We start from the raw sequence: 113259 nt of genomic DNA, 5'->3' as shown, positions 1-113259 counted from the left end.
GCCCGGTGGCACTGCGGCTCAACGTCATGAGCTTTGGCTTCAAGTACGGCCTGCCGGTGGATTCCAACTACGTTGCTGACGTCCGGTTCATCCCGAATCCGCACTGGGTCCCGCAGCTGCGCCCGCATACCGGCCTGGACAAGGACGTCAGCGATTACGTCCTCGAGGCGGAAGGTGTAAAGAACTTCGTGGACCGTTATGTCCTGGCGCTTGAGCCCGTCCTGGACGGCTACCGGCGCGAAAACAAGCATTACGCCACCATCGCCGTCGGCTGTACCGGCGGCAAGCACCGGTCCGTGGCCGTCGCCGTCGAGCTTTCCAAGAAACTGGCACAGTATCCGCGCGTGACCGTGACCACCACCCATCGGGATCTGGGCCGCGAGTAATGGGGATGTTCACCGGGCCTCTCCCGCTCGTACCGGTTTCCAGCGGAACGGCAGCCGGCCAGCAGGACAAGGGCCCCAACGTCGTGGCGCTCGGCGGCGGGCACGGCCTGTCCGCTTCGCTCTCGGCGCTGCGGCTGCTGACCTCCGAGCTGACCGCCATTGTCACTGTGGCGGACGACGGCGGGTCTTCAGGGCGTCTGCGTGACGAGTACGGCGTCCTGCCGCCCGGAGACCTGCGCATGGCACTCTCCGCCTTGTGCGACGACACGGACTGGGGACGCACCTGGCGCGACGTGATGCAGCACCGTTTCCGGCCCGGCCAGGGTACCGGTGGATCGCTGGACGAGCATGCGATGGGCAACCTGCTCATCGTCACCCTTTGGGAACTGCTGGGCGACACCGTGGCCGGCCTGAAGTGGGCCGGCGCCCTGCTCGGTGCCCGTGGACAGGTCCTGCCCATGTCCACCGTTCCGCTGACCATTGAAGGTGACATCCGCGTCACTGCACCTGACGGCACGTTCGCGCGCCAGAGAATCCGCGGGCAGGCGCGGTGCGCCGTGGCCGGCTCGCTGGAACACGTCCGGCTCCTGCCCGAACAGGCGCCGGCCTGCGTTGAAGCCCTGACAGCCATCGAACTGGCTGACTGGGTCATCCTGGGGCCGGGGTCCTGGTACACGTCCGTGCTGCCGCACCTGCTGCTCCCGGAAATGCGTGACGCCCTGAGTGCCACAGCCGCAAAACGCTGCCTCACCATGAACCTGGCCACGGACACCAAGGAGACCACGGGCATGTCGGCGGCGGACCACCTGCACGCACTGCGCCGGTATGCGCCGGACTTCAGCGTCGACGTTGTCCTGGCGGATCCCGCGTCGGTGCCGGACCGGCAGGAGTTCGAGAAAGCCGCCGGGATGATCGGCGCCGAGGTTGTCTTGGGTAAAGTGGGGGCGTCGGGCCGCCGACCCGTCCATGACCCCCTGCGTCTGGCAGCGGCGTACCACGACATTTTTGGGAACAGTTAGGAAGGTGCCATGGCACTGACATCATCGGTCAAGGAAGAACTGTCCCGTCTGGACATCAAGAAATCCTCAGTCCGCAAGGCAGAGGTCTCGGCAATGCTGCGCTTCGCCGGCGGCCTGCACATCATCTCGGGCAGGATCGTGATCGAAGCCGAGGTTGACCTCGCAGCGACGGCGCGCAGGCTCCGGGCCGCCATCGCCGAGGTTTACGGCCACCAGAGCGAGATCATCGTTGTCTCCGGCGGGGGACTGCGCCGCGGCAGCCGGTACGTCGTGCGGGTGGTCCGCGACGGCGAGTCCCTGGCCCGGCAGACAGGCCTCCTGGACGGCCGCGGCCGGCCGGTGCGGGGGCTTCCCTCGGCAGTGGTCAACGGCTCGGCTGCTGACGCCGAGGCCGTGTGGCGTGGAGCGTTCCTGGCCCACGGGTCCCTCACCGAACCGGGACGTTCGTCATCGCTGGAGGTCACCTGCCCGGGCCCCGAGTCCGCGCTTGCCCTCGTTGGTGCCGCCCGCCGTCTTGGCATCCAGGCCAAAGCCCGCGAAGTCAGGGGAGTGGACCGGGTAGTGATCCGCGACGGCGACACCATCGCCGCCCTGCTCATCCGCATGGGCGCCCACGATGCCCTGATGGTCTGGGAAGAGCGCCGGATGCGCAAGGAAGTCAGGGCCACGGCCAACCGGCTGGCCAACTTTGACGACGCCAACCTGCGGCGCTCCGCCCAGGCGGCCGTGGCCGCCGGAGCCAGGGTGGACCGGGCACTGGAGATCCTGGGCGACGACGTCCCGGACCACCTCAAATACGCCGGCGAACTCCGGGTGGCCCACAAGCAGGCGAGCCTTGACGAGCTGGGGCGCCTGGCAGATCCGGTAATGACCAAGGACGCCATCGCCGGCCGCATCCGCCGGCTCCTGGCCATGGCGGATAAGCGGGCCATCGATTTGGGGATTCCTGGCACTGATGCCAATGTGACGCCTGAGATGCTGGACGAGTAGCGGCGCCCCTAGAATCAGAGCGTTCACCCTGATCTTCCGGATGCCAGTCATCCGGATGCACAATCCGAGAGTTACAACCCGGACAGACCGTCCACGACATTGGAGGATTTTGTGACCGAGTACGTACTGCCAGAACTCAGCTACGACTACGCGGCGCTTGAGCCGCACATTTCGGCGCGCATCATGGAGCTGCACCACAGCAAGCACCACGCTGCCTACGTTGCAGGTGCCAACAACGCCCTTGCCCAGCTGGCAGAGGCGCGCGACAAAGGCGATTTCGCCAACATCAACCGCCTTTCCAAGGACCTCGCGTTCCACACCGGCGGCCACATCAACCACTCGGTGTTCTGGAACAACCTCTCACCGGACGGCGGCGACAAGCCTGAGGGCGAGCTGGCAGCTGCCATCGACGACGCCTTCGGTTCCTTCGACGCCTTCCGCGCACAGTTCTCCGCGGCCGCCCTTGGCCTGCAGGGATCGGGCTGGGGCTTCCTGGCCTACGAGCCGATCGGTGGCAACCTGGTCATCGAGCAGCTCTACGACCAGCAGGGCAACGTGGCTCTCGGCACCACCCCGCTGCTGATGCTGGACATGTGGGAGCACGCCTTCTACCTGGACTACGTCAACGTCAAGGCTGACTACGTCAAGGCCTTCTGGAACATCGTCAACTGGGCCGACGTCGCCAAGCGCTTCAATGCTGCACGCACCAACGCCACGGGCCTCATCACCCTGCGGTAGTGACCCGCGGTACATAAGCGTGTAACAAACTTCACATTTCGGCGTGATTTCGGCCGGAATGGGGAAGGTCCGCCCCCGCACTTGCGGGGGCGGACCTACTTAAACGTAAGATGGATCACGGAAGGCGGTCTGCCTTCAGCAATGTGGCTGGTCGCCCTCCGATCTGTTAATCATCTCTGCCCAATGGCGTGCGGGATCTGTTAGTTGGCTTCAATGCCCGCTCAACTAGTTTGTGCTTAATCAAGCACCAAGGAGACTGAACAAGTGACGACCCGTATTGGTATCAACGGCTTCGGCCGCATCGGCCGCAACTACTTCCGCGCGGCCCTCGCACAGGGCGCGGACCTGGAGATCGTTGCAGTCAACGACCTCACCAGCCCTGAGGCACTGGCCCACCTGCTTAAGTACGACTCCGTCGGCGGCCGCCTGAAGGAAACCGTTGAGGTCAAGGACGGCAACATTGTTGTCGACGGCAACGTCATCAAGGTTCTCGCCGAACGCGATCCCGCCAACCTGCCCTGGGGCGAGCTGGGCGTTGACATCGTCATCGAGTCCACCGGCTTCTTCACCAAGGCCGCTGCCGCGCAGAAGCACATCGACGCAGGCGCCAAGAAGGTCCTGATATCCGCACCTGCCTCCGACGAGGACATCACCATCGTGATGGGCGTCAACGAGGGCCTGTACGACAACGCGGCGCACAACATCATTTCCAACGCGTCCTGCACCACCAACTGCCTGGGCCCGCTGGCCAAGGTCCTCAACGACACCTTCGGCATCGAGCGTGGCCTGATGACCACCATCCACGCGTACACGGCCGACCAGAACCTGCAGGACGGCCCGCACAACGACCTCCGCCGTGCCCGTGCCGCCGCCATCAACATGGTCCCCACCTCCACGGGTGCGGCCAAGGCGATCGGCCTGGTCCTGCCCGAGCTCAAGGGCAAGCTGGACGGCTTCGCCATCCGCGTGCCCGTCCCCACCGGCTCGGCCACCGACCTCACCGTCACGGTCTCCCGCGAGACCACCGTTGAAGAAGTCAACGCAGCACTGAAGAAGGCTTCGGAGTCCGACGAGTTCCAGGGCATCCTGACCTACACGGACGCACCGATCGTGTCCTCGGACATCGTCGGGGACCCGGCGTCGTCGATCTTCGACTCCGGCCTGACCAAGGTCATCGGCAACCAGGTCAAGGTTGTTTCCTGGTATGACAACGAATGGGGCTACTCCAACCGCCTCGTGGACCTCACGGAGCTCGTCGCAGCCAAGCTGGGCTAGGGTTAGACACATGACATTCCACACCCTCAACGAACTGATCGCTGAAGGTGTCCGCGGGCGGTACATTCTTGTCAGAAGTGACCTGAATGTGCCGCTCGACGGCTCTACAGTGACTGACGACGGCCGCATCAAGGCCTCTCTGCCAGTACTGGGAAAGCTCACGGACGCCGGTGCCCGCGTGCTGGTAACAGCCCACCTCGGACGCCCCAAGGGCGCTCCGGAGGAAAAATACTCCCTCCGGCCTGCCGTAGCGCGGCTCGCCGAACTTGCCGCCTTCAAGGTCTCGCTCGCGCAGGACACCGTGGGCAGCTCCGCTAAGGAACTCGCCGCCTCGCTTCAGGACGGCGAAGTCCTCGTCCTGGAGAACGTGCGCTTCGACGCCCGGGAGACCAGCAAGGACGACGCCGAACGCGGCACCTTCGCGGACGAACTGGTGGCCCTGACCGGGGCCAACGGCGCCTACGTCGACGACGCCTTTGGTGCCGTGCACCGCAAGCACGCCAGTGTCTACGACGTCGCCACCCGGCTCCCGTCCTACCAGGGCGACCTTGTGCACACCGAGGTGGAGGTCCTGCGGAAGCTGACGGCTGACACGCAGCGGCCCTACGTGGTGGTGCTCGGCGGCTCCAAGGTCTCCGACAAGCTGGCGGTTATCGACAACCTCATCGGCAAGGCCGACACCATCCTGGTGGGCGGCGGCATGCTCTTCACGTTCCTGGCAGCAGAGGGCCACAGCGTGGCCGGCAGCCTCCTGGAAGAAGACCAGATCCCGGTTGTCCAGGACTACCTGAAACGGGCTGCCGGTGCAGGCACCGAATTCATTGTGCCCACCGACGTTGTGGTGGCCGATAAGTTCGCGGCCGACGCTGACTACGAGACTGTCCCCGCGGACGGCATCGAGGGCAGCAGCTTCGGCGCCCAGGGCATCGGCCTGGACATTGGACCGGACTCTGCAGCCGCTTTCGCGGACCGCATCAAGGGCGCCAAAACGGTGTTCTGGAACGGGCCCATGGGCGTCTTTGAGTTCGAAGCATTCTCCGGCGGAACCCGCGCCGTGGCCCAGGCCCTGACTGAGGTCGACGCGTTCACCGTGGTCGGCGGCGGCGACTCCGCTGCCGCCGTGCGGACGCTCGGTTTCGCTGACGACCAGTTCGGGCACATTTCCACCGGCGGCGGCGCCAGCCTGGAATATCTCGAAGGCAAGGAACTCCCGGGACTCAGCGTCCTGGACCGTTAGGAACCTGGACTGCCAAGTCCTCCGGCCGGCAGGGTGCCCGCGGGCACCCTGCCGGCCGCATACATATCAAGTACTTTTGGAGAACACGTGACTACGTCAACGAACGGCGCTTTTGACCGCACGCCTCTCATTGCGGGCAACTGGAAGATGAACATGGACCATGTCCAGGGCATCACCCTCCTGCAGAAACTGGCCTGGACCCTGTCCGACGCCAAGCACGACTACAGCCGGGTTGAGGTGGCCGTCTTCCCGCCATTCACCGACCTCCGCGGCGTGCAGACCCTCGTCCAGGGCGATGAACTGGACATAGCCTACGGCGGCCAGGACCTCTCCCAGTTCGACTCGGGCGCCTACACGGGCGACACCTCCGGCCAGTTCCTGAACAAGCTGGGCTGCCGCTACGTCCTGGTGGGGCACAGTGAACGCCGCACCATCCACCAGGAATCCGACGAAGTGCTCAACGCCAAGGTCAAGGCAGCGTTCAAGCACAGTGTCACTCCGGTCCTTTGCGTGGGGGAAGGCCTGGAAATCCGCCAGGCCGGCACGCATGTCGAGCACACGCTGACACAGCTCCGGGCGAACGTCGCGGGTTTGACGGCCGAGCAGGCGGCAGAGCTTGTGGTGGCCTACGAGCCCGTTTGGGCCATCGGCACCGGTGAAGTGGCCGGACCGGAGGACGCCCAGGAAATGTGCGCCGCCATCCGCGCGGAACTGGCCACGCTCTTCGGCGATGACGTTGCTGCGAAGATCCGGCTGCTCTACGGCGGCTCGGTCAAGGCCAATAATGTCGCCGCGATCCTGAAGGAACGCGACGTCGACGGCGTGTTGGTCGGCGGGGCAAGCCTCGATCCCGCGGAGTTTGCTAATATTGTCAGGTTCGAGAGTCACCTTGTGACGAACTAGTCCGTCACTAGGCCCAGGCTCCCGCAATTCCAATCTTCTGAAAGGCCGTCGTGGACGTTCTTCATGTCATTCTGCAGATTCTCCTGGGTATCACCAGCCTTCTGCTGACCCTGCTTATCCTCCTCCACAAGGGACGGGGTGGCGGGCTGTCGGACATGTTCGGCGGCGGTATGAGTTCCGGCCTCAGCTCCTCCGGCGTGGCCGAGCGGAACCTGAACAGGTTCACGGTGATTCTGGGTGTTACCTGGGGCGTTGTGATCATCGCCCTTGGCCTGGTCATGCGCTTCAGTGGCGCAGGGGATTCATAGCTCCTGCAACTGATCGTCGCCCGGCACTGCCGCGATGGGGATCTCCGAACTAAACTGTGGCTGTTGGCTTCCAACAGCCACAGTTTCGTTTAAACAGCGTCGTTTAAGCAGCCAGGAGACCCGATGGTACATAGTGCGTCTGCGTTCCGCGGCACCCGGGTGGGTGTCACGGAAGGAGCCGGTCCCAAGAACCAGTCAGAAGCGGCCTCGGGCGAGAGGGTGCCCCGGATCCGGGTTTCCTTTTGGTGCGCCAAGGGGCATGAGACCCAGCTTGTTTTCCTGCGGTTGCCGGATGAGCAGCTTCCCACGGTCTGGGACTGCCGGCGCTGCGGGGCTCCGGCATCACGGGACGGCAAGGAAGCCGACCTGCCGGACCCGCTGGACGAAGGCTTCAAGAGCCACCTTGAATACGTTAAAGAACGGCGCTCCGACCAGGACGCCGAAGCTGTCCTGGCCGGAGCGCTGGAAAAGCTACGCGCCGGCGGCGTCCTTCCGGACGAGCTGCTGCGGGACGCGTGACGCTGCGTTTTCGTCGATAAGCCACAGCGTGCGGGATGTTCCCCGCGGGCCGGCCGCCGGTACCTGTACCGGGTTGGCGCCCGCCAGGGCCAGGCCCACTGCGCCGGCCTTGTCCTCGCCGGCCACCACCATCCAGACCTCGGCAGCAGTGTTGATGGCGGGAAGCGTGAGCGAGATGCGCTGTGGCGGCGGCTTGGGGGAATTGCGGACGCCAACTACCGTCAGCTCCTTCTCCCGGATTCCGCCCTGCTCCGGGAAGAGCGAGGCCACGTGGGCGTCCGGGCCAACGCCCAGCAGGACAACGTCCAGCCGCGGCAGTACTCCCGGTTCGTCCGGACGGTCGTCGGACATGTCGGCAGCGTGTTCGGCCTGGGCTGCTTCCCGGAGCCTGCGCGCGTAGTCCTCGGCGGCTTCTTCGGGCGTGTCGAAGTCATCCGAGGAGGCAGGCTGGTTGATCCTTGCGGGATCAACCGGAATGCTCGACAGGAGTGCAGCAAACGCCTGCCTGGTGTTCCGGTCGGGATGGTCCGCGGCAACAAAGCGCTCGTCACCCCACCAAAAGTTCACCCTGGACCAGTCGACGGCCGGCGCTGCCGGAGAATCGGCAACAGCCTTCAGCGTTCCGATGCCTACTGTGCCGCCGGTCAGCACCACCGTGGCCTCACCGTGCTTGTCCTGCACATCCACCAGCTTGGTGATCAGGCGGGCCGCAATGGCGGCCATCAGGACGGACGAATCAGGATGGATGCTAACTCTTGGCTCAACGCTCACTGGGTCGGACGCTCCTTAGATTGGTACGTGGCAGTCCAATAGTAATCACTTCGCCGAACACTTCGTCGGGGTCGAGGCGGCGGAGCTCTTCGGCGAGGCAGTCCTTGAGGCTGCGGCGCGGCAGGGAGATGCGCTGGGCGGGCTGTCCGGGCTGGGTGAGTTCAGCGACGGAGAGCCCGGGGCGGAAGAGCTGCACGTCACCGGTGTGGCGGGTCAGCCGGACCCGGCGGATACCGGTCCCGGCGGGGTCCGCGACGATCGTCACGGGCGCGTCCAGGGCCAGCGTCAGCCACGCCGCGAGCAGGATGGTGGACGGGGAGTCGGAGGCGCCTTCCACGGCCACTGCGGTCACGGGCGAGGAGTCAACCTGGTCCAGGACCGCCGCGAGCTGGATCCGCCAGTTGGTCAGCCGGGTCCAGGCGAGGTCGGTGTCCCCGGCCTTGTAGGTGGCCCGGATGTTCTCCAGCGCCGCCTGGGGATCGGTTTCGTTCGCGGAGTCCGTGATCCGGCGGTGCGCGATCCGGCCCACCGAGGTTTCGCAGGCGTTCTCCGGCGCTCCGTGCGGCCACCAGGCCACGATCGGGGCGTCGGGCAGGAGCAGGGCCGCTACCAGGGATTCGCTTTCGTGGGCGAGCTCGCCGTAGCCGCGGAGCACGATGACCTCGGACGCGCCGGCGTCACCGCCCACCCGGATCTGCGCGTCGAGCCGGTTCGGGGCCTGGGCCCCGGCGTCGGCGAGGACGATGATCCGGCAGGGGTGTTCCCGGCTGGCCTCGTTCGCGGCCTCGATCGCTTCTTCCTCAAGCCCTGAGCGGGTGACGACCACGAGGGTCAGGACCCGGCCGAGTGCGATCACGCCGCCCTGCTCACGCAGGGAGGTGATCTTCTTGGAGATCTTCGAGGTGGTGGTGTCCGGCAAATCTACAATCATGGCCTTCTCCAGGTTCGTCCGTCGCGGGCCAGTAATTCATCGGCCGAGGCAGGGCCCCAGCTGCCCGGGGCATAGGGCTCCGGCTGCTCAGCCAACCCGGCCCAGTAGTCTTCAAAGGGATCCAGGATCTTCCAGGACAGCTCCACCTCGGCGTGCCGCGGGAACAGCGGCGGCTCGCCCAGGAGCACATCAAGGATGAGCCGTTCGTACGCTTCGGGGCTTGACTCGGTGAAGGAGTGCCCGTAGCCGAAGTCCATGGTCACGTCGCGGACTTCCATCTGCGTGCCCGGGACCTTGGACCCGAACCGGATCGTGGCGCCCTCATCGGGCTGGACCCGGATCACCACGGCGTTCTGGCCGAAGTCATCCTCACCGTGGTCACGGAACAGCAGGTTCGGGGCGCGTTTGAACACCACCGCAATCTCGGTCACGCGCCGGCCCAGGCGCTTGCCCGCACGCAGGTAGAACGGCACACCGGACCAGCGGCGGGTGTGGATATCCACCCGGATCGCAGCGAACGTCTCGGTCTTCGAATCAGCCGGGATACCCTCTTCCTCCAGGTAGCCCTGGACCTGTTCCCCGCCCTGCCAGCCGCCGGCGAACTGCCCCCGCGCTGAATGGGTAGAGAGGTCGTCCGGGAGCTTTACCGCGGCCAGGACCTTTTCCTTCTCTGCGCGCAGGTCATCGGCGTTGAAAGAAATAGGCTCCTCCATCGCTGTCAGGGCCAGCAACTGCAGGAGGTGGTTCTGGATGACATCGCGGGCCGCGCCCACACCGTCGTAATACCCGGCGCGCCCGCCCGTGCCGATGTCCTCGGCCATGGTGATCTGGACGTGGTCCACGTAGTTCGCGTTCCACAACGGTTCGAACAGCTGGTTCGCGAAACGCAGCGCCAGGATGTTCTGCACCGTTTCCTTACCCAGATAGTGGTCGATCCGGAACACCGCATCCGGCGGGAACACCGACTCCACAATGTCGTTCAGCTGCCGGGCCGACTCAAGGTCATGCCCGAACGGCTTCTCAATCACTACCCGCCGCCACTTATCCCCGTCGGCTTGCGCGAGGCCGTGCTTGGACAGCTGACGGCAAACCTGCTCGAAGGCCTTCGGCGGGATAGAGAGGTAGAACGCGTGATTCCCGCGCGTTCCGCGCTGCTCATCGAGCTCATCGATGACCTCACCGAGCCGCTCGAAGGCGTCATCGTCGTCGAACTCGCCCTGGACAAAGCGGATACCCTCAGCGAGTTGGTTCCACACCGCCTCATCAAACGGCGTCCGTGAGTACGCCTTCACCGAAGCCTTCACCTCGGCGGCGAACTCCGCATCAGTCCAGGGACGGCGGCCGAAACCCACCAGCGCGAAACTCGGCGGCAGCAGCCCCCGGTTCGCGAGGTCATACACGGCCGGCATGAGCTTCTTGCGGGCAAGGTCGCCGGTCACTCCGAAGAGCACCAACGAGGACGGACCGGCAATCCGGTTCAGGCGGCGGTCACGGGGATCCCGGAGCGGATTACGCCCTGATCGTCCGGAACGCGTCGCGGAATTCCTGCCGTTTTCAGTTTCTGGCATGTTTGCTGTTGAGCCTTAGTTTTCGGTGACGGAAGCTGACCGGGCTGCGAGTGCTGCAATGATCTCCTGCAGCTGTGCAACTCCGGCGGCGCGGTCGGTCAGGTGCAGTCGCAGGACGGGGCGGCCATGGCCGGCCAGGACCTGGGCGTCGCCCGCGGCCTGGGCGGAAATCAGTTCCCCGAACGTGAACGGACGGTCCGGGATGGCCAGGTCTTCCGCAGGAGCGGCCGTGACCTGGAGAAAGACTCCAATGGCGGGTCCGCCCTTGTGGAAACTGTCCGGTGGAGTGCAGGAACCGCGGGCCCCAGCCGAACGTGACGGGACGGCCGCTGACGCCGGCAAGCGGGTCGCGGATGCCTTCCAGCTCTGCGAAGGCCAGCCGGTCAAAGTAGGCATGGACGCTGAGGTAGCTGTCGTCGTCGAGCGTTCCAAGGAGGGCGCCGACGGCTTCCTCCGCGGTGGCTGCCCCACGGAGCCAGTCACCGCCGCGGACCTCAATGGCGCCGTCCACGAAGGCGGCAGGGGTCGGTTTGGGCTGGGCATCCAGCAGGCCGCGGGCGGCAACCTTGGCTGCCTCCACGTCCGGCTGGTCATACGGGTTGATGCCCAGGAGGCGTCCGGCCACGGCAGTGGCGAACTCCCACACCATCATCTGGGTGGCCAGACCGCCCGCGATGGCTACCTCGTTGTCACCGAGTTCGACGTCGGCATCCGCGGCTACCAGCCGCACCACCAGGACGTCTGCGGCGCCGGAGGTGACCTCCGGCGACGTGGGTCCGGCAACCACCGGCAGGACGCCGGTACCGAGCTTGCCGGTGGATTCGGCGATGAGCTGTTCGGCCCAGTCCGCGAAGCCCACAATGCCTGAGCCGTCCTCGGCGATGACAATCTTGTTGCGCAGCGGGTTGGTTCCGCCCAGGGCTGTTCCGAGGGCCAGACCGATGTTCTCGGCGGCGTCCTCGTTCAGGATCTCGGCGGCTTCCTCGGCCTCATCCAGGAAGGCCTGGATATCCACACCGGCCAGGCCCGACGGGACCAGCCCGAATGCGGTGAGGGCCGAGTAGCGGCCGCCCACGTTCGGATCGGCGTTGAAGACGGCGCGGTAGCCGGCCTCACGCGATGCCTTATCCAGCGGGGAACCGGGATCGGTGACAATGATGATCCGGCTCTTCGCATCGATGCCGGCCTCGGTGAAGGCGTGCTCGAAGATCCGGCGCTGGGAGTCGGTCTCCAGGGTTGAACCGGACTTGGACGAAACCACAATCGCGGTTTCGGCCAGCCGGTCTGCGAGGGCAGCACGGACCTGGTCGGGGTCGGTGCTGTCCAGCACTGTCAGCTCGACGCCAGCGGTGCCGGCGATGACCTCGGGAGCCAGCGAAGATCCGCCCATGCCGCAAAGCACGATGCGGGTCACGCCGTCAGCCTTGAGGGCATCACGGAGCTCGAGGATGCCGGCCACGAGGGCCTGTGAGACGGTGGCCGCCTCCACCCAACCGAGGCGGACAGCGGACTCGGCCTCGGCGTCGGGACCCCACAGGGTGTGGTCCTTGGCGAAGATCCGGGTGGCGATGCGGTCCGCCACGAGGGCGGGCAGGTGCTGCTCGAGTGCCTGCTGCGCGGCACCGGTGGCGTCGTAGCTGAGAGTGCTCATAGTGGGTTAGGAGGCCTTCCGTGCAACGGCAAGGGCACCTTCGACGTCGCCCAGGAGTTCCTTCCAGCTGGCCACGAACTTGTCCAGGCCTTCGGATTCGAGGAGGGCGACAACCTCGTTGTAGGAGATACCCAGTGCGTCCAGTGCGTCCAGCGTGGCGTTGGCCTCGGTGTACGTGCCGGAGACGGTGTCGCCGGTGACGACGCCGTGGTCGAACGTGGCATCCAGGGTCTTCTCCGGCATGGTGTTCACGACGCCGGGGGCGGCCAGTTCGGTCACGTACAGGGTGTCCGGGTAAGCCGGGTCCTTGACGCCGGTGGAGGCCCACAGCGGACGCTGGGGGAGCGCGCCGGCTTCAGCCAGCAGTGCCCAGCGTTCGGTGGCGAAGAGCTCCTCGTAGACCTGGTACGCCAGGCGTGCGTTGGCCACGCCTGCCTTGCCCTTGAGTGCCTTGGCCTCGTCGGTGCCGATGGCGTCAAGGCGCTTGTCGATCTCGGAGTCCACGCGGGACACGAAGAACGACGCAACCGAGTGGATCTTGGACAGGTCGTGGCCGTTGTCCTTGGCCTGCTCCAGGCCGGACTGGAAGGCATTGATGACGGCGCGGTAGCGCTCGAGCGAGAAGATCAGGGTCACGTTGACGCTGATGCCCTCGGCCAGCGTCGCGGTGATCGCTTCGAGGCCTTCAAGGGTTGCCGGGATCTTGATGTGGACGTTGTCCTTGTTGACCTTCTTGTAAAGGTGCTTGGCTTCGGCAATGGTGCCGGCCGTGTCCCAGGCAAGGCGCGGGTCAACTTCGATGGACACGCGGCCGTCAACACCGTTGGTGGCTGCTGCCACCGGTGCGAAGAGGTCGCAGGCGTCGGCGACGTCGGTGGTGGTGATTTCGAAGATGGTCTCCTCGACGCTGGCGCCGGCTGCTGCCTGCGCCGCGATGATGGCGTCGTAGTCCGTGCCGGCCGTGATGGCGGCGTGGAAGATGGACGGGTTGGTGGTCACACCAACAACGTTCTTCTCTTCGATCAGCTTCTGCAGCGTGCCGGTCTCAAGGCGGCTGCGGGAAAGGTCATCGAGCCAGATGGATACTCCGGCGTCGGAGAGCTGCTGTGTAGGGGTAGTCATGGTGATATCTCCTAAAATCTGGTTCAGGCCTGCAGGCCAGCGAGGGAGTCCTTGGCAGCGGCGGCGACAGCCGCCGCGGTGATGCCGAACTCCTGGAAAAGGCGCTTGTAGTCGGCGGAAGCGCCATAGTGCTCGAGCGAGATGGAACGTCCGGCGTCGCCGACGAATTCCCTCCAGCCCAGGGCCAGCCCGGCCTCGACGGAGACCCGGGCCTTGACGGCAGCGGGGAGCACGGACTCGCGGTAAGCGGCGTCCTGCTTGTTGAACCACTCCACGCACGGCATGGAGACAACGCGGGCAGCGATGCCTTCGGCCTGGAGGGCTTCGCGGGCCTGGACGGCCAGCTGGACCTCGGAGCCGGTACCGATGAGGATCACGTCGGCGGGCACGGTGGCGCCGTCCTTGGATGCTTCAGCCAGGACGTAGCCGCCCTTGGCCACACCCGAAACGGAACCGAACGTGTCGCCGTCGGCTGCGTTTTCACCACGGGCGTAGGTGGGGATGTTCTGGCGGGTCAGGACAATGCCGGCCGGGTTCTCGTGGTTCTCAAGCATGGTCTTCCATGCCACCGCGACCTCGTTGGCGTCGCCGGGGCGGACCACGTCCAGGCCCACGATGGCGCGCAGGGAAGCGAGCTGTTCCACCGGCTGGTGGGTGGGGCCGTCTTCACCCAGGCCGATGGAGTCGTGCGTCCAGACATACAGGGACGGAACACCCATCAGGGCGCCGAGCCGGATGGCGGGCCGCTGGTAGTCGCTGAAGATCAGGAACGTGCCGGAGAACGCGCGGGTCCGGCCGTGCAGGGCGATGCCGTTCACGATCGATGCGGCGGCGTGCTCGCGGATGCCGAAGTGCAGGACCCGGCCGTAGGGGTTGCCGGACCAGGTGTCGGTCTGCTTGGAGGCGGGCACGAACGACGGCGAGCCTTCGATGGTGGTGTTGTTGGACTCGGCGAGGTCGGCGGAGCCGCCCCAGAGTTCCGGCATGACCGGTCCGAGTGCGTTCAGGACCTTGCCGGAAGCGGCGCGGGTGGAGACGTCCTTGCCGGCCGGGAAGACCGGAAGCGCGGCATCCAGGCCGTCGGGCAGTTCGCGGGCCTCGATGCGCTGCAGGAGTGCGGAGCCTTCGGGGTTGGCGGCCTGCCAGGCGTTGAAGGACTCTTCCCATTCCTTCTTGGCAGCGGCGCCGCGGTCCACGACGGAGCGGGCGTGGGCCAGGACTTCCTGGTCAACGTCGAAGGACTTGGCGGGGTCGAAGCCCAGCACGGACTTCAGGCCTGCGACTTCCTCTGCACCCAGTGCGGAACCGTGGATCTTGCCTGTGTTCTGCTTCTTGGGCGCCGGGTAGCCGATGATCGTGCGCAGCGAAATGATGGAGGGCTTGGACGTCTCGGCCTTGGCGGCGAGCAGTGCGGAGTAAAGCTCCTGCACGTCCTCTTTGTATTCGCCGGTCTTGGTCCAGTCGACGCGCTGGGTGTGCCAGCCGTAGGCTTCGTAGCGCTTGACGACATCCTCGGTGAAGGAGATGTCGGTGTCGTCCTCGATGGAGATGTGGTTCTCATCGTAGACAACTACAAGGTTGCCCAGTTCCTGGTGGCCGGCCAGCGAGGACGCCTCGGACGTCACGCCTTCCTGCAGGTCCCCGTCGGAGGCAATAACCCAGATGGTGTGGTCGAAGGGGCTTTCGCCGGCCGCAGCATCGGCGTCGAACAGGCCGCGCATCCGGCGCTGGGAGTAGGCGAACCCGACCGACGAGGCCAGGCCCTGGCCCAGCGGCCCGGTGGTGATCTCCACACCGGCGGTGTGCTTGTACTCCGGGTGGCCCGGCGTCAGGGAATCCCAGGTCCGGAGTGCCTCAAGGTCCTTCAGTTCCAGGCCGTAGCCCGACAGGAACAGCTGGATGTAAAGGGTCAGCGACGTGTGGCCGGGAGACAGAATGAACCGGTCGCGTCCCAGCCAGTCCGGGTTGCGCGGGTCGTGGCGCATCAGCTTCTGGAAGAGAAGGTAGGCGGCGGGCGCCAGGCTCATGGCGGTGCCCGGGTGGCCATTACCGACCTTCTCGACGGCATCCGCAGCCAGAACGCGGATGGTGTCCACCGCGCGCTGGTCCAAGCTGGTCCATGACAGTTCTTGCTCTTCCAAATGTGGCACGAAAACCGGGCCCCTCTCTGTGCTGATGGTGGGCGGTACACGGGATCCGTTCCGGGGCACGCTATGGTGCCCGCTGCGGTGTGTACCAGCCGTTCACCATCGAAACGTTGATCTATCATTCAGCAGGGCTACGGGAACGCGTTATCCAACGCTTTTCTGCCGCTTGCTGATCTGGTGACAGCTTAGCTCGATTCCACTCTGCGGTCAGTGCAAATCTCACCTTTTGGACGCAATTTCCCCTTATGTGAATCGCCATTTCGTGAGGTTGAGTTAATCTGCTCGAATCACCCTGCGCGCAATCATCAGGGCCTAATCAGGGGGCATCTGTTACAAATGCGCACGGTATGATATTTGGAGGCCGACGCCGGTAGCCGGGCCCTTTAGGGGCGGCGGCAGACCCGGGGCGTTGCCGGGACCTCTTCTGATGACCATTGGCGGGCTGCCCGGCGAACGGCCGCAAGACACAGCTGCACCGCCAGACAGAACTGCCAACCAGAACGGGTGACTGCCACCGTGAGCACAACAGATACGCCGCTTAATGCTTCCCGCACCAGAGGGGGAGCCGGGTTCGCCCGTAAGGCCAAGGCGTATTTCGCCCTCACTAAGCCGCGTGTCATTGAGTTGCTTCTGGTCAGCACCCTGCCCACCATGATCTACGCCGAGCGCGGCTTCCCGCCGATCGGTCTGATCCTGGCCACGCTGGTCGGCGGCGCGTTTGCTGCCGGCAGTGCCGGTGCCTTCAACTGCTACCTTGACCGCGACATCGACAAACTGATGCACCGGACCGAGAACCGTCCGCTCGTCACCGGCGAGGTGACCCCGCGCGAGGCGCTGGTGTTCTCCTGGCTGCTCGGGGCAGCAGCCATTGTTATTCTCTGGTTCGGCGCCAACCCGCTGGCCGCGTGGCTCGGATTAGCCGCAATTTTCTTCTATGTAGTCATCTACACCATCATCCTCAAGCGCCGCACCGCACAGAACATTGTCTGGGGTGGAGCCGCGGGCTGCTTCCCGGTGCTGATCGCCTGGGCCGCCGTGACCAACACCGTCGAATGGCCGGCCGTCATCCTGTTCATGGTCATCTTCCTCTGGACGCCGCCGCACTACTGGCCGCTTTCGATGCGTTACGGCGAGGACTACCGCAACGCCAACGTGCCCATGCTGGGCGCCATTGCCGGCGCCAAGGTGGTATCCGTCCAGGTGGTCCTCTACGCCTGGGCCATGGTGGCCTGCACGCTGCTGCTGGTCCCCGCCGGTGGCGCGGGCTGGGTCTACACGGCCACCGCAGTGTTGGCGGGTGCATGGTTCCTTTACGAGTCGCACTCCCTCTACAACCGGGCGCAGCGCGAAGACATCTCGGACAAGCGCGCCATGAAGGTCTTCCACGGCTCCATCAGTTACCTGACGCTGCTGTTCATCGCATTGGCCGTGGATCCGTTCGTCGGATCAGCAATCATCGGTTAACAGCACCCACCAACGCTCTCTCACTAAATGTGGGTTTTCTACCGACCCTCTATCAGTACCTGCAGCTTTCTTAGCGACCCTCTCTCACCAACGGTGAAGGAGGGTCGCTTCTTTGTCTCCAGGAGGTAAGGGAAGATCCTGCGAAACACCGCAGGCAGTGAGAGAGGGTCTGCCGATTCCCTGCATTAAGTGAGAGAGCGTCCTTAAGTGCGGGGTGCCACGGTCCGATGGGAACCGTGGCACTCCGTCGGGGAAAAAAGTGGTGGAGGCTAAGAGACCGGGCTCGAGCGGGCGAGGTCGGCGGAGTTTGTTGCCGCGCTCATCAGCAGCGCCGCCCCCAGCATGTGGGCGCCCACCAGCAACGCGGGGATGCCGTTGTAGTACTGGGTGAAGCCGATGACGGCCTGCAGCAGGGTCACGGCAAGCAGCAACAGGACGGACGTGCGGAACGGGCCCTGGATCCGGCGGATAATGACCAGCACCAGTGCGAACAGTGTGCCGGCCGTGATTACGTACGCAGGAACCGCATGGATGTGGGAGAACAGGTCCCAGTCCAGGCCGTTGCGGGGCGCGTCGGCGTCACCGGCGTGGGGACCGGAGCCGGTCACCACTACGCCGAGCATTACGGCGAGGGCGGAGAAAAGCCCGACGGCGGCAGCCACCGGACGCATAACGCCCGGCAAGGCGGGGAGCTGGACGCCGGCATGGCGGCCCGTCCTGCCGTAGGCCCGGTTGACGAGCAGCGTGGCAATCACCACGAGGGCCATGGAAACGAGGAAGTGCAGGCCCACCACCCACGGATTGAGGTTGGTCAGAACGGTGATGCCACCGATCACCGCCTGTGCCGGGATGCTGGCCAGCAGGCCCAGCGCCAGCAGGAAGAGGTCCCGGCGTTCCTTGCGAAGGTTCCACAAGTACACCAGCATGGCCAGCGCAACCGCTGCAAGCGCGAACGTCAGCAGCCGGTTGCCGAACTCGATGAAGCCGTGGATTCCCATTTCGGCAGTGTTGACCAAAGAGGTCTCGGTGCAGCGCGGCCAGGTGGGGCAGCCGAGGCCGGATGCGGTCAGCCGCACCGCGCCGCCAGTCACCACCAGCAGCGTCTGGCCAACCAGGGAGGCCACCGCGAGGCGGCGGACGCTGGCGTCCACGGTTCGGGGCAGCCTCGCGATAAGGCGGCCGGCGATCTGGGGGAGGCGTGAAGCCGTGCTCACGGATATCTCAATTCCACTTGAACCAACGGATGGCTGCTGCTCCGGCAAGAACCGTCCAGAGCAGCAGGATAAGCGCGGCGCCGCCGTTCAACGAGCCGTGCAGGAAAGCTTCGCGCATAGCCTCGCCGAGTGCGCCGGAGGGCAGGTAGTGGACCGCTCCCTGCGCCAGCGCGGGCAGCCGTTCCGCGGGGATGACTATCCCTCCGAGGGCGCCCAGCAGGATCCACAGCAGATTGGTGATGGCGAGGGTTGCCTCGGGCCGGACTGTGCCTGCCACCAGGAGACCCAGCGCGGTGAACGCCACGGCGCCCAGGGCCAGCAGTGACAGTCCGGGGAGCCAGCCGGAGGCAGGCGGCTGCCAGCCCAACGGAATCGCCACCAGCGTCACCACTGCCACCTGGAGGCAAAGCACCGCCAGGACCGCCAGTACCTTACCCGCGATGAGGCCTTCGCGGCCCAGGGGTGTGGTGGACAGGAACCGGAGAACACCGTAGCGCCGGTCGAAGCCGGTGGCGATGCCCTGCCCGGTGAAGGCCGTGGACATGGCGCACAATGCCAGGATGCCGGGGACGGCCACATTGATGCGGCTGGCTCCGAAACCGTCCAGGAAAGGAGTGACGGTGAGCCCCACCAGCGCCAGAAGCGGCAGGACGACGGCAAGGATCAGCTGCTCGCCGTTCCGGAGCATCGTCAGTGATTCGTACTTACCCTGCAGCAGGATGCGGCGCAGCAGCGTGGCCGGTGCCCCTTGGGCGGGGGTGCCTGCGGGAGCCGTCATCGGATGTCCTTTCCCGAGATGTCCAGGAAGACATCTTCCAGGCTTCGTGCCGCCAGGCTCATGGAACCGGGCATCACGCTGTGGGCTGCCCACCAGGCGGTCAACGACGCGAGATCGTGGGGTGTCAGGGCACCCGAGGCCACGTAGCTTCCGGCCCGTGTTTCAGAGACGGCGATGGCATCGGGCAGCACGCCGGTGAAATCCAGCCCCGGGGGAGCCTCGAACACCAGGGTGCGGACATGGTCCGTGCCGGCCTCCACAGCCGGGTCCCGCTGCAGCAGCTGGGAAACTGTTCCCTCGGCGACGTTCCTGCCGGCGTCGATGATGTACACGTAGTCCGCCAGCCGCTGGGCGTCGTCCATCAGGTGTGTTGTCAGGATGATGCCCATCCCGGCCGCCCGCAGTTCCGAGATCAGCTCGAAGACCAGTTGCCGGGACTGGGGATCCAGGCCGGCGCTGGGCTCGTCCAGGAAAAGGACTTCCGGATTGCCGATCAGTGCTGCGGCGAGGGCCAGACGCTGCTTCTGCCCACCGGAGAGCCTGCGCACGCTGGTCCTGGCGAAAGTATCAATGCCGAGCCGTTCCACCAGTTCGTCAACTGAGCGGGGCCGCGCGTACATTCCGGCGATGTGCCGCAGCAGCGGGATGGGACGGGCCGACGGCGGGAGGCCGCCGTCCTGAAGCATCACGCCTACGCGGGACCGCAGGTCAGCGCCCGAACGGCCCGGATCCCGGCCGAGCAGCGAGATGCTGCCGCCGCTGCGCTTTTGCAGGCCCTGGGCGCATTCGATGGTGGTGGTCTTTCCGGCTCCGTTGGCGCCCAGGAGGGCCGTGACCTGGCCGCGTTCGGCCATAAGGGATACGCCGTTGACCACCCGGAGCATTTTTCCGTCCAGGCTAGCCAGCGGACCAACATCCTTAATTAACCCGCTGATGGACAGAACCGGGGATTCGGGGGATCGCACCCCAGCATTCTACGCGATGTAGTACTGGCGGCCCGGCAGGGGACCCCGGCTGCAAGGTCAGCCTGACCTTACTAGTACGGGGGAGTAAATTACGACATGATTGTGTTGTGTATTCCATGACCAATGCTGCTGCTGTGCCGTTTGCCGGGCACCGGGCGCCGCGTACCGCCGCTGACAGCGGCCACGTGGCCGCTGTGCCGGTGGCGGACTCGGACGAGCGTACACGGGACCGGGTCCTTGGGGCCGTGCTTGAGCACGGCCCCATCAGCGCGGCGGAACTCGGCGACATGCTCGGTTTCACACCCGCCGCGGTCCGGAGGCATCTTGATCACCTGGCCCGCAGTGGGGTTATTGAGGTCAAGCGCGTGGCCAAGGCCGGCGCCGGCGCGGGGCGTCCCGCCCGCCGCTACGTCCTGAGCTCGCAGGGCCAGTCCACGCTTGGCAACGACTACCTCGACATCGCTACCCTAGCGCTCAAGCAGCTCCAGGCGGTGGCGGGCGACGACGCCGTCCGCGCGTTCGCCGTCGAACGTTTTGCCGACATGGAACGCCGGTACGCACCCGAGGTCGAACAGGCCGGACCGGACATCACCGCCAGGGCGCAGGCACTGTCCACAGCGCTGAGCCGGGATGGCTTCGTAGCGTCGGCCGCCTCGATCGAGGCCAAGGCCCCGCTGCCGGCAGCACTGTCCAGCGTCCAGCTGTGCCAGGGGCATTGCCCCATCCAGCAGCTCGCCGCCCAGTTCCCTGTCTTCTGCGACGTGGAGACCGAAGTGTTCTCCCGTCTCGTCGGCGTTGATGTGCGCCGCCTGTCCACGCTGGCGCGCGGCGGACACGTCTGCACCACCCACATACCCACAGGCCGGCTGGCTGCAGGGGGACACCAGGTCCCGCAGGCAGCCCCCGCCAGCCTGGATGAAGTAACCAACCATCAGCAAGAAAGGCCGTGATGACGGACCAACTATCAGAGAAAGCGGTAGCCGAAGACACTGTGATCTCGGAGATTCTGGAAAAGAATCCCGAGCTCCACGGCATCGGCACGTACGAGTACGGCTGGTCCGACAAGAACGACGCCGGCGCCAACGCCCGCCGCGGTATCAATGAAGAAGTCGTCCGCGACATCTCGGCCAAGAAGAGCGAGCCCCAATGGATGCTCGATCTCCGGCTCAAGGGCCTGAAGTACTTCGACCGCAAGCCCATGCCCACCTGGGGTGCAGACCTCTCCGGCATCGACTTCGACAACATCAAGTATTTCGTGCGGTCCACCGAGAAGCAGGCCACCAGCTGGGAGGACCTGCCCGATGACATTAAGAACACGTACGACAAGCTCGGCATCCCCGAGGCCGAAAAGCAGCGCCTGGTTTCCGGCGTCGCCGCCCAGTACGAGTCCGAGGTTGTCTACCACCAGCTGCGTGAGGACCTTGAAAAGCAGGGCGTCATCTTCCTGGACACCGACACCGCGCTGCGCGAACACCCGGAGATCTTCCAGGAGTACTTCGGCACCATCATTCCCGTGGGCGACAACAAGTTCGCGTCGCTGAACACGGCCGTCTGGTCCGGCGGTTCCTTTGTGTACGTCCCCAAGGGCGTCCACGTGGACATTCCGCTGCAGGCATACTTCCGCATCAACACGGAAAACATGGGCCAGTTCGAGCGCACCCTGATCATCGCCGACGAGGACTCCTACGTCCACTACATCGAAGGCTGCACCGCGCCGATCTACACCTCGGACTCGCTGCACTCCGCCGTGGTGGAAATCATCGTCAAGAAGGGCGCCCGCGTCCGTTACACCACCATCCAGAACTGGTCCACCAACGTGTACAACCTGGTGACCAAGCGTGCCATCTGCGAAGAAGGCGCCACCATGGAATGGGTTGACGGCAACATCGGCTCCAAGGTGACCATGAAGTACCCGGCCGTCTACCTGGTAGGCGAGCACGCCAAGGGCGAGACCCTGTCCATCGCCTTCGCCGGCGCCGGCCAGCACCAGGACACCGGCTCGAAGATGGTGCACATCGCGCCGAACACCAAGAGCTCCATTATTTCCAAGTCCGTGGCCCGCGGCGGCGGGCGTGCTGCCTACCGCGGCCTGGTCCAGGTCCGTGAAGGTGCCAAGCACTCGGCGAACACCGTCCGTTGCGACGCGCTGCTGGTGGATACCATCAGCCGTTCGGACACCTACCCGTACATCGACATCCGTGAGGATGACGTGGTGATGGGCCATGAAGCAACTGTTTCCCGGGTCAGCGAAGAGCAGCTCTTCTACCTGATGTCCCGCGGTATGCGCGAAGACGAGGCCATGGCGATGATCGTCCGTGGCTTCATCGAGCCCATCGCCCGCGAACTCCCGATGGAGTACGCACTTGAGCTGAACCGCCTGATTGAACTGCAGATGGAAGGGTCCGTCGGATAACGATGACTGAAATCACTACTGAAAAGGCCCGCATCGGCGCGCCCTCGGCCCAGCCGTTTATTAACGGTTTCACGGAAGAGGGCGAAAGCCTGTCTCCGATCAACTCGAACGCTTCCAAGGCCCCGCTGGCCGGCGAAGCCGTCAAGCGCCACTCGCACGGCGGCGGCGTTGGCATTCCGGACAGCTCACGCGCCGGCCGGCTGACCTCGTACAACCTGGCGGACTTCAAGCCGCTCACCGGGCTTGAGGAAGACTGGCGCTTCACCCCGCTCAAGCGCCTGCGCGGCCTGCACAGCGAGGTCCTGGTGGGAGCGGCTCCCACCGTCACCGTCAGCGGCCCGGAGCAGGTCACGGTTGAGACCGTGGCACGCGGCGATAAGCGCATCGGTTCCGCCGGCATCCCGGAGGACCGCGTGTCCGCCAACGCCTGGGAGAACTTCAGCGAAGCCACCGTCCTCACCATCCCGGCCGAGTTTGAAGCCGACACCGAGGTCACCGTCGTGATCGAAGGCACGTCCACGGAGGCAGCCGCCCAGCACCTGGTGATCGTGGCGGAGAGGTTCTCCAAGGCCATTGTGGTCCTGAACCACCAAGGCTCGGCAGTGGTGTCCGAAAACATCGAAATCGTTGTTGAAGATGGCGCCAACCTCACGGTTGTCTCGCTCCAGGAATGGAACGACGACGCCGTCCATGCCTCCTCCCAGCAGGCAAAGATCGGCCGCGACGCCAAGTTCAAGCACGTCGTGGTCAGCCTCGGCGGGGACCTGGTCCGCGTCACGCCGTCGACCCGTTTCACCGCCCCCGGCGGCGAAGCGGAAATGTTCGGCCTGTACTTCGCCGACGCCGGCCAGCACCTGGAGCAGCGGCTCTTTGTTGACCACGCGGTGGCGAACTGCACCTCCAACGTGCTCTATAAGGGCGCGTTGCAGGGCCGCAACGCCCACGCTGTGTGGGTGGGCGACGTCCTGATCCGCAAGGAAGCCGAAGGCACCGACAGCTACGAGGCAAACCGTAACCTGCTGCTCACGGACGGCGCCCGCGCCGACTCCGTGCCGAACCTCGAGATCGAAACCGGCCTGATCAAGGGAGCCGGCCACGCCAGCGCCACCGGCCGGCTGGACGACGAGCACCTGTTCTACCTCATGGCCCGCGGCATCCCCGAGGATGTTGCCCGCCGCCTGGTGGTCCGTGGCTTCCTGCACGAGATCATCCAGCAGATCAAGGTACCGGCCCTCGAAGAGCGGCTCACTGAGGCTGTTGAGCGCGAACTCGCCGTGACGAACAACTAGACGGCGCGGAAAACAGATGACTGACCAGCCAAAGGGCGAATTTGTCTGCAAGACGGATGAAATCCAGCTCAAGCAGGCGCTCCGGATCCTGATCGATGATTACCCTGTAGCCATCGTGAAGGACTCCATGGGAGACATCCACGCCATCGGGGACACCTGCTCGCACGCGGACATCTCACTGTCCGAGGGCGAAGTGGAGGGCTGCATGATCGAATGCTGGGGCCACGGCTCCCAGTTCGACCTGCGCAGCGGTGAGCCGCTCCAGCTCCCCGCCTACGATCCCGTCCCGGTGTTCGCCGTCGAGATCGTCGGCGACGAGGTCTATGTGGACTTCACGAACGTGCTCAACGGTGCGGAAGCCCCGAACTTCAGCTAGCAGCATCCCCGGCGTCAGCCGGACACAAGCAACAGAACCAAACTTCCAGATACAGACCGCACCACCGCCGGAGGGCGCGGTGCAGAGGAGAACAAGACCTATGTCTACTCTTGAGATCAAGGACCTGCACGTCAGCATTGACACGGAGCAGGGCACCAAGGAGATCCTGAAGGGCGTCAGCCTGACCATCAAGACCGGTCAGACCCACGCCATCATGGGCCCCAACGGTTCGGGCAAGTCCACCCTGGCCTCCACCATTGCCGGGCACCCGCGCTACAAGGTCACCAGCGGAACCATCACGCTCGACGGCGAAGACGTCCTCGCGATGACCGTTGACCAGCGGGCCCGCGCCGGCGTTTTCCTGGCCATGCAGTACCCCGTGGAGGTCCCCGGTGTCAGCATGACCAACTTCCTGCGCACCGCCAAAACCGCCATCGACGGCGAAGCACCCAAGCTGCGGACCTGGACCAAGGACGTCAAGGCGGCCATGGCCCAGCTGCGCATCGACGCAGACTTCGCCGAGCGCAACGTCAACGAAGGCTTCTCCGGCGGCGAGAAGAAGCGCGTCGAGATCCTCCAGCTGGAACTCTTCAAGCCGAAGTTCGCCATCCTTGACGAGACCGACTCGGGCCTGGACGTTGACGCCCTGAAGGTTGTCTCCGAAGGCGTCAACCGTGCACACGAAGCGGGCAACATGGGCACGCTGCTCATCACGCACTACACCCGCATCCTGCGCTACATCAAGCCTGACTTCGTCCACGTCTTCGTCGACGGCCAGGTTGTCGAAGAGGGCGGCCCGGAGCTGGCTGACCGCCTCGAAGACGAAGGCTACGACCGTTACGCCACGGGCGCCGGCGCAGCCACCATCGCTGCTGCCGCACAGGCCTAGATAGGACTTGCCATGACCGAAATCAATGCGGCCCGCACGGGCCTCGAAGATGTCGAAGAGGCACTCAAGGACGTCATCGACCCGGAACTCGGTGTGAACATCGTGGACCTCGGGCTGCTGTACGGCCTGAAGTACTCCGACGACGACGGCGCGCTGCTGATCGACATGACGCTCACCACGGCCGCCTGCCCGCTCACCGATGTCATCGAGGAACAGGTAGGCAAGTCCCTTGACGGCGTCGTTGACGACTGGCGCCTGAACTGGGTGTGGATGCCGCCTTGGGGTCCGGAGCGGATCACCGATGACGGCAAGGACCAGATGCGGGCCCTCGGCTTCAACATCTGAGTTAGCACCGCTTAAAGTACGACGACGGCCGGTTACCTCCCCAGCGGAGGTAGCCGGCCGTCGTCGTCCCCACCGGCCCAATTTAAAGGGATGGCGCCGAGAATGTGTCGCACTGGTTGATGTCGCCGGTCTGGTAGCCGGTGTAGAACCATTTCTGCCGCTGTTCGCTGGATCCGTGCGTCCAGGCCTCGGGCGAGACCTGTCCGGTGGCGGCTTCCTGGATCCGGTCATCGCCCACCGCTGACGCTGCCGACAGGGCATCGTTCAGGTCCTGCTGGGTGATCGGTTCCAGGAACGGCTGGCCGTCGGGTCCGGGCTGGGTTGAGGCGTGCTTTACCCAGAGGCCGGCATAGCAGTCGGCCTGGAGTTCCACGCGGACGGCGCCCGACTCGGGCCCCTGCGGGTCCTGCTGCGCCCGGTCGATGTACCCCAGCACGTTCTGGATGTGGTGGCCGAATTCGTGCGCCACCACGTACTCCTGCGCCAGGGGACCTCCCGAGGATCCGAAGCGGTCCACGAGATCCTGGAAGAACCCGGGATCGAAGTAGGCGGTGCTGTCAGCCGGGCAGTAGAAGGGGCCCACCGCGCTGGAAGCCGTCCCGCACGCGCTGTTGACGGCCTGCTCGAAGATCACCGTCTCCGGCTGCGGGTACTGCACGTTGTATTGCTGGAGATACGCCGGCCAGAACGCGTTCAGGCTGTTCACCGTGCCGGTGATCCGGCAGTCCAGCCGCGCGTCGGCGTCGGCCCCTGTGGTGCAGGCCGGCGCCGTGCCCTGGTTCTGATCAGCCGTGCCCGCCCCACCGGTCAGGCCTTCGAGCAAGGCGGGGTTGACGCCGAGGAGAACGGCTATCAGCAGGACGATTCCGCCACCGATGCCGCCGCCGACTTTGGCCCCACGGCCCATGCCACGCCGGTCCTGGACCTGGGAAGGGTCCAGCTGCACGTTGTCATTGAAGCTCATGAAGTCACAATAGCCCTTAGCGGAACCACCGAAGCGGAGTCCGGCCGGTAAAGTTGGGACGATGCCTTTTCTCGATAGAATCCAGCGCTGGGCCGAAGAACGCCCCCATGACACCGCCGTCGTGGTGGCGGGCCGGCGCCTGCGCTGGGCTGAGCTCCGGGACGCCGCCGCAGCCGCCCTTCCGGAGACAGCTGCCGTCACCGTGCTTGCGGAGGCCAACTCCGTCAACTTCGCCGCAAGGTTCGCCGCAGCCGTTGCCGGCCGGCGGCAATGCGCTGTCCTGGACCCGACCTGGCCTGAGTCCCTGCACCAGGAGATCGTTCAACGGCTGGCAGAGTCGGCCAAGCCCGGCACGGTTTCCGCAGCGGATGCCTTGGCGGACGGGCCGCCGGACTCGACGTTCCTGATCGGACTCACCTCCGGCACCACGTCAGTGCCCAAGGCGTTTACCCGGTCCAGGCAGTCTTGGCGGCAGTCCTTTGACGCGTCCGTTTCGTTCTTCGGCCTCGCCCAGGACGACGTCACGCTCGCGCCCGGGCCCCTGTCCGCCAGCCTAAACCTCTACGCCCTGGCTGAGTGCCTCTACGCCGGCTCTGAATTCCAGACGCTGGAGAGTTTCGACGTCGGTGATGTCCACGCCGCCATCACGCACGACGGCGTGACCCGGCTCATCCTCGTGCCCACCATGCTGCGGCTGCTCAGTGAGCGCGGCCTGACCGGCGGCGTGGATGCCTCCGGCATCCGTACCATCATCTGCGCCGGCTCGAAGCTGGACGCACGCACCCTCGAAGCGGCACGGCGCTGGGCGCCGAACGCCACCATCTTCGAGTACTACGGCGCGTCCGAACTGAGCTTTGTCTCCGGTGTGGGGCTGGCGGCGGGGGAGCTCCTGGACGCCGGGGGAACAGGCATCGGACACCCGTTCCCGGGCGTGGACGTCAGAATCCTGGACGATGAAGGTTCCGAACTGCAGGACGGCGAAGCCGGCAATATCTGTGTCCGCAGCGGCATGATCAGCAACGGCTACCTGTGGGGTGACGACGGCCAGGCGCTGCGCTCCTTCAACGGCTGGTTCACGGTGGGGGACCAGGGCTACCTCGCCGACGGCGAACTGCACATCCTGGGCCGGCGGGCCGACATGATCCTGACCTCGGGAAAGAACGTCTATCCACACGAAGTGGAACTCGCCCTGGCGGCCGTGCCGGGCGTGGCTGCTGCGGTGGCCGCCGGAATACCCGATGATCTCCGCGGCCAGCGGGTGGTCGCCGGCGTCGTTCCGTCCCACGGCGGAGTCACGGCCACGCAGCTGAAGGCCGGACTCGAAAACATCCTGCCGCGGGACAAGCGGCCCCACCAGTACTTCGCGCTCTCCGAACTTCCCATCACGGACCGTGGCAAGGTCAGCCGGAACATCCTGCTCGACTGGATCGGCTCCCATGACCCCAGGGCGCGACACCTTGACCGCTGACCTGCAGCCCCATGGCATGCCGCCCGGCGACGTGCTGCCGCCGGACCGGCAGCCCGTGATCATCGCGGCGCGCCGGACCGCGGTCCGGCGCGCCAACGGTGCGCTGAAGGAACTGCGTGCGCACCAGCTTCTCGCACCGGTCCTGGTCAACCTGCTGGCAGACACCCACCTGTCGGCCGAAGAAGTCACGGATGTGGTGATCGGCAACGCCGTGGGCGGCGGCGGCAACGTGGCCCGCCTGGCCCTGCTTGAGGCGGGCCTTCCGGTCGGTGTGCCGGGACTGACCGTTGACCGCCAGTGCGGGTCAGGCCTGGATGCCATCGTTCTGGCCGCCCGGCTGGTTGCCGCCGGCGGTAACCCCGTCTATCTCGCCGGGGGAGTCGAGAGCATCAGCACGGCTCCGCTGCGGGCCAACCGGAACGACGACGGCGAGCCTGACTTTTTTGCCCGGGCCCAGTTTGTGCCGCACAGCTTCGGCGACCCGGACATGGGGGTCGCGGCCGAGAACGTAGCGGCCCGGTTCACGGTCAGCCGGGAGCGGCAGGATGCCTCGGCGCTGCGCAGCCACCAGCGGGCGCTGGCCGCGGCTAAAGCAGGCTTCTTTGCCGGCGAGATCACCACCTTGGAGACGTCCGCTGGACCCATCAGTGCCGACGACGGCCCCCGCCCCGGCCTGTCCGCCGCGGTTCTCAAGCGGTTCCCGCCCGCCTTTGTGCCAGGGGGAACTGTCACCGCCGGGAACTCATGCTTCGACGCGGACGCCGCGTCCGCCGTCGTCGTTACTTCATTGCAGCGGGCACGGGAACTGGGAGCCACAGACGGGCTCCTGGTGCTGGCCACGGACACCGCCGGTGTGGACCCCGGGCTGCTGGGGATCGGCGCAGCGGTTGCCGCGGAGCGGCTCCTGCAGGCGAGGGGGCTGTCGGCTGCCAGCGTGGACCTGGTGGAATTCAACGAAGCCTTCGCGTCCCAGACCCTGGCCTGCCTGGACCAGCTGGGCATTGATCCGGACCGGGTCAACCTCGACGGCGGGGCGCTGGCATTGGGCCACGCCTACGGGGCGTCCGGTGCGGTGCTGGTGACCCGGCTTCTCGCGCAGGCCCGGCGTGCCGGCAATCCTGGATCGTTGGCGCTGGCGCTCATCAGTATTGCCGGCGGCATGGGCACGGCCGCGCTGCTGCGTTATGAGTTGCTGGCCGGCGACCACAAGGCTCACTAAGCAGCAAAAAATAGCCAGCAGCCCGTCAGTCCTCCGCGTCGCCCAGCCCGCGGGCAGCCAGCGCTTCGCCGGTCTGGCGGGCGAAGGCCACGGTGGTGATAAAAACGGGCAGCACCAGGGCACGCGGGTTGCGCTCAAGCCCGCGGGCCCGGGCGGAATCGCTGACGTCTGCAAAAGCGCCGGCGATATACGGGATGCTGCGGAGCATGATGGCAATGGTCAGCGCAAAACGTTCAGGGTCCGCGCCAAAGCGGCGGAACGGCGTGGCCAGTGACACCACGCCGTCCAGGATCCGCTGCATGGGAGTGGTGGCCGTCAGCAGGGACGCCGCCACCACGCAGACCATGATGTTCAGGACAATCCGGGCGGCTGTGGGTCCGCCCAGCTGCCACCACTGGAACAGGCCGATGACCACCAGCACCACGGCAACAGGACGGACAGCACTTACGAGCCGCCGGGCTCCGGCGCCGGCCAGGAGAAACAGCACGCCGAGGGCGGCCAGCACAGCGGCGGAGACCAGCCAGTCGACCACCAGGAAGGACACCAGGCCGCAGCCCACCACCAGCAGGAATTTCAGTGCCAGCGGCGTCCGGTGGATGACTGAATTCCCCGGGACGTAGTTGGCCAGCAGGAAGCCGTGCCCTCTCACGGCGCGGCCAGCCCGTTGGCGACCAGCGCCCGGTACGCGTCGACTGCCGCCGCCGCGCCGCCGTCGAACATCACGCGCCCTGCCTCCACCACCAGCACGCGGTCCATTTCCAGGGCAAGGTCGAGGTCGTGCGTGGACATCACGATCTGCTGGTCGAGGCCGGACAGGGTGCGGCGCAGGAGTTCACGGTTCCGGAGGTCCAGGAGCGTGGACGGTTCATCCAGCACCAGGACAGCGGGGTTCACGGCCAGCACAGCGGCGAGGGCCATCAGCTGGCGTTCACCGCCGGAGAGTTCGTAGATGCTTTGGTCCGCGAGCGGCAGCAGGCCGAGGCGCTCCAGGGCCGCTTCGGCCAGCCGGCGCCGCTCCGCCCTGTTGCGGACCGGGCGGCGCAGCGAAAGCTCCACGTCCTCGCGCCCTGTGGGCATCACCAGCTGCGACAAGGGATCCGTGAAGACGAACCCCACTTGCCTGCGGACCGCCCGCACCGCACGGACGGTGTCGGCGCCGTCCACCGACACTGCGCCGGAACTTGGCTGCACGAGGCCGTTGATCATTCGCAGCAGCGTGGACTTGCCGGACCCGTTGGCCCCGATCACGCCGATGCGCTGCTCGGTCAGCTCAAGCGTGACGTCCTGGAGCAGGGACTTGGGTTCCGGGCGGTTGTCAACGGCGACGGCCACGGATGCCTGCCGGAATGAAATGGTTGCCATGGCGGGACTAGTTGTTGATCCGCTTCACCCGGCGGACCAGGACGTCGGGAAATGCCCGGTGCAGAGCCACGGCGATCACCGCGGCGAGGATGTTCTTAATCACGTCGCCGGGGTAGAAGATCAGGTCTGCGAGGAAGGCTTCACCCAGTGACGCTTTGGTGTTCAGGGCGATTCCGGCCACTCCGAGCGTGTGCACGACGGCGATGCTGGTGATCATCGCCGACGCGAAGAACCACAGCGTCCGGGCACGTGTTGTCCGCCGGATCACTACTGTGGCGAGCCAGCCTACAACGGCTGCAGCGATGGGGAAAGCAATGATGTAGCCGGCCGACGGTCCGGCCAGGATGCCCAGGCCGCTGCGGCCCTGGCTGAAGATCGGCAGGCCGGCCAGGCCCAGGAGGGTGTACAGGCCGACGGCGGCGAAACCCCGGCCCGGGCCCAGCATCAGTCCGGTGAGCATCACCGCTAGGGTCTGGAAAGTGATGGGGATGCCGAACACGTTCGCCGCGATGCCGGGCACCATGGCGGAGCCGGCAACGAGCGCCGCGAAGACGGCGATCAGGCCCAGGTCGGTAGCGTTCCAGCGGTTCCGGAAGCGGGAAGCGGTGCCGGTGCCGGCGGCGTCAGTCTGGCTCATGGGTGTTCCTGTCGTGGTTGTACAAGCGAAGCATGGGGGTGATCCTGACGTTACCGGCCGCCGTCGGACGCCGTTTTGTAGGGGACCTACTAAGCGGGAAGCCCGGGACTGACGGCAGGGCACAAACGGTGAGTCAACGCACGACGGCGGTGCTGCGGTTATGGGGTCAAGCTGGGGCCGGTAGACTTGGAAAGGCCGTTCTGTCGGCCATTCTGCTTGCTGCTTCCAGACATCACCCGTTGAGCTGCGGCGTTTCCCTGTTGTGAAAGGCCTTACCTGCTGTGATTACTGTCCAGGATCTTGAACTGCGCGCCGGCGCCCGGCTCCTCATGGACCAGGTGAGCTTCCGCATCGACAAGGGCGACAAGATCGGCCTCGTCGGCCGTAACGGCGCAGGCAAGACGACCCTGACCCGGGTGCTCGCGGGCGAAGGCCAGCCTGCCGGCGGCAAGGTTACACGCAGCGGCGAGATCGGCTACCTGCCGCAGGATCCCCGGACCCCGGACATGGAACAGCTGGCCCGCGACCGCATCCTCTCCGCCCGCGGCCTGGACATCGCCGTCAACAAGCTCAAGCAGACGCATGAGGACATGGCCAGCGAGGACACCGAGATCCAGCGCAAGGCGATGAACCGCTATGACCGGCTGGAATCCGAGTTCCTGGCCGCCGGCGGATACGCGGCCGAGGCCGAGGCCGCCGCGATCTGCTCCAACCTGGCCCTCCCGGACCGGCTGCTGAACCAGCCGCTCAAGACCCTGTCCGGCGGCCAGCGCCGTCGTGTGGAACTCGCCCGGATCCTGTACTCGGACGCCGAAACGATGCTCCTCGATGAGCCCACCAACCACCTCGACGCGGATTCCATCACCTGGCTCCGCGAGTTCCTGAAGAACCACCAGGGTGGCCTGATCGTGATCAGCCACGACACCGAGCTGCTCGAAGCCACCGTCAACAAGGTGTTCCTGCTGGATCCGAACCGCGCCAAGGTCGACTTCTACAACATGAACTGGAAGCGCTACCTGCTCCAGCGCGAAACGGATGAGCGCGCCCGCAAGCGAGAGCGCGCCAACGCGGAGAAGAAGGCCCAGGTCCTCATCGACCAGGCCAACAAAATGCGTGCCAAGGCCACCAAGGCCGTCGCAGCGCAGAACATGGCCAAGCGTGCCGAACGTCTCCTGGGCGGCCTCGAAGCCGTCCGCGCGACCGACCGCGTGGCAGCCCTGCGCTTCCCGGATCCGTCACCCTGCGGCAAGACCCCGCTAACCGCGGACGGACTCAGCAAGTCCTACGGCTCGCTGGAGATCTTCACCGACGTGGACCTGGCCATCGACCGCGGCTCCAAGGTGGTCATCCTGGGCCTCAACGGCGCCGGCAAGACCACGCTCCTGCGGATGCTTGCCGGCGTCGACAAGCCGGACACCGGCGAGGTCGTGGCGGGCCACGGCCTGAAGGTGGGCTACTACGCCCAGGAGCACGAGACGCTCGACGTGGACCGCACCGTCCTGCAGAACATGCGCTCCTCCGCCCCGGACATGAACGACGCGGAGGTCCGCAACATCCTGGGCTCGTTCCTGTTCTCCGGAGACGACGTCGACAAGCCCGCCGGTGTGCTCTCCGGAGGCGAGAAGACCCGGCTGGCCCTGGCCACCATCGTGGCCTCAAGCGCGAACGTGCTGCTCCTTGACGAGCCCACCAACAACCTCGACCCGGCCAGCCGCGCCGAAATCCTCGGGGCCCTGAGTAACTACACCGGCGCCGTCGTCCTCGTGAGCCACGATGAAGGTGCCGTCGAAGCGCTGAACCCCGAGCGCGTCGTGCTGCTGCCTGACGGCATCGAGGACCACTGGAACGAAGACTACCTGGACCTGATTACGCTGGCTTAGCCCCTGCTGCCGTTCGGTGCCCCGCGGCACCTTCGCTGCGCGACGTCGGTGATTTCCCGCGTGCTGGCTCGTTCCTCGCCTCTGACGCACGCTACATAAATCACCCACGCCGCTCCGCCCGTGGGCTTGCCACCTTGGGCGAGCTAGAGCTAGCGGACCGTTAGTTCTTCGGCGGCTGTGATCCGCAGCAGGTCTTCGTACGTGATGCTGAACATTGAGTTGTGGTCTCCTGCTCCGGCCCAGAGGAGTTTGTGGGCTTTGAGGGAGTTGTCCAGGAGTGTCCTGATCTTTTCGGGGTGGCCTATCGGGGCTACTCCGCCTACTTCCTGGCCTGTGTGGTGCAGGACGAACGTGGCGGTCGCCCGGCGGATCTTTCCTGTTCCCAGCTGCGCCGCCACGAGCGCCGTGTCTACCTTGGCGGCACCGCTGGCCAGGATCAGGAGCGGGGCGCCGTCGACGTCGAAGATCAGGCTGTTCGTAATGGCCGCAACGTCGCAGCCGAGAGCCTCAGCCGCGGCAGCCGCCGTCGGTACCTTGGTGTCAAAGATCCGCACTGTGTCCTGCGCACCGGCAGACGTCAGGGCGCTCTTCACATTCGCCACGGGGGCGGCCACTTCCACACTGTGCATGCGTCAGTAGCCCTGGGCGTCGAGGAGGGCATCTTCCTCTTCCTCGGCGGTCGCCTTCTTACGCTTGCGGGCAACAGGCGGACGACGGCGGGCTGCCGCAGCCGCTGAGTGCACCGGGCTGCCTGAATCGCGCGACCCATCCTCATCCTCAAGCTCGTCCGCGGCGTCAATCGCGGCATTCCTGGCCTGCTGCCGTGCGGCGTACCCGAAGCCCACGAACATCAGTACCCCAAACGCGAACCACTGCAACGAATAGGACAGGTGCGTGCCTTCTTCGGTGGCCGGCTTCGGGAACGGGAACGGCATGTCAGCGGGGGCGGGAGATTCAGACGCCAACTGCCCGTAGGCGCCGGTGAGTACGGGATAGCCCAGTTGGTCCGCGTAAGTGGGGAGATCGATGGATGCAAGCTGGCCGTCGGGGGCGCCGCGGTCTAACTGCGGCTCGCCGTGCTTGAGGCGGACGACGGCGGTCACGGGTCCGGCGGGAGGCGCCGGGATGGAATCGGGACTGCCCGGGTTCTTGTTGCCGATGGGCAGCCAGCCGCGGTCAATCACCACGGTTTCGCCGGTCTCCAGCGTGAACGGGACAACCACCTCATACCCGGGCTGCCCGTTCAGTGGACGGTTGCGGACAATGCGCTGACCGTCGGGATCGTAGGTGCCCTGGAGTTGCACCTGGGTCCATTCCTTCGACGGGTCCAGCGCGGCAAACTCGTCCTTTGCCTCGTCGAAGGAGATCGGTGTGGCGGAATAGTTGGTGACCACGCGGTTGATCTCCGCGAGGGTCTCTGCGCGGCGGTCCATCTGCCAACGGCCAAGGAAGACGCAGGCAGCGGCAAAGATGGCGGCAAGCAGGAGGTATCCCAGCCACTTGCTGGAAAAGAGGAAGCGGTACATTCAGCCGTCCTGCCCTACCGGCGCCCGGCCGGTGTCCTGCCCCGAATCCAGGACCAGGGTTTTCTTCCAGAGCCCGCGGGTCTGGAGGTAATCTTCCAGCCAGTCACGGTGGTCATCGCAGGCAAGCCAGGTCTTGCGGCGTTCCGGCGTATGGATTTTGGGGTTGTTCCAGAGCAATTGCCAGGAAGCTTCCGAGCGGCAGGCCTTGCGGGAGCACATGGCCGCCATAGCCGGCGGCGGACCAGCAGTCCCTGCAGCCAGGTCAAAAATGTTCATGAGGCGCGCCGTTCCTGTCCTTGCGTGGGTTCGTCGTCGTCATCAATGAGCTCGCCCTGGATGACCGCGGACGTGGAGTCGTCCTGTTCCGGCGGCCAATACGGGCTTTCCAGCTCCGCAAGCGGGGCCGAGTCGAGCAGCGAGTCGCTGTGGACCTCCGCCTGGTCGCTGCCATTCGCGATCACCACCGCGATCCACGGGAGGAAGACAGCACCGGCCACCATCACGAGCTTGAACCAGCCGTCCACCACAAAGATCAGGATGAGGCAGACCATGCGGATTCCCATGGCCACCGCGTACTTGATCATGCGCTGGCGCATGTCCTCCGAGTGGGCGGCCGCCGCGTCCGTAATGCTGTGGACCCCGGAATCCCCAGCAAACCTTTCGGGGTCTCCGGGCACGTACTGTCCGGCATGGTTTTCAAGGGTCACGGCTGATTGATCACGCTCCAAAGGCTTGCCTCAATTCTCTCACCATCGGCAGTGGCGCCCAAACGCGGGCTAAGATCGGAGGCAGCAAAATCACACCCCGTCCTACCCGCGGCTGCACATGCCGCAGAATCCCGGAGCGTTTAATGTCTGAAGCAGCTACAGCGGCCCGCAGTGTCCTGATCACCGGTGGAAACCGCGGCATCGGCCTGGCCATCGCGCAGGCTTTTGTAGCCAATGGCGACAAGGTGGCCGTGACTTACCGGAGCCCGTCGGAGCTGCCGGCCGGGATTCTGGGCGTGAAGGCCGATGTGACTGACGAGGCCTCTGTGGATGCTGCCTTCACCGAGGTGGAAGCTGCCCACGGTCCCGTTGAAGTCCTGGTGGCAAACGCGGGAATCACCAAGGACACACTCCTGATGCGCATGAGTGAAGATGACTTCACGTCCGTGATCGACACCAACCTCACCGGCGCTTTCCGTGTCATCAAACGCGCCTCGAAGGGCATGATCCGGATGCGCAAGGGCCGCGTGGTCCTCATTTCCTCGGTTTCCGGCCTTTATGGCGCGCCGGGACAGATCAACTACTCGGCCTCCAAGGCCGGTCTGGTGGGCATTGCCCGGTCCCTGACCCGAGAACTCGGTTCACGCGGGATCACAGCAAACGTTGTGGCTCCCGGATTCATCAACACGGACATGACGGCAGAACTGCCCGAAGCCACGCAGAAGGGCTACCTTTCCAGCATTCCTGCCGGACGGTTTGCAGAGGCAACGGAAGTGGCGAACGTGGTCCGTTGGATCTCCAGCGACGAGGCGGCCTACATTTCAGGCGCCGTCATTCCCGTTGACGGCGGCCTTGGCATGGGCCACTGAAACTAGCGTGACCGGGCTTGTTTGTGGGCATCATACAAGCGATTGTGGCGCGAGCGCTGGCATGATGGACTTCAGACCTCAAGCGATTTAGACGTTTCAAACAAAGGAGCCCATATGGGACTGCTGGACAACAAAACCGCCATTGTGACCGGATCCTCACGGGGAATCGGCGCAGAAGTGGCCAAGAACCTCGCTGCCGAGGGCGCCGCCGTCGTAGTTAATTACCGTCAGAAGGCGCCGCGCGCCAACAAGGTGGTGGCAGGAATTGAAGCTGCCGGCGGCCGCGCCACCGCAGTGGGTGCGGACCTGACCACGCAGGAAGGCGTGCAGGCCCTGGCCAGCGCTGCCATGGAGAACTTCGGTTCGCTGGACGTCCTGGTGCTCAACGCTTCCGGCGGCATGGAGTCCGGCATGGCAGACGACTACGCCCTGAAGCTGAACCGCGATGCCCAGGTCAACATGCTCAACGCCGCCGTGCCCCTGATGAAGGAAGGCTCCCGTGTGGTCTTCGTGACCAGCCACCAGGCCCACTTCATCAACTCCGTGCCCACCATGCCCGAATACGAGCCTGTGGCCCGCAGCAAGCGTGCCGGCGAGGACGCCCTGCGTGAGCTCCTCCCGAACCTGGCTGAGAAGGGCATCTCGCTGGTGGTTGTGTCCGGTGACATGATCGAAGGCACTGTCACGGCCACGCTGCTGGACCGCTCTAACCCGGGCGCCATCGAAGCCCGCCGCGCCGAGGCCGGAAAGCTTTACTCCGTGGAGGAGTTCGCTGAAGTTGTGGCCAGCATGGCTACGGCCGACGTCGAATCCGGCCACACGGAATACGCCGGCGGCTCCGACTACTTCGGCAAGAGCGCCGAGTAGCCGTCCCGAACATCCCGCAAGGGCCGTATTTGCCCGCGCCAAAACCCCCATCACCACGACGAGCTCCGGGCAGTACTCCTGCCCGGAGCTTTTGTCTGTCGCGAAGCCCAGCCAGTCTGTCTGTCTGTCTGTCTGGGGCATTGTCGAGGGCGTTGTCTATGGGGGCAACGCCGCCTAGGGTTTGATTCATGGCACAGCAACCAGAGGTGACAGGCCGTAGCTATCCGGCAGGTGTTCCGTGTTGGGTGGACACCGAGCAGCCCGACGTGGAGGCCGCCATGCACTTCTACGGCGGAATCTTCGGGTGGGAATTCGAGGACACCGCCCCGTCCGGCGGCACCGGCAGGTGCGTCATAGCCACCCTTGACGGCCAGGATGCCGGCGCCATCACGGGCCCCGGAACCGGTGCCGCCACGTGGAACACCTACGTCTCCGTCGACGAAGCAGATGCTGCCGCGCGCCACCTGCTCTCCGTCGGCGCAAAACTGAAATCGGCCCCCGCCGATGCGGGCTCAGGAGGCGTGCAGGCCGTGCTGGCGGATCCCGAAGGCGCCGAGTTCCGCATCTGGCAGGCCCGCGGGCGGCTCGGTGCCCAGGCCGTCAACCTTCCCGGCGGATGGAACTTCAGTGACCTCCACACCACAGACACCGACGCAGCAGTCGCCTTTTACACGAAGGCCTTCGGCTGGCAGTTCGACAACCTCGACTTCGGAATCATGGTCCGCCGCCCCGGATACGGTGATCACCTTGAGGCCACCGTGGACCCCAACATCCGCGTCCGCCAGTCGGGCGACCTCGTGCCCCGCGGCTTCGAGGACGCTGTTGCCTGGCTTGCCTCCGCGGCGCCGGGTGAGCGTCCGCAGTGGCACGTGACGTTTACTGTCGCGGACCGGGACCGTACGGCCGAGGATGCGGAGCGCCTCGGCGCCGTCATCCTGGGGCAGGACGATACCGAGTGGACACGCACCGTCCTGATCCGGGATCCCGGCGGAGCCGTATTCACCGCGAGCCAGTACACGCCGCCGACGGGCTGAGCGGACCATGTTGGTGGACCCGGCCGGCGGGACGGAGCCTGCGGCTCAGACGCCGGCGATGTGGCGCACGGCGTCGAGGTACGGCATGTTGATCGCAGAGTCCGCAACTGCCCGGACCGCAGGTTTGGCATTGAACGCCACTCCCATCCCGGCGGCCCCGAGCATGTCCAGGTCGTTGGCGCCGTCGCCCACGGCAATGGTGTGTTCCATCGCGATGCCTTCAGCGGCCGCCCACTCGCGCAGGTACTTTTCCTTCGCCGCACGGTCGATGACGGCACCGAGCACCTTGCCGGTCAGGGCGCCGTCCACAATCTCAAGTTCGTTCGCCAGCCAGTAGTCCAGGCCCAGGTCCTCAGCGATGGGCCCCAGGATCTGGTTGAACCCGCCGGACACCACCGCCACCACGTGGCCTGCAGCCTTGAACGCCGCAACCAGCTCAGCGGCACCTTCGCTCAGCTTCACTTCCGCCCGGACGGAATCGATGACGGCGGCCGGCAGCCCTGCGAGCACGGCCACCCGCGCGTGGAGGCTCTGCGCGAAGTCCAGTTCACCGCGCATCGCCGCTTCGGTGACTGCCGCCACCTCTTCCCGCTTGCCCGCATAGGCCGCCAGGAGCTCGATGACTTCCTGCTGGATCAGCGTCGAATCAACGTCCATGATCAACAGCTTCCGCGGAGCAGCACGAAGGCCAGCGGGAACGATGGCGGTGTCCAGGCCATCCTGCGCCGCCTCGGCCACCGCCCGGCGGAGGGCCGAAATGCCGGCGTCCGTGCCATCCGCGACGGCGACCTCGGCAGTGTGGACCTCAAACCGGCTGTCCCCGCCCCTTGATTCGGACTGGAGCGTGGCGCCACTGCCCGTCAGGGCGGAGCGCAGCTTGTCGAGCCCGGAGGCAGTCAGTTTTGGGCCATAGCTGACCGCAGTCACGTTCGAAGTCATGGCTGCAATCTTAGCCAGCGGGGGAGAGCCGCCCGAATTGATTGCGCCAGGTTGGTGCGATCCCTGCGTGCCGGCCAGCAGACGGAACAACCACCGTCGCCGTGAGAAGCGTCGCTGTGCACGTACCAGTTATCAGTCCGTCCCTGTTTTGTCCTAGTGTCTACTCCTATGAGTGATGTTCTTGAATTGGCCGCCGTCAGCGTTGTCCGTGGGGCTAAAACGCTTCTGAACAAGGTGGACTGGCAGGTCAAGGAGGGCGAGCGCTGGGTCATCCTTGGACCCAACGGCGCCGGCAAGACCACACTCTTGCAGATTGCTGCCGCCCGCCTTCACCCCACCAGCGGCATGGCCGGCATCCTTGAGGAAATCCTCGGCTCCGTGGACGTTTTTGAACTCCGTCCGCGCATCGGGCTGTCCTCCGCCGCGTTGGCCAACCAGATCCCCGAGGACGAGACCGTCCTGAACGTTGTGGTCACGGCCGCCTACGGCGTAACGGGCCGGTGGCGTGAAGGCTACGAGCGCGCTGACGAACGCCGCGCTTTCCGGCTGCTCAATGACTGGGGCATGGGGCCCCTGCTCAACCGGAAGTTCGCGTCCCTGTCCGAAGGGGAGCGCAAACGGGCCCAGATCGCCCGCGCCCTCATGACGGATCCCGAACTCCTCCTCCTGGACGAGCCGGGCGCCGGCCTGGACCTGGGTGGACGCGAGGAATTGGTGCACCGCCTCAGCGAGCTGGCCCGCGACGAATCCGCGCCGGCCATCGTCCTGGTCACCCACCACCTTGAAGAAGTCCCGCCCGGGTTCACCCATGCCATGCTGCTCCGGGACGCGAACGTGGTTGCGTCCGGTCCCATTGCCGAGGTGCTGACGGCTGAGAACCTGAGCCAGACGTTCGGCCTTGAGCTTGACGTAAATGCCAGCGCGGGCAGGTACACCGCCGCCGCACGCCGCTAGCGCGGTCCTGTCCCCGTGGAGCTTCTCAGCAGCATCCTTGTGTTTTTTGCCGGCCTGTGGGCCGGCACCATCAACGCCGTTGTAGGTTCCGGCACCCTGGTCACCTTTCCTGTCCTGATCGCCCTCGGCATAGCGCCGGTAACGGCCTCCATCAGTAATGCCATGGGGCTGGTGGCAGGCAATGCCGCCGGCGCGTGGGGATACCGGAAGGAACTCAAAGGCCGGGGCCAGCAACTGCTCAGGCTGCTTCCCGCCTCCCTGCTGGGCGGCATCAGCGGCGCGTGGCTGCTGCTGCACCTGCCGGAAATAGTATTCCACTACGCGGCTCCGGCCCTGATTGTCCTTGCCCTGCTGATGGTGGTCTTCCAGCCCCGGCTTCAGCAGTGGGTGCGGACCAGGGAGGAAAACCCCGAGCACGCACTGAAGGACAAGAACCACGGCGTGCTGTTGATCGTTCTTGTGTATCTGGCCGGCGTCTACGGTGGCTACTTCGTGGCAGCCCAAGGCATCCTGCTGGTGGGCATCCTGGGCGTGTTCATGACGGGAACCATCCAGAACGCCAATGCCATGAAGAACATCCTGGTCCTGGGCGTGAATGTCGTGGCGGCGGCCTCCTACCTGTTGTTCGCGTTCGGCCGCATCAACTGGGCTGTGGTGGCCCTTATCGCGGTCAGTTCCCTGATCGGCGGCGTCATCGGTTCCAAAGTGGGGCGCCGACTTTCCCCGCCGGTCCTTCGCGGCGTGATCTTTGCCCTCGGCCTGGTGGCTCTCGGCTTTATGATCGCCAACCTGATGAAATAATCAGCCGGTGACAATCCACTACCTCGAATCGGCCGGGGATCCCCGCGTCTCCGACTACACGCAGCTGACGGACGTCCACCTGCGGAAGCTCCGTGAACCGGCTGAGGGAATGTACATCGCCGAATCCTCACGGGTCCTGCGCCGGGCGTTGGCGGCCGGCCACCGGCCAAGGTCGTTCTTCCTGGCGGAGAAATGGCTGGCTGACCTGCAGGATGTCCTCAGTGCCCATCCGGACGTTCCCGCTTTTATTGGCAGCGCCGCCCTGCTCGAAGAGATCACCGGGTTCCACCTCCACCGCGGCGCCATGGCGGCCATGCAACGGCCGGAACCGGTGCCCCTCCACGAGCTGCTGGCCGGCGCGCGCCGGGTCGCTGTCCTGGAGGACATCGTGGACCACACCAATGTGGGCGCCATCTTCCGGTCGGCCGCGGCCCTGGACATCGATGCCGTCCTGATTTCACCGCGCTGCGGCGATCCGCTCTACCGCCGCAGCGTCCGGGTCAGCATGGGAACGGTCTTCCAGGTGCCCTGGGCGCGGCTGGAGTCCTGGCCGCAGGACCTGTCGCTGCTCAAGGAAGCCGGCTTCACCGTGGCCGCGCTGGAACTCACCAGGGACGCCGTGGACGTGGACTCACTTGCCGCGCGCAATCCTGACCGGCTGGCCCTGGTGCTCGGCACCGAAGGCGCCGGCATGAGCGCCGAGACGCTCGCCGCCGTCGACCTCGCCGTGAAGATCCCCATGCGCGCCGGCGTGGACTCCCTCAACGTGGCCGCCGCCTCCGCCGTGGCGTTCTGGGAACTCCGGCCCCGCGGTTCGCAGGGTCCGCGTTGATCAGCTATTATTAACAGCTGGCTGTCCTGCGCTTTCTGCCATGCGGCAGTGAAGCAGGCACCAGCCATCCCATTCATACCTGGCAGCTGGCAAAATCCAGTTGTGCGAACAAAGGCCCCATTATGAAGTCTGATATCCACCCGAAGTACGAAGCTGTTGTTTTCAACGACCTGGCTTCCGGCGTCAAGTTCCTGACCAAGTCCACCGTGTCTTCCAAGAAGACCATCGAGTGGGAAGACGGAAACACCTACCCGGTCATTGACGTCGAAATCTCCTCCGAGTCCCACCCGTTCTACACGGGCAAGCAGCGCATCATGGACTCTGCAGGCCGCGTCGAGCGCTTCAACGCTCGCTTCAAGGGCTTCGGCGGCGCGAAGTAATTCACCCCCCAAGGTTCTTTGGAAAGCCCGCACCGGCAACGGTGCGGGCTTTTTGCGTCCGGGGATTTGCCGTTTCGGGGAGCCCCTATCGTGGGGCAGGATGGACGTCATGACTGCCTCCCCGTTTGCCGCTGAAGACCGCCCCCGCAGCCACCATGGTGAGTACAAAGTCCCCGGCGGCAAACTTGTGGTGGTGGATTTCGACGTTGTGGACGGTGCCCTCGCCGACGTCTCCCTCAGCGGCGACTTTTTCCTCGAACCCGACGAGGCGCTGCCCGCCATCAACCGGGCGCTGACAGGACTTCCGGAAAGCACGACGGCGGCGGAGCTGTCCGCCGCCGTCACCGCTTCGCTGCCTCCCGGCGCTGTCCTGTTCGGCTTTTCGGCCGACGCCGTGGCCGTCACCGTTCGCCGCGCGCTGGCGAAGGCAACGGCCTGGACTGACCACCACTGGAACATCATCGCTCCCACCGTGCTGCCCACGCATATCAACGTCGCCCTGGATGAGGTGCTGACCGAAGAGGTGGGCGCCGGCCGTCGCAACCCCACCCTGCGGTTCTGGGACTGGGAAGAACCGTCCGTGGTGATCGGCAGTTTCCAGTCCTTCAGGAACGAGCTGGATCCCGACGGCGTCGCCCGGCACGGCATCACCGTGGTCCGCCGGATCAGCGGTGGCGGAGCCATGTTCATGGAGGCCGGCAACTGCATCACGTACTCCCTGTACCTGCCGCAGACGCTCGTGGACGGGATCAGCTTCGCGGACTCCTACACATTCCTCGACGCCTGGGTGATGGCCGCCCTCGAGAAAATCGGGGTGACCGCGTTTTACGTGCCCCTGAACGACATCGCCACGGATCAGGGCAAGATCGGCGGCGCCGCCCAGAAACGCCTCGCCAACGGGGGCATGCTGCACCACGTCACCATGAGCTACGACATCGACGCCGACAAGATGGTCGAGGTGCTGCGCATCGGCAAGGAGAAGCTCTCGGACAAGGGGACGCGCAGCGCCAAGAAGCGGGTTGATCCGCTGCGCCGGCAGACCGGACTGGCCCGCACGGAGATCATCGCCGCCATGATGGAAGTGTTCAGCGAACGGTACGCCGCCAGCCCGTCCGAACTTACTGCCGCAGAGCTCAGTGCCGCCCGGGACCGGGTGACCACCAAGTTCGGCGCAGAGGATTGGCTGCACCGGGTCCCGTAAGAGCCCTTCCGGTGATTTACAGAGCCTGTGCGGTGAGCGCCCTCAGAAGGTGGCTCCGCTGCTCCACAATGATCCGGCGCAGCGCCCGCGGCGCGTCAGAGTTGGCCGTCAGCCAGGCATTCGTCCGGAGCACCACGGCGTGCTCCGCAGGCAAGGTCCCCGCCGGCAGATCCTGCGCCAGGGGATAGAGCCCCCGGACTATCCGGCTTGCGATTTCAATGCTCCGGTTGTCCCAGACACCGCGGAGGCACTCGAAGTACGGCTCCACATAGGGTTCCATGAGGGCAGCGGGAGCGGTCGTAAATCCAACGATGGTGGCGCTAAGAAGCTGGTTGGACAGCTTCGTCCCCTCCACGCCAGAGTGCCAGGCGGCGGCCTTCACATCACGCTCCGGACGTGCGGCGAGGGCTGTGGCGTGGCCCGCCCGGCCCGAGGCGGTGGTGTCGCGTTCGAGTTCTGCGTCCAGCTCTTCGGGGGTGGCCTGCCCGTTGGCCGCCAGGGCATGCCAGAGGCTCCAGCGCAGCTCGGCGTCCACGGCCAGGCCGTCCACCACCGCAGTGCCGTCCAGAAGGCCCCTGAGCCGGGGGAGGAGGGCAGCGTCATGACGGCTGACGGCGGCGAGCGTCCGCGCCCAGGCCAGCTGGTGGTCCGAGCCCGGCGCTGCCTTACCCAGCTGGGCGTCGGCCGCCGCCAGGAAGGCGCCGCGCACCGCGTCGCGTTGGGCCAAGGGGGTGTAGCGTTCGACGGCGGTGGCGGCGTTCTCGAGGATGTTCAGCAGCACGCCGACTCCCGTTTCGGACGGACCGAACGACGTCACGGCCTCCACGTAGCGGGAGGCCGGGCTTTCCCCGTCGCGGGCGGAGTTCCACAGCGCGGTCCAGCAGAGGGCGCGGGCCATCGGATCGGCGAGGCGGTCCAGGGATGCCAAAACTGTTTCCTCGGACACCGGGTCCAGCCGGACTTTTGCGTAGGTCAGGTCATCATCGTTGACGAGCAGGAGGGCGGGCCGCGGCTGCCCAGCCAACTCCGGGACCTCTGTCCGCGCGCCGGCAACGTCCGTTTCGATGCTCCCGGTGCGGACCAGGGCGCCGTCGGCGTCGAAGTTGTACGAGCCCACGCGCAGCCGGTGCGGCCGCAGTTCCTCCCGCCCGGTAACGGGGTCCACTGCAGCCTGGACGATCGTTACGGCGCCGAGGACGCCGTCGTGCGTGTCCGTCTCCAGCGACAGTGTGGAGATGCCGGAGGTCTGCAGCCAGGCGGCCGCCCAGCCGGCAAGGTCGCGGCCGGAAGCAGCGCTGAGGGCCTTCAGCAGGTCCGCCAGTGTGGTGTTTCCGTAGGCGTGATCGCGGAAGTACTGCCGTGAGCCGGCGATGAAAGCATCGAATCCGACGTACGCCACCAACTGCTTCAGTACGGACGCACCCTTGGCGTAGGTGATGCCGTCAAAATTCTGTTTGGCGGCCTCAAGGTCAGGGATGTCGGCCACGATCGGGTGGGTGGTGGGCAGCTGGTCCTGGACGTAGGCCCACGCCTTGCGCTTGTTGGCGAAGTTCACCCAGGCTGTCTCCCAGTCCGTGGCACGGTCCACGCCGAGGGTACCCATGTAGTCCGCAAAGGACTCCTTCAGCCACAGGTCGTCCCACCACTGCATCGTGACCAGGTCGCCGAACCACATGTGCGCCATCTCGTGCATCAGCGTGTTCGCCCGGGCCTGGTACTGCGCGTCGGTGGCGCGGGACGTGAACACGTAGCCTTCGGTGAACGTGACCAGCCCCGGGTTCTCCATCGCGCCCAGGTTGTATTCGGGCACAAAGGCCTGATCGTATTTCCCCCACGGGTAGGGAAAATCGAAAAGCCGGTTGAAGAACTCCAGCCCGTTCTTGGTCAGGCGGAAGAGCTCCGCGGCATCGAACGATTCCGCCATGGATGCACGGCAGTACAGCGCCAGGGGCACCTCCAGCGGTGTGCCGTCGTCGAGCGTGGCGCTCCAGTGGTCCTCGGCTTTGAAGTAGGGCCCGGCCAGGACTGTGGTGATGTAGGTGGACATGGGGAGTGTCGTGGCGAAGTCCCAGCGGCTGGTGGCCGGATCGCTGGTCAGCTGCGTCCGGGCCGCTTCCACACCGTTTGAGGCCACCTCCCAGCCGGACGGTGCCATCACGTGGAATGTGTACTCGGCCTTGAGGTCGGGCTGTTCAAAGTTCGCGAACACGCGCCGGGCGTCGGCGGGTTCGTACTGCGTGTAGAGGTAGCACTGGCCGTCGGCGGGATCCACAAAGCGGTGCATGCCCTCGCCGGACCGGCTGTACAGGGCCGTGCCGGTGACGGTGACCTGGTTTTCTGCCTGCAGGTTCTCCAGGCGGATCCGGGAACCGTCCACAACGTCGGCCACGGGCAGCGCTTTGCCGTTGAGGAACACACTGTGGACCTCACCGGCGATGAAATCCAGGAAGGTGAACGCCACCTGCCCCTGCCCCGGCACGGCGGCCGAGAAGTGGATGACGCTGCGGCTGATGTAGCCCGCCACGTCCGGGTCCGCTGCCTGCCGCACATCCAGGGAGACGTCGTAACTGTGGGTGCTGATCAGGGCTGACCGTTGAGCGGCTTCATCGCGCTGCAGATTCTCATGTGACACTCAGCTATCTAATCACGGGACCCGGGCGTGCCGGTCACCATCCGGCTGCCGGCCTAGGCCGTCATCAGCAGGGCCGCTGCCAGGCCCAGCAGCGCGATCAGCAGCCAGGCCGCCAGAGCCGCGAGCAGCGCCCGCGCTCCGGTGTGCAGGAGCGTGCGGATCCGCACGGCCGACCCGAGCCCGAAGAGCGCCGCTCCCAGGAGAATGTCCTGCAGCCCCGCACCGGCGTCGAGCCAGCCGTCCGAGAGCCAGTCCGTGGACCGAAGCGCCACCATTGCCACAAACCCCACCACGAAAAGGGGCACCAGCGGCGGCAGCGCATGTTGTCCTGACGTGCTCATGCGGTGGTGCACGCCCGCCACGGCCACCACCGGTGCCAGGAGCAGCACTCGGGTGAGCTTAACGACGACGGCGATGCCCAGTGCTGCGGTGCCGGCGGTCTGCGCCGTGGCCACCACCTGGCCGACGTCGTGGACCGAGGCACCCGTCCAGGCGCCGAAAGCGAGGGGGCTCAACTGCAGGGGATGCATCAGCAGCGGCAGGATGCCGATCGCCAGCGTGCCGCACAGTGTCACCAGCGCCACCGGCAGGACAGTATCCGCATGCCGGATCCGTCGCACGGCCGCCATGGCACCAATGGCGGACGCCCCGCAGATCGAAAAGCCGGTTGCCACCAGCAGCGCGGTCTCACGCGGCAGCCGGAACAGCCGCACCAGCAGGTACGTGCCGCCGAAACTCAGGAGCACCACGCCGGCGATGAGGACCATGGCCAGCCAGCCCAGGCCCAGAATGTCCATGATGCTCACTTTGAGGCCCAGCAGGACAATGCCGCCCCGCATCAGGTGCTTGCCCGCGAAGTCCAGGCCCGGGCGCGCCCTGCCAGCGATCCAGACGGCCGTCCCGGGCAGGTTTGCGGCGAGCAGGCCCAGCGCAACGGCACTGGTCATGGCCGGCAATGCCGGCACCACGGCATGTACGGCGAAGGCAACGGCCAGGGCGGGGGCGGCTGTCAGGAGGCCCGGCAGGAGCCTGCCGGAACGTATCGCCCCACCGCGAAGGCGGGCCCGCAGTCCGCTGCGGCGGCCCCTGTTCCCGCCGGCTCCGGAGCTCCCGGGATTACTTGTCTCTGGCACTCACTAACCTTGCCGGATAAGACACGGATTCAACGAACCGCAGATGCCCGGCGGCAACACGCCACAATGGATGGCGGTAATGATTTCGAAACAAAAAGATGGTTGGCTAAAGGACATGTCAGACCTATTCCAGGATTACTCCGAGGCCGCCGGGCGCACGGGCGCCTACGACGAGATGTTCACTCCCGGCCAGGAAGCACGCGAGTCGTACGGCCAGGTGGCCGATGCCCTTAGCAAGCTCTCCCTCGCCGACGTCAGTGCCCGGGCTGACTCCATGGCACGGACCTTCCTGGACCGCGGTGTCACCTTTGACTTCGCAGGGGAGGAGCGGCCGTTTCCGCTCGACATCGTCCCCCGCGTTATCCCCGCCGACGAGTGGACCGTGCTGGAAAAAGGCGTGGCGCAGCGCGTCCGGGCCCTGGAAGCCTTCCTCAACGACGTCTACGACAAAATGAACGTGGTGGCCGACGGCGTCATCCCGCGCCAGCTCGTCACCACCAGCGCCCACTTCCACCGCCAGGTTCACGGCTTCGAGCCGGCCGGCGGAGTCCGTGTGCACATCTCCGGCATCGATGTGGTGCGCGACGCAGCGGGCACCTTCCGCGTCCTGGAAGACAATGTGCGCGTCCCGTCCGGCGTCAGCTACGTGCTGGAAAACCGGCGGGCCATGGCCAAGGGCCTGCCCGAAGCATTCGGCCAACAGCTCATCCGGCCGGTCGAAGAGTACCCCCGCCGGCTGCTGTCCGCCCTGCGCAAAACCGCGCCCGCCGGCGTCGACGATCCCACGGTAGTGGTGCTGACCCCCGGCGTCTTTAACAGCGCCTACTTTGAACACACCCTGCTGGCCGGCCTGATGGGCGTGGAGCTTGTCGAAGGCCGCGACCTCATCTGCCGCGGCAACCGCGTCTACATGCGCACCACGGCCGGTGAGCAGCGCGTGGACGTGATCTACAAACGCATCGACGACGAGTTCCTGGACCCCCTGCAGTTCCGCTCGGATTCCATGCTCGGCTGCCCGGGACTGGTCAACGCCGCCAGGGCCGGCGGCGTGACCATCGCCAACGCCGTGGGCAACGGCGTGGCCGACGACAAACTTGTCTACAGCTACGTTCCGGACCTCATCCGCTATTACCTCAACGAGGAGCCCGTCATCGCGAACGTGGACACGTTCCGGCTGGAGGAGAAGGAATCCCGGGAGTATGTCCTGGACAACCTCGCTGAGCTCGTGGTGAAGCCCGTGGACGGCTCCGGCGGCAAAGGCCTGGTCATCGGGCCGGACGCCTCCAACGACGAACTCGAGGCCCTGCGCAAGCGGGTCATCGCTGACCCGCGCGGCTGGATCGCCCAGCCGGTCCTGCAGCTTTCCACCGTGCCCACCCTTGGCGGGGACAAATTCGGCCCCCGGCACGTGGACCTGCGCCCGTTTGCCGTCAACGACGGCGACGACGTCTGGGTGCTTCCCGGCGGACTCACCAGGGTGGCGCTCAAGGAAGGCTCCCTCATTGTGAACTCCAGCCAGGGCGGCGGCTCCAAGGACACCTGGGTGCTGGCAGACTCACCCCAGGTGCCGGTGGAAACTGTTCCGCGGCCCACCATTTCCATCCGCGAGCGGGTCTCCGTCTGGCCAGTGGAAAGCAACTGGCGCGACCGCCAGTCGGAGCAGCAGCAGTGAGCCGGGCCATCGAACCGGCACAATTGTTCACGGGGTCATCCCCACAGATTTCGGACGCGCAGGAGGTCACCGCGAATGCTTAGCCGCATTGCTGAGTCCCTATTTTGGATCGGACGCTACGTGGAGCGGGCCGACGGCACCGCCCGCATCCTGGACGTGCACCTGGAACGCCTGAACCACCTCCCCATGGACGAACGCCGCAGGGTGGCCCAGGAACTGCTCGCAGTGATGGGCGCCCGGCCGCAGAGCGAAGACTTCGGCCTGCCCGAACTCCTCCATGCCCTGGCGTACGACAAAACCAGCGCAACCTCCATCGCCGGGTCGCTGGGAGCCGCGCGCGAGAATGCCCGCCGTGCCCGCGAGACCGTGTCCTCGGGCCTCTGGGAAAGCCTCAACACCACTTACTACGGGCTAAGCCAGCACCGCAAGGACGTGGTGGGGACGTACCGCTTCTGCAACTGGACGCTGGAACGGACGGCCATGGTCAGCGGCCTGGCCGACACCACGGTGAGCCATGACGAAAGCTGGCTGTTCCTGGTATTGGGCCGGTCCCTGGAGCGCGCGGACATGACGGCGCGGATGCTTTCCACCCGGGATGTCCTTTCTGCGGGTATGTCCTGGGTCAACATGCTGCGGTGCGCGGGGGCCTATGAGTCGTTCCTCCGGACGCGCCGGGCCGCGTTCGGGGACCAGCACGCCGCCGAGTTCCTCCTGCTTGACCGACTGTTCCCGCGGTCCATCGTCTACGCCCTGCGCGACGCTGATGAGTGCCTCGCCAAGCTGGACCCTTCGGCGCAGCGCGTGGGCTTCATCAACGACGCCCGCCGGATCGTGGGCCAGGCCCGTACGTTCCTCGAGTTCCACCGGACGGACGATCTGATGTCCGAACTGCCCGAACACATGGAACGCGTGCAGAAGGCCGTCTCGCAGGCCTCGGACGCCATTTCCCGTAAATACTTTAATCAGGCAGACGAACTGGCCTGGGTGGGAGAAGTTTCATGACCCGGCTGAGCATCATCCACACCACGGCCTACAAGTACAACAAGCGCGTCACGCTCTCCTACAACGAAGCCCGCATGACACCGCTGACCGACCCCCAGCAGGTGGTCCTTGAATCCGTGCTCAAGGTCTCGCCGACGCAGGCGGCCGTGAGCAACTACCGGGACTACTGGGGCACTCGGGTCACCGCCTTCGACATGCAGATGCCGCACGACCACCTTGAGGTCGTTTCCAACATCACTGTCGAAGTGCACCGGGCGGAAAAAATTCCCGCCGACGCAGACATCGCCGGCTGGGACGTCCTGGCGTCTGCGGAGTCGCTGAACACGTTCAGCGACTGGCTGCCGCAGTCCCAACTGAGCGGTCCCGGTGCCGAGGTGCTGGGCATCATTCCAGGCGTCGTGGAGGGCAAGAACCCGCACGAGGCCGCCATGGCCATCTTCGAATGGATGCGCGGCGAGATGACGTACATGTCCGGTTCCACCGCCGTCACCACCAACGCCGAGGAAGCGTGGGGGCAGCGGCAGGGCGTCTGCCAGGACCTCGCGCACCTTGCCATCGGCGCGCTGCGCAGCTGCGGCATTCCCGCGCGCTACGTGTCCGGTTACCTGCACCCGCGGTCGACGGCGGGCATCGGCGAGACAGTCGCCGGCCAGTCACATGCCTGGCTGGAGTTCTGGGACGGCGAATGGCGCAGCTGGGATCCGACGAACCACAAGCCGGCAGGGGATTACCACGTCACCGTGGCCAGGGGACGGGACTACCGGGATGTTCCGCCGCTGAAGGGCATCCTGTCCGGCGGTGGCGGATCCGCGCTCAGCGTGAGCGTGGAAATCACCCGCCTCGCTTAGGCAGTGGGGGGGCGTTTCCTCGTCCTGCCCAGGGTCCAGCCCGGGACTACTCCGGGGCTGCCTTGGCCGCTCCGCTGAGCTGGGTCCACCAGGTCATGGGTGCGGTGACTTTGAACCGACGCCCGGTCACTGTTCCCGGGCTCACCCGGACAAATGTGTCTTTCTTCCCGGCCTGCCATGGGAAGAGGTACAGGGCTGCGGAGTCCAGGATGCCTTCGGTTCCTGTGATGGCCTTTGCCGGTCCCTTGACCACCACGCTCCAGGCCAGGCCACTGACGGCATCCACGCCGTCGGCCTCCATCGCCACAGCGGCACCTCCCGAGGCGGCGGCCAGCTTGGTTCCAGCGCCGGTGCGGAACACTAATGTTCCGCCGTCCACCGTGTAGTTGATAGGGAAGATATCCGGCTGGCCGTCCACCAGGACTGCCAGCCTGCCTACCGAAACCGTCCGCAACAGGGCCCAGCATTCGTGGTGTTCCAGGTTCTGCACCTGGGACGTTGACTCGCCGGAGTTGGACTCTCGGGAGGTTGACTCGTTGGACGCTGGGTCACTGGACATTGGTTCACCGGACATTGGCTCGCTGCTCATGCCGCCGAGCCTACGCCCAACGCCCCGGAGAGGACAGCGTCCGTCCTACCAGGGGCTGGGCTTGTAGTCCTTGAGGAAGACCCCGTACTGGTCCTCGCCGTTTTCGCCCATCACGATCGGATCGTAAACGCGGGCGGCGCCGTCAACCAGGTCCAGGGGCGCGTGGAAGCCCTCTTCCATCAGCCGGACCTTGGTGAAGTGCGGGCGTTCGTCGGTGATCCAGCCGGTGTCCACCGCCGTCATCAGGATCCCGTCAGCGTCCAGCATTTCCTGGGCGCTGGTCCGCGTCATCATGTTCAGGGCCGCCTTGGCCATGTTGGTGTGCGGATGCCCGGGGCCCTTGTAGGCGCGGGAGAACTGGCCTTCCATGGCGGAGACGTTGACGATGTACTTCCGGTGCGCCGTGGAGCGCTTCATGGCGTCCCGGAGCCTGCTAACCAGCAGGAACGGGGCCGTGACGTTGCAGAGCTGGACTTCCAGCATTTCCAGGGGGTCAACCTCGTCCACCACCTGGGTCCAGCTGTTGATGTCAGCCAGGTCCGGGACGAGCCCGCCGGCGTCGATCGCTGTTCCGGAGGCGATCCGCTCCAGCGAGGCCGAGCCGGTGGAGAGCGCCAGCGAAGTGATGGCGTCGCCGGCCAACACCGGGTGATCCGTGACACTGCTCGCCAGGGCGAGGGGGTGTTTGTCGTGGGCGTGGCCGAAGGTCACCAGCTCCGGTCCGCCGTTGGCGGGCTCCAGCGCGGCGGGCAACGGCTCGTCCTCGGCGTCCACCAGGGGCTTGTAGGCGTTGCCGGATCGGCGCACCGTTTGGGCGGCGTTGTTGATGATGATGTCCAGGGGGCCCGCTGCGTTGAGCGAATCCGTCAGGGCCATCACCTGTGACGGGTCGCGCAGGTCGATGCCCACGATCCGGAGCCGGTGCAGCCACTCGCTGCTGTCTTCCATTGCCGCAAAACGGCGTGCGGCATCTTTGGGGAACCTGGTGGTGATGGTGGTGTGCGCGCCATCCCGGAGCAGGCGCAGCGCGATGTACATGCCGATTTTGGCCCGCCCACCGGTGAGCAGCGCACGCCGGCCTGTCAGGTCGGTGCGGGCATCCCGCTTGCTGTGGCTGAAGGCGGCGCATTCCGGGCAGAGCTGATGATAAAAAGCGTCCACCTGCGTGTAGTGCTTCTTGCAGATATAGCAGGGGCGGGAACGGATCAGGTGCCCGGCCACCTTGCCCGTCGCCGAGGTCTCCAGCTTGTTGCCGCGGGTCTCGTCATCGATCCGGTCCGGTGCTGCCGTTGCCGTCTGGGCGATGACGGCCCGGTCGGCTTCGGAGATCAGGTCCCGCTTGGTGACGCGGCGGTGACGCTTCACGGCCTTGAACATCTTCCCGGTGGCACGGCGCACCGAGACATAGTCGGGGTGTTCCTCGTCGTAGACGTGGATGGTGTTCAAAACCTTGAGGCAGGCCTGGATTTCCTCAGGCGTCAGATCGGGGGAGCTCATTGTACCGATTTTACAGCCTGGCGAAGATCCAGCCTGACCGTGCCGCGGGGTTCGCAGTCCGGCCAGGCCTGGCTGTCCTTCGTTTAGGCGCGGCGGCCGCCCGGGGCGGCCTGGGCTACTGTTTCCGCGTGGACCGCAGCGGCCTGTTCGACTGATTCGCGGAGTTCGGGGTAGTTGGCTGTGGCCGCCTTGACGGCATCCGGTACCTGGTGGAGGTTCTTAGCGGCGAGCGCACGTTCCGCGTCCCCGGGCTCGGGCACCTGCTGGCCTTTGGCTAGCACGGTGATGCCGGAGTCGGTCACCTTGAAACCGCGGGCGCGGTCCAGGTCATGGTCCAGGCCGATCGCGGCGCCGGCCGGAACCTTCACGTTTTTGTCCAGGATGGCCCGGTTGACCACGGCACCTTCGCCGATGTTCACCTTGTCCATCAGGACCGAGTCGATGACCCTGCTGCCGTTCCCCACAAAGACGTCGTTGGACAGGACGGAGCCCTCCACGACGCCGCCGGAGATGACCACGCCGCTGGACACGATGGAGTCCAGGGCGGTGCCCACGGTGTCGTTTTGCCCGCGGACGAACTTGGCGGGCGGGGAGATGCTCTGGCGTGTGTAGATGGGCCATTCAGAGTTGTAGAGGTTGAACACAGGCAACGGCGAGATGAGGTCAATGTGGGCGTCGTAGAACGAATCGATGGTGCCGACGTCGCGCCAGTAGGTCCGGTCGCGTTCCGTGGAGCCGGGGATGTCGTTGAGGGTGAAGTCGTAGACTCCGGCCTCACCCTGGCTGACGAAGTAGGGGATGATGTCCCCGCCCATGTCGTGCTTGGTGTCGAGCCGTTCGGCGTCCACGTGAAGGGCATCCACCAGCGCGTCGGCGTCGAAAACGTAGTTGCCCATGGAAGCCAGGAACTGGGTGGGATCAGCGGCCAGGCCAGGAGTTGTGGCGGGCTTTTCCACAAATGCAGCGATCTTCTGCGGGTCCTCCTGGTCCACCTCGATCACACCGAACTGGTTGGCCATGCTCAACGGCTGGCGCACGGCGGCTACCGTGGCCTTGGCACCGCTCTGCACATGCTGCTCCACCATCTGGGCGAAGTCCATGCGGTACACGTGGTCCGCACCAACAACGACGACGATATCGGGATTGGCGTCATGGATCAGGTTCAGTGACTGGTAGATGGCGTTGGCGCTGCCGAGGAACCAGCTCTTGCCGACGCGCTGCTGCGCCGGCACGGACGCCACATAATTGCCCAGCTGCGTGGACATCCGCCAGGTCTCGGAAATGTGGCGGTCAAGGCTGTGGGACTTGTACTGGGTCAGGACCACGATCTGCAGGTAGCGTGAATTCACCAGGTTGGACAGCGCAAAGTCGATCAGCCTGTAACTGCCGGCAAAAGGCACTGCAGGTTTCGCCCGGTCTGCCGTCAGTGGCATTAGCCTGTTTCCCTCGCCGCCCGCGAGGACAATGGCCAGGACTCTTTTATTCAACGGCATGGTAGTAGCTCCTGTACGCCTTCGTAACCCCAAACAGTCCGGCATGCCCGGACTCCTTCACACTAGAACAGATAGTGCGGAACGACTACCTTGGGTAACGTGCGAATAGACATTGTGACTAAAGAGTTCCCGCCCGAGATCTACGGAGGCGCCGGAGTCCACGTGGCCGAATTGAGCAGGGTGCTTAGTAAGCACGTTGACCTGCAGGTTCGTGCCTTCGGGGCACCCCGCGACGCCGATTACCACGGTGCCGGGGTGACCTCCTATTCCGTTCCCGAAGACCTGGGCTCGGCCAACGCCGCCGTCCAGACGCTCGGGGTGGACCTGCGGATCGTGCCGGACGTGGCAGGTGCCGATCTGGTCCATTCGCACACCTGGTATGCGAACATGGCCGGCCACCTCGCGTCCCTGCTCCACGGCATCCCGCACGTATTGAGTGCCCACAGCCTGGAGCCCCTGAGGCCGTGGAAGGCCGAGCAGCTTGGCGGCGGTTACGCGTTGTCCTCCTGGGTCGAGAAAACTGCCTACGAGGCGGCGGCAGCGATTATCGCCGTTTCGGAAGGCATGCGCCAGGACATCCTGCGCAGCTACCCTGACGTTGACCCTGCCAAAGTCAGGGTGGTCCACAACGGCATCGACGTCGAACTGTGGCAGCGCGACGAAAACCAGGACGCCGTCCGCGCCCTGGGCATTGATCCGGATAAGCCGAGCGTGGTGTTTGTCGGCCGCAACACGCGCCAGAAGGGCGTGCCTTACCTCCTGCGTGCCGCCGCGAAGCTTCCGGCCGATGTGCAGCTCGTGCTGTGCCTTGGGGCGGCGGATACCCCCGAGCTCGCCGCAGAAACTGCACGCCTGATCGAGGAGCTGCAGAGCCAGCGGACCGGCGTCGTCCTGATCGAACGGATGCTGCCCCGGAACGAACTCATCCAGGTCCTAAGCCACGCCACAGCGTTCGCCTGCCCGTCCATCTATGAACCGCTGGGCATCGTCAACCTCGAGGCGATGGCCTGCGGTGCTGCCGTGGTGGCCAGCGCTACGGGCGGCATTCCCGAGGTGGTCCAGCATGGCGAGACGGGTCTGTTGGTGGACCTGGAGCAGGTCACCGACGGTACCGGCACGCCGCTTGATCCGGAGAAGTTCGTGACGGAATTTGCCGCCGCTCTGACCGAGGTGGTGTCTGATCCCGAACGGGCACGTGCCATGGGCCAGGCCGGCCGCCGCCGTGCGGAGGAGCACTTCTCCTGGGACTCCATCACCGAGACCACCCTCGAGGTCTACCGCTCCGTGCTTGCCTGACGGACGGCAGGAACAGCAGCACTGGTGACCAAACAGCGCACGACGGCGCCGCCCCCCACCGAGGGGACCGGCGCCGTCGTTCGTACATAACGCCTGAATCCAACGCGGGGTCACAAAGTGCCCATTCCGGGGCGTCGGAGGGGCTTGAAATGACCTCGCGTTGCTTTATCGGGAGGTAGCCGTGCGCGCCAGCAGCACCTTTTCATCGACGGGTGCGTTGCCGCTGGCCCGCTGTGCCCTGACGTACGCGCGGGCCTCGTCCTGGCGGGTTCTCTCGGCGCCCGTGGCGATCGCTGCGCGCACGTGGTCATCCCCGTACCCGAAGGCGTCTACGAGGTCCAGGGCGTGGGGCCTGATCTTGACCAGGAGGCGGTTGATGTAATCGCCCACGGTGCGTGCCCGCTGCATGGAGAGCCGGCCGTTCATCAGGTACCAGGACAGGTTCTTTTCGATCAGTGAAAGGCCGAACAGGTCGCGCAGCCAGGTCAGGACCCGCTTGGTGCCGGGGTCCGTGACGTCTTCCAGGGCCGCCGTGAACGCCTCCCATTGCAGAAGCTCCGCGTGGGCCTGCGCAGCATCGATCAGCTCGTTCTGGTGCTGGTTGAAGAGGGCCGCCCCCTTTTCGACGGGCAGCTTGTTGGCGCCCTTCAGGGCCGCCCCGACGTCGGCCACCATGGTCTGGACCCGGTCCGTCAGGAGGGCGCGCTGGCCTTCCTCGTCCCGGAGCGCAATGGCCGCCTTCTGGACCGATCCGGTATCGGCGACGAACTGTGCCACCTGCCGCAGGCCGGTGCGATGGATCGCCACGCCCGTTGCCTGGGCCACCACGTAGCGGGCCAGGACCCCGAAATCGACGTTCCTGAACTCCTTGGCGTAGTCGGCCAGGAGGCGCTTGGCCACCAGCTGGAGCAGGACCGTATTGTCGCCCTCGAACGTGACGTAGACATCCAGGTCAGCGCGCAGGGAAGCGAAGCGGTTTTCGATCAGGAAGCCAGCGCCGCCGCACGCCTCGCGGCATTCCTGCAGGGTGTCAAGGGCATGCCAGGTGCTCAGCGGCTTCAGGGCCGCGGCGAGGGTCTCCAGGTCCTGGCGGTCCTCGTCAGTATCGTGGGCGCCGGAAAAGACGTCGTCGAATTTCTGCAGGAGCTGCTCGTGCGCGAAGCCCGCTGCATACGTCGTGGCCAGCCGGGTAAACAGGCGCCGCTGGTGGCGCTGGTAGTCCAGGAGCACTTCCTCGTCCGTGTGGGACGACGCGTTAAACTGGCGCCGTTCGGTGGCGTAGCGGATGGCTGCCGTCAGGGCAATCTTCGACGCCGCCACGGCCGCGCCGTCCAATGACACGCGGCCCTGGACGAGGGTTCCCAGCATGGTGAAAAAGCGGCGGCCGGGGCTGGCGATGGACGACGTGTAGGTCCCGTCCGGGGCCACATCGCCGTAGCGGTTCAGCAGGTTCGTGCGGGGGATTCGGACGTTGTCGAAATGCAGCCGGCCGTTGTCGATCCCGTTGAGGCCGCCCTTGACTCCGTCGTCCTCCCCACCGATACCGGGCATGAACTCCTTGGTCTGGGGGTCCCGGAGGTCAACGTAGAAGGCATGCACGCCATGGTTAACGCCCTGGGTCACGAGCTGGGCGAAGACAACGGCGCCGAGTCCGTCAATGGCAGCGTTGCCGATGTAGTCCTTCCACGCAGCCCGGAACGGTGTGTGGACCACAAATTCCTGGGTTTCGGCGTCGTACGTCGCGGTGGTGGCGATGCTGGCCACATCCGAACCGTGGCCGGTCTCCGTCATTGCGAAGCAGCCGGGGATCTCCAGGCTCATGATGCCTGGCAGCCAGTTGGTGTGGTGCTGCTGCGTGCCCAGGTGCATCACGGCCGAGCCGAAGAGGCCCCACTGGACACCAGCCTTGATCTGCAGGGACGGGTCGGCGGTGACCAGTTCCTCGAACGCCGCGATGTTGCCGCCGTGGTCATCGGAACCACCCAGTGCCGACGGGAAGGCCCGGTGCACGGCGCTGTTGTCCACGAGGTACTTCAACTGGCCGAAGGTTCGCGTCCGGTGTTCGGTGTGCGTCAGTCCTTCAATTTTGTGCAGTGCAGCGTCACTGGCCAGCGCGCGGGATTGGCGACGGGAGTCCGCCCATTTGCCCAGGAGTTGCTCGCCGAGGGCGGCAACGTCGACGGCGGGCTGCACAGCCGAGCCGTAGTTGGCGCTGGGGCTGGTGACCGCTGGGCCCGCAGCGGCTGTGTTCGCTACGGCGGCATTAGCCACGGCTGTATTCGTTACGGCGGCGTCCGGGCCGGTGGGGCGGTCCACTACTTCGGTCATGTCAATGTCCTTCGTTGGTTCTGACAGGAGGGTGTGAGGTTCTTGGGGCGGAATCATGCCGCGCTGGCGGGGCTAAGCTCGGGGGCGATCCCCACGCATAACCAGGCCGTGATCTGGCGGGCCATGGCTTCCTGGTCCGGCTTCGCCGCCGAAGCCGGCGTGCTGAGCCATTGCTCACCGGCATTTCGGACCAGGCCGATGGCCGCCGTGGGCCAGTAGCCGATCACCGCTTCTTTGCCTTCTCCGAGGTGGGTCCGCATTGGCACGGCGATCATCTCTGCGATGGAATCGAAGAAGTGGCCAAGGGCTCCCGAAATGGCCGCCGATCCCTGGTGGCTGTCCGCATCCACCGGCGCATAGCGGGTGACGAAACTGTAGACATTGGGGCTGGTTTCCGCCATCTGGAGATAGGCAGAAATCATGGCCAGCAGCCCTTCCCGAGGAGTCTGGGCACCCTGCGCCGCTTCGCGGATCTTGCGCTGCATCTGGCTCAGGACCACTTCCCCGACGGCGTGCTGAAGTCCTGCCTTATCGCCGAAATAGCGGTAGAAGACCGACTTTGAGGTGCCGGCGGCCGCTGCAATCTCCTCCATGGAGGCATCGCTGCCCAGCGCGTGGACCGCGCGGCGTGCGGACTTGATGAGCTCCCGGCGTCGTTCCTCCCGGTGGGTCTGCCAGCGGGCCGAACGGCCGTCGGCAATTGCGCCGGCAGCCGGCGTCGGGACTTCTGCGTGGAGGTTGTTCACGATACTCAGCGTATCAGGTACGCTGGGTATCGGTAACCGTCGCAGATCAGAGGAGTCACCCATGTCCGTCAATGGACAGTCCGGCACCGGACCCCACGAATTCGCCAGCCCCACGACTTCCGGCGCGGCGCGTCCAGTTCGGCGGGCCGTAATTGTGGGTGGTAACCGGATCCCGTTTGCCCGGTCCGGCGGGGCCTACACGAAGTCATCCAACCAGGACATGCTCACTGCCGCACTGGACGGTCTTATCGCCAGGTTTGGCCTCCAGGATGAGCGGATTGGCGAGGTTGCGGCGGGGGCCGTACTCAAGCACTCCCGCGACTTCAACCTCACCCGCGAGGCAGTCCTGGGTTCGGCGTTGTCGGCGGAAACCCCCGCCTACGACCTGCAGCAGGCGTGCGCCACCGGCCTCGAAACGGTTCTGGGCCTGGCCAACAAGATCAAACTGGGCCAGATCGATTCCGCCATCGCCGGTGGTGTCGACTCGGCGTCGGATGCCCCCATTGCTGTCAGTGAAGGCCTCCGCGAGATACTCCTGGACCTCAACCGCGCCAAGACACTGCCCCAGCGCCTGCAGGTACTCAGCCGCCTGCGGCCCAGGGACCTGGCCCCCGATGCTCCGAGTACGGGGGAGCCACGCACCGGCCTGTCCATGGGCGAGCACCAGGCGCTGACCACCGCGCAATGGAACATTTCGCGCGAGGCCCAGGATGAGCTGGCTTTCAACAGCCACCGCAACCTTTCCGCCGCGTATGACGCAGGCTTCTTCGATGATCTCCTGACGCCATACCGAGGCCTCGCCAAGGACTCCAACCTGAGGGCGGACACCACATTGGAGAAGCTGGCTACACTCAAGCCCGTCTTCGGGAAGAGCCTGGGCGCCGAGGCCACCATGACGGCGGGAAACTCCACACCGTTGACCGATGGGGCCTCCACGGTCCTGCTCGCATCCGAAGAGTGGGCTGATGCCCATGACCTGCCGAAGCTCGCCACCGTCGTGGATGGTGAAGCCGCCGCCGTGGACTTCGTCCACGGAAAGGACGGACTGCTTATGGCTCCCGCGTTTGCGGTCCCCAGGCTGCTGGCCCGCAACGGACTGACGCTGGATGACTTCGACTTCTTTGAGATCCACGAAGCCTTCGCCGGGACTGTCCTGAGCACCCTGGCCGCGTGGGAAGATGATGAGTTCGGCCGGACCCGGCTGGGACTTGAGGGTGCCTTCGGCAGCATCGACCGCACCAAGCTGAACGTCAACGGCTCCTCCCTGGCCGCGGGCCACCCGTTCGCAGCCACCGGCGGACGCATCGTGGCCTCGCTGGCCAAGATGCTGCAGGCCAAAGGTACCGTCGAGGGAAGGCCTGCGCGCGGACTTATTTCCATCTGCGCCGCCGGCGGCCAGGGCGTCGTCGCAATACTCGAAGCACTCTAGGGGCACCGGATGACGGATAAATACACCACGCTCGTCAACCAGGGCGTGGGCAAGAACATCGCCAAACGGCTGGGCCTGCCCCAGCCCGCCGTGCTGCGCCGCTTCAAGCCGGGCCAGCCCCTGGTCCCCGGCCCCGTCCTCGTCCAGGGCAACACCGCCGGTGCCGACGAACTGGCCGCCAAGCTGCTCTCCTGGGACCTGGACGTCCGGCGCCACGCGGTGCCCCGCGAAAAACTTGGTGCGATCATTCTGGTCTTGGATGAGCTGACCCGGCCCGAGGATCTTGAAAAGCCTGTGCTGTCCGCCGCGGCCTCACTGCGTGATCTCGGCCCCAGCGCCCGCGTCATCACCATCTCCCGGCCGGCCGCCGAAACCGCGTCCCCTGCACAGTCGGCTGCCCGGCAAGGCGTGGATGGCTTCCTGCGGTCGCTTGCCAAGGAACTCCGGGCCGGCGCAACGGCGAACGGCATCGTCCTGGCAGAAGGTGTCCAGAGCATCAGCCCCAGCGCTCTGGCAGCTCTGCGGTTCTTTCTGTCCGGCCGGTCGGCTTTCGTGGATGGCCAGTTCCTGACTGTCTCAACCGAGCAGGGCCACCTGCCCCCGGACTTCGAGAAGCCGCTCGCCGGCAAGGTTGCTGTGGTCACCGGCGCCGCCCGCGGCATCGGGGCAGCTATTGCCCGTACCCTCCACCGGGACGGGGCCACCCTGGTCCTCGTAGACATCCCGGCAGCCGGGGACCATTTGGCCGCCGTCGCCAACGAAGTCCGCGGCACGGCGCTTCAACTGGATATCAGCAGCGCAGATGCCGGCCAGCGGATCATCGACCACGCCGTGCAGCGTCACGGCCGTCTGGACATCGTCATCCACAACGCAGGAATTACCCGGGACAAGCTGCTCGCCAATATGGACCACGGCCGCTGGACCTCCGTCCTGAACATCAACATCGCCGCCCAGCTCAGAATCAACGAAGCGCTCCTTGCGTCCGAACACTTCCGTAATTCACCACGGATTGTCTCGTTGGCATCCACCAGCGGCATAGCGGGCAACCGCGGGCAGACCAACTACGCGGCGTCCAAGGGCGGTGTGATGGGTATGGTGCGCGCTTCTGCGCCCCTTCTGGCGGTGAACGGCGGGACCATTAACGCGGTGGCGCCCGGATTCATCGAAACAGACATGACAGCACGGATCCCATTTGCCGTCCGCGAAGTGGGACGGCGGCTGAACTCGCTGCAGCAAGGTGGCCAACCGTCCGACGTAGCGGAGGCCATTGCCTTCCTGGCGAGCGACGCCGCCGGGGGCATCAACGGCGACGTGCTGCGGATCTGCGGACAGAACCTGGTGGGGGCATGAGTACTGTCCAGCCGGTCATCCTCGGGGAGATGCCGTCCCTGTCCAAGCTCTACGTTAATGCCGCCGCGCAGACCGCGCGGCGGCGCGTCTTGGGCACGCACAACGGATCCAACCTTCCGGTCACTGGCCACGAAGTGCGCGGGGTAAGGGCCGACGTCGGCAACCTCACCGCCTACCAGCACCTCATCGGGCTGACTGCCAGGGACACCCTGCCGGCCGGATACCTCCACGCACTGGCATTCCCGCTGGCCATGAGTGTGATGAACCGCGACGATTTCCCGCTGCCACTCCTGGGCATGGTCCACCTCAGCAACCATGTGGAGCAGAGGTCGCCGGTGCTCTTCACGGAATCCCTGGACATCCAGGCCAGGGTTGAGAACCTCCGGGGCCACCGGTCCGGCACGCAACTTGACGTTGTGGCAGAGATCCGTGGCGCGGATACGCCGGACATCAAGTGGACCGGGCGCTCCTCCTACCTGGCCAAGGGTGTGTTCCTCCCCGGCATCGACAAGCCAACACCCCACAACGGCCAGGCCGATTTCACGCCTCCGGACCCCACCGCGATTTGGCATTTGGGGGTCGACACGGGAAGGGCGTATGCCGCCGTTTCAGGAGACTTCAACCCCATCCACCTGAGCGTGCTTTCTGCCAAGGCCCTGGGCATGCGCCGCTCCATCGCACACGGGATGTACCTTGCCTCGAGGGCCCTCGCGGATGTCGGGCCGGCCAAGGGCGAAACGTTCACGTGGGACGTCACGTTCGAGGCTCCAGTGTTCCTTCCTGCCCGCGTTGCCTTGGCTATCACCGCCCTGGATATCACCACGGCACAGACGCCTGGCGAAGGCTGGCAACGGGCCGGATTTGTGGCGTGGAACCCCCGCTCCGGCCGCCGCCACTTCAGCGGCTCCGTGGCACCGCTCTAGGACGCCGGCCGCACAGCCCTGACGATACGGTGCAGGCTCAGAAGGATGGACTCGGACGCTGTCACCGCCGAATCCTCCTGGGCCCGCTCCGCAACCGATGCCATGCCGGCCTCTACCGCCGACTTTGCGGCAGCGAACAGCCGCCGCTGGTCTGCTTCATCCTCCCCGTCGAACGAGGCCAGGAGTTCGCCGGTGGCGGTCATGGCCGCGGCCAGGGGCGCACTGTCGTCGAAAGGCACCGTGTAAGGTGCGTCGTCTGTCCAGATGACATCGGACAGGACTTCTGTCATGTCCTGGATGTGGAACGTCACCCGCTCCAGGTCACGAAGGTTGCGGTAGTCGAGATCCACATCGCGGGGATGGAGCCGCCGGCGCGGATTGGCGCGCCGGCTCGCATCAGCCTCCTGCACGAGATGGCGGACCGTGCTGGCTGCTTCGGCCAGCTCGGTCGACCGGCGGGACCAGTCCTCATGCTCGGGAGGCCACTTTTCAGTCAGGGCCGTTCCCATGTCAGTCAGTTGCCGCTCGAGGGCCAGCCGGAGTTTCCCCAGGCTGGTGGCCGCCGCGTTGAAGTGCAGGGGCGGAAAGACCAGGAAGTTGACGGCAATGCCCACGGCGACGCCGACGCCCATCTGGATGAGGTAGCCGAAGGAAAAGTCGTCCCGGTTGCTTCCCCCCACCAGCAGGACCAGCAGCGCCGCCGTCGGAATCCAGTCGCTGCCCGAGCCGATGCGGGGGAGACCGCCGAGCAGCACGCCGAGTCCCATAACGACCGCAACAGACAGCGGTGACGGATCACCGACACTGACCAGCGCAAAGGCGAGCCCAATACCCAGGGCGAGTCCGACGAGCGCCTGGAGACCCTGCCGGAAGGATCCGGCCACGTTGTGGTACATCGACACCAGGGCGCCGAGCGGCGCGTAGTACGGGTACTCGGCAGCGGATCCCGGCATCAGGGGAGCAATGGCGAAAGCGAGGCCGGCGGCCAGCGCTGCCTTCGCCGCCAGCTGCAGGCGCTGTACTGTGAATGCCGACGAGAGACCGGCCACCGAATTCCTCAGGAGGCGGGTTCCAGCGGAGGGCCGGCCCTGCGGCTGCGTTTGAGTGTCACCCATCAGCCCCACACTAGGTGCAGCCGCTTGCTACGACAAGCAGACTGTTACGACAAGGCCGACGCGGCCCGCCGGACCTCCGCAGCCAGCCGATGAGCTTTGCCCTGGGTGCGTCCGTCCTCCGCCCGCTGCGGGATGTATCCGAAGCCGAGCCCGTATGCGGGATCGGCAAACCCCAGGGCAGCGTTCGCACCCTCGTGGCCGAAGGCACGGTGGCTGCCGAAATTCCGCGACACGTGTGGCTTCATAAAGACCACGGCAAAGGCGTTGTCCAGTCCGGACAGGCGGTCCAGGCCCCACACCTGCTCCTGGGACATGGCGCTGACGGTCTCAGGGGTCAACAAGGGGTCCCGGCCGTCCACACCGGTGATGGCCGCGGCGTAGAGCCTGGCCAGGCCCTCCGCCGAACCCACACCGCCGGCGGCACTCATCCCCGCGGCGCGGACGGCCCGTTGATTGGGAAGTTCCATGATTGTGCTGACTGCCGCGTTGCTGTTGAGCCCATCCAGGCTCAGTGGATCCAGCCATGGTTGAAGGGGATCGACGTCGTAGAGGACGTTACGGTAGCGCGGTTCCAGCTCTTCGGGCAGTCCCAGGAAGAAGTCGATGCCGTAGGCCGTGCGGATGCGCTGGTCATAGAGGCTCTGCAGGCTGGTTCCCGTGACCCGCCGGCAGAGTTCCTCCATAATGATTCCGATGGTGAGGGCGTGGTATCCGAAGCAACTGCCGGGACGCCATGCGGGGCTCGCCGCTGCCAACCTTCCCGCGGCCAGGGAGGTGGTGAATTCGTCCAGGGCGATGCCTCCCTCGACTCCGATCAGGCCGGCCTGATGGGACAGGGCTTCACGCACCAGCAAGCGGTCCTTGCCATGGCAACCAAACTCGGGCCAGTAGTGCGCCACTGTCCGGTCAAGGTCCAGCAGCCCGTCCTGGACGAGCAGCGAAATCACCAGCGCCGCCACGCCCTTGGAAACTGAATACGCCCCCGTGACGGAATCGGCGGTGATGTGGGGCCCGCCGGACAGGTCCACGATCTTCACGCCGTCCCGGTAGGCCGCCAGTTGGGCGCTGTACTGCGGATCCGCGGCGAGAAGGGCCTCAAACAGGTCCAGAACGCCTTCATAACCGGGTGCTGCAAAGCCAAAGGATTTCTGCATGGGGCTAGCCTAACCGGTTAGAAAGCGCTTTCCTGATCCTAAGCCGCTCCATGGCCGGGGGAAACTTCTTCCGCGGGGCGCACCGGCCCCGGGGGAGTGCCGTCACCGAACGGCCGGCCGGCCAATGATTCCCTGCCATGGGGCTCCAGCCAGCCCGCCGGATCAGGACCCTGCGGCACTATCAGGGTGGGATTGATGTCCTCATGGACGATGTAATAGTGCTGCTTGATCTGGATAAAATCGATCGTGTCTCCGAAACCGGGAGTCTGGAAAAGATCCCGCGCGTAGCCCCACAGGGCCGGCAGTTCGGTCAGCTTCTGCCGGTTGCACTTGAAATGCCCGTGGTAAACGGCATCGAACCTGGCCAAGGTGGTGAACAGGCGGACATCCGCTTCCGTGATGGTGTCACCCACGAGGTACCGCTGTCCGGTGAGGCGTTCCTCGAGCCAGTCGAGCGCGGTCCACAGCCTGGTGTAGGCCGAGTCGTAGGCCTCCTGGGAGCCCGCAAAGCCGCAGCGGTAGACGCCGTTGTTGACTTCGGTGAAGACGCGCTTGTTGACGGAGTCAATTTCGGCGCGGAGGTGTTCCGGGTAAAGGTCAGGCGCTCCGCTCCGGTGGAAACGGGTCCATTCGGTGGCAAAGTCCAGGGTGATCTGAGGGAAGTTGTTGGTGACCACCGCGCCGCTGGCAATATCAACGATCGCTGGCACCGTGATGCCGCGCGGGTAATCCGGGAAGCGCCGGAAATAGGCGCTCTGGATGCGCTCGATGCCGAGCACAGGGTCCACCCCGCCCGGATCGAGGTCAAAAGTCCACGACCGGGCATCGTGGGTAGGGCCGGGCTGGCCAAGGGAGATGGAGTCCTCCAGGCCGAGGAGGCTCCGCACGATCACGGCCCGGTTCGCCCACGGGCATGCCCGCGCCGCAATCAGCCGGTACCGGCCAGCTTCCACTGGCCACCCCGGCTCGCCGTTGACGCCGGGGCGGCCGTCGTGGGTGATCCGGTCCTCAACGTAATTCGTGTCCCGGTTGAACTCGGCACCGCCGGTCACATATGCGCCCAGGGTGCTGTGTTCGGTGCTGGTGTCCGTGCTGTCGGCAGCGGTGGCATTCGTGGCCTGCGGCCCGCTCGGAGATTCCTGGCTCATGCGGACCAGCCTAGGCTCCGGCGGTCAGGATTGCTGAGATGGGCTGCCAGGCGACCAGCCAGGAGCCGGCAATAACGGCGACAAAGAGCGCGATCCAGATGCCTGAGGGTATGGACGTTGCGCGGTACAGCAGGTAGGCGTCGGAACTGGCCAGCCTGTCACGGCGCCGCAGGTGCACGTTGGTGAGCTTCGCGAGATCCCGGACGGCGGCCACAAGCAGCGCCACGCCAAGCACGACTGCAACATGGCCGGTGAAGCTGCTGGGCACAACGAGGACCAGCACCCCGCCGCCTGCGACGGCAAGGCCTGTGATTAGCAGCCCCGCGAAGTTCCTGATGAACACGAGCGAAACCAGGAGGATAAGGGTGCCTGTGGCCAAGGCGGCCGGGCCCCAGCCGGCAAAACCGGAGGTGACAAGGGCAGCGCCGGTCAGGGCTGGTACAGGATAGCCCCAGAATCCGGACCAGACGGCGGCGGCCTTGCCCCGGCTGTAACTGGTAGTTGTGCCTGAGTGGTCCAACCGGAGCCGGATCCCGCTCAGTCTTTGGCCGCTCATGACGGCGGCGAAAGCATGGCCGAGTTCGTGCGTGGCGGTGGCCAGGAGCCCAAAGTACTTCCAGGTGGCACGAGGGATGGACAAAGCAGTTGCCAGCGCCAGCACCACAGCCAGTTCGGCCACCGTGATTTGGGGGATGGCGGCACGGCTGAAGGCTTCGACGATCCGTTGCCACAATTGCTCGGGAATCAAGGTCGTTTCCCGCCGGGCCGGGAGTAGTGATTGTCAGCCATAGCCCTCTACGGTACTAGAGGGATGGTTCACCACTGTCCTGCCGCCCTGCCGCCTTGGGGCGCTCAACGAATCGAGGAATGCCGTGACCACTTTGAAGGAACGCCTGCACGCTGATGTTGTGGTGCACATGAAGGAGCGGAACAAGACCGCCCTGACAACGGTGCGCAATGTCCTGGGCGAGATCGAAACACGGGAGAAGTCGGGAAAGACGCCCATTGTCCTGGACGACGCCCAGGTGACCTCGTTGTTGCAGAAAGAGGCTGCAAAGCGACGTGACACCGCAAGGATCTATCTGGAAGCCGGAGAATCCGAGCGGGCCGCGGCCGAGATCGCCGAGGCCGAGATAATCGAGGCATATTTGCCTCAGCCGCTGACAGCCGGGGAAGTCGAGGCGATCGTTGACGAGACAATCGCCGGGCTGAGGAGCGAAGGCGTGGAGCCTGGTATGCGTCAGCTGGGCGCCGTGATGAAGCCTGTCACGGCAAAAGTCGCCGGACGCTTCGACGGCAAGGCGGTCAGCGAGATCGTCCGCAGCCGTCTCGCCTGAGCCGTCGGCTCGATCCTCCAAACAGGAAAGGCACGCCTACTAAACGTGGGCGTGCCTTAACTTCCTGTTGGCGGAACTCGGCCGCCACGGAAGAATATCCGGGTTTCTTGAATCAGCCTTCGCAGTCAGTGCAGTAGCTGTGTCCGTCTTTCTGCCGCGCAATCTGGGAGCGGTGCCGGACCAGGAAGCAGGAGTAGCACGTGAACTCGTCCTCAGCCTGCGGGATAACCTGCACGACCAGTTCCTCGGCAACGAATTCGCCGCCCGGAACGCCGGCGCCATCCAGCCCGTCGGCCTCATCGAGCTCGAGGACGACGCTACGGGCGTCCGGAGCATTGGCGGACTGCAGTGCCTCGAGTGAGTTGTCCTGCGACTCCTTGACGTCGGAGCGAAGTTCGTCGTAATCGGTTGCCACTTAGGTGTATCTCTTTTCTTTGGTTCGTCTGTCGCGTATGCAACGTACAGCATCCGGCGGGTATTCCCCAATAGCTTGGCAAGAAAATTTCTCTGTGGAGCCTATATTTCCGTGCAGACAACAGCCGGGATCGGCGTCGGGTGACATTGGGCACTATGGTGTCCAGGAATGAAAGTCAGCGCACGGCCGCCGTCAGGCAAGGCCTAGGTGGGTTCCTTGGCCAAGGCTTTAGTCTGAGGCGGGGTAAGCCGCCCAAGGCGCTTGTCGAGCGTCACGCGCAGCCTGGCGGCAGCCACCTGAACCCGGTGCGCGGCACGGGTGACCTTCCCGTCCCGCGCAGAGGCGGCATTCGGGCGCGCTTGGACGTCCTTGTGTTCAGGGGATCCTGCGCTCACGGTCCAGTCGTCCCCTCCAGCCACGTTCTCCCACGCCGCGTCGAACAGTTCAAGCTCCTCGGCACGGGCCAGCTCACTGCGCGCCAGGACGTTCAAGGTCGCAAGCCCCAGGGCCTTCGTTCCTTCATCCTGATCCAGGGCGCGGTCCAGGGCCCACTGGGTGCGTCGCCACCATTCCGCTCGGCTGTCCGCCTCTGTCTTTTGCCGGAGCGCCTGCTCGTCGGCTTCTCGTTTCTGGTCCAGCGCTGTCTTATCGGCCGAAGTTCGCTGGGCCAGCGTGCGCGAGTTGATGTAGAAGGCCAAGAGTGCCGCAATCAGGACAGCCAACGGTCCAAGCCCGGCAAGGATCACCCACCAGTCGGCCGGCCCGGAATGGACAACGACTTCAAGCGGGCCAGGCGGCGGGGTTGGATTCACGGCTCCAGCTTAGGCCGTCGACGGAGGCCTGAAGCATTTGACCGCAGCCACGACGGCGTCGATCTGCACGCGCGCTCCGAGTGGAAGTCCGGCCACGTGGAGGGTTGTACGCGCAGGGAATGGCTTGGGAAAGTGACGGGCATAGGCAGCATTGATGATATGGAAGTCGTCGTAGTCGGTCAGGTAAATGGTGGTGCGCAGGACGTGGGCCAGAGAAAGATGCACATCAGTCAGCAGCGTCTCCAGGTTGCTGAGCATGGACTCGCACTGCTCTTCAATCCCCGGGCCGACAAGTCTACCGTCGTCGGGGCTCTGGCCAATGATCCCGGCTGTGTAGGCGGTGTCTCCGTGGCGTACGAGATGCGAAAACGGGGCAGGCGACGGATGAAGGTTAGGGCTGAAGTGATGGGCAGACATGATCTCCTCAGCGTTCGGGACAGCCCATAGGGGCTCAGGGTCTTTTGACGTCTGGCTTGTTTGCCGATCCGCTATCGGTTCGAGTTCCTGGAACAGCGTCACTTGAAGGCCTGCCGGCGCTGCAAGCCGGGAGTTCATGGACTGCCAGGGAGTTATCCGCGGAGTCGCGATCAGTTCTGCTCCTGCGTTCACAAGGTCTGCCGTTACGGCCGCCGTGTCCTCCACTTCGAAGGCTACCCGGAGTCTGGCGCTGGGCTGCCCGTCCGATTCCACGCTGTCGATGAGGTTCACCTGGGCGGGGTTGGACAGCTCAAGCGTCGCCCGCCCGGCACCAAGTATTGTCACGCGCGCGTCCCCCTCTCCTTCATAGGCCTCTTGCTCGGGGAGTCCCAGGACATCACGGTAGAACGTGAGTGCCGCCTCGTAGTCCTCGGCTTCGACAACGAGGCGGAGCTGGCGGACGGGTGCCTTGGCGTCTTCCGTAGTCATGTTTGTACCGTAGTGCGTTGCTTCCCCCGGAAGCGGGTCTCGCGTGCGTGGAAACAGAAAAAAAACCCCTGAAATCCGTGGATTTCAGGGGTTTTCCCGTTTGTGCGCGGAGGGGGACTTGAACCCCCACCCCCTTTCGAGGACTAGCACCTCAAGCTAGCGCGTCTGCCATTCCGCCACCCGCGCAGGTGGTAATTCGGAGGTCGTTTCCGCCTTTCAGCGTTTCGCTTTTCTCCGAAGCAGCGAGAAAGACTCTAACACGAACTTTCCGGAAACATCCAATCGGGGCTGATGGGTAGGCTGAGGGCACACGAGAACGCAGGTTGTTTGCAGCCTTCCCACTGCCCAAGGAGTTTCTATGTCTGACATCCGTGCCGAGGATGAAGTTGTCCGGATCTGCCAGGAACTTATCCGGATAGATACCTCGAACTACGGTGACGGCTCGGGGCCGGGGGAGCGGTTGGCCGCGGAATACACGGCCGGGCTGATTGAAGAAGTGGGCCTCGCAGCCGAGATCTTCGAGTCGGCGCCCGGCCGCGCAAGTGTTGTGACCCGGATGGCCGGTGAGGATCCGTCCGCCAGCGCGTTGGTGGTGCACGGGCACCTCGATGTAGTGCCTGCCCTGCGTGAACAGTGGTCGGTGGATCCCTTTGGTGCGGAGCTCAAAGACGGACTCATCTGGGGCCGCGGAGCCGTGGACATGAAGGACATGGACGCCATGATCCTTGCTGTGATGCGGGATTTGGCCAGATCCGGGCGCAAGCCCAAGCGCGACATTATCTTTGCCTTCTTCGCCGACGAGGAGGCCGGCGGTGAGTACGGGGCCCGCTACGCAGTCGACAAGCGGCCCGAACTCTTCGAAGGCGCAACCGAGGCCATCTCGGAGGTAGGCGGCTTCTCGTCAACCATCGGCGGGCAGCGCACCTACCTCCTGCAGACGGCCGAGAAGGGCATCTCCTGGCTCCGGCTGGTGGCGCACGGTCGGGCTGGCCACGGCTCCCAGATCAATACGGACAACGCCGTCACCCGGCTAGCTGCGGCGGTAACCCGGATCGGCGAATACAAGTGGCCGATTGAGCTGACGCCCACCACGCGGCAGTTCCTGGACGGCGTGACCGAACTCACGGGTGTGGAATTCGATCCGGACAATCCGGACCGCCTGCTCGACCAGCTCGGCACCGTGGCACGCTTTGTGGGGGCAACCCTGCAGAACACCACCAATCCCACGCTGCTCAAGGGCGGCTACAAGCACAACGTCATCCCCGAATCGGCTGAGGCCCTGGTGGACTGCCGGACGCTCCCGGGCCAGCAGGACCACGTGCTGGAGGTCGTGCGGGAGCTTGCCGGTTCCGGTGTCGAGGTCAGCTACGTGCACAGCGACGTCTCGCTTGAGGTCCCGTTCGCCGGAAACCTGGTGGATTCCATGATCGACGCCCTGCACACCGAGGATCCGGGGGCGAAAGTGCTTCCCTATACGCTCTCCGGCGGCACGGACAACAAGTCGTTGAGCCGGCTGGGTATCACCGGCTACGGCTTCGCTCCCCTCCAGCTGCCCGACGATCTCGATTTCACCGGGATGTTCCACGGCGTGGACGAGCGGGTTCCGGTGGATTCGCTGAAGTTCGGCGCCCGGGTGCTCAACACGCTCCTTACCAATTACTGAGCCGGCCCGGACATGACTCCCGAGGAAGTCCTGCCGGAGCCGCTGCTCGAGGCCATCCGCGGCCGGGCTGCGGGCTATGACCGGGACAACACCTTCTTCTTTGAAGACCTTGAGGAGCTGACCGCCGCAGGCTACCTCACGCTCTTTGTGCCGGCGTCCGACGGCGGCCTGGGGCTTGGGCTGGAGGCGGCAGCGCAGTGCCAGCGGCGGCTGGCAACGGCGGCCCCGGCCACCGCCTTGGCCATCAACATGCATTTGGTCTGGACCGGCGTCGCCCACGTCCTGGCCGCACGGGGGGACTATTCCCTTGGCTTCGTCCTGCAGGAGGCCGCCCACGGCGAGATCTTCGCCTTCGGCAATTCCGAAGCCGGCAACGATTCGGTACTTTTTGATTCAAAAACGGCAGCCGTTCCCCTGCCGGGCGGAGCGTACAGCTTCACGGGTACCAAGATCTTCACGAGTCTTTCGCCCGCCTGGACCCGGCTGGGAATCTTCGGCAAGGACGCCCAGGCCAGGGAAGGCGAAGGGGAGTTGGTGCACGGGTTCATCACCCGGGAGGCCGCGGGCTACGCCATCCTGGATGACTGGAACACCCTGGGCATGCGGGCCAGCCAGTCAAACACCACCGTTCTGGATGGCGCCGAGGTCCCGCCGGAGAGGATCGTCCGCAAACTACCGGTGGGACCCAACGCCGATCCGCTGATTTTCGCCATCTTCGCGTGCTTCGAGACACTGCTGGCTGCCGTGTACACCGGCATTGGCGAACGTGCCCTGAACCTGGGTGTTGAGGCCGTCAAGCGCCGCACGTCCTTCAAGAATGCCCGCCGCAGCTATGCGCAGGATCCGGATATCCGCTGGAAGATCGCGGAGGCCGCCATGGCCATGGATAACCTCTACCCCCAGCTGCTGACCGTCAGCCGCGATGTGGATGCGCTCGTTGAGCACGGGCCGCAATGGTTTCCCAAGCTTGTGGGGCTGAAGGTCAATGCGACTGAAACGGCCCGCCGCGTTGTGGATCTGGCCATCAGGGTGAGTGGCGGCTCCAGCTACTTTCGTGGGTCGGAGCTTGAACGCCTGTACCGGGACGTGCTGGCGGGGATGTTCCACCCATCAGATGATGAGTCGGCGCACAACACCGTGGCGAACGCGTGGCTGGGTCCGTTGGAGGACTGAACAGGCCACCGGCCCATTAATCCCTATGCGGTCCGCTGGCCGGACAATTCCTATACGGTCCGCTGGACCTGCATCACCCGGCGGCGGAGCCAGAAGCGCCTGCCGCCGCCCAAATACAGCTTGCTGCGTTCCAGCTCCCACTTGCCGTACTCGGAATGCTCCACGAGCCGGCGTCTGGCGTCATGCAGCGAATCATCAGGGCTGACCGTCAGAACGAGGTACTCGTACTGCCTCAAAATGTCCCGTTCCCGCTGGACCGAGCTGGTGAGAAAATGTTCCTTCATTGCTCTCCATTTTCGTCCTTTTCCGGCTAACGTGAAGTCATGAGCATCGATCCGCGTGTCGCGCTTCAGTCCTTGACAACCGCATTGGAAGAACACCTTATAGCAGCATCCAACCGGCGTGGCGATGGCGATCCCGCGGTGGAGGCGGCTTTTTTTGCGGTCTCGGATGCGTTCGAGGTTTATGAAGACGCACTCTACGAGGCTTACAACGAAGTTACACCCCTTCAGGTCTTCGATGATGAAGAAGACGAGGACGATGAAGCCCGCGTCGACGACGACGAGGACCTGGAAATTCTCGAGGACTGAGGACTCCACGCCACCATCGCGGGCAATGCCCTAACTCTGCGGCCCTGAACGGTGTATCCGCCGGGCACGGAAACTCAGCCGGGCAGGGAAACGTCCTCGAGCGCGCGGGCAATTTCGGGCGGCAGCCTCGTCAGTTGGGCGGCCATGATTTCTTTCGCCTGCACGGGAGTCCTGGGCCCGACGATGGCCGTGGCCACGCCATGCTGGGACAACAGCCAGCTCAGCGAGACATCCAGCGGTGTCCGGCCCAGGCCCTTGGCCGCCATGGCCACGGCTTCCACCACGCTGGACGGCTGCGCCTCCAGGTACGGCTCTACGTAGGGTGCGGAGTCTGTTCTTGCCGCCCGGGAATCGGCGGGAATGGCGCCGCGGTACTTGCCGGTCAGGACGCCGCGTCCCAGCGGAGCCCAGGCCATCAGCCCCAGGCCGGCATCTTCGACGGCGGGAACCAGTTCCGCTTCCGCCTTTCGCTGCAGGAGTGAATATTCAGCCTGCGCGGCTACGAGCGGAAATCCGGCCACCGCCGCGGCCTTGGCGCTTTGCCACCCGTTGAAGTTGGAGATGCCCGCATAGCGGGCGCGGCCGCTCCGGAGCGCGAATTCAAGTGCGGACAGGGTCTCGTCCAGCGGGACGTTGCCGTCCCATGCCTGGGCAAACCAGATATCCACGTAGTCAGTCCCCAGCCTTGCCAGGCTGGCGTCCAGTCCGGTGAGCATCGCGTTGCGCGACGTGTCCACCGTGCGGCGGCCGTCCGACGTCGACATCCCCGCCTTGGTGGAAATGCAGACTTCGGTGCGGGAGACGACGTCACCCAGGAGAGAGCCGATCATCGCCTCGGCGCGGCCGTCGGCGTAAGACGCCGCGGTATCTATGAGTTTTCCGCCACCATCGATAAATGTCCGCAATATCTCCGAGGCGTCCTGTTCGTCGGTATCGCCGGACCAGGACATGGTGCCGAGGGAAAGGGCGGAGACTCGCAATCCACTGTTGCCGACGTAACGCTGCTGCATAGGTGCAAGCTTACGGGGAATCAACAGGGTCCATGACGTAGGGTCTTAGCGTGAACTGGTTTGAGGCGGCCCTTCTGGGCCTAGTGCAGGGACTGACCGAATTTCTACCGATTTCATCGAGCGCGCACCTGCGGATTGTGGGGCAGTTCCTGCCCAACGCATCCGATCCCGGAGCCGCGTTTACCGCAATCACGCAGCTTGGTACCGAAACAGCCGTGGTGATCTACTTCTGGCGCGACATCGTGCGGATCGTCAAGGCGTGGGCGGGATCGCTGACCGGAAAAGTCTCCCGGCAGGACCCGGATGCCCGCATGGGCTGGCTGGTGATCCTGGGCAGCCTCCCCATCATCGTGCTGGGTCTGCTGTTCCAGGACCAGATCGAGTCGGTGCTGAGGAGCCTGTGGCTCGTAGCCACCATGCTGATCGTCTTCGGGCTCTTTCTGGCCGTGGCCGACGCGATCGGAAAGCAGGACCGGGACCTCACCCAGCTCACCTACAAACACGGCATTTTTTACGGCTTCGCCCAGGCCCTGGCTCTTATTCCCGGTGTGTCGCGATCCGGCGGCACTATCACCGCAGGTCTCCTAATGGGCTACACACGCGAAGCCGCCGCGCGGTATTCGTTCCTCCTGGCTATCCCGGCGGTGTTCGGCAGCGGCCTTTACCAGCTGTACAAAGTGGTCTCCAAGGAAGGCATTACCGGCCCCTACGGCCTTCCGGAGACGGCGCTGGCCACCGTCATCGCCTTGGTAGTGGGCTACGTGATCATCGGCTGGTTCCTCAAGTTCATTTCCACCCGAAGCTACCGGCTCTTCGTCTGGTACCGGATCTTCCTGGGCCTGGCCCTGTATCTTTTGCTCGGTTTCAATGTCATCAGCGCCTAGCCGTAGGCTTAGGCTGTGAAATCCTGGACCTCCCGCCCTGTCCCTGCGCTGCCCGGCGCCATGCCTGCCATCCGGCTGTTCGACACCGCAAAGGGGAGCGAGGTCACGCTCCCGGCCGGGGGAGAGCAATCCATGTACGTCTGCGGAATCACTCCCTACGACGCAACCCACATGGGCCATGCGGCCAGCTACGTGGCCTTCGATCTGCTGAACAGGGCCTGGCGTGACGCCGGCCAGCAGGTTTCCTACGTCCAGAACGTCACCGACGTCGACGACCCCCTGCTGGAGCGCGCGACTGCCACCGGTGTGGACTGGCGGGACCTGGCCGCGAGCCAGATTGAACTCTTCCAGACCGACATGGAGGCCCTGAACGTCCTCTCGCCGGACCACTACGTGGGTGCGGTTGAATCAGTCGACATCATTGTTCCGGCCATCGAACGGCTGGTCCGGCTGGGGCTGGCCTACCGCGTCCCTGGTACGGCAGGGGAGCCCGACGGCGACGTCTACTACGACGTCGAAGCTGCCGGCAAGCAGTCGGTCACCCCGGATGCCTGGACCCTTGGCTCGATCTCCCGCCTTGGTGAAGCCGAAATGCTGGAACTGTTCGCCGAACGCGGCGGCGACCCGGGCCGGGCCGGCAAACGGCAGGCCCTGGACCCCCTGCTCTGGCGGGTTGCCCGTGACGGCGAGCCCAGCTGGCCGGGCGGCGAGTTGGGCCAGGGCCGGCCTGGCTGGCACATCGAATGCACGGTCATCGCCCAGCGTTACCTGCCGGCTCCCTTCACCGTCCAGGGCGGCGGCTCTGACCTCATCTTCCCGCACCACGAGATGGGCGCCGGTCACGCCTATTCGCTCGCCGAAGTGCCGCTGGCCCGCCATTATGCCCACGCCGGCATGGTGGGCCTGGACGGCGAAAAGATGAGCAAGTCCAAGGGCAACCTGGTCCTGGTGTCCAAACTTCGGGCCGAGGGAGAAGATCCGGCAGCCATCCGCCTGGCCATCCTGGCCCACCATTACCGTTCAGACTGGTCCTGGACCGCTGACGGCTTTGAGGCTGCGAAGGACCGGCTGGCGGCGTGGCGCAGCGCTGTCGCCACCTCGCCGGAAGGATCCGCCCCCGGCCTGATCGCAGAAATGCGGTCCGCACTTGCATCTGACCTGAACGCACCGGCCGCCCTGGAAGCTGTTGACCGCTGGGCTGCCTCGGCGGACTCCGCCGCGGCAGCGGGCAGCCAGCACGATCAGGCCCTGGTCAGGGACGCCCTGGACGCCTTGCTCGGCGTCGTACTTTAGGGCTTGTCCCGGCCCCGACGCTTGAGATAGCGCTCAAACTCCCGCGCGATGGATTCACCGCTCGCCTCCGGAAGATCGGCCGTATCTTTTGCCTCTTCCAGCTGGCGGACGTACGCGGCGATCTCCGGATCCTCGGTAGCCAACTCATCGACGCCGCGCTCCCACGCAGCTGCCTCTTCCGCCAGTTCGTGCGTGTCCAGCGGGACCTGGATCAATTCCTCGACCCGGTGCAGGAGAGCCAGCTGCGCCTTGGGTGACGGGGCCTGGGCCACGTAATGCGGGACGGCTGCCCAGAGGGAAACAGTCGGAAGGCCCGCCAGGAGGGACACTTCGGACAGTACTCCGACTATGCCGACGGGACCTTCATACTGGGATGCTTCAAGGTTGAGGCGTTCCCGCAACACAGCGTCGTCAGAGGAGGTGCTGACCGGAATCGGCCTGCTGTGCGGAACGTCTGCCAGAAGGGCCCCCACCAGGACCACGTAGTCCACCTTCAGCGCTTCAGCGTGGACTAGCAGTTCCGCCGTATAGGCCCGCCACTTGTAGGACGGCTCAATGCCTTGGACGAAAATGACGTCCACGTTCGAATCCGGCGCACTGGCCTTGTAAATCCGTGTGGATGGCCACTTGATCTTGCGTTCCCCCGAGGCGTTCCTGCGGACCGTAGGACGCGTGAACTGGAAATCGTAGTATTCGTCGGCGTCAATGGACGCGACCTTCTTGCCGCCCCAAACCCTGTTCAGGTAGCGCAAGGAATCACTGGCGGCTTCGCCGGCATCGTTCCAGCCTTCAAATGCGGCCAGCATCACAGTAATGCGCTCCCCGTCCGCCACTGGCAGCAGGAACTGCTCCGGTTCAGGTGCGGCACCCGGTTCCGCGGTGTCTCCGTCGAAGCTATTCATCTCATCACCCTACGTCCAAGAACCGGCGCGATGCATTGAATGAAGAGCCAAAAAGTGCGCCGGGGCGCGTGCGGGCCCGAAGGCAATGCTGATATTCGCCGAGGGCGTATCCACCGGCTGGCGCTCAGGTGCGCCCCGTAGACTGGGACCATGCGATCCCTACCCTCCGTTTCCCCGCTCAGAGCCGTTCTTTGGGACATGGACGGCACCATTGTGGACACTGAACGCTACTGGATTGCCGCCGAGCATGCCCTCGTTGAAGCGCATGGCGGCACTTGGTCGCACGGGCAGGCCATGCAGCTCGTGGGTCAGTCGCTGACGTATTCGGCCGGAATCCTGCAGGCGGCCGGCGTCCGGCTGGAGCGGCGGGAGATCATCGACACCCTGACCGCTGAGGTCATCAGGAGCGTCCGGCACTCTGTTCCCTGGCGTCCCGGAGCGCGGGAACTGCTGGATGACCTGCACCGCACCGGAGTACGATGCGCGCTGGTGACCATGTCGGAGGAGCCGCTGGCCCGCGAAATTGTGGAAAGTCTGCCCAAGCCTTACTTCGAATTCCTGGTCACGGGGGACACCGTCACCCAGGGCAAGCCGCACCCGGAAGCATACTTGAAGGCAGTGGAGCTGCTTCAGGAAGCGGACCCGGACCTGACCGTGGATCACTGCGTCGCCCTGGAGGACTCCGCGCCGGGAGTGGCTGCTGCTGTGGCCTCGGGCGTCGCCACCGTCGCCATTCCGCACATTGTCCCGATCCCCGACGATCCCAGGCACACCATCTGGGAATCCTTGGCCGGCCGCACCGTTTCCGAGCTGGAGGCCATCGCCGCGGGCAGCCTGGCCGCAACGGCGGCTGGATCTGCAGTGCTCGCGACGGGGACCCCGTCATGAGCTCCCAGCCCGCCCCCGCCCGCCGCGAAGGAATACCGCTCGGCCGGATCGCCGGAATCCCGGTCATTCTGGCCTACTCGTGGTTTGTGATCGCCGCCTTTACCGTCATTGTCTACGGGCCCCTGCTGTTGGAGCAGAATCCGGCACTGGGCATCTCCGCCTACTACATGGCGTTCGCGTACGCCCTGCTGCTTCTGATCTCCGTCCTGGTCCACGAACTGGCGCACGCCCTCACGGCCAAGATCTACGGCTGGCCCACGCAGAAGATCGTGCTGAATCTCTGGGGCGGCCACACCCAGTTTGAGAATTTCACGGCGACGCCGGCGCGCTCGGTCATCGTGGCCTTGGCAGGGCCGGCAGCCAACCTGGTCCTCGCCGGCGGTGCCTGGGTGGTCCTTTCCACCACCAGCATGGGCACCGTGGCCGAGATCCTCACGAACATCTTTATGTGGGCCAACTTCGTCATCGGCATCTTCAACGTCCTGCCCGGACTCCCGCTGGACGGCGGCAGGATCGTTGAGTCGGCCGTCTGGAAAGCAACCGGGAGCCAGGCCAAAGGCACCGTCGCCGCCGGCTGGGCCGGCCGCGTCATCGTGGTGGCCCTGGGCTTCTGGTTCATTTCACGGCCGCTGCTGGCCGGTGAGACACCCGATTTCAGCCTCCTGATGATCACCGTCCTCGTCGGCGGCTTCCTCTGGATGGGTGCGAGCGCCGCAATCCAGCAGGGCACCCTGCGCGGAAGGATGCATCTGGTCAGCGCCGCTGCCCTGGCCGCTCCCGCCGTCGGAATTCCAGCCACCGCGGTGGTGGCGGACATCCGCAGGCTGTCACCGGACGGCTCACGCGCCGTTGTGGTCTGCGGGCCGGATGGACGCCCGCAGGGTGTTGTGGATCCCGGTGCCCTCGCCGCGGTTCCTGACTACGCCGCCGGCACCACGCCTGCCACGGCAGTGTCCTATGCCCTCGCGGCGGGAGCTTACGTACCTGAGTCGTCCCAGGGGCAGGAACTGATCCAGTACCTTTCCCAGCTGGACGGTCACGAATATGCCGTGGTGGACCATCACGGAGCCGTCACCGGCCTTCTGGCGCAGAACGTGGTGGTGGCCGCCATCACCGGCAAGGCTGACCCGTCAAATAGGCATCCGCAGGGTCAAAGCCGGTAGAGTTACGTGCCGGCCGTGCATTGCCGCCGCGTGGCCGCCCGGAGGCCTGCGCCACACCCGGCGGACCTATTTCGATGCGTGGCCCCACAGTTTTACAGGAGCGAGGAAAATCCATGAGCAGCGAAACTGCCGCCGAAGCCGCAGCACCAACCACCGGTGTTGCCGCCAATGGCACCCAGCCGGTGGGAGCTGCCCGCCGCCGCGGGCCTTTCCGTGAAGGCGAACGGGTCCAGCTGACCGACGAGCGCGGCCGTATGAACACGATCTCTCTCGAAAGCGGCGGCGCCTTCCACACGCACCGCGGCTTCCTGAACCACGACGAGATCATCGGAAAAGCAGATGGCTCAGTCGTCGTGAACAACGTCGGCCAGCAGTACCAGACGCTGCGCCCCCTCCTCTCGGACTTTGTCCTCTCCATGCCGCGTGGCGCCGCAGTGGTCTACCCGAAGGACGCCGGCCAGATCGTCACCATGGCCGATATCTTCCCCGGCGCCAGGGTTGTTGAAGCCGGCGTTGGCTCCGGAGCGCTGTCCATCTCGCTGCTCCGGGCCGTTGGCGACAACGGCTACCTCCACTCCTTCGAGCGCCGTGAGGAATTTGCGGACATCGCCCGCGGGAATGTGGAAACCATCTTTGGCGGCCCGCACCCGGCGTGGAAGATCTCCCTTGGCGACTTCCAGGAGGAAGTAGTCCGCAGCGAGGAACCCGGATCCGTGGACCGTGTCGTGCTGGACATGCTGGCACCCTGGGAGTGCCTTGATGCCGTCGCCACTGTCCTCGCACCCGGCGGCGTCTGGATCAACTACGTTGCCACGGTCACCCAGCTCTCCCGGACCGCGGAGGCCATCAGGGCCGATGGCCGCTTCACCGAACCCGACGCCTGGGAGTCCATGGTCCGCGGGTGGCACCTTGAGGGCCTGGCTGTCCGTCCGGACCACCGCATGGTGGCCCACACCGGCTTCCTGCTGGTCACCCGCCGGCTTGCCGACGGCGTCACCGGTATCTCCGTCAAGCGCCGCCCCTCCAAGACCGGCTTCAACGAAGAAGACGTCAACGCCTGGACACCCGGTGCCGTCGGCGAACGCCTCGTCTCCGATAAGAAGCTCCGTCGGGCCGCGCGCGATGCCATTGCCGGCACCAACGTCAAGGACGAACCGGAGATCACGAACTAGTCCACATTTCGGGAGTCTCCAGCAGTACCTGCCAACTTGGGGCTAAGGTCTTAAGAAGAAGAGCAGGAAGGGGCTGATGCATCATGGAGACGCCGAATCAGGACTCCGGACGTACACCGGCGGAGCAGTCGGCCGCCAACGAACTGACGGCTGCGGAGCGGCAGGCCAATGTCCTCCGCGACAAGCTCAGGCACATTGACCGCCAGCTTGCGGCCGCCACGCAGAACAACGCGAAGCTGGTCAGCATGCTGGAAGCGGCCAAGGCCGAGATTCTGCGTCTGAAAAATGCCCTGGACCAGGAGGGCCAGCCCCCGTACAGCTTCGGCACCGTCCTGCAGCTCAATCCCAGGCGGCTGCCGTCAGCGGGCAACAGCGGCCAGGCTGCCACCGAGGAATCGGTGGACATTTTCAACGCCGGCCGGAAGATGCGGGTGGGCATCAGCCCCCTGGTCAACATCAGCCAGCTGGCGGTCGGCCAGGAGGTCCTCCTCAACGAGGCACTGCTGGTTGTTGCCGGCCTCGGCTATGAACGCGCCGGTGAACTCGCCACCCTCAAGGAAATGCTTGGAACGGACCGCGCACTGGTGGTGGGGCGGGCGGATGAGGAGCGTGTCATCAGGCTCTCCGGAGCCCTGCTCACCGAAAAGCTCAGGGTGGGGGACGCACTGTCCATCGACTCGCGCACCGGTTACGCCCTCGAAAAAGTGCCGCGCTCCGAAGTGGAGAACCTGGTCCTCGAAGAAGTCCCCGACATCACGTACGAGGACATCGGCGGCCTTGGTCCGCAGATCGAGCAGATCCGGGACGCAGTGGAACTGCCGTTCCTGCACCCGGACCTCTACCGCGAGCATGGGCTGAAAGCCCCGAAGGGCATTCTGTTGTACGGTCCGCCAGGGTGCGGCAAGACCCTGATTGCGAAGGCTGTTGCCAACTCCCTCGCCGCCCGCGCCGCGGAGCGCTCCGGCAATGTGGACCTGAAGAGCTATTTCCTCAACATCAAGGGTCCGGAGCTTCTGGACAAGTACGTGGGCGAGACAGAGCGCCACATCCGCCTGATTTTCTCCCGGGCCCGGGAGAAGGCCTCTGACGGCAGCCCCGTAGTGGTTTTCTTTGACGAAATGGATTCGCTGTTCCGGACGCGTGGAACCGGGATCTCCTCCGATGTCGAGACCACCATCGTTCCGCAGCTGCTGAGTGAGATCGACGGCGTGGAGCGGCTGGACAATGTCATTGTTATCGGTGCATCCAACCGCGAGGACATGATCGACCCCGCAATCCTCCGCCCCGGCCGCCTGGACGTGAAAGTCAAAATCCAGCGCCCCGACGCGGAGGCCGCGGCCGATATCTTCAACAAATACATCACCACGGACCTGCCGTTCCACGAGTCCGACCTCGCCGAACACAACGGCGACGTCCAGTTGACAGTGGACGCCATGGTCCAGCGGACGGTTGAAGCCATGTACTCCACGGAGAAGTCCAACGAGTACCTGGAAGTCACCTACGCCAACGGCGATACGGAAATGCTCTATTTCAAGGACTTCAATTCAGGCGCCGTAGTCCAGAACGTTGTGGACCGGGCCAAGAAGTACGCGATCAAGGATCTCCTGACCCTCCACCAGAAAGGTCTCCGAATCGAGCACCTGCTGCGTGCCGTGGTGGATGAATTCCGCGAGCACGAGGACATGCCCAACACCACCAACCCGGACGACTGGGCCCGGATCTCAGGTAAGAAGGGCGAGCGGATCACTTACATCCGCACCATCGTGCAGGGTAAGGCAGGCCAGGAGCCCGGCAAGTCCATCGAAACGATGCCGAACACGGGACAGTACCTGTGACGGCAGCCCCGGAACGCGCCGGCGGGGGAGCGCTCCCGGCCGGCGGGGCCATGCGCGTCATGGGGGCGGAAACGGAATACGGCATCCACGCCCCGTCCGCTCCCGGAGCCAACGCCACTATGATGTCCGCCCGCGTTGTCCAGGCTTATGCCCAGGTGACGCGGCAAAGGGCAGCGGGAGGGGCAGAGACCCGCTGGGACTACACCGACGAGGAGCCCCTCCACGACGCCCGTGGCTGGACCCTGGAAAGGGCCTCGGCCCACCCCAGCCAGCTGACAGACCAGCCGCCGGTACTCGACGCCGAAGCGGTGGCGCTTGCCTACGGCCGCGAGGAACTGGAACTGGACGGTGAGGACGAGTCCGGCAGCCTCCTGATGAACATGGTCCTAGGCAACGGAGCGCGCCTGTACGTTGATCATGCCCACCCGGAGTACTCCAGTGCCGAGGTGACCAACCCCCGCGATGCGGTGATCTGGGATGCAGCCGGGGACCTCGTCGCGCTGGCGGCCGTCCGCCGCCTGGCCGCGGATCCCGAACTGCCCCCGGTCAACCTGTACAAAAACAATACGGACAACAAATCCGTGTCCTACGGCTCCCACGAGAACTACCTCATGCCACGCTCGGTACCCTTCGGGGACATCGTGCGGGGGCTAACGCCGTTCTTCGTCACGCGGCAGATCATCTGCGGCGCCGGGAGGGTGGGCCTGGGGCAGGACAGCTCCACGCCCGGGTACCAGATCAGCCAGCGCGCAGACTTCTTCGAGGCGGAGGTGGGCCTGGAAACCACCATCCGGCGTCCCATCATCAACACCCGGGATGAGCCGCACGCCACCGCCGACAAATACCGGCGCCTGCATGTGATCATCGGTGACGCCAACCTGAGCCAATCCTCGAACTACCTCAAGTTCGGCACCACTGCCATGGTCCTGAGCCTGATCGAGGCCGGGCTGGCGCCCAAGGTTGAGGTGCACGAACCCGTCGCAGCCCTCCAGGCCGTCAGCCACGATACGTCGCTGACAGCCAAACTCAGGCTGCTGGACGGGCGCCGTGTAACGGCCCTGGACCTGCAATGGATATACCACGAGGCGGCGGCCAAGCTGGCCCAGGACACCGGCGTTGCAGATGCCGTGGACGGGGACGGCCATACGCATGGCGTGCTGGAACGCTGGGCTGCCACGCTGACCCAGCTCGATTCCGACAGGAACGCGGCGGCCAGCTCCGTGGAATGGCTGGCCAAACTCTCCCTTCTCGAGGGATACCGGAACCGCGACAACCTTGCCTGGGGTGACGCGAGGCTCGGCCTTGTGGACCTCCAGTGGGCAGACATCAGGCCGGAGAAGGGACTGTATTACCGGTTCCTGGCACGGAACCGCATGCAGCGGATCGTCGACGACGGTGCCATCGCCGCAGCGATGACCGAACCGCCGTCGGACACGCGTGCCTTCTTCCGCGGACGCTGCATCAGCAGCTTCGGCAAGGACGTCGTGGGGGCCAGCTGGGACTCGGTCATCTTCGATGTACCGGGCTACGGCCGGCTTCAGCGCGTGCCGACCCGGGAGCCCCTGCGCGGCACCAAGGCCCTCACGGGAGGGCTCTTTGCCCGCCACCGGACGGCAGGTCCGTTCCTCGCCGAGCTTTTGGGGCATAACACCGCTCCGCCTGCGGCGTAAACCGCGCCGTCGGGCGGACAGCGTGGCAATATTGGCGTATCAGCAGATCCGTCCGGATCCGAGGATTTTTTAGAGGAGAGATCACCATGGCAGGCCAGGAGCAGCAGAAGCCACAATCACACGACAGCCAGGTCGAGGACGAGATCCCGGAGGCGCCTCCGGCAGCCCCGGAAGCCCAGGCATCGGCTGCCACCCAGGGCGTCGACGACCTCCTGGACGAAATCGACGGCGTACTGGAGTCCAACGCCGAGGAGTTCGTCCGCGCCTTCGTCCAAAAGGGCGGCCAGTAACCCGGATCCGGATGGGTGGCGGAAGCCGCGTCCGGCCGGAATCTGTACCGTCGTTGAAGGACCACGTACAAGGAGTGCATCAGTGCAGGAAACAACCGCCAATCAGGTAGCCGGCAACGCGACATCCTCATTCACCGAGCATCTGCAGCGCGACCGGCCGGACCTGCTTCCGTACAACCGTGCCATGCCTGCTGCAGCGGCGGCGACAGCTCCCCTGCAGGTGCCCCATGCCACCACGATCGTGGCGATGAGTTATGGCGGCGGCGTCCTGATGGCTGGTGACCGGCGGGCCACCATGGGCAACGTTATTGCCAGCCGGCACATCGAAAAGGTGTTTCCGGCCGACAGGTATTCGGTGCTGGGAATCGCCGGCACGGCAGGCATCGCGATTGACCTGACGCGGCTCTTCCAGGTGGAGCTGGAGCACTACGAAAAGATCGAGGGCACGCTGCTGAGCCTCGACGGCAAAGCCAACCGGCTGGGGGCCATGATCCGCGGGAACCTGCCGATGGCCCTGCAGGGACTCGCCGTCGTGCCGCTGTTCGCCGGCTTCGACACAACTGCCGGCGTGGGCCGGCTCTTCTCCTACGACGTCACCGGCGGCAGGTACGAGGAACGCGAGCACCACACGGTCGGCTCCGGTTCCGTTTTTGCCCGTGGCGCGCTGAAGAAGCTCTGGCGGCCCAACTTGGCCGAAGCCGAGGCAGTCTCCGTGGCGGTCGAGTCCCTTTACGACGCGGCCGACGACGACTCCGCCACAGGTGGGCCGGATCCCGTCCGTCAATTGTGGCCCGTGGTGTACACCGTGAACAGGGATGGCGCCCGGCGGATCCCCGAATCCGAGCTCGCCGCTGTGTCCGGCAGGATTATCGAAGCCAGGTCCGCCGAACGGCGGGAGGCCTAAGATGACGCAGCAGTTCTATGTCTCGCCTGAACAACTGATGAAGGACCGTGCGGACTTCGCACGGAAGGGCATCGCCCGCGGCAGGTCCGTGGTGGTCATCAGCTGCCAGGACGGAATTGCCCTGGTCGCTGAGAACCCCTCACCCTCACTGCATAAAATCGGCGAGATCTACGACAAAATCGCGTTTGCCGCCGTCGGCAAGTACAACGAATTCGAAAGCCTGCGCCAGGCCGGGGTGCGGTACGCCGATGTCCGTGGTTACTCCTACGACCGCGAGGACGTCACCGCACGCGGGCTCGCAAGTGTCTACGCGCAAAGCCTCGGTGCCGTTTTCACCGCAGAACAGAAACCCTTCGAAGTGGAACTGGCCGTCGCCGAGGTTGGCCCCACGCCGGAACTGGACCACCTCTACCGGCTCACCTTCGACGGGTCCATCGCCGACGAGCACGGCTTCATCGTGATGGGCGGCCAGGCGGAGCGTGTCTCGGCGGTCATCGCCGAGGGCTGGCGACCGTCGCTGCGTTTCGCAGGCGCTGTACGCCTGGCTACCCGCGGCCTGGCCAGCGGCCCAGACCCGGCCGCTGAACAGGGCGAAGCGGGAGGAACCCTTCCGGCCAAGGCCGTGGAGGTTGCCGTGCTGGACAGGCAGTCGGAGACCTCCCGGGGTTTCCGCAGGGCCTTCCGGCGGCTCAACGATTCTGATATCACGGCGCTGCTTGCTGAGGAGGACTGAGATGGACAAGAGAATCTTCGGTATCGAGACCGAGTTCGGAATCTCGTATTCGAGCCCCGATTCGAGGCCGTTGGCCCCGGAAGAAGTGGCCCGGTACCTGTTCCGCAAGGTGGTCAGCTGGGGACGGTCATCCAACGTGTTCCTGACCAACGGCTCCCGGTTGTACCTCGACGTCGGCTCACACCCTGAGTACGCCACGGCCGAATGTGATGACCTGGCCCAGCTCATTGCGCACGACCGCGCGGGTGAGCTGATTCTGGACGATCTCGTGGACGAGGCACAGGCAAGGCTGGCCGCGGAAGGATTCAACGGCACGGTCTACCTGTTCAAAAACAACACCGATTCGGCCGGCAACTCCTACGGCAGCCATGAAAACTACCTCATCCCGCGCCGCGGCGAATTCTCCCGGCTCGCGGAGATCCTGATTCCCTTCCTGGTGACCCGCCAGCTGATCGCCGGCGCAGGGAAAATCCTGAAGACTCCGCACGGGGCCACGTACGCGTTTTCCCAGCGGGCAGACCACATCTGGGAGGGCGTCTCCTCCGCCACCACCCGGTCGCGGCCCATCATCAACACCCGCGATGAACCGCACGCCGACGCCGAATTCTTCCGCCGGCTCCATGTCATTGTGGGCGACTCCAACATGTCCGAAACCACAGCCCTGCTCAAGGTTGGCACCGTGGACCTCATCCTGCGCATGATTGAGGCGGGAGTGATCATGCGCGACATGAGGATGGAAAACCCCATCCGCAGCATCCGCGAGATTTCCCACGACCTCAGTGGAAGGGCGCTGGTCCGTCTGGCCAACGGCCGCCAGCTCACGGCCCTGGAGATCCAGCAGGAGTACCTCACCAAGGTCACGGCCTTTGTTCAGGAGCAAGGGGCCCACAATCCCCACGTACCGTTCATCCTTGATCTTTGGCAACGGACCCTGAACGCCATCGAGAGCGGTGACACCAGCACCATCGACACGGAAATCGACTGGGCCATCAAGAAAAAACTGATGGACAACTACCGGCAGCGGCACGGCCTGGGCCTGGACGCGCCCAGGATTGCCCAGCTCGATCTTACGTACCATGACATTTCGCGGAGCCGCGGGCTGTACTACATCCTGCAGTCCCGGGGTGCGGTTCGGCGGGTTGTGGACGATACCGTGATCAAAGACGCCGTGGACGTGCCGCCGCAATCCACGCGGGCCAAGCTGAGGGGCGATTTCGTCCGGCGCGCCCAGGAACTGGGCAGGGATTACACGGTTGATTGGGTGCACCTGAAGCTGAACGACCGCGCGCACCAGACCATCCTGTGCAAGGATCCTTTCCGAAGCGTCGATGAGAGGGTGGATGCCCTGCTGGGCTCTATGGGCTGACGTTCAGGTTCACGGGCTATCCTTGATGGGGCCGTTCCTTGGCCTTGCAGCGGTGCCGGGCGCCTGATTCCGGTTCCGCGTCCACCCTGCCCCGACGAAAGTTCTCTTACGTGCGCCGACTCCTAGCAATCCTGATCCCCGGCCTGCTGCTGCTTACCGCTTGTGGCGGTTCGCCCGCAGCACCGGAACCCACCAGCCAGTCTGCCGGTGACACTGCCAAGTTCGACTCCCTGAAACTGACGGACAACGGGGACAAGAAGGCTCCCGGTGTCGAGTTCTCCAAGCCCCTCGAAGTCACCGAACCCACCATCAAGGTGGTCGCCGAAGGTGACGGTGACCGGGTCAAAGAGAACCAGATCGCAAACATCTCCATCCTCGCGCTCAGCGGTGCGGACGGTTCCACGCTGGAGGACACTTTCCCCGGCGAGCCCGAACCCCTGCAGCTGAACGAGGAACTGAAGACCGGAAGCCCGCTTATCTACAGCGCGTTTGTTGGCTCCAAGGTCGGCTCGAGCCTTGCCCTGGCCATCCCGGGCCAGGCCGCAACCGCTGAAGGCGCCCCCGCCCAGCCAACGCAGCTTCTCCTGATCAAGGTGCTCTCCACCAAGGACGCACCGCAGACCGTCGCTCCGCTCGCAAAGCCCGAAGGCGAGACTGTCACCCCGCCCGCCGGCCTGCCGACCGTGAAGGACAACGACCAGGGCGTGCCGGAGATCTCCGTTGACGGAATCGCCGCGCCCACAGCACTCGTGGCCCAGGACCTGATCAAGGGCACCGGCGCGGAGGTAAAGGAAACCGACACGTTGACCGTCAACTATGTTGGCGTGAACCTCGTGGGCGGCACTAAATTTGATTCAAGCTTTGACCGCGGCGAGCCGGCCAGCTTCCCGTTGACCGGCGTTATTCCGGGCTGGACCCAGGGACTGGCGGGAAAGACGGTGGGCTCCAGGGTCCTTCTGGTGGTCCCCAAGGACCTCGCGTATGGTGATGCCGGCCAGGGCGAAGCCAAGGGTGACCTTGTCTTCGTTGTGGACATCCTCGGCGTCAAGTAAACAGCAACACATCACCCACCCAAATTATCAAAGGAGCAACCATGTCATTTGGTCAGCGCGATTTCGACCGCCAGAAGCCGGAAATTGACTTCCCGCAAGGCGATGTCCCCACCGAATTGGTTATCACCGACCTCATCGAGGGGGACGGTGCTGAGGCCAAAAAGGGCGACACTGTCTCCACCCACTACGTCGGTGTGGCCTGGTCCACCGGCGAAGAGTTCGACGCTTCCTGGGGCCGCGGCGCCCCGTTGGACTTCCGTGTGGGCGTGGGCCAGGTCATCCAGGGCTGGGACCAGGGCTTGCTGGGCATGAAGGTGGGCGGCCGCCGTCGCCTGGAGATTCCTTCCGAACTGGCGTACGGCTCCCGCGGGGCCGGCGGAGCCATTGGCCCCAACGAAGCGCTGATCTTCGTGGTGGACCTCGTGGGCGTCCGCTGACCGAAGCATCGTAACGCCGGAAGGCGCGGTAACAATCAGGGTTTTGTTTTCCTGTTGGTTGCCGCGCTTTCTGCTTTCCGCGGAGGAGTTTAGTAACGTAGCCAGCGTGTCCGTCTCCCGTAGTGAACGCCTGCTGAACCTCCTGATAGCCCTGCTGAACACCAAATACGGCCTGCGCCGGGCCGAGTTGCGGGCGAAGGTCTACCATGACACGTCCGGCAACGACGTGGCCTTCGGCAGGATGTTTGAGCGGGACAAGAATGACCTCCGGCAGTTCGGCTTCGATGTGGAGACCGTCACGGATCTCGGCTGGAGCGAAGATGATCCGGCCACCACCCGCTACCGCATCGGCAAGGAATCGAACCGCCTGCCTGATGTCCAGCTCAGCCCGGGGGAGTGGACCGTCCTCCTCCTGGCGTCCCAGTTGTGGGAGCGTGCCGCCCTGGGAACCGCCGCTGCCAGCGCCCTCCGCAAGCTCCAGGCCTCCGGCGCCGTGTCCGACGTCGAACTTCCGGTTGGTGTCCAGCCGCGGATCCGGCCGGCGGGCCAGGCCTTTGATGATGTGGTGGCTGCCATGCACGCCCAGCACCCCGTCAGCTTTCCCTACCTGGCAGGCACCACCGGCAAGGAAGAGCAACGGACGGTGGAGCCGTGGGGCCTCGGCAGCCGCTTCGGCCAGTGGTATCTGACCGGCTACGACCGCTCGCGCAAGGAACCGCGCCACTTCCGGCTCTCCCGGTTCACGGGCCCCGTCACGGTGCTGGAGAAGGAAACCTACCCGGCGCCGCCGAACTTCAATGTCCGCGCAGAACTGTCCCGGCTTCCGGAGCTCCCGCTCCGGACCGCCGTCGTGGACGTCCGGGAGGGGCGCCTCCTTGGCCTGCGCCGGCGCGCCACGCCGGTTGCCGACGGGAGTGCGGGAACGCCCGACGCCGGCTACGAACGGCTGCAGGTCAACTTCAGGGACGCTGAGGTGCTGGCCGAGGAGTTCGCATCCTATGGCCCGGACGCTGTGGCACATGCTCCCGACGAGCTGGTGGCAGCCGTGCGGCACCGGCTGCGCAACGCGGCCGCCTTCTGCGCCGCTCCCAGCCCTGCCTATCTGTTTGCGGACGCACCGCGGGGCCGCGCCGTCCGCAAACGCACCTCTGAGGACCAGCTCAAGCGCATGCTGCAGCTGGTGCCGTTCCTGGTCCACAACCAGGGCCTGCACATCCAGGACGTCGCAGCCCGCTTCGGTGTCACGCCCGCGGAGCTGGAAAACGACCTGCGGATCCTCATCTGCTCCGGACTTCCCGAGGGATACCCAGACGACCTCCTGGACATCCATTGGGAGGAAGGCCACGTTTACATCACCCAGGACCTGGATCTCAAGAGGCCGGTCCGGTTCACTGTGGACGAGGCCTGCGCGCTGCTGACCGGGCTCGAGACGCTCAATGGGCTTCCCGAACTTGCCGAAGGAGGTGCCCTGGAGTCGGTGACCCTCAAACTGATGGCAGCGGCCGGCGAAGAGGGGCTGCGGGCCGGTTCGCTTGCCGGTCCGGAGGTGGGACCCTCGGATTCGGCCGTCCTTGACGTTGTCCGTGGTGCAATCCAGGAGCGGTTGCAGCTGCGGCTCGTGTACTTCTCCGCCCAGCGCGACCAGGTCTCCGAACGGGACGTGGATCCGCTCCGCCTGTATTCCCTGGACAACACCTGGTACTTCGAGGCCTACTGCCATTCAGCCCAGGGGCTGCGGAACTTCAGGCTGGACCGGGTGCAGGAGGTCCACACGAACGGAAATCCCGCCTCCACGCACGTCCGGGCCGGGGAAAGCTTTCCGGCCAAGCTGTTCACGCCCAACGACGACGACACCACGGTCCTCGTACAGCTCACCAGGCAGGGCGCCGGCTTGGCGGACGATTATTACGCCGAACGTGTGGCGCCCCTTCCCGACGGCGGCCTCGTGGCCGAGATCCGGTTCGGCAGCACTGCCTGGCTTCCCATGTTCGTGGCCCAGCACGGCGGGGCCGCCCGGATCCTCGAACCTGCCGAGCTGGGGGCGGCAGCGCTGGACTGGATCGAGGCGGCCCTGGCCCGGTACGGCGGCTAGACTCTTCAGCATGCCTTGGTGGTCCTGGATCCTGATCTGGATTGCGCTTATTGCGCTCTCCCTGCTCTTTTATGTCCTCCTGGGCATCCGGCTGTACCGCCAGTTCATGGCGGTAATGAAGGACCTGGGCGCCGCCGGAGCCAAAGTGGCACACCTGGCGCCGGCAGCGGCCACCGTCGATGACGGCTCCCAGCCGCCAGGGTCGGCTCAGCCCGGTGCGGCTGTTTTTGCCTCACCGGCCCGGATGCGTCATGATTACGACGCATCCAAGTCATCCCGCCGGGAGGGCCGCCGCCAGAGGCGCGTCCAGCGTAAGCACGACCGGGGCCAGCCCCAGTCGCTTCGCGATCTCAATCTCAGTTAGACGTAGGATGTTGTTAGAGGAAAGGATTTCCCGTGGGAAGACTCTTTGATGGCCCGTGGCCAATTGTCATTATCATCGTCGTTGCGCTGCTGCTTTTCGCCGCGCCCAAACTCCCTGCCATGGCCCGCAGCCTTGGCCAGTCCATGCGGATCATCAAGTCCGAGGTCAAGGAAATGAAGAACGACGGCAAGACCGACTCCACCGACACGGCTTCCGGCCCGGTGGAAGGCAAGGTCGTTAACCACCCGCCGGCGAAGCCCGGTGAGCCGACCGACGGCACTGACGTTCCGCCGTCGACCCGCGCCTAACCCGAAGTGGCACTGACGCGGGGCCGTAAGTCCAACCCTGAGGGGCGGATGGCTCTTTGGGACCACCTCAAAGAGCTGAAGAACCGGCTGATCAAGTCGGCGATCGCCGTACTGGTTGCCGGCGTGGGTGGCTGGTTCCTTTACGATCCAGTCGTGGCCAGCCTGTCGGACCCGCTGATTTCCATTGCCCGGGATACTGGGCGCACCGCGGTCCTGAACTTCGCGACCATCGCGGATCCTTTTGCGTTCAAGATCCAGATTGCCATCCAGATAGGGCTGGTTATCTCCAGCCCTGTCTGGATCTATCAGGTGTGGGCTTTTATCACCCCGGGTCTGACCAAGAAGGAACGCGGCTACACGCTCGGCTTCATGGCGGCCGCTGTGCCGCTGTTCCTGGCCGGTGTGTTTGTAGCCTGGCTCGTGTTCCCCACCGTGGTAAGGGCGCTGCTGCAGTTCACACCAGCCACCGGCGCCAACAACATCTCGGCCACCGACTACCTGACGTTTGCCACCCAGATGTTGCTGATCCTTGGGATCTCGTTCCTGGTCCCCGTGATCCTGGTCGGCATCAACATGGCCGGTGTGGTCAGGGGCCGGACCATCCTCAAAGCCTGGCGGATCATCGTCTTCCTGGTCTTTGTCCTGGCGGCACTGGCTGCACCAGGCACGGACGCGCTGTCCATGTTCCTGCTTGCTGCGCCGCTGCTGATCCTGTTCTTCGCGGCGATCGGGCTGTGTATCTTCAACGACAAGCGCCGCGACAAGCGCGTGGCGAAACAGGCTGCTGAGACGGACGCGACAGCCGACATCGCGACGCCCGGCAACGAACTGAAGAACCTGTAGCGTGTGGCGCACTAGGCTTGAGGCATGTCCTCTATTTCCGGGCCACTCTCGCCCTCTGAAAGCTACCGGGCCAGCGCGGAACGCACGGCCGAAGCGGGCACCTACCTCGGCGGGTTTGTCCGCACCCTTGATTTTGAACTTGACGAATTCCAGCGCCTCGCCTGCCGGTCCCTCCAGGAGGGCAAGGGAGTGCTGGTGGCTGCCCCCACTGGTGCCGGTAAAACCATCGTGGGCGAATTTGCCATCTATCTCGCGTTGGAACGAAACCTCAAGGCCTTCTACACGACCCCGATCAAGGCTCTGAGCAACCAAAAATTCACGGAACTCTCCGAAAAGTACGGGGTGGAAAACGTCGGTCTCCTGACCGGCGACACCAGCATCAACGGCGACGCCCCCGTGGTGGTCATGACCACGGAAGTCCTCCGGAACATGCTCTACGCGGACTCGGACACCCTGGATGACCTCGGTTTTGTGGTCATGGACGAAGTCCACTACCTCGCGGACCGCTTCCGTGGCGCCGTCTGGGAGGAAGTCATCATCCACCTCCCCAGCGAAGTCCAGGTGGCTTCCCTCAGCGCCACCGTTTCCAACGCGGAAGAATTCGGTGCGTGGCTGGACACGGTGCGCGGGGACACCGACATCATTGTCTCCGAGCACCGGCCGGTTCCCCTGTGGCAGCACGTTATGGTGGGCCGGGACATCGTGGACCTGTTCGCCGGGGAAACCACCTTCGACGAAATCGCCCCGCCTGCTGACGCGGAGACCGGAGCTCCACTGCCGGTCCGGGAACGGCTCCCGGCAGCCACCAATGCCGCCGAGGGCCAGGGTTTCGAAGTCAATCCGGACCTGCTCAGGATGGCCCGCACCGAAGGCCAGCAAAGTTTCGCCGGACGGTTCGGCCACGGCGGACGAAGTCAGCGCCGCCAGCACCGGCAACGGACAGAGGACCGCCCAAGGCAGGGAGCCCAGCCCGGCGCTGTCCGGAAGGCCAGCCGGCCCCAAGTAATTGCCAGCCTGGACCGGCAGGACCTGTTGCCCGCCATCACGTTTATTTTCTCGCGGGCAGGCTGCGACGCCGCCGTTGCCCAATGTGTCTCGTCCGGACTCTGGCTGACCACCGAGAAGGAGCAGCAGATCATCGCCCAGCGCGTCGACGAGGCCGGGCAGGACATTCCGTCCGATGACTTGGATGTCTTGGGCTTCTGGACGTGGCGGGACGGACTGCTGCGTGGCTTCGCGGCACACCACGCCGGCATGCTTCCTACCTTCAAGGAAGTCGTGGAGAAACTTTTCGTCGAGGGCCTGGTCAAGGCCGTGTTCGCCACGGAAACGCTGGCCCTGGGCGTTAACATGCCGGCCCGCTCCGTGGTCCTGGAAAAGCTCGACAAGTTCAACGGAGAAGCCCATGTGGACATCACCGCGGGGGAGTACACCCAGCTGACCGGCCGCGCGGGCCGCCGTGGCATCGACGTCGAAGGCCACGCCGTTGTCCTCTGGCAGCCGGGCACGGACCCTACAGCCGTTGCCGGCCTCGCCTCGCGCCGTACGTATCCACTGAACTCGAGCTTCCGGCCGACGTACAACATGAGCATCAACCTGCTGGCGCAGTTTGGCCGCGCGCGTGCGCGGGAAATCCTTGAATCCTCCTTCGCGCAGTTCCAGGCTGACCGGTCCGTCGTCGGACTTGCCAAGCAGGTACGCAGCCGCGAAGAATCCCTCGCCGGATACGCGAAGTCCATGACCTGCCACCTCGGAGACTTCACCGAGTATGCCCGGTTGCGCCGTGAACTGTCCGACGCCGAAAACGTCACCTCGCGCAGCAAGTCCCGGGCTCACAAGTCCCTGAATGAAGACTCCCTGGCACGGCTGATGCCCGGCGACGTGGTGGACGTCCCGGGAGGGCGGGCGCCCGGGCCGGCCATTGTGCTGAGCTCGGACCACAGCGGCAGGGAGCCGCGGCCGGCCATCCTGACGCTCGACAACCAGCTCAGGCGGATCGGCACCGAGGACCTTGAGGGCCCCATCGCACCCCTGACCCGGATCCGGATCCCGAAGTCGTTCAATGCGAAGGTCCCCAAGTCCCGGCGTGACCTCGCATCGTCGGCCCGGAACGCACTCCGGGAGAACCGCCCGCCGTCACCGGGCCGCAGCACTGATTTTGGCCTGGGGTCCGTTTTGCCCCATCAGGAGAAACGCATCACGGAGCTTCGCCAGGCGCTCCGGGCCCACCCCTGCCACGGCTGCAGCGAGCGTGAAGACCACGCCCGTTGGTCTGAGCGTTGGTGGAAGCTGCGCCGGGAGACGGATGCCCTGGTCCGGCAGATCCAGGGCCGGACCAACACCATTGCCAAGACCTTCGATCGCGTCTGCGATGTCCTTTCCGCCTACGGCTACCTGGAAGCAGGAGCTGACGGGCGCCTGGCCATCAGCCCGGACGGCCAGCGGCTCCGCCGGATCTACGGCGAGAAGGACCTGCTGATTTCGCAAGCACTGCGGCTGGGCGCACTCAACGACCTGGACGCCGTCGAAGTAGCAGCCCTGGCCAGCGTCCTGGTCTACCAGGCCAAACGCGAGGACAGGGGCCTCCGCCCCCGGATGCCCAGCGTCTCGCTTGAATCGTCCGTGGATGTGGTGATCCGGGAATGGTCGGCCCTGGAGGACGTGGAAGAAGCCAACAAGCTTCCGCTGACTGCCGAACCGGAGCTGGGTCTTGTCTGGCCGATGTACAAATGGGCCAAGGGACGGCACCTCCAGGAAGTGCTCAACGGCACGGACCTGGCGGCAGGCGACTTCGTCCGCTGGGTCAAACAGGTCATCGACCTCCTGGACCAGCTCGCCAAGATTCCCGGCCTGGATCCGCGCGTCTCCAGGCTTTGCGCAGAAGCAATATCACTCATCCGCCGCGGCGTCGTGGCCTACTCTTCCGTACTTTGATGTCCCGGCTCTGATGCACGAACAGCCTGCCTTCTTCCCCCTAGCCCCAGGAGCTTCGCCCGCATGACCACTGAACGTTCCACCACGCCCGCGCCGCACGAGCGGAAGGTGGTCCTGTACCGCAACGGCTCGGTCTACACAGCAGCAGACCCCTTTGCCACCGCCATGCTGGTTGACGGCGACACCGTGGCCTGGGTCGGCTCCGATCAGGCGGCATCCTCCATCGCCGACAGTTCCATGGAGATCATCGACCTCCATGGCGCCCTCGTAGCGCCGGGGTTTGTTGACTCCCACGTCCACCTCACGGAAACCGGCATCGCACTGGGTTCCCTCCAGCTGGGCGGGATCCGTTCCGCCCGGCAATTACTCGATGCCGTGGCCGCAGCCAAAGGCGACGGCCCCCTGCTGGGTCATGGCTGGGATGAATCCACGTGGGAGGACCCGGCCCTGCCGGCGGCCGAGGAGCTTGAGCAGGCCGCCGGTGGCAGGCCGGTGTTCCTCGCCAGGGTCGATGCGCATTCGGCGTTGATCTCTTCCTCCTTGGCTGCGGCCGCCGGGCTTGGCGGACTGGACGGCTACAGCGCGGGTTCACAAGTGAAGCGCGCCGCCCATACAGCGGCCCGCAAGGAAGCACGGCGGCTCCCGGAGGCCAGCCTCCTGGCCTACCAGCGGCGCGCCCTGACCGAAGCGGCCGAAAACGGTTATGTGGCACTGGCGGAGATGGCCGCGCCGCATATAGGCGGAGTTTCCGACCTTCGCCTTGCCGCCGCGTGGAACACGGCGGCCGGAGAGGCCATGCCGGAAATCCTGCCGTACTGGGGCGAACTGGCCACCTCCGAGGAGCAGGCCCGCGCGCTGCTGGACGAACTGGGCGTATCCGTGCGCGGCCTGGCAGGCGACCTGAACATTGACGGTTCCCTCGGCTCCAGGACAGCGGCGCTGAGGGCCGGCTACAGCGACGCGGCGGGGGAGCGGGGCAGCCTCTACCTCTCGGCAGAGCAGGCCGGCGCCCACCTGGCGGCCTGCTCGCTGCTGGGCATCCAGGGCGGCTTCCACGTCATCGGCGACGCGGGACTTGATGCCGCACTGGAGGCACTGGAACTCGCTGCCGCCGAAGTGGGCGAACAACGGATCCGAGCCGCCGGCCACCGCTTCGAACATGTGGAAGTCGCAGACCCCAAATCAGTGCAACAGCTGGCCCGCTACTCCGTCACCGTCAGCGCCCAGCCACGGTTCGACGCTGACTGGGGGAACGAAGGCGGCATGTATGAGCAGCGCCTGGGGAGCCGGAGCCGCTCCATGAATCCGTTTGCCTCGTTCTATGCTGCCGGTGTTCCTATCTGCTTCGGCAGCGACAGCCCGGTGACACCACTGCGCCCGTGGTCCAGCGTGCGTGCCTGCCTGGAACACCACAACCACGCTGAACGGATCTCGGCCCGCGCAGCGTTCCTCGGCCACACCCGTGCGGGGTGGCGGGCAGCAAAGCACCACAACCCGATGGCCGGGCAACTGGTTCCCGGCGCACCAGCCAGTTTCGCTGTTTGGGATGCTGAAGAGCTCATGGTCCAGGTGGCGGACGGCCGCGTCCAGTCCTGGAGCACGGATCCGCGTGCCCGCACGCCCCTTCTCCCGGCACTTGATACCGGCGTGGACCCGGTGTGCCTGCAGACCGTGAAGGACGGCGTGGAGCTGCATTCGAGTCCGGCACTGCGCTCCTGACCGGACACACCGGCCAACGCCCCCATAAAGCGCCCTATAATAGGTAGTTGCGCCTGACCGCCAGCTATTCCGCTACGGTTCAGCCGCTCCGACCGCTCCCGTCCAGGAAGGCCCTTTGTGCGCGTCCTCACCATCATTCCTACTTACAACGAGCTGGAATCGCTGCCCAAGACTCTTCAACGCCTCCGCGCAGCCGTACCGGCCTCGGACGTACTGGTGGTGGACGACAACAGCCCGGACGGCACCGGTCAGCTTGCGGACGGCTTTGCCGCCGAGGATGCACAGGTCCACGTCCTGCACCGCAAAGGCAAGGCAGGCCTGGGAGCCGCCTACATTGCCGGGTTCAAATGGGGACTCGAGGCAGGCTACGACGTCCTGGTGGAAATGGATGCGGACGGCTCACACCAGCCCGAACAGCTTCCCCAGCTGCTGGAAGCCGTTGAACAGGGCGCGGACCTTGCCATGGGATCCCGCTGGGTTCCCGGTGGCAGCGTGGTCAACTGGCCGCTGTACCGGCAGGCGATTTCGCGCACCGGCAGCACGTACGCCCGGCTGATGCTGGGCCTGAAGATCAAGGACGTCACCGGCGGCTACCGCGCCTTCCGGCGGACCACGCTGGAAAAACTGAACCTCGACCTTGTCGATTCAGTGGGCTACGGCTTCCAGGTTGACTTGGCGTGGCGTGTAGCCAAGCTGGGCCTCAGGATCGAGGAACGCCCCATTACGTTCGTGGAGCGCGAGCTCGGAGCGTCAAAGATGAGCGGCAACATTGTTGTTGAGGCCATGATCAACGTCACCAGGTGGGGCCTGCAAGCACGCTGGAACAAGCTCACAGGCAAGAAGGATCCGGCGCAGGGCTGACCTGCAACGCCGTTAGGACAAAGATAAGGGCCGGGCCGGCAACGTGATCACGTTGCCGGCCCGGCCCTTTCTTAATCGTTCAGATCGCGTCAATCGATGACGCTATGACCTCGGTGGGAGGCCGTGACCGCCGCTGTGGTCAGGCGCTGCGCCGTTCGCCACGGCGCTCGCGCAGGATGGTCAGCCGGTCCTCGAGGATCTGCTCCAGCTCCGGAAGGGAACGGCGCTCCAGGAGCATGTCCCAGTGCGTACGGACAGCCTTTTCGTTGCTGGTGTCCGGACGTTCGCCATCAACGAGGAGCGCTTCCTTGCCGGTCTTGGAAACCCACACAGGAGGAATTTCAGCCTCTGAAGAGAACGTCACGAAGACCTGCTCGCCGTCCTCGCACCGGTATTCGACGCGCTGGCGCGGAGCCGGCTCAACGCCGGACTCGGTCTCCATGCTCTGCGCGCCAAGGCGCATACCCCGCAGGCTGCGATCGCTCATGTTTTCTCCCTCTGGTCGGTTCGCGGAGCAGGACTCCACGCAAGCCGGAACGGCATAACCGCCCCGGACTACTGTGTGCACTGTGCTGCATCATAAGATTCAACGCATTGCGAAGCTTTCTTGTTCCAGCGGATCTGGTCCGACCGGACAAATACCCAATTATACCGGTGTGGGGCCTAGCCGCAAAACGGGAGGGGACCCGCGACCAAGCGCGCATCCCCTCCCGCCCCGCATGAGGCTAATCCGTGTCAGGACCCAGGCTGTTTAGCGGGTTCCTCGTCGAAAAGCCCGCCGCCGCCCGCGGTCGGACCAGGATTGGTACCCCCGAGCGCCTGGCCGATGCCCTTGAGTGCCTCGCCAATTTCGCTGGGAACGATCCACAGCTTGTTTGATGATCCCTCTGCGATTTTCGGAAGCGTCTGAAGGTACTGGTAGGCCAGGAGCTTCTGGTCGGGGTTGCCCTTGTGGATGGCGTCAAAGACCTTCTGGATGGCCTGTGCCTCACCGTCTGCGCGGAGGATGGCCGCCTTGGCGTCGCCCTCAGCCGCAAGAATCGATGCTTGCCGTTGGCCCTCGGCGGTGAGGATGGCGGACTGCTTGGTGCCTTCGGCCGTGAGGATCGCAGCGCGGCGGTCTCGCTCGGCCCGCATCTGCTTCTCCATCGAGTCCTGGATCGAGTGGGGCGGGTCAATGGCCTTGAGCTCCACGCGCGAGACCCGGATGCCCCAGCGGCCGGTTGCCTCGTCCAAGACACCGCGCAGCTGGCCGTTGATCTGGTCGCGGGATGTGAGCGCCTCTTCCAGGTTCAGGCCGCCCACAACGTTACGCAGGGTGGTAGTGGTGAGCTGCTCCACGGCCTGGATGTAGTTGGCAATCTCATAGGTGGCGGCACGCGGATCAGTGACCTGGAAGTACACCACAGTGTCGATGGACACCACCAGGTTGTCTTCGGTGATGACCGGCTGCGGCGGAAAGGACACCACCTGCTCCCTCAGGTCCAGGAGCGGCAGGAGCCGGTCCACAAACGGGATCAGGATGGTGAGCCCCGGGTTAAGGGTCCGCTGGTACTTGCCGAGCCGTTCAACGACGCCGGCCCTCGCCTGCGGGATAATCCGCACCGAGCGGACCAAGACAATGATCACGAACACGATCAGGACCACCAGCACAATGGCCAGGGCGGCTCCTCCTGCGTTGTCCATACGACTCCTATTCCCCAATTGTTAGGCTGTACTTAGGACTGAGTGGCCTGCTCCGGCTGGGCGGAAACCACAGCCGTGGCCCCGTCGATGGCGGAGACCACGGCCTTCTGGCCGGCAGGCAGGACGCCACCGGAGGACCGGGCGCTCCAGACATCGCCCCCGATCTTGACGAGGCCGCCGGTGGAGCTGACTGCTTCCATCACCAGGGCCTGCTCGCCGATGAGCCGGTCAATGTTGGTGCGTTGGTCGGCGGGTCCCTTTTTCAGATGGCTTAGTGCCACCGGGCGGACAAAGGCGATCATCAGCAGGGAGACGACGCAGAACACCACAATCTGCAGCCACAGGTCAGCGCCGGCAAAATCTGCGACGAGCGCGGCAAGTGTTCCGCCGCCGAGCATGATGAAGAACAAGTCAAGGGTGATCATTTCGATCACTGCGAACGCGAGGAAGGCGGTGAGCCACAGGGCCCACCAGTTTTCGCCGAGCCATTCAAACATTCCGTCCCCCTTGACCATTCGGTAGCTGTTTATTTATCCTAGTCCGCCGGAAAGCAGGACGGCAGGTTGCGTGAAGGGCAGCGGTTGAACGTGGCCAAGTCGTTACGGTGCGGACCGTGCCGGACGGAAGACCGTGATCCGGAATCGTGCCTCCACCTGGGTCGACACCCCGCCGTTCCCGATTTTGGCCGCAATGGCCGCGCGGTCCAGGTGGTGCCCGGCCGGACCCATGAAGGCCAGGTCAGCCAGCTCGCTGGGCGTTAGCATCATCAGGATATCCAGGTCCCGGGTGGACTCGGCGGCGAAGTGCGGCGAGAGGGATTCTGCCAGCCGCGCGTCCTTGTCGTCCTCAATGGACAGCATCCCTGCCTGGGCGGCAACAGCAGCCAGGTGTCCGGCGCGCGGCGTCACCACCACCAGCCTTCCGCCGGGGCGGAGGACCCGGGCGAATTCGGCGGCGTTGCGGGGGGCGAAGATCACCGTGATGGCATCGACGGCGGCGTCGGCCACCGGAAGCGGCCGCCAGACATCGCAGGCAAGGCTGATGGCCCCGGGGTTGAGGCGCGCGGCGCGGCGGAGCGCGAACTTGGAGATGTCGAGCGCGACGGCGGCGCAGCTGGCGGTGCGCCGCTGCACCTCATCCAGCACCACCCTGAGATAGTGGCCGGTCCCAGTACCCGAGTCGAGGACTGTGAATGGTTCGCCCGGGGTTATCCCGGACACGACGGCGGCCGCGACGGCGTCTGCCAGGGGGCGGTAATGTCCGCCGTCGAGGAAAGCGAACCGGGCCGCCACCATCTCTGCGGTGTCGGCTTCAAAGACTGTCCCCTTGCCCACCAGCAGGTTGAAGTAGCCCTGCTTCGCCGCGTCGAAGCCGTGCCCGGACCCGCAGACCAAGGCCTTGCGGGCCGCGTCACCCGGCCCGCCCCGGACATTCAGTGCGGCGCCGCACACGGGGCAGCGCAGCGGAGGGCGGGGGCTTGATGGCATACGGACTATCTTAGGGCGGGGAGCGGGCCGCCGCGGAGCCCGCGCGAGTGTTCCGGCCGCATGTTCGCTTGGGGGAAAGCCGCACGTTAGGCTCACGTGGGTGAAGCCAGAACACCTCCCGCTGCTCAATTCCGTCTCCGCACCGGCGGTTCACCCGGACGGCAGCCGTGCTGTTGTGTCGGTGACCAGGCCGGATTTCACTGCTGATTCCTACGTGGGCCAGCTGTGGAACATCCCGTTGAACCAGGAGCAGTTGCCGCGGCGAATAACCAGGGGCTTCCGGGACACCGGCCCTGCATTCTCTCCTGATGGACTGGTCCTCGCCTTCCTCCGGACAGGCGGACCATCATCGAAAGCGCAGCTCGTCGTGGTGGAGGCCGGCGGCGGTGAACCCCAGGTCATTACCGACAGGCTGCTCGGAGTGGAGTCCTTCGCCTGGTCTCCCGATTCGCACCGCATTGTCTTCAGCTCCCGCGAGCCCGAGGCCGGACGGTACGGCCGCAGCGAAGCCATCACCGCGGAGGCGGAGGCCCCACGGCTGATCTCCTCCTACCAGTACAGGCTGAACAGCGTTGGCTACACGCGCGACAAGCCGCAGCAGCTGTTCATCGTGGACGTCCCGGAACTCGGCGGCGAACCGCTGGCACCGCCTGCGGCTCCGTCGCTGCCGGAAGCCCGGCAGCTGACATCGCTCGCCACGGAGGCCAGCTCCGGAGTTTTCAGTGCAGACGGATCAGCCGTCTACTTTGTGGCAGCACCGCCGGAGAACGATGACGACTTGGCCACCTTGATCTACAGGGTGCCGGTCACCGGCGGCGACCCCCTCCCGGTGGATCAGGGAGTAGCCGCACCTCAAACCGTATCGGAGGTCCGGCAGTCCCGGGACGGCAGATGGCTGTTCTACATTGCCCGGGACCTGGGCGGCTCCGGCCGGGACTTCGTGGCACGTAACGCCGTGCTGTACTGCGTTACGGCCGACGGCGGCGTGCCGGTTGCGCTGACCGACCCTGAGCTGATGGACGTTGCCGGTCCGGGTGCCCGGATTGAGCTCCGCGGCCCGGACCACGCCCTGGTCCTGAACAACGCGCAAGGCTCGGTTGAGCTCCTCGAGCTGGGGGCGACGGGCGGGCATGCCCTGCTGGTGCACGGTGACAAGGTGGTGACGGGGGCTGCCTGGGCGGGTGGTTCGCTGCTCGTCGTATTCGGCGATCCGTCCACCCACGGGGACGTCGGAGTGCTCGACGACGGGCAGCTGCGGCTGCTGACAGACTTTTCGGCCGTTCTGCGGACACAGACGGACATTTTGGTTCCACAGGAGCTGACGTTTGAGGCACCCGATGGCTATCCCGTCCATGGCTGGCTCGTCAGGCCTGCGGGTAAGGGTCCGCACCCGGTCCTGTTGAACATCCATGGCGGGCCGTTTGCCCAGTTCACCGTTGCCCTGTTCGATGAAGCCCAGGTGTACGCGGCTGCGGGCTATGCCGTGCTGATGTGCAATCCGCGCGGCTCTGCCGGCTACGGCCGGGAACACGGGCTGGCCATCAAGGGCCGCTTTGGCACCGACGACATGGAGGATATCCTCGCGTTCCTGGACGGGGCGCTGGCCAAATTTCCGGCGCTGGACGCGGGCCGGCTGGGCATCATGGGCGGCTCGTACGGCGGATACCTGACCGCCTGGACCATCGCGCACCACCACAGGTTCCAGGGTGCCATTGTGGAGCGTGGATTCCTGGACCCCGTCAGTTTCGAGGGCTCGGCCGACATTGGCTGGTACTTCGGCAGGGAATATCTCGGCAGCTCAACGGTGGGGGTCGCCGCGCAAAGCCCGTTCGAGCACGTGGGCAACGTGCAGACCCCGACGCTGGTCATCCACAGCGAAAACGACCTCAGGTGTCCGCTGGAGCAGGGCCAGCGGTATTTCACGGCCCTGAAGCGGCGGGGTGTGGAAGCCCAGCTGCTGGTGTTCCCGGGCGAGGACCATGAACTTTCCCGGTCAGGCAGGCCGCAGCACCGGCGTCAGAGATTCGAGCACATCCTGCGCTGGTGGGCTCGGTTCCTCCCGACCGACGCAAATCCGGCAGACGCACCGCCGGAGTGACGAGGAGGCGTGCTGGGGTGCAGGCGCGTCAGGGGTTCTCGGGCAGGAAGCCCAGGGCCGCACGCGCCTTTCCGATCCCCGGCTCGGCCCAGTTGGCGGCGTACTCGACGTTCGAGCTCAAGGACCTCAACTCGGCGCGGTCAACGTAGAGGGTGCCATGGAGGTGATCGGTTTCGTGCTGCACAATTCTCGCCTGCCAGCCCTCGAATTCCCGTTCCGACGCCAGGCCTCCGGGGGTCTCGAACCGGAGCAGCACCCGTTCTGGCCGTACTACCACTGCCTGCAGGCCGGTCAGGGAGAGGCACCCCTCGAAGAACGCTGCGCTTTCCGTTCCGACGGCCGTGTAGTGCGGGTTGATGATGGTGAGGAACTCCAACGGGCTACGGTGCCGCAGGGCAGCGGCCTCGGGGTCGACGTCGTACTGGTCCTCAAGGACTGCCAGCTGCAGCGGGATTCCGAGTTGCGGGGCGGCCAGCCCCACACCAGGGGCTTCGTACATCACTTCGCGCATGAGGGCAATCAACCGGTCCAGCTCGCCGGCGCTGATCTGGCCGTCGAAGGGCGCGGCCTGCTGGCGGAGTACGGGATTCCCGGCCTGGACGATGGGCGGCAGCGATCCCGCAGACAGGATTTCCTGCACCCGTTCCCTCAGGTGCGCAGGAGTGAATGAAGTGGGCGGTGATACAGCGGTCATGCGGAAAGCCTAGCGGCGGAAGCCGCAGGGCGTCGGCCGCGTCGGCTAATGTCGATGCCATGGCTGAACTGATGGCGTCCGAACCCAACGCACTGGAACTTGTCCTGGACTTTATCCGGACCCTGGAAGCCGGCGGTGACGGCGGGGCCATCGGCCGTTTCCTCGCTGCGGACTTCGTGCTGGTCGAGGCGCCGCATCTGCTCGCGGCTGAAGGCTCCACGCGGACGCGGGACCAGGCGATGGCTGGCCTCGATCAAAGCGGCGAAGTAGTGGCGGACCAGAAGTTCGGGATCCGCCGCACTACCTGCGAAGGCGGTCGGGTTGTGGTGGAGGCCGACTGGTCGGCGCGGACGCTGATGGACCTGCGGTACTGGGATGCCGGGGAAACCATCCGCGCCCGGACGTCGTCGGTCTTTGAAGTCCGGGACGGCCTGATCATCAGCCAGGACAGTTACGACTGCTACTTCGTGAATTCCTGACCCGCGCGGGGGTTACTGCATGGTGAACCGGCGGGCCACCAGCCTGTTGGCCGCCGGAATGCCGGACACCGCGCTGACTGCGTGGTTCCTCAACGCCAGGAAAGGTGGCGACAGCGGGCGCCCCAGCGTCATATTCACTTCGGACTGCCATCGCGCCACCGAGGCGGCCTTGCGACGCCGGGCTGAATAGGCGTGCAGGCGTTGGCCAACCGGATTCCCCGCCAGGGCATCACAGATGATCGGTGCGAGTTCCGCCGCGTCCAGCCAGCCAAGGTTCATGCCCTGACCGCCGATGGGGCTTATTTCATGGGCAGCATCACCGATCAGGACGGCCCGCCCCGAGACTGATCGGCACGCCACCGTGGAGCATGGGCTGAAGCTACTGAGCATGGTGTTGGTGACCGGGTCCGGCCGGATCCCTGTGCGGTGGTGGACCATCCGCGCCAGTTCGACGGCGTCCGGGACCGGTTCGGGCCGGGGAATCCTCACTACCCAGCGGCGGAGACCGCCCGGCAGCGGAAAGGATTCCACTATCCCTTCGGCTTCGAGGTACAGGACGGCTTCGTTCAGGTTTTCGCCGGTACCTTCGAAATCACCCATCACGTAATGGTCGGGATACGTTCGAGACGTGGCCGGGATGCCCAGCAGGTTGCGCATCAGGGACCGCGAGCCGTCGGCGGCGACCAAGAGCCGTGAGGTGATCCGGGTGCCCGCACCGCCTGTCTTGGTGGTGGCAGCTCGGACGGTGACCAGTCCGCCGTCGTCCGCTATTTCCGTCACCCTGGCGCCCCTGACGAGCGCCGCACCGTCGAGTTCGTGTACGCGCCGCTCCAGCAGTGATTCCGTTGTGACCTGGGGGAGTGACAGCACAAACGGGAAGCGCTCCGAGACCGATGCGAAAGACATTGACCCTACGGTCTTCTGGCCGCTGACTGCGATGCCGCCGCGGATCCGCACGCCGGCGTCAACCATGGCGCTGGCCACCGCTGCCCTGTCCAGCGCCGCGAGTGCGGGGGGATGGATGCCGATGGCCCGCGAGTGGTGTTCCCGGTGGAGCCGCTGTTCAAGGACCTGGACCGCGACGCCTTCCTGAAGCAGCAGGGCGGCGAGATACAGACCCACGGGTCCGCCGCCGACGATCACCACGTCAGCCATCGGGATGGTCCGGACCGTGCATGAGGACCTGATGGAAAGGGGAGTGGCGCGCCACTTGCCAGCCAGGGGGAGCGGCGGCGGTGAGTTCTGCCGGGGTGTAGCTGCGCCTGATCGAGGTCAGGCCGTCCGCACGGATGAACGAGCCGCGGAAGGGGAGGGCCGCCAGGGAGAAAAGTGCGTAGGCTGCGATGTTCCGGCGGAGATCGTTGTGCAAGGAAATCCGGCGCGCCAGGGCTTGCGAATCTGCCAGGAGCTGAGCCAGGTCCGCTGGTTGGAGGTGGTGGATGACGTGGTTCGATATGACGACGTCGAACCGGCGGCCTTCGCGGACCAGGTCGGCACTGTCCGCCTGGCGGAACCGGACTGCGACGTGGTGCGGGCGGCGTGACGAGTAGCTGTATGCCCTGGCGTCCGGGTCAATGCCGGTGACCTCGAGCAGCAGCTTGTCCCGGGCGGACCAGAGGGCGAGCTGGCGTGCCAGGTCCCCGCCGCCGCATCCTATGTCGAGGAGCGTGGTTTCAGTGTCGTGGGAGAGCAGGGGGCGAAGCTCGCGGCGGTACAGCTGCCGCCAGCCGGAGAACAGCCGGTTCACCAGTTCGAATTGCCGGTACGTGAGCTCCAGTTTGGTGGGATCACAGTCCGGCAGGTCCATCATTTCCACTGCGTCCGCAGCCCTTTGCCGCATCAGGGACACAGGTCAGACCAGCGACGAGGCCGCCTCCGGCTGCACCGCCGGCTTCCCGGTGGCTGCCTGGCGGAGTTTCGTGAAGAGCCCGGTCTCCACCGTGAGTCCGGGGCCGAACGCCATGGAGCAGATGCGTTCCTCACCCTCCACCGGCGGCTGCTCCAGGATGTGCCTGAGGACAAACAGCACGGTGGCGCTGCTCATGTTGCCGTAGTCCCGCAACGTATCCCGTGCCGGAACGAGTTGCTCGTCGGTGAGTTCAAGGCGCGTCTGGACCTTGTCCAGGATGCTCCGGCCGCCGGGATGGATGGCCCAATGGCGGATGTCCCGGTAGGGGAGTCCACGCAACGAGGGATCCCGGGCCAGAAGGGGCGCGAGGGCGCCGATGATGTGGTCGTCGATGATGTGGGGGACGTAGTTGCCCAGCACCATTTCGAAGCCGTGGTCGCCGATGTTCCAGGCCATGGATTCCTCGCCGACCGGCGTAAGGACGGTTTCGAAGTGGTCCAGTTGCATCAGCGCAGGTGCGTCCGGATCATTCCGGGCCGTAATGATGGCTGCCGCCGCGCCGTCGGCGAACAGCGCCGAACCCATGATGGTGTCGGGATCGTTCGAGGTCCGCACGTGCAGGGAGCACAGCTCGGCACAGACCACCAGGACAACGGCCTGCGGATCTGCTTCGCAGAACGACTTGGCGGCCCGCAGCGCCGGAAAGGCGGCATAGCACCCCATGAATCCGAGGTGATAACGCTGGACGGCCGGGTCCAGCCCCAATGCGCGGACGATCTTGTAGTCAGGACCGGGATTGAAGAATCCTGTGCAGGAGACGGTAATGACGTGGGTTATGTCAAGCAAAGACAGATCCGGGCAGGCGTCGACGGCAGCCCGGGCGGACTCGATGAAAAGTTTGGTTACCTCCCGGGCGAAGATCTCGTTGCGCACCTTGGTGGTGGGGTTCAGGAGCAGGCCCGTAGATGGATCAAAGAACTGCGGATCGTCCGAACGGAACGCCATGGTCATTTCTTCGACGGCGGTATGGCGCGTATCGATGGCGGCTGAATCGAAGCAAGTACTCACCAGCCGCGAGCCCAGCCTGGTCAGGCCCGGCTGAGCTGCAAAAACGTCCCGGGCTTCGGTCTGAACCAGCACGGTGGGCGGAACAGCAGTTTCGAGTGAACGCACATAGACCGTCATTGGTTCATTCTTGGCGAGCACAGGGGATTAGACAATGGCCGGGCTGGCCGGGGAGCCGTTTCCTGTGCCGCCGGCCTGTGTTCCGGACACAAAAGCGGGGCCGGCGAATTGTCCGCCAGCTTGAAGGGCTGGTGCTGGATACGGCCTGCGGAAAACGCAAAGGCGTTGCCATCTGGGGAATTACCACACGCAAGAGCAAGTCGGGCGATATTTTCGGCGTGTGCGCCGACCGGTGACCCAAACGTTGCCTTGCTCGGCGCGGATCAGGCCAATCCCTGGCATGTCGTTCCATGAGGCATAAATCATAGGTTTGGCCACAGGGCGACCAGCCGGACCAGACGTGCGGCAACATCTAACGGAAGCCCCGGTGTCGCCCGCTAAACGTCGGCTTAATGCAGGCCACTCTCCACTCTCCGATGACGCCGATAATCTACATTATGTAAAGTTGAACAGTGATTATTGCATCCGATGCACGATCACACCTCCTCCGCCCATTGCCACCCGGTACCGCGTCACTTGAAGTAGAAATATGCCTGTGACCTGCGGAAACACCGCGCGAATGGTCGGCGGGGCTACTCGTAGGTCCACCAAGCAGCCCTCAAAAGCTGGAGTGCATCAAGCTGGAATGGGCCCTCTGATCCGCGGATTTGCGCGGATTCTGCATTAATTGCATGATTCTTGCATCCAATGCAATGTATCAGGAGGGTTCGTGGCGGTCGATTTAGCGGGGCGGGTGCTCGACTTCGGCGCTGTGCGTTTCCTTCACCCGGAGGACCACGTGTTCACACAGATGCTCACGGGCTGGCGCAACCAGCAGCTGAGTAGGAACCTGTCGTTTGGCACGATCGAGGGCCGGGAACGGCTGGTGACGCGGTTCCAGGAGTCCACGAACGAGTATCCGTGGCAGTGGACGCCGGCCCACGTGGACGAGTTCTTCGGGGATCTGCGCAGCGTGAAGCGTGCCGCCCAGTCCACAATCCGGAGCTACCAGGCAGCGCTGAGGGCGTTCTGCGCCTATGCGGCGTCGCCTGAGTATGGCTGGGACCGGGTCTGTGAACAGTACTTCGGAACGCACCCTGCACAGGTATGTTTTGACTGGAACACCGCGGTCCATGCGCAGGCGACAGAGTCAGCTCCTGTCCGGCGCCCGTTCACCAGGCAGGAGTTGCAGGCCTTCTTTGACCGAGCCGATGACGAGGTGGACCGGATCGCGACTCTGGGCCGCAAAGGCTGGCTGCCGGCCTACCGCGACGCTGTCCTGTTCAAGGTGGCCTACTGCTGGGGGCTGCGACGCAATGAGGTCAGACACCTGCAGACTGTGGATTTTTCCAGGAACCCCCACGCGCGGGAGTTTGGCAAGTACGGGGTGCTGCAGGTCCGCTATGGCAAGGCCATGCGGGGCTCTCCCCCGAAACGCCGCAGCGTCCTGACAGTGTTTGACTGGTCGGCGGAGATCATCGCCGACTGGCTGGAACGCGGCCACCCGCACATGACCGACGGGCTGGACCTGTTCCCCTCCGAACGCGGCACCCTGGTTTCCGAGACCGCGCTGAACCGCAGGTTCAACCGCTACTGCCAAGACCTGGGCCTCTCCCCCGGCCTGGACATCCACTCGCTGCGCCGCTCCTACGTCACCCACCTGATCGAAGCCGGCATGGACCCCCTGTTCGTCCAGCACCAGGCTGGACACGAACACGCCTCGACCACGGCCCTCTATACCTCCGTCTCCAGCGACTACCGGATCAAAACGCTGCGCCGGGCCCTGGACTCCACCGTCCGGGACGCCCTTGCCGGAATGGAAGACTGAACCTCATGAAACGAGAGATCGACTACCGGTGGCGGCTCGCCGAACTCATGGCAGCCCGCGGAATGCACAACAGCACCGACCTGGGCCCGTTGCTGAAGGAACGCGGCATCGAGCTCTCGGCCTCCCAGGTATATCGGCTGGTCACCCAGCGCCCGGAACGTGTCTCGCTGATGATGGTCGCTGCTCTCTGCGATATCTTCTCCTGCGGACCCGAGGACCTGGTCACCGTCATTGCAACAGACGCCAAGGTCCGCAAGGTCGCCTCCGACGCCAACGTCGTGGACCTGAACAAGACCATCCGGCCAAAACGTGCCCGCGTGATCCGCGATGACGGCTGAAATCACACCGCGGCTTGTCGTCCGCGGCCGGCCCCGCACGACAGGAGACTTCACCTGCGACAGATGCTCACGGACAGCCGGCAGGCACCGCGCCAGCTGGCCAGAAGGCAGGATCTGCGGGACCTGCTTCACCGTCGCCATGCGCACTCACGGGCCCTGCCCCGGCTGCCGAACGGAGCGCATGCTCCCGGGAAGGTCTGCTGCCCACAGCGACCAACCGGTCTGTGTCGATTGCGCAGGTATCACCCAGGACTACCACTGCTCCGGCTGCGGCACGGAAACCGAGCATTACCGCCAGAACATTTGCGCACGCTGCTCACTTCGGGACGACCTCACCGTCCTGTTGCGCGTCGACGAGGCCCGGGGATCGGAAACCACGGCGACGAAACTGCTTGGCGCGCTCTGCGGAGCCCAGCGCCCCGAAAGCATCCTCACGTGGCTGCGTAAAACCGGTGTCCGCGATTTGCTAGCCCGGCTTGCCACCGGCGAGATCGCCCTCAGCCATGAAGCTCTGGACAAGGAACCAAACAGCCTGCGGGTGGAACACATGCGCAGCCTGCTCACCCACCACAAGTTACTCCCGGAGAGGGACCACTACCTCGCGCTCTTTCAACGCTGGCTCACGAGCAAGCTCGCGAACGTTGACGACGTCGACATCAGACGACCCGTTGAATCCTTTGCCCGGTGGCACCACCTGCGACGCATCCGGAGCCTCTCCGCAGAGGGGAAGCCCACCCGCGGTCCCGTACACAGCGCGAAGCAGGAAATCAGCGAAACCATAAAATTCCTCAACTGGCTCAAGCTCACCCACGGACGGACCGTCGCCTCGTGCGTCCAGGCCGACGTCGACGCTTGGCTGGCCGACGGCCCGACCACAAGGCACGCCATCAGAACCTTCTTCGTCTGGGCGGTCACGAACCGGACCTGCACCAACATCACCATCGGATTCCGGCAGGCCAAGACCGTGCCACTGCTCACCCAGGGCCAGCGCCTCGGAATGCTCAAAGCCTGCCTGACCGACAACATAGACACCCTGCCTTACCGGGTCGCCGCCACTCTCCTGCTGCTCTACGCCCAGCCGGTCGTGAAGATCGCCGCGATGAGAAGCACCGACGTGATCCTCACGCCCGACGGCCTGCGCCTGTCCCTCGGCGAAGGCGACCCTGCACCAGTACCGGAGCCGTTCGCGTCACTGCTCACAGAACACCTGGCCGCACGCCCCAACTTGCGCACCGGCAGCAGTTCAGGCAGCGAATGGTTGTTCCCCGGCTACCGGCCCGGGCAACACATCCACCCAAACACGCTCATGGAGCGCCTCAGGGAAATCGGCATCAACCTCCTCGGTGCACGCAACGCATCCCTCCGCGCGCTCGTCACCGAAGTTCCGGCCCCGCTCGTCGCCGAAATGCTCGGCTACAGCTATCAAGTGACCCAGAAGCACGCAACCGCGGCCGCCGAGCCCTGGTCCCGCTATCCAAGAATCTAGGCGACGCGGATAATGACTGACACCATCGGAATCGATCGATAGCCACTCCCTAGAGATCTGGGACGGGCCTCACGGATGGCAGCCCGACTAACGGATGGCAGCCCGACTAATGGAGGCAATGGTGGCAACAAAGGAAGAACTGCAACGGAGGCTTCAACGCATCCTCCGCTGGTTCCTTCCAGTAATGGTCATCATGCTGATCTCCACCGTCCTAAGCCTCGTTGGTGTCGATTCGGAGCCATGGCTCTGGACTCGGACCATTCTCTTCGGCATCGCCGTCCTCGTAATGGGCGTCCAAATAACCAGATTCTCGCTATGGCAGAGGGACGAGTACTGGCGAGAACGAGGAAGAGATCCTAAGCATCCGGAGCGGTTTCCGTCGACCGACGCTGAATAGTTCCAAAGTGAATATGCACGGTTACCAGTAGACTCAATGGCCATCGCGCCCCGCGGCCGTGCTGTTCGGCTTTCAGAACAGCGATGCCACCCAGCCTCGGCCTTCTATCCATGAATAATTGTCACGTGGACAACAATTTATCGCGCATCCAAAATGCCGTGGCGCATGCGCCCTCTATCAGCGGCATCAAGATAGTCGGAATCGACGGGCCCTCGGGCTCTGGCAAGAGCACCCTCGCGGGCAAATTGGCTTTCTTGCTGAAAGCACCGGTCATTCAAATCGATGACTTCGTTTCCTGGAACGACTTTTCCGGGTGGTGGCCCAGACTCGAGGCCCAGGTTCTTGACCCGCTACTGCGCAGGCAGCCTGCCGTCTACCAGCAACGGGACTGGGAGAGCGACGAATTCGGGGTCTTCCTGAATGGAACAGTCGGCGCCGGCAAGACGACGGTAGCTGGTTGTATCGGGAGGATCTTGCGACAGAAAGCCGTTGCCCACGCCATCATCGATCTGGATTCGATACGCCAGGCCTGGCCAGCACCACCGAGCGATAGATTCAACCATGAGCTCGAGATGGTCAATCTCGCATCGCTGGTCGAAAATTATGCTGACGCCGGCGTCGAGGCATTCGTACTTGCTGGCGTCATTGAGGATGCCACCGAAATTCCGCGCTATCGAAAGGCGTTGGGAGGCAGGCCACTTAAAGTCTGTCGGATTACCGCCGATGAATCGGTCCTCCGGACCCGCCTGAACGCCCGCCACCAGAATGACCCGGACGGGCTTCTCTGGCACTTGAACCGGGCTATCGAGCTAGAGAACATCCTAGTGAAACAGTCACTGGATGACTTCATGGTGGATTCTTCGGACAAATCAGCAGACGTGGTCGCACGGGAAGTCTTGGAGCTGGCCGCCCGTCAGGAGAGAAGCGGGTTCAGTCACTTGCCGCATTTACCTGCGTAAAAAAGCGTCCGTCCAGGGTTCCCCAACGGCACGATTGCAGTGGCCCCATCCGGACCACGCCCCCGAATGCACAATCCGGGGATGTTGACTGAACGGGATTCGGCCTAGCCCTCGTCGTTGTGATAATCGAAGGTGACCGTTGCCGGTGGGGGTCCCTCCAGCATTTCCTGCGTCAATCCGTGAACGTCCATGATGCGTTCCCGGAACCACACGTCGTAGGGATCGTCCGACTGCGCGAGCCCTTGGAAGGCCTTGGCGAGATCCTTGGCCTCTTGAAAGAGGCAGACGAAGTCCCCCTCCGGCGTCTGCATTAGCGAAGCCACTTCCCGAACCACTCCCATGCGCTTTCGGGACCGGTCGTGCTCTGCCCACCTTGGCCCCTTGGCTTCATCGTCGAACGCCTTCCAGGCCTCCAGTTTGCCGGGCAGAATCGGGGCGAACCAAGTAATGCACTCCATGACAGTTTCCCTTTCGTATGATCGATTACGGGCCCGATCCTAATCCTTTCCGGGGTAGCGGTACATAGCAGCTTTGGTGCACTGTCCACGCCGGCAAATAGTGCCGTCACGCGCATTCAGGGATCTCGACCTAGCAACGAGCCCTTTTGTAGAGCGCCCGGCGCCCGGTGGTGGCGGACCGGGAACCGCGGTGTTTCCGCCACTCCGATTCCCCCTGCTTTCTACGTCAGGCCCCGGGGCCGGGATGATGCACGACGGCAAAATGTGCTTCAGGCTACGGCAACGACCCCGTTGCCGGGGAGGCCCGGACTGCCCAGAGCTTCCTAACCGTCATAAGCCGTCTGAAGTGCGGCGATATCAAGCTTCTGCATCCCGAGCATGGCCTGCATTGCCCGCTGGGCACCCTCCGGATCCGGACCGCCAATCAGCGAGCCCAGGACCGACGGCACGATCTGCCAGGAGACGCCGAAACGGTCCTTCAACCACCCGCACTGGCTCTCCGCCCCACCGTCGGTCAGCGCCGACCAGTAGCGGTCCACTTCCTCCTGGTCAGTGCAGTCGACCACAAAGGAGACGGCTTCCGTGAAGTTGGCTGCCGCTCCCCCGTTCAGAGCGAGGAATTTTCGCCCCGCGATCTCAAAGTCCACGGCGATGGCTTGCCCAACCTGACCGGGACCGCCCTCGCCGAACCGCGAGACGTCCAGAATCCTGGAGTCGCCGAAGACTGACACATAGAACTCGGCGGCCTCTTCGGCCTGGTTCTCGAACCACAGGCATGTGGAAATCTTCTGCATGGTTGCTCCTTTCCGGCTAGAGCCTAGTCCGGGGCCGCATCCGGCACAACGGCCGGTGGATGCCGGCTGACCAGCCCCACCGTGTTCCCTTCCGAGTCACGGATGAAGGCCATCCACTCATCGGTTCCTGCCGGACCCAGGGTGGCGTCGCCATGGTGGAAGATCACCTGCGGCAGCGCAACTACCTCCACTCCCCTGCCCTGCAGGACGCTGATGCTGGTCCGGACGTCCTCCACCTCCAGATAGAGGACCGACGACGGTGCGCCGCGCTCCAGCAAGAGCCGGATGCCGTCCAGATCGAAAAACAGCAGCCCCGGCGGGTCGTATACCGCCGCTGGCTGCACCCCGAGCAGTTGTGAATAGAACTCTGCGGCCCGCTGGAGGTCTTGTGCCTGCTGGGCCACCTGGATCAGGCGCACTGTGCCTCCCGCTTGATAAGCACCGATGTTGTCCCACCCATCTTCCGTAATCCCCCGTAGCCGGGCAAACATCAGGACCAGGCCGCTGCCGTCGCCGGGTTAGGCTCGAAGCCATGACCTGGACCCAGCACCAATCCTTAACCGGCGGCAGGCGCGCCATCACGGTGGCGGCACTGTCCGACGTCGTCCTCATCCTCGTTTTCGCGGCCATCGG

111 protein-coding genes, 1 tRNA gene and 1 pseudogene (2 of these 113 only partly in view) are annotated in these 113259 nt (G+C 65.1%); 66 read left to right on the top strand and 47 right to left on the bottom strand.

The window, feature by feature from the left end; translation table 11 throughout:
* The 9 genes from rapZ to MUN23_RS20125 all read left to right on the top strand — a co-directional run.
* On the top strand, positions 1-386 hold the 3' end of the coding sequence (gene rapZ / locus MUN23_RS20165) for an RNase adapter RapZ (RefSeq protein ID WP_248760701.1). Its footprint begins 538 nt before the window's first position; the window shows 386 of its 924 coding nt (coding positions 539-924); the start codon falls outside the window, past its left edge; its stop codon occupies positions 384-386.
* Complete coding sequence (yvcK, locus tag MUN23_RS20160; RefSeq protein ID WP_248760679.1) at positions 386-1405, top strand: uridine diphosphate-N-acetylglucosamine-binding protein YvcK; 1020 nt, start codon at positions 386-388, stop codon at positions 1403-1405. Before rapZ ends, yvcK begins: the two co-directional genes overlap by 1 nt.
* A gap of 9 nt (positions 1406-1414) precedes the next feature.
* On the top strand, positions 1415-2395 hold the full coding sequence (whiA, locus tag MUN23_RS20155) for a DNA-binding protein WhiA (protein WP_248760678.1): 981 nt from the start codon (positions 1415-1417) through the stop codon (positions 2393-2395).
* A gap of 111 nt (positions 2396-2506) precedes the next feature.
* Positions 2507-3133: a superoxide dismutase gene (locus MUN23_RS20150; RefSeq protein ID WP_248760677.1), complete on the top strand. Its 627-nt coding sequence runs from the start codon at positions 2507-2509 to the stop codon at positions 3131-3133.
* 264 nt (positions 3134-3397) lie between these two features.
* Positions 3398-4408, top strand: a complete 1011-nt coding sequence (gene gap, locus MUN23_RS20145) for a type I glyceraldehyde-3-phosphate dehydrogenase (protein ID WP_058932523.1) — start codon at positions 3398-3400, stop codon at positions 4406-4408.
* 10 nt (positions 4409-4418) lie between these two features.
* Entirely contained in the window at positions 4419-5645 is a 1227-nt protein-coding gene (gene pgk, locus MUN23_RS20140) for a phosphoglycerate kinase (protein WP_248760676.1), read from the top strand.
* 87 nt (positions 5646-5732) lie between these two features.
* Entirely contained in the window at positions 5733-6548 is an 816-nt protein-coding gene (gene tpiA, locus MUN23_RS20135) for a triose-phosphate isomerase (RefSeq protein WP_248760675.1), read from the top strand.
* Between the two features lie 50 nt (positions 6549-6598).
* Positions 6599-6856 carry a preprotein translocase subunit SecG gene (secG, locus tag MUN23_RS20130; protein WP_058932520.1) on the top strand — a complete coding sequence of 86 codons (258 nt, stop codon included), beginning with the start codon at positions 6599-6601 and terminating at the stop codon, positions 6854-6856.
* Positions 6857-6979: 123 nt separating this feature from the next.
* Positions 6980-7375 carry an RNA polymerase-binding protein RbpA gene (locus tag MUN23_RS20125; RefSeq protein WP_056339784.1) on the top strand — a complete coding sequence of 132 codons (396 nt, stop codon included), beginning with the start codon at positions 6980-6982 and terminating at the stop codon, positions 7373-7375.
* Here MUN23_RS20125 and pgl read toward each other — a convergent pair.
* The 6 genes and pseudogenes from pgl to tkt all read right to left on the bottom strand — a co-directional run bounded on the left by pgl (position 7328) and on the right by tkt (position 15559).
* On the bottom strand, positions 7328-8146 hold the full coding sequence (gene pgl / locus MUN23_RS20120) for a 6-phosphogluconolactonase (RefSeq protein WP_248760674.1): 819 nt from the start codon (positions 8144-8146) through the stop codon (positions 7328-7330). The two genes, MUN23_RS20125 and pgl, sit on opposite strands and share 48 nt — an antisense overlap.
* Positions 8136-9077: a glucose-6-phosphate dehydrogenase assembly protein OpcA gene (locus MUN23_RS20115; RefSeq protein ID WP_248760673.1), complete on the bottom strand. Its 942-nt coding sequence runs from the start codon at positions 9075-9077 to the stop codon at positions 8136-8138. The genes pgl and MUN23_RS20115 overlap by 11 nt, the downstream gene beginning before the upstream one ends.
* A complete protein-coding gene (gene zwf / locus MUN23_RS20110; protein WP_248760672.1) occupies positions 9074-10645 on the bottom strand; it encodes a glucose-6-phosphate dehydrogenase in 1572 nt (523 codons plus the stop codon). The genes MUN23_RS20115 and zwf overlap by 4 nt, the downstream gene beginning before the upstream one ends.
* A 15-nt stretch (positions 10646-10660) precedes the next feature.
* Positions 10661-12296: pseudogene (locus MUN23_RS20105) on the bottom strand (glucose-6-phosphate isomerase).
* A gap of 6 nt (positions 12297-12302) precedes the next feature.
* Entirely contained in the window at positions 12303-13418 is a 1116-nt protein-coding gene (gene tal, locus MUN23_RS20100) for a transaldolase (protein ID WP_248760671.1), read from the bottom strand.
* 23 nt (positions 13419-13441) lie between these two features.
* A complete protein-coding gene (gene tkt / locus MUN23_RS20095) occupies positions 13442-15559 on the bottom strand; it encodes a transketolase (protein ID WP_248764155.1) in 2118 nt (705 codons plus the stop codon).
* 510 nt (positions 15560-16069) lie between these two features.
* Between tkt and MUN23_RS20090 the strand changes: the two genes are divergently transcribed.
* Positions 16070-17029 (top strand): heme o synthase, encoded by a 960-nt coding sequence (locus MUN23_RS20090; protein ID WP_248760670.1) that lies wholly within the window; start codon positions 16070-16072, stop codon positions 17027-17029.
* A 269-nt stretch (positions 17030-17298) separates the two neighbouring features.
* On the opposite strand, the gene MUN23_RS20085 is transcribed toward MUN23_RS20090, so the two are convergent.
* From MUN23_RS20085 to MUN23_RS20075, 3 genes are read right to left on the bottom strand one after another with little or no spacing between them, the layout of a single operon-like run.
* Positions 17299-18243 (bottom strand): heme A synthase, encoded by a 945-nt coding sequence (locus MUN23_RS20085; RefSeq protein WP_248760669.1) that lies wholly within the window; start codon positions 18241-18243, stop codon positions 17299-17301.
* A 7-nt stretch (positions 18244-18250) separates the two neighbouring features.
* Positions 18251-19021, bottom strand: a complete 771-nt coding sequence (locus MUN23_RS20080) for an ABC transporter permease (protein ID WP_248760668.1) — start codon at positions 19019-19021, stop codon at positions 18251-18253.
* Positions 19018-19986, bottom strand: a complete 969-nt coding sequence (locus tag MUN23_RS20075; protein WP_248760667.1) for an ABC transporter ATP-binding protein — start codon at positions 19984-19986, stop codon at positions 19018-19020. The genes MUN23_RS20080 and MUN23_RS20075 overlap by 4 nt, the downstream gene beginning before the upstream one ends.
* 107 nt (positions 19987-20093) lie before the next feature.
* On the opposite strand from MUN23_RS20075, the gene MUN23_RS20070 reads away from it, so the two are divergent.
* From MUN23_RS20070 to MUN23_RS20045, 6 genes are all read left to right on the top strand, one after another.
* Complete coding sequence (locus MUN23_RS20070) at positions 20094-20936, top strand: helix-turn-helix transcriptional regulator (protein ID WP_371875945.1); 843 nt, start codon at positions 20094-20096, stop codon at positions 20934-20936.
* Entirely contained in the window at positions 20936-22399 is a 1464-nt protein-coding gene (gene sufB, locus MUN23_RS20065; protein WP_160670835.1) for a Fe-S cluster assembly protein SufB, read from the top strand. The genes MUN23_RS20070 and sufB overlap by 1 nt, the downstream gene beginning before the upstream one ends.
* 2 nt (positions 22400-22401) lie before the next feature.
* Positions 22402-23688, top strand: a complete 1287-nt coding sequence (gene sufD, locus MUN23_RS20060; RefSeq protein ID WP_248760665.1) for a Fe-S cluster assembly protein SufD — start codon at positions 22402-22404, stop codon at positions 23686-23688.
* A 16-nt stretch (positions 23689-23704) separates the two neighbouring features.
* Positions 23705-24064: a non-heme iron oxygenase ferredoxin subunit gene (locus MUN23_RS20055; RefSeq protein WP_056339825.1), complete on the top strand. Its 360-nt coding sequence runs from the start codon at positions 23705-23707 to the stop codon at positions 24062-24064.
* 100 nt (positions 24065-24164) lie between these two features.
* Positions 24165-24953 carry a Fe-S cluster assembly ATPase SufC gene (sufC, locus tag MUN23_RS20050; RefSeq protein WP_248760664.1) on the top strand — a complete coding sequence of 263 codons (789 nt, stop codon included), beginning with the start codon at positions 24165-24167 and terminating at the stop codon, positions 24951-24953.
* A gap of 12 nt (positions 24954-24965) precedes the next feature.
* Positions 24966-25298: a metal-sulfur cluster assembly factor gene (locus tag MUN23_RS20045; protein ID WP_056339832.1), complete on the top strand. Its 333-nt coding sequence runs from the start codon at positions 24966-24968 to the stop codon at positions 25296-25298.
* 82 nt (positions 25299-25380) lie between these two features.
* Here the strand turns inward: MUN23_RS20045 and MUN23_RS20040 are convergent, their stop codons facing one another.
* The gene (locus MUN23_RS20040; protein WP_248760663.1) at positions 25381-26262 is read right to left on the bottom strand and encodes a neutral zinc metallopeptidase; all 882 of its coding nucleotides are present in this window, start codon (positions 26260-26262) and stop codon (positions 25381-25383) included.
* Positions 26263-26323: 61 nt separating this feature from the next.
* Here MUN23_RS20040 and MUN23_RS20035 point away from each other — a divergent pair, with 61 nt between their 5' ends.
* Complete coding sequence (locus tag MUN23_RS20035; protein ID WP_248760662.1) at positions 26324-27730, top strand: class I adenylate-forming enzyme family protein; 1407 nt, start codon at positions 26324-26326, stop codon at positions 27728-27730.
* Positions 27699-28949, top strand: coding sequence for a thiolase family protein (locus tag MUN23_RS20030; RefSeq protein ID WP_248760661.1), 1251 nt, complete (start codon positions 27699-27701; stop codon positions 28947-28949). Before MUN23_RS20035 ends, MUN23_RS20030 begins: the two co-directional genes overlap by 32 nt.
* 25 nt (positions 28950-28974) lie before the next feature.
* On the opposite strand, the gene MUN23_RS20025 is transcribed toward MUN23_RS20030, so the two are convergent.
* The 3 genes from MUN23_RS20025 to MUN23_RS20015 are packed head-to-tail and all read right to left on the bottom strand — an operon-like array spanning position 28975 to position 30948.
* Positions 28975-29598, bottom strand: coding sequence for an energy-coupling factor transporter transmembrane protein EcfT (locus MUN23_RS20025; RefSeq protein ID WP_248760657.1), 624 nt, complete (start codon positions 29596-29598; stop codon positions 28975-28977).
* The gene (locus MUN23_RS20020; protein ID WP_248760655.1) at positions 29595-30311 is read right to left on the bottom strand and encodes an energy-coupling factor ABC transporter ATP-binding protein; all 717 of its coding nucleotides are present in this window, start codon (positions 30309-30311) and stop codon (positions 29595-29597) included. Before MUN23_RS20020 ends, MUN23_RS20025 begins: the two co-directional genes overlap by 4 nt.
* Before the next feature lie 7 nt (positions 30312-30318).
* Positions 30319-30948: a biotin transporter BioY gene (locus MUN23_RS20015; RefSeq protein ID WP_248760652.1), complete on the bottom strand. Its 630-nt coding sequence runs from the start codon at positions 30946-30948 to the stop codon at positions 30319-30321.
* A gap of 281 nt (positions 30949-31229) precedes the next feature.
* On the opposite strand from MUN23_RS20015, the gene MUN23_RS20010 reads away from it, so the two are divergent.
* Positions 31230-32828 carry an ABC-F family ATP-binding cassette domain-containing protein gene (locus tag MUN23_RS20010; protein ID WP_056339851.1) on the top strand — a complete coding sequence of 533 codons (1599 nt, stop codon included), beginning with the start codon at positions 31230-31232 and terminating at the stop codon, positions 32826-32828.
* Between the two features lie 149 nt (positions 32829-32977).
* On the opposite strand, the gene MUN23_RS20005 is transcribed toward MUN23_RS20010, so the two are convergent.
* From MUN23_RS20005 to MUN23_RS19990, 4 genes are read right to left on the bottom strand one after another with little or no spacing between them, the layout of a single operon-like run.
* Positions 32978-33457, bottom strand: coding sequence for a YbaK/EbsC family protein (locus tag MUN23_RS20005; protein ID WP_248760650.1), 480 nt, complete (start codon positions 33455-33457; stop codon positions 32978-32980).
* Between the two features lie 3 nt (positions 33458-33460).
* A complete protein-coding gene (locus tag MUN23_RS20000; protein WP_248760649.1) occupies positions 33461-34354 on the bottom strand; it encodes an SURF1 family protein in 894 nt (297 codons plus the stop codon).
* Positions 34355-34630 carry a hypothetical protein gene (locus MUN23_RS19995; protein ID WP_248760648.1) on the bottom strand — a complete coding sequence of 92 codons (276 nt, stop codon included), beginning with the start codon at positions 34628-34630 and terminating at the stop codon, positions 34355-34357.
* Positions 34627-35061: a DUF3099 domain-containing protein gene (locus MUN23_RS19990; RefSeq protein ID WP_248760639.1), complete on the bottom strand. Its 435-nt coding sequence runs from the start codon at positions 35059-35061 to the stop codon at positions 34627-34629. Before MUN23_RS19990 ends, MUN23_RS19995 begins: the two co-directional genes overlap by 4 nt.
* A 143-nt stretch (positions 35062-35204) precedes the next feature.
* Here MUN23_RS19990 and fabG point away from each other — a divergent pair, with 143 nt between their 5' ends.
* The 3 genes from fabG (at position 35205) to MUN23_RS19975 (ending at position 37831) form a co-directional block, all read left to right on the top strand.
* Positions 35205-35930 (top strand): 3-oxoacyl-ACP reductase FabG, encoded by a 726-nt coding sequence (fabG, locus tag MUN23_RS19985; protein WP_248760638.1) that lies wholly within the window; start codon positions 35205-35207, stop codon positions 35928-35930.
* A 114-nt stretch (positions 35931-36044) separates the two neighbouring features.
* Positions 36045-36797 carry an SDR family oxidoreductase gene (locus tag MUN23_RS19980; RefSeq protein WP_248760637.1) on the top strand — a complete coding sequence of 251 codons (753 nt, stop codon included), beginning with the start codon at positions 36045-36047 and terminating at the stop codon, positions 36795-36797.
* Between the two features lie 188 nt (positions 36798-36985).
* Positions 36986-37831 carry a VOC family protein gene (locus tag MUN23_RS19975; RefSeq protein ID WP_248760636.1) on the top strand — a complete coding sequence of 282 codons (846 nt, stop codon included), beginning with the start codon at positions 36986-36988 and terminating at the stop codon, positions 37829-37831.
* A 45-nt stretch (positions 37832-37876) separates the two neighbouring features.
* Here MUN23_RS19975 and serB read toward each other — a convergent pair whose 3' ends face one another.
* Positions 37877-38770 (bottom strand): phosphoserine phosphatase SerB, encoded by an 894-nt coding sequence (gene serB, locus MUN23_RS19970; RefSeq protein ID WP_248760634.1) that lies wholly within the window; start codon positions 38768-38770, stop codon positions 37877-37879.
* Positions 38771-38938: 168 nt separating this feature from the next.
* On the opposite strand from serB, the gene MUN23_RS19965 reads away from it, so the two are divergent.
* The 5 genes from MUN23_RS19965 to MUN23_RS19945 all read left to right on the top strand — a co-directional run bounded on the left by MUN23_RS19965 (position 38939) and on the right by MUN23_RS19945 (position 42938).
* Entirely contained in the window at positions 38939-39724 is a 786-nt protein-coding gene (locus MUN23_RS19965) for an ABC transporter ATP-binding protein (protein WP_248760623.1), read from the top strand.
* 15 nt (positions 39725-39739) lie between these two features.
* A complete protein-coding gene (locus MUN23_RS19960; RefSeq protein WP_248760621.1) occupies positions 39740-40525 on the top strand; it encodes a sulfite exporter TauE/SafE family protein in 786 nt (261 codons plus the stop codon).
* 7 nt (positions 40526-40532) lie between these two features.
* Complete coding sequence (locus MUN23_RS19955) at positions 40533-41357, top strand: RNA methyltransferase (RefSeq protein WP_248760620.1); 825 nt, start codon at positions 40533-40535, stop codon at positions 41355-41357.
* A 122-nt stretch (positions 41358-41479) separates the two neighbouring features.
* The gene (locus MUN23_RS19950; RefSeq protein ID WP_056339888.1) at positions 41480-41737 is read left to right on the top strand and encodes a type B 50S ribosomal protein L31; all 258 of its coding nucleotides are present in this window, start codon (positions 41480-41482) and stop codon (positions 41735-41737) included.
* A gap of 109 nt (positions 41738-41846) precedes the next feature.
* Positions 41847-42938: a biotin/lipoate A/B protein ligase family protein gene (locus MUN23_RS19945; RefSeq protein WP_248760618.1), complete on the top strand. Its 1092-nt coding sequence runs from the start codon at positions 41847-41849 to the stop codon at positions 42936-42938.
* Positions 42939-42954: 16 nt separating this feature from the next.
* Here the strand turns inward: MUN23_RS19945 and pepN are convergent, their stop codons facing one another.
* Positions 42955-45570, bottom strand: coding sequence for an aminopeptidase N (gene pepN, locus MUN23_RS19940; protein ID WP_248760616.1), 2616 nt, complete (start codon positions 45568-45570; stop codon positions 42955-42957).
* 53 nt (positions 45571-45623) lie between these two features.
* Positions 45624-46703 carry a putative sulfate exporter family transporter gene (locus MUN23_RS19935; RefSeq protein ID WP_248760614.1) on the bottom strand — a complete coding sequence of 360 codons (1080 nt, stop codon included), beginning with the start codon at positions 46701-46703 and terminating at the stop codon, positions 45624-45626.
* A 115-nt stretch (positions 46704-46818) separates the two neighbouring features.
* Here MUN23_RS19935 and MUN23_RS19930 point away from each other — a divergent pair, with 115 nt between their 5' ends.
* The 3 genes from MUN23_RS19930 to MUN23_RS19920 all read left to right on the top strand — a co-directional run bounded on the left by MUN23_RS19930 (position 46819) and on the right by MUN23_RS19920 (position 50225).
* A complete protein-coding gene (locus MUN23_RS19930) occupies positions 46819-48375 on the top strand; it encodes a circularly permuted type 2 ATP-grasp protein (RefSeq protein WP_248760613.1) in 1557 nt (518 codons plus the stop codon).
* Positions 48376-48450: 75 nt separating this feature from the next.
* The gene (locus MUN23_RS19925; RefSeq protein WP_056339904.1) at positions 48451-49377 is read left to right on the top strand and encodes an alpha-E domain-containing protein; all 927 of its coding nucleotides are present in this window, start codon (positions 48451-48453) and stop codon (positions 49375-49377) included.
* Positions 49374-50225, top strand: coding sequence for a transglutaminase family protein (locus MUN23_RS19920; RefSeq protein ID WP_248760611.1), 852 nt, complete (start codon positions 49374-49376; stop codon positions 50223-50225). Before MUN23_RS19925 ends, MUN23_RS19920 begins: the two co-directional genes overlap by 4 nt.
* A gap of 46 nt (positions 50226-50271) precedes the next feature.
* On the opposite strand, the gene MUN23_RS19915 is transcribed toward MUN23_RS19920, so the two are convergent.
* The 3 genes from MUN23_RS19915 to glgC all read right to left on the bottom strand — a co-directional run bounded on the left by MUN23_RS19915 (position 50272) and on the right by glgC (position 53804).
* Positions 50272-50715: a pyridoxamine 5'-phosphate oxidase family protein gene (locus MUN23_RS19915; RefSeq protein WP_248764154.1), complete on the bottom strand. Its 444-nt coding sequence runs from the start codon at positions 50713-50715 to the stop codon at positions 50272-50274.
* Between the two features lie 144 nt (positions 50716-50859).
* Positions 50860-52311 (bottom strand): SDR family oxidoreductase, encoded by a 1452-nt coding sequence (locus tag MUN23_RS19910; RefSeq protein WP_248760601.1) that lies wholly within the window; start codon positions 52309-52311, stop codon positions 50860-50862.
* Between the two features lie 83 nt (positions 52312-52394).
* Positions 52395-53804 (bottom strand): glucose-1-phosphate adenylyltransferase, encoded by a 1410-nt coding sequence (gene glgC, locus MUN23_RS19905; RefSeq protein WP_248760600.1) that lies wholly within the window; start codon positions 53802-53804, stop codon positions 52395-52397.
* A gap of 99 nt (positions 53805-53903) precedes the next feature.
* Between glgC and glgA the strand changes: the two genes are divergently transcribed.
* The gene (gene glgA / locus MUN23_RS19900; RefSeq protein WP_248760599.1) at positions 53904-55100 is read left to right on the top strand and encodes a glycogen synthase; all 1197 of its coding nucleotides are present in this window, start codon (positions 53904-53906) and stop codon (positions 55098-55100) included.
* Positions 55101-55265: 165 nt separating this feature from the next.
* Here glgA and MUN23_RS19895 read toward each other — a convergent pair whose 3' ends face one another.
* Both MUN23_RS19895 and MUN23_RS19890 read right to left on the bottom strand, forming a co-directional pair.
* Positions 55266-57428, bottom strand: coding sequence for an acyl-CoA dehydrogenase (locus MUN23_RS19895; RefSeq protein WP_248760598.1), 2163 nt, complete (start codon positions 57426-57428; stop codon positions 55266-55268).
* Positions 57429-57481: 53 nt separating this feature from the next.
* Positions 57482-58174 (bottom strand): TetR/AcrR family transcriptional regulator, encoded by a 693-nt coding sequence (locus tag MUN23_RS19890; protein ID WP_371875944.1) that lies wholly within the window; start codon positions 58172-58174, stop codon positions 57482-57484.
* Between the two features lie 61 nt (positions 58175-58235).
* Here MUN23_RS19890 and MUN23_RS19885 point away from each other — a divergent pair, with 61 nt between their 5' ends.
* The 3 genes from MUN23_RS19885 to MUN23_RS19875 are packed head-to-tail and all read left to right on the top strand — an operon-like array spanning position 58236 to position 61876.
* A complete protein-coding gene (locus tag MUN23_RS19885; protein ID WP_248760596.1) occupies positions 58236-59603 on the top strand; it encodes an acetyl-CoA C-acetyltransferase in 1368 nt (455 codons plus the stop codon).
* A gap of 9 nt (positions 59604-59612) precedes the next feature.
* Positions 59613-60953 carry a 3-oxoacyl-ACP reductase gene (locus MUN23_RS19880; RefSeq protein ID WP_248760594.1) on the top strand — a complete coding sequence of 447 codons (1341 nt, stop codon included), beginning with the start codon at positions 59613-59615 and terminating at the stop codon, positions 60951-60953.
* Positions 60950-61876 carry a MaoC/PaaZ C-terminal domain-containing protein gene (locus tag MUN23_RS19875; RefSeq protein ID WP_248760592.1) on the top strand — a complete coding sequence of 309 codons (927 nt, stop codon included), beginning with the start codon at positions 60950-60952 and terminating at the stop codon, positions 61874-61876. Before MUN23_RS19880 ends, MUN23_RS19875 begins: the two co-directional genes overlap by 4 nt.
* Here MUN23_RS19875 and MUN23_RS19870 read toward each other — a convergent pair.
* The 4 genes from MUN23_RS19870 to MUN23_RS19855 all read right to left on the bottom strand — a co-directional run bounded on the left by MUN23_RS19870 (position 61873) and on the right by MUN23_RS19855 (position 66041).
* Entirely contained in the window at positions 61873-62925 is a 1053-nt protein-coding gene (locus MUN23_RS19870) for an aromatic acid exporter family protein (RefSeq protein WP_248764153.1), read from the bottom strand. The two genes, MUN23_RS19875 and MUN23_RS19870, sit on opposite strands and share 4 nt — an antisense overlap.
* A 110-nt stretch (positions 62926-63035) precedes the next feature.
* Positions 63036-64145, bottom strand: a complete 1110-nt coding sequence (locus tag MUN23_RS19865) for a serine hydrolase domain-containing protein (RefSeq protein ID WP_248760591.1) — start codon at positions 64143-64145, stop codon at positions 63036-63038.
* A gap of 38 nt (positions 64146-64183) precedes the next feature.
* Positions 64184-65293, bottom strand: coding sequence for a glutathione S-transferase family protein (locus tag MUN23_RS19860; protein WP_248760590.1), 1110 nt, complete (start codon positions 65291-65293; stop codon positions 64184-64186).
* Between the two features lie 10 nt (positions 65294-65303).
* A complete protein-coding gene (locus MUN23_RS19855; protein WP_371875943.1) occupies positions 65304-66041 on the bottom strand; it encodes a M50 family metallopeptidase in 738 nt (245 codons plus the stop codon).
* Positions 66042-66165: 124 nt separating this feature from the next.
* On the opposite strand from MUN23_RS19855, the gene MUN23_RS19850 reads away from it, so the two are divergent.
* On the top strand, positions 66166-66630 hold the full coding sequence (locus MUN23_RS19850) for a GatB/YqeY domain-containing protein (RefSeq protein WP_248760588.1): 465 nt from the start codon (positions 66166-66168) through the stop codon (positions 66628-66630).
* Between the two features lie 112 nt (positions 66631-66742).
* Here the strand turns inward: MUN23_RS19850 and MUN23_RS19845 are convergent, their stop codons facing one another.
* From MUN23_RS19845 to MUN23_RS19830, 4 genes are all read right to left on the bottom strand, one after another.
* Entirely contained in the window at positions 66743-67045 is a 303-nt protein-coding gene (locus tag MUN23_RS19845) for a DUF4193 domain-containing protein (RefSeq protein WP_056339942.1), read from the bottom strand.
* A 203-nt stretch (positions 67046-67248) separates the two neighbouring features.
* Positions 67249-67857 carry a hypothetical protein gene (locus tag MUN23_RS19840; protein ID WP_248760586.1) on the bottom strand — a complete coding sequence of 203 codons (609 nt, stop codon included), beginning with the start codon at positions 67855-67857 and terminating at the stop codon, positions 67249-67251.
* A 9-nt stretch (positions 67858-67866) separates the two neighbouring features.
* Complete coding sequence (locus MUN23_RS19835; RefSeq protein WP_248760585.1) at positions 67867-68763, bottom strand: Rid family hydrolase; 897 nt, start codon at positions 68761-68763, stop codon at positions 67867-67869.
* Positions 68764-68866: 103 nt separating this feature from the next.
* Positions 68867-68949 (bottom strand) — tRNA-Leu (locus tag MUN23_RS19830).
* 172 nt (positions 68950-69121) lie between these two features.
* Here MUN23_RS19830 and MUN23_RS19825 point away from each other — a divergent pair.
* Both MUN23_RS19825 and MUN23_RS19820 read left to right on the top strand, forming a co-directional pair.
* Positions 69122-70426, top strand: a complete 1305-nt coding sequence (locus tag MUN23_RS19825) for a M20/M25/M40 family metallo-hydrolase (RefSeq protein ID WP_248760583.1) — start codon at positions 69122-69124, stop codon at positions 70424-70426.
* 12 nt (positions 70427-70438) lie between these two features.
* Positions 70439-71599 carry an acyl-CoA dehydrogenase family protein gene (locus MUN23_RS19820; protein WP_248760581.1) on the top strand — a complete coding sequence of 387 codons (1161 nt, stop codon included), beginning with the start codon at positions 70439-70441 and terminating at the stop codon, positions 71597-71599.
* Between the two features lie 50 nt (positions 71600-71649).
* Here the strand turns inward: MUN23_RS19820 and MUN23_RS19815 are convergent, their stop codons facing one another.
* Positions 71650-71883: a DUF5703 family protein gene (locus MUN23_RS19815; protein WP_248760580.1), complete on the bottom strand. Its 234-nt coding sequence runs from the start codon at positions 71881-71883 to the stop codon at positions 71650-71652.
* 39 nt (positions 71884-71922) lie between these two features.
* On the opposite strand from MUN23_RS19815, the gene MUN23_RS19810 reads away from it, so the two are divergent.
* Complete coding sequence (locus MUN23_RS19810; RefSeq protein ID WP_248760579.1) at positions 71923-72189, top strand: hypothetical protein; 267 nt, start codon at positions 71923-71925, stop codon at positions 72187-72189.
* A 74-nt stretch (positions 72190-72263) separates the two neighbouring features.
* On the opposite strand, the gene MUN23_RS19805 is transcribed toward MUN23_RS19810, so the two are convergent.
* Positions 72264-73199 (bottom strand): aldo/keto reductase, encoded by a 936-nt coding sequence (locus tag MUN23_RS19805; RefSeq protein WP_056339956.1) that lies wholly within the window; start codon positions 73197-73199, stop codon positions 72264-72266.
* Positions 73200-73249: 50 nt separating this feature from the next.
* Between MUN23_RS19805 and MUN23_RS19800 the strand changes: the two genes are divergently transcribed.
* Both MUN23_RS19800 and mshC read left to right on the top strand, forming a co-directional pair.
* Positions 73250-74083 (top strand): undecaprenyl-diphosphate phosphatase, encoded by an 834-nt coding sequence (locus MUN23_RS19800; protein ID WP_248760578.1) that lies wholly within the window; start codon positions 73250-73252, stop codon positions 74081-74083.
* 15 nt (positions 74084-74098) lie between these two features.
* A complete protein-coding gene (gene mshC / locus MUN23_RS19795; protein WP_248760577.1) occupies positions 74099-75376 on the top strand; it encodes a cysteine--1-D-myo-inosityl 2-amino-2-deoxy-alpha-D-glucopyranoside ligase in 1278 nt (425 codons plus the stop codon).
* On the opposite strand, the gene MUN23_RS19790 is transcribed toward mshC, so the two are convergent.
* The gene (locus tag MUN23_RS19790) at positions 75373-76278 is read right to left on the bottom strand and encodes a PAC2 family protein (RefSeq protein ID WP_056339966.1); all 906 of its coding nucleotides are present in this window, start codon (positions 76276-76278) and stop codon (positions 75373-75375) included. The two genes, mshC and MUN23_RS19790, sit on opposite strands and share 4 nt — an antisense overlap.
* Before the next feature lie 150 nt (positions 76279-76428).
* On the opposite strand from MUN23_RS19790, the gene MUN23_RS19785 reads away from it, so the two are divergent.
* The 18 genes from MUN23_RS19785 to MUN23_RS19700 all read left to right on the top strand — a co-directional run bounded on the left by MUN23_RS19785 (position 76429) and on the right by MUN23_RS19700 (position 96909).
* The gene (locus MUN23_RS19785) at positions 76429-77166 is read left to right on the top strand and encodes an HAD family phosphatase (protein WP_256468654.1); all 738 of its coding nucleotides are present in this window, start codon (positions 76429-76431) and stop codon (positions 77164-77166) included.
* Complete coding sequence (locus tag MUN23_RS19780; RefSeq protein ID WP_248760576.1) at positions 77163-78329, top strand: site-2 protease family protein; 1167 nt, start codon at positions 77163-77165, stop codon at positions 78327-78329. The genes MUN23_RS19785 and MUN23_RS19780 overlap by 4 nt, the downstream gene beginning before the upstream one ends.
* 113 nt (positions 78330-78442) lie before the next feature.
* A complete protein-coding gene (locus MUN23_RS19775; protein ID WP_248760575.1) occupies positions 78443-79501 on the top strand; it encodes a tRNA (adenine-N1)-methyltransferase in 1059 nt (352 codons plus the stop codon).
* Positions 79502-79584: 83 nt separating this feature from the next.
* The gene (gene arc, locus MUN23_RS19770; protein ID WP_248760574.1) at positions 79585-81336 is read left to right on the top strand and encodes a proteasome ATPase; all 1752 of its coding nucleotides are present in this window, start codon (positions 79585-79587) and stop codon (positions 81334-81336) included.
* Entirely contained in the window at positions 81333-83006 is a 1674-nt protein-coding gene (gene dop / locus MUN23_RS19765) for a depupylase/deamidase Dop (RefSeq protein ID WP_371875942.1), read from the top strand. The genes arc and dop overlap by 4 nt, the downstream gene beginning before the upstream one ends.
* Positions 83007-83092: 86 nt before the next feature.
* Positions 83093-83296, top strand: a complete 204-nt coding sequence (locus MUN23_RS19760) for a ubiquitin-like protein Pup (RefSeq protein WP_056339984.1) — start codon at positions 83093-83095, stop codon at positions 83294-83296.
* Between the two features lie 82 nt (positions 83297-83378).
* Positions 83379-84200: a proteasome subunit beta gene (gene prcB / locus MUN23_RS19755; protein ID WP_248760572.1), complete on the top strand. Its 822-nt coding sequence runs from the start codon at positions 83379-83381 to the stop codon at positions 84198-84200.
* A 1-nt stretch (position 84201) separates the two neighbouring features.
* A complete protein-coding gene (gene prcA / locus MUN23_RS19750) occupies positions 84202-84933 on the top strand; it encodes a proteasome subunit alpha (protein ID WP_248760570.1) in 732 nt (243 codons plus the stop codon).
* A gap of 1 nt (position 84934) precedes the next feature.
* Positions 84935-86299, top strand: a complete 1365-nt coding sequence (gene pafA / locus MUN23_RS19745) for a Pup--protein ligase (RefSeq protein ID WP_056339994.1) — start codon at positions 84935-84937, stop codon at positions 86297-86299.
* Positions 86300-86409: 110 nt separating this feature from the next.
* A complete protein-coding gene (locus MUN23_RS19740) occupies positions 86410-87351 on the top strand; it encodes an FKBP-type peptidyl-prolyl cis-trans isomerase (protein ID WP_248760569.1) in 942 nt (313 codons plus the stop codon).
* 41 nt (positions 87352-87392) lie between these two features.
* Positions 87393-87788, top strand: coding sequence for an FKBP-type peptidyl-prolyl cis-trans isomerase (locus MUN23_RS19735; protein ID WP_056340002.1), 396 nt, complete (start codon positions 87393-87395; stop codon positions 87786-87788).
* Positions 87789-87894: 106 nt separating this feature from the next.
* Positions 87895-89880 (top strand): YafY family protein, encoded by a 1986-nt coding sequence (locus MUN23_RS19730; protein ID WP_248760567.1) that lies wholly within the window; start codon positions 87895-87897, stop codon positions 89878-89880.
* A gap of 10 nt (positions 89881-89890) precedes the next feature.
* Complete coding sequence (locus tag MUN23_RS19725) at positions 89891-90244, top strand: hypothetical protein (protein WP_248760566.1); 354 nt, start codon at positions 89891-89893, stop codon at positions 90242-90244.
* 32 nt (positions 90245-90276) lie between these two features.
* On the top strand, positions 90277-90552 hold the full coding sequence (gene tatA / locus MUN23_RS19720) for a Sec-independent protein translocase subunit TatA (RefSeq protein WP_248760564.1): 276 nt from the start codon (positions 90277-90279) through the stop codon (positions 90550-90552).
* A 48-nt stretch (positions 90553-90600) separates the two neighbouring features.
* Positions 90601-91395 carry a twin-arginine translocase subunit TatC gene (gene tatC / locus MUN23_RS19715; RefSeq protein WP_141140630.1) on the top strand — a complete coding sequence of 265 codons (795 nt, stop codon included), beginning with the start codon at positions 90601-90603 and terminating at the stop codon, positions 91393-91395.
* 24 nt (positions 91396-91419) lie between these two features.
* Positions 91420-94329, top strand: coding sequence for an RNA helicase (locus MUN23_RS19710; protein WP_248760562.1), 2910 nt, complete (start codon positions 91420-91422; stop codon positions 94327-94329).
* A 63-nt stretch (positions 94330-94392) separates the two neighbouring features.
* On the top strand, positions 94393-96048 hold the full coding sequence (locus MUN23_RS19705; RefSeq protein WP_248760560.1) for an amidohydrolase: 1656 nt from the start codon (positions 94393-94395) through the stop codon (positions 96046-96048).
* Positions 96049-96165: 117 nt separating this feature from the next.
* Positions 96166-96909 carry a polyprenol monophosphomannose synthase gene (locus tag MUN23_RS19700; RefSeq protein ID WP_248760558.1) on the top strand — a complete coding sequence of 248 codons (744 nt, stop codon included), beginning with the start codon at positions 96166-96168 and terminating at the stop codon, positions 96907-96909.
* A 139-nt stretch (positions 96910-97048) separates the two neighbouring features.
* Here the strand turns inward: MUN23_RS19700 and MUN23_RS19695 are convergent, their stop codons facing one another.
* The 4 genes from MUN23_RS19695 to MUN23_RS19680 form a co-directional block, all read right to left on the bottom strand.
* Positions 97049-97396, bottom strand: coding sequence for an RNA polymerase-binding protein RbpA (locus MUN23_RS19695; protein WP_003802221.1), 348 nt, complete (start codon positions 97394-97396; stop codon positions 97049-97051).
* Between the two features lie 248 nt (positions 97397-97644).
* Positions 97645-98595, bottom strand: a complete 951-nt coding sequence (locus MUN23_RS19690; RefSeq protein ID WP_058932460.1) for an SPFH domain-containing protein — start codon at positions 98593-98595, stop codon at positions 97645-97647.
* Between the two features lie 32 nt (positions 98596-98627).
* Entirely contained in the window at positions 98628-99092 is a 465-nt protein-coding gene (locus tag MUN23_RS19685; protein ID WP_104060872.1) for an NfeD family protein, read from the bottom strand.
* Between the two features lie 102 nt (positions 99093-99194).
* Positions 99195-100082 (bottom strand): methyltransferase domain-containing protein, encoded by an 888-nt coding sequence (locus tag MUN23_RS19680; RefSeq protein WP_248760556.1) that lies wholly within the window; start codon positions 100080-100082, stop codon positions 99195-99197.
* Between the two features lie 100 nt (positions 100083-100182).
* Between MUN23_RS19680 and MUN23_RS19675 the strand changes: the two genes are divergently transcribed.
* Complete coding sequence (locus MUN23_RS19675) at positions 100183-102180, top strand: S9 family peptidase (RefSeq protein WP_248760554.1); 1998 nt, start codon at positions 100183-100185, stop codon at positions 102178-102180.
* 28 nt (positions 102181-102208) lie between these two features.
* Here the strand turns inward: MUN23_RS19675 and MUN23_RS19670 are convergent, their stop codons facing one another.
* Positions 102209-102874 (bottom strand): peptide deformylase, encoded by a 666-nt coding sequence (locus MUN23_RS19670; RefSeq protein ID WP_248760551.1) that lies wholly within the window; start codon positions 102872-102874, stop codon positions 102209-102211.
* Between the two features lie 59 nt (positions 102875-102933).
* On the opposite strand from MUN23_RS19670, the gene MUN23_RS19665 reads away from it, so the two are divergent.
* Positions 102934-103353 carry a nuclear transport factor 2 family protein gene (locus MUN23_RS19665; protein ID WP_248760549.1) on the top strand — a complete coding sequence of 140 codons (420 nt, stop codon included), beginning with the start codon at positions 102934-102936 and terminating at the stop codon, positions 103351-103353.
* Positions 103354-103365: 12 nt separating this feature from the next.
* Here MUN23_RS19665 and MUN23_RS19660 read toward each other — a convergent pair whose 3' ends face one another.
* The 3 genes from MUN23_RS19660 to MUN23_RS19650 are packed head-to-tail and all read right to left on the bottom strand — an operon-like array spanning position 103366 to position 106387.
* A complete protein-coding gene (locus tag MUN23_RS19660; RefSeq protein WP_248760547.1) occupies positions 103366-104508 on the bottom strand; it encodes an NAD(P)/FAD-dependent oxidoreductase in 1143 nt (380 codons plus the stop codon).
* Positions 104501-105160 carry a class I SAM-dependent methyltransferase gene (locus MUN23_RS19655; RefSeq protein ID WP_248764149.1) on the bottom strand — a complete coding sequence of 220 codons (660 nt, stop codon included), beginning with the start codon at positions 105158-105160 and terminating at the stop codon, positions 104501-104503. Before MUN23_RS19655 ends, MUN23_RS19660 begins: the two co-directional genes overlap by 8 nt.
* Positions 105161-105205: 45 nt before the next feature.
* Positions 105206-106387, bottom strand: a complete 1182-nt coding sequence (locus tag MUN23_RS19650; protein WP_248760545.1) for a type III polyketide synthase — start codon at positions 106385-106387, stop codon at positions 105206-105208.
* Positions 106388-107096: 709 nt separating this feature from the next.
* On the opposite strand from MUN23_RS19650, the gene MUN23_RS19645 reads away from it, so the two are divergent.
* The 5 genes from MUN23_RS19645 (at position 107097) to MUN23_RS19630 (ending at position 111374) form a co-directional block, all read left to right on the top strand.
* Positions 107097-108194: a site-specific integrase gene (locus tag MUN23_RS19645; RefSeq protein ID WP_248760543.1), complete on the top strand. Its 1098-nt coding sequence runs from the start codon at positions 107097-107099 to the stop codon at positions 108192-108194.
* Between the two features lie 5 nt (positions 108195-108199).
* Positions 108200-108532 carry a helix-turn-helix transcriptional regulator gene (locus tag MUN23_RS19640; protein ID WP_248760542.1) on the top strand — a complete coding sequence of 111 codons (333 nt, stop codon included), beginning with the start codon at positions 108200-108202 and terminating at the stop codon, positions 108530-108532.
* A gap of 181 nt (positions 108533-108713) precedes the next feature.
* Complete coding sequence (locus tag MUN23_RS19635) at positions 108714-110018, top strand: hypothetical protein (protein ID WP_248760541.1); 1305 nt, start codon at positions 108714-108716, stop codon at positions 110016-110018.
* A 94-nt stretch (positions 110019-110112) separates the two neighbouring features.
* Positions 110113-110415 carry a hypothetical protein gene (locus MUN23_RS23700; RefSeq protein WP_371875941.1) on the top strand — a complete coding sequence of 101 codons (303 nt, stop codon included), beginning with the start codon at positions 110113-110115 and terminating at the stop codon, positions 110413-110415.
* Between the two features lie 125 nt (positions 110416-110540).
* Positions 110541-111374 carry an AAA family ATPase gene (locus MUN23_RS19630; protein ID WP_248760540.1) on the top strand — a complete coding sequence of 278 codons (834 nt, stop codon included), beginning with the start codon at positions 110541-110543 and terminating at the stop codon, positions 111372-111374.
* Between the two features lie 104 nt (positions 111375-111478).
* Here MUN23_RS19630 and MUN23_RS19625 read toward each other — a convergent pair whose 3' ends face one another.
* The 3 genes from MUN23_RS19625 to MUN23_RS19615 form a co-directional block, all read right to left on the bottom strand.
* Positions 111479-111832 carry a DUF6176 family protein gene (locus MUN23_RS19625; RefSeq protein ID WP_248760539.1) on the bottom strand — a complete coding sequence of 118 codons (354 nt, stop codon included), beginning with the start codon at positions 111830-111832 and terminating at the stop codon, positions 111479-111481.
* 323 nt (positions 111833-112155) lie between these two features.
* Complete coding sequence (locus MUN23_RS19620) at positions 112156-112626, bottom strand: VOC family protein (protein WP_248760538.1); 471 nt, start codon at positions 112624-112626, stop codon at positions 112156-112158.
* 23 nt (positions 112627-112649) lie between these two features.
* Positions 112650-113045, bottom strand: a complete 396-nt coding sequence (locus tag MUN23_RS19615) for a VOC family protein (RefSeq protein ID WP_248760537.1) — start codon at positions 113043-113045, stop codon at positions 112650-112652.
* Positions 113046-113158: 113 nt separating this feature from the next.
* Here MUN23_RS19615 and MUN23_RS19610 point away from each other — a divergent pair, with 113 nt between their 5' ends.
* A protein-coding gene (locus tag MUN23_RS19610) for a DUF3054 domain-containing protein (RefSeq protein WP_248760536.1) crosses the window boundary here: on the top strand, positions 113159-113259 show its 5' end (the start). The gene runs 295 nt beyond the window's last position; 101 of the gene's 396 nt are visible here — the first part of the coding sequence; its start codon is at positions 113159-113161; its stop codon lies beyond the right edge, outside the window.

The organism is Pseudarthrobacter sp. SSS035, from assembly GCF_023273875.1.
In the GTDB taxonomy this organism is placed as follows: domain Bacteria; phylum Actinomycetota; class Actinomycetes; order Actinomycetales; family Micrococcaceae; genus Arthrobacter.
Note: the sequence above shows the minus strand (reverse complement) of the source record. Positions and strands in the feature narration are given on the sequence as shown.

What these genes read in the sequence shown, in the direction of transcription:
- MUN23_RS19710 (WP_248760562.1), top strand. Translation starts at nt 91,420, where the DNA reads ATGTCCTCTATTTCCGGGCCACTCTCGCCCTCTGAAAGCTACCGGGCC.
- MUN23_RS19785 (WP_256468654.1), top strand. Translation starts at nt 76,429, where the DNA reads ATGCGATCCCTACCCTCCGTTTCCCCGCTCAGAGCCGTTCTTTGGGAC.
- MUN23_RS20035 (WP_248760662.1), top strand. Translation starts at nt 26,324, where the DNA reads ATGCCTTTTCTCGATAGAATCCAGCGCTGGGCCGAAGAACGCCCCCAT.
- pgk (WP_248760676.1), top strand. Translation starts at nt 4,419, where the DNA reads ATGACATTCCACACCCTCAACGAACTGATCGCTGAAGGTGTCCGCGGG.
- MUN23_RS20045 (WP_056339832.1), top strand. Translation starts at nt 24,966, where the DNA reads ATGACCGAAATCAATGCGGCCCGCACGGGCCTCGAAGATGTCGAAGAG.
- MUN23_RS19655 (WP_248764149.1), bottom strand. Translation starts at nt 105,160, where the DNA reads ATGGACCTGCCGGACTGTGATCCCACCAAACTGGAGCTCACGTACCGG.
- sufD (WP_248760665.1), top strand. Translation starts at nt 22,402, where the DNA reads ATGACTGAAATCACTACTGAAAAGGCCCGCATCGGCGCGCCCTCGGCC.
- zwf (WP_248760672.1), bottom strand. Translation starts at nt 10,645, where the DNA reads ATGCCAGAAACTGAAAACGGCAGGAATTCCGCGACGCGTTCCGGACGA.
- MUN23_RS23700 (WP_371875941.1), top strand. Translation starts at nt 110,113, where the DNA reads ATGGCAGCCCGACTAATGGAGGCAATGGTGGCAACAAAGGAAGAACTG.
- MUN23_RS19760 (WP_056339984.1), top strand. Translation starts at nt 83,093, where the DNA reads ATGGCAGGCCAGGAGCAGCAGAAGCCACAATCACACGACAGCCAGGTC.
- MUN23_RS19835 (WP_248760585.1), bottom strand. Translation starts at nt 68,763, where the DNA reads ATGACTACGGAAGACGCCAAGGCACCCGTCCGCCAGCTCCGCCTCGTT.
- MUN23_RS19860 (WP_248760590.1), bottom strand. Translation starts at nt 65,293, where the DNA reads ATGAGCCAGGAATCTCCGAGCGGGCCGCAGGCCACGAATGCCACCGCT.
- MUN23_RS19725 (WP_248760566.1), top strand. Translation starts at nt 89,891, where the DNA reads ATGCCTTGGTGGTCCTGGATCCTGATCTGGATTGCGCTTATTGCGCTC.
- MUN23_RS20055 (WP_056339825.1), top strand. Translation starts at nt 23,705, where the DNA reads ATGACTGACCAGCCAAAGGGCGAATTTGTCTGCAAGACGGATGAAATC.
- MUN23_RS19885 (WP_248760596.1), top strand. Translation starts at nt 58,236, where the DNA reads ATGTCCGTCAATGGACAGTCCGGCACCGGACCCCACGAATTCGCCAGC.
- prcA (WP_248760570.1), top strand. Translation starts at nt 84,202, where the DNA reads ATGACGCAGCAGTTCTATGTCTCGCCTGAACAACTGATGAAGGACCGT.
- MUN23_RS19920 (WP_248760611.1), top strand. Translation starts at nt 49,374, where the DNA reads ATGACCCGGCTGAGCATCATCCACACCACGGCCTACAAGTACAACAAG.
- MUN23_RS19925 (WP_056339904.1), top strand. Translation starts at nt 48,451, where the DNA reads ATGCTTAGCCGCATTGCTGAGTCCCTATTTTGGATCGGACGCTACGTG.
- MUN23_RS19980 (WP_248760637.1), top strand. Translation starts at nt 36,045, where the DNA reads ATGGGACTGCTGGACAACAAAACCGCCATTGTGACCGGATCCTCACGG.
- tal (WP_248760671.1), bottom strand. Translation starts at nt 13,418, where the DNA reads ATGACTACCCCTACACAGCAGCTCTCCGACGCCGGAGTATCCATCTGG.
- MUN23_RS19880 (WP_248760594.1), top strand. Translation starts at nt 59,613, where the DNA reads ATGACGGATAAATACACCACGCTCGTCAACCAGGGCGTGGGCAAGAAC.
- MUN23_RS19620 (WP_248760538.1), bottom strand. Translation starts at nt 112,626, where the DNA reads ATGCAGAAGATTTCCACATGCCTGTGGTTCGAGAACCAGGCCGAAGAG.
- MUN23_RS20040 (WP_248760663.1), bottom strand. Translation starts at nt 26,262, where the DNA reads ATGAGCTTCAATGACAACGTGCAGCTGGACCCTTCCCAGGTCCAGGAC.
- MUN23_RS19685 (WP_104060872.1), bottom strand. Translation starts at nt 99,092, where the DNA reads ATGTTTGAATGGCTCGGCGAAAACTGGTGGGCCCTGTGGCTCACCGCC.
- MUN23_RS19780 (WP_248760576.1), top strand. Translation starts at nt 77,163, where the DNA reads ATGAGCTCCCAGCCCGCCCCCGCCCGCCGCGAAGGAATACCGCTCGGC.
- arc (WP_248760574.1), top strand. Translation starts at nt 79,585, where the DNA reads ATGGAGACGCCGAATCAGGACTCCGGACGTACACCGGCGGAGCAGTCG.
- MUN23_RS19650 (WP_248760545.1), bottom strand. Translation starts at nt 106,387, where the DNA reads ATGACGGTCTATGTGCGTTCACTCGAAACTGCTGTTCCGCCCACCGTG.
- MUN23_RS20115 (WP_248760673.1), bottom strand. Translation starts at nt 9,077, where the DNA reads ATGATTGTAGATTTGCCGGACACCACCACCTCGAAGATCTCCAAGAAG.
- MUN23_RS19910 (WP_248760601.1), bottom strand. Translation starts at nt 52,311, where the DNA reads ATGAGCTCCCCCGATCTGACGCCTGAGGAAATCCAGGCCTGCCTCAAG.
- MUN23_RS19775 (WP_248760575.1), top strand. Translation starts at nt 78,443, where the DNA reads ATGAGCAGCGAAACTGCCGCCGAAGCCGCAGCACCAACCACCGGTGTT.
- MUN23_RS19865 (WP_248760591.1), bottom strand. Translation starts at nt 64,145, where the DNA reads ATGCAGAAATCCTTTGGCTTTGCAGCACCCGGTTATGAAGGCGTTCTG.
- glgC (WP_248760600.1), bottom strand. Translation starts at nt 53,804, where the DNA reads ATGCCGTTGAATAAAAGAGTCCTGGCCATTGTCCTCGCGGGCGGCGAG.
- MUN23_RS19705 (WP_248760560.1), top strand. Translation starts at nt 94,393, where the DNA reads ATGACCACTGAACGTTCCACCACGCCCGCGCCGCACGAGCGGAAGGTG.
- MUN23_RS20030 (WP_248760661.1), top strand. Translation starts at nt 27,699, where the DNA reads ATGACCCCAGGGCGCGACACCTTGACCGCTGACCTGCAGCCCCATGGC.
- MUN23_RS19640 (WP_248760542.1), top strand. Translation starts at nt 108,200, where the DNA reads ATGAAACGAGAGATCGACTACCGGTGGCGGCTCGCCGAACTCATGGCA.
- MUN23_RS19930 (WP_248760613.1), top strand. Translation starts at nt 46,819, where the DNA reads ATGTCAGACCTATTCCAGGATTACTCCGAGGCCGCCGGGCGCACGGGC.
- MUN23_RS19695 (WP_003802221.1), bottom strand. Translation starts at nt 97,396, where the DNA reads ATGAGCGATCGCAGCCTGCGGGGTATGCGCCTTGGCGCGCAGAGCATG.
- fabG (WP_248760638.1), top strand. Translation starts at nt 35,205, where the DNA reads ATGTCTGAAGCAGCTACAGCGGCCCGCAGTGTCCTGATCACCGGTGGA.
- serB (WP_248760634.1), bottom strand. Translation starts at nt 38,770, where the DNA reads ATGACTTCGAACGTGACTGCGGTCAGCTATGGCCCAAAACTGACTGCC.
- MUN23_RS19690 (WP_058932460.1), bottom strand. Translation starts at nt 98,595, where the DNA reads ATGGACAACGCAGGAGGAGCCGCCCTGGCCATTGTGCTGGTGGTCCTG.
- MUN23_RS19805 (WP_056339956.1), bottom strand. Translation starts at nt 73,199, where the DNA reads ATGCAGCAGCGTTACGTCGGCAACAGTGGATTGCGAGTCTCCGCCCTT.
- MUN23_RS19950 (WP_056339888.1), top strand. Translation starts at nt 41,480, where the DNA reads ATGAAGTCTGATATCCACCCGAAGTACGAAGCTGTTGTTTTCAACGAC.
- MUN23_RS19635 (WP_248760541.1), top strand. Translation starts at nt 108,714, where the DNA reads ATGCTCCCGGGAAGGTCTGCTGCCCACAGCGACCAACCGGTCTGTGTC.
- MUN23_RS19810 (WP_248760579.1), top strand. Translation starts at nt 71,923, where the DNA reads ATGAGCATCGATCCGCGTGTCGCGCTTCAGTCCTTGACAACCGCATTG.
- MUN23_RS19670 (WP_248760551.1), bottom strand. Translation starts at nt 102,874, where the DNA reads ATGACCGCTGTATCACCGCCCACTTCATTCACTCCTGCGCACCTGAGG.
- MUN23_RS19965 (WP_248760623.1), top strand. Translation starts at nt 38,939, where the DNA reads ATGAGTGATGTTCTTGAATTGGCCGCCGTCAGCGTTGTCCGTGGGGCT.
- sufC (WP_248760664.1), top strand. Translation starts at nt 24,165, where the DNA reads ATGTCTACTCTTGAGATCAAGGACCTGCACGTCAGCATTGACACGGAG.
- MUN23_RS19815 (WP_248760580.1), bottom strand. Translation starts at nt 71,883, where the DNA reads ATGAAGGAACATTTTCTCACCAGCTCGGTCCAGCGGGAACGGGACATT.
- MUN23_RS19995 (WP_248760648.1), bottom strand. Translation starts at nt 34,630, where the DNA reads ATGAACATTTTTGACCTGGCTGCAGGGACTGCTGGTCCGCCGCCGGCT.
- pafA (WP_056339994.1), top strand. Translation starts at nt 84,935, where the DNA reads ATGGACAAGAGAATCTTCGGTATCGAGACCGAGTTCGGAATCTCGTAT.
- MUN23_RS19875 (WP_248760592.1), top strand. Translation starts at nt 60,950, where the DNA reads ATGAGTACTGTCCAGCCGGTCATCCTCGGGGAGATGCCGTCCCTGTCC.
- MUN23_RS19975 (WP_248760636.1), top strand. Translation starts at nt 36,986, where the DNA reads ATGGCACAGCAACCAGAGGTGACAGGCCGTAGCTATCCGGCAGGTGTT.
- MUN23_RS20005 (WP_248760650.1), bottom strand. Translation starts at nt 33,457, where the DNA reads ATGCACAGTGTGGAAGTGGCCGCCCCCGTGGCGAATGTGAAGAGCGCC.
- MUN23_RS19945 (WP_248760618.1), top strand. Translation starts at nt 41,847, where the DNA reads ATGACTGCCTCCCCGTTTGCCGCTGAAGACCGCCCCCGCAGCCACCAT.
- MUN23_RS20125 (WP_056339784.1), top strand. Translation starts at nt 6,980, where the DNA reads ATGGTACATAGTGCGTCTGCGTTCCGCGGCACCCGGGTGGGTGTCACG.
- MUN23_RS20080 (WP_248760668.1), bottom strand. Translation starts at nt 19,021, where the DNA reads ATGACGGCTCCCGCAGGCACCCCCGCCCAAGGGGCACCGGCCACGCTG.
- yvcK (WP_248760679.1), top strand. Translation starts at nt 386, where the DNA reads ATGGGGATGTTCACCGGGCCTCTCCCGCTCGTACCGGTTTCCAGCGGA.
- whiA (WP_248760678.1), top strand. Translation starts at nt 1,415, where the DNA reads ATGGCACTGACATCATCGGTCAAGGAAGAACTGTCCCGTCTGGACATC.
- MUN23_RS19790 (WP_056339966.1), bottom strand. Translation starts at nt 76,278, where the DNA reads ATGAATAGCTTCGACGGAGACACCGCGGAACCGGGTGCCGCACCTGAA.
- MUN23_RS19665 (WP_248760549.1), top strand. Translation starts at nt 102,934, where the DNA reads ATGGCTGAACTGATGGCGTCCGAACCCAACGCACTGGAACTTGTCCTG.
- tatC (WP_141140630.1), top strand. Translation starts at nt 90,601, where the DNA reads ATGGCTCTTTGGGACCACCTCAAAGAGCTGAAGAACCGGCTGATCAAG.
- MUN23_RS19820 (WP_248760581.1), top strand. Translation starts at nt 70,439, where the DNA reads ATGACTCCCGAGGAAGTCCTGCCGGAGCCGCTGCTCGAGGCCATCCGC.
- MUN23_RS19895 (WP_248760598.1), bottom strand. Translation starts at nt 57,428, where the DNA reads ATGACCGAAGTAGTGGACCGCCCCACCGGCCCGGACGCCGCCGTAACG.
- MUN23_RS20000 (WP_248760649.1), bottom strand. Translation starts at nt 34,354, where the DNA reads ATGTACCGCTTCCTCTTTTCCAGCAAGTGGCTGGGATACCTCCTGCTT.
- MUN23_RS20015 (WP_248760652.1), bottom strand. Translation starts at nt 30,948, where the DNA reads ATGAGCCAGACTGACGCCGCCGGCACCGGCACCGCTTCCCGCTTCCGG.
- MUN23_RS19625 (WP_248760539.1), bottom strand. Translation starts at nt 111,832, where the DNA reads ATGGAGTGCATTACTTGGTTCGCCCCGATTCTGCCCGGCAAACTGGAG.
- MUN23_RS19735 (WP_056340002.1), top strand. Translation starts at nt 87,393, where the DNA reads ATGTCATTTGGTCAGCGCGATTTCGACCGCCAGAAGCCGGAAATTGAC.
- MUN23_RS19660 (WP_248760547.1), bottom strand. Translation starts at nt 104,508, where the DNA reads ATGGCTGACGTGGTGATCGTCGGCGGCGGACCCGTGGGTCTGTATCTC.
- MUN23_RS19825 (WP_248760583.1), top strand. Translation starts at nt 69,122, where the DNA reads ATGTCTGACATCCGTGCCGAGGATGAAGTTGTCCGGATCTGCCAGGAA.
- MUN23_RS20020 (WP_248760655.1), bottom strand. Translation starts at nt 30,311, where the DNA reads ATGGCAACCATTTCATTCCGGCAGGCATCCGTGGCCGTCGCCGTTGAC.
- MUN23_RS19680 (WP_248760556.1), bottom strand. Translation starts at nt 100,082, where the DNA reads ATGCCATCAAGCCCCCGCCCTCCGCTGCGCTGCCCCGTGTGCGGCGCC.
- sufB (WP_160670835.1), top strand. Translation starts at nt 20,936, where the DNA reads ATGACGGACCAACTATCAGAGAAAGCGGTAGCCGAAGACACTGTGATC.